Origin of the sequence: Halorussus rarus, from assembly GCF_003369835.1 — an archaeon.
GTDB lineage: Archaea > Halobacteriota > Halobacteria > Halobacteriales > Haladaptataceae > Halorussus > Halorussus rarus.
Window position 1 is genome coordinate 441,864 of record NZ_QPMJ01000002.1, and the last position, 110,312, is coordinate 552,175.

A 110,312-nucleotide genomic window follows, 5' to 3' on the forward strand; every position below is an offset into this window, starting at 1 on the left:
CTGCGGCGGAGCGAGATCGGTGAACCGGGACGGACGGCCGTCAGGGGAAGTCCCTGAGTTCGCGGAGCACGTCGTCCATCGGCTCGTCGGTGATGGCCAGCGAGAACCCCTCCAGTCGGGCCATCTTGGGCGCGTGCTCCCAGAGGTCCTCGCGGTCGAGCCCGTGGAGCACCACCGCGTTCGGCGTGGGGTTGACCACGCGCATCGCGACCAGCGCCGACTCGCCCCGGGTGACGTTCGTGAACATCAGCGCCCGGCTGGTGCTCTGGCCGTAGAGCCGGTAGAACTCCTCGCTGGAGAGCCGGGTGATGGCCTGGATGCTGTCGATGACGGTGTGTCCGGTGACGTGGTCGTGGTCGCCGTCCGCGAGTTCGGTCGCGCCCACCGCGTCGTAGAACCGGTCGAGGTGGACCGTGGTGGGGTACTCCCGGAGGTCGTTGACGATGTCGCTCTCGAAGCCGGCCGAGAGCACCCGGGCGTACTGGCGGATGCGGTCGCCGCCCCGGCGCTCGTCGATGTCGAGCAGCGAGGTCACGACCCTGGCAACGACGCCGATGCCGGGGCTGGCCCGCCGGCCGCTCTCGTAGTCGCTGACGACCGACGACGACACGTCGAGTTGGTCGGCCAGGTCCGTCTGGGAGACGCCGAAGTCGGTCCGCCACTTCCGGAGGGTCGCGCCGGGGTCGTCGCTGAGCGTTATCTCGCCCGCGATGCGCTCGGCTAAATCCTCGCGGGGGTCGGTTGGCTCGGTCATGGTCCGGAGTGCGCGGGTCGACCGGAAAAACGTGTCGAAGTACGGGTTCGTCGCGCGTCGAATACACCGGGACACTGATAACGCGGCGCGTTCACGTCTCCCACGCATGCCATCGACGGTGGTCCACGTCGCGCTCGCCGGCCTGGTCGGGACGGCCCTGCTCGCCGAACACTTCGACGGGAAGGCGGTGGCGGTGGTGATGGCGGCCGTCGCGCTCGTGGACTTCGACGTGTTCCTGGGGTTCTGGATCGAGGGCGCCCACCGGGCGGCGTTCCACACGCTGCTGCTGCCCGCGCTCGGCGGCGCCCTGCTCTGGGCCGACCTCCGAGGCCGGGCCCTGCCATCGGTGCAGTCCCGCGTCGGGTCGGGGGCGGGGTCCAGGTCGCTCGCGCTGGTGACCGACCGCTCGCTCGTGCGCTCGCGGTGGGGCGCCCGCGGCGTCCGGGTCGCCTGGGTCACGGTCGTCGCGGTCGCCTTCGCGGGCATCGGCCTCGACGCGTTCTTCAACGGCGCGAACCTGCTCTACCCGGTCCACGACCGGTTCTACACCTTCTCGGGCAAGGTCTTCTACTCGACGAAGGAGGGGTTCGTCCAGACGCTCGTGCACGTCGACCTCCAGTCGCTCGTCGACGCGGTCCTGCCGAACGACGCCTCGGCCGGCGGTGCGGACGCGGGCGGCGGGGCGGGGACGGGGGCCGAGTCGGGCGGTGCCGAGTCGGGCGGTGGCGGGAACTCCAAGCCCGTCCGCACCACGGAGAACACCCACTACAGCACAGGCATCGACCCGAAGAAGGGCGCGGAGCAGGGGTCGGTCGAGCGGCTGTTCCCCATCGCGTACTCCGGCGAGCGCGCCCTGCTCGCGCTGACCGGTTACACCGTGGTCGGACTCCGCGTCTGGATGGAGCGCCGCCGGGCCTGACGGTCCGGTCGGCCCGCGCCGACTCGCAACCGCTAACATCGCGGTGGACCAAGCCTCGGCCATGACCGACGACGTCACGATCCGACCGTACGACCCAGACCGTGACGCGCGCGACCTGTGGGACCTCAAGCGCGGCTTCGAACTGGGCCTGGGGTCGGGCACCGGCGGCGACGACAAGCGGGCCGTCTACGAGGAGAAACTCACCGAGGCGTACGGCGAGCGGTACCTCGACTGGGCGTTCTGGTGCGCGAAGCACGACCGTCAGTGCGTGACCGTCGCCGAAGTCAAAAGCGCGGGCGACGAGGAGTCCGCCGACGAGGACGCCGAACAGCCCGCGCTCGCGGGCTACGTCTTCGTCCTGCCCCAGCAACTGGCGATGATCTGGGACGCCGCGGTGCTCAACGAGCTCTACGTCCGGCCCGAGTACCGCGGCACCGCCGTCGCCGACGACCTGATGGACGCGGCGGTCGCGGTCGCCGACGACCAGGACCTGCCGCTCGACCGGCTCGTGCTCGACGTCGACCGGGAGAACGACCGCGCGCGAGCGTTCTACGACCGCCACGGCTTCGAGCACTGGGGCGAGATGGTGGCCCGAAAACTGGAGTAGGCCGGCCGCAGAACGAGGTCACTCTTCCTCTATCGGGTTTCCGCACTCGGCGCAGAGGTTCGACTGCCACGAGACTGTCTTCACGATCTCGCATCGCTCCCCGCAGTGGTCACACCACGCTTCCATCGGCGGAGGATGGGACGCGGACGGCTTAGTGGTGCAAGAACGTTTTTCCACAGTTCGGCCTTCAAGCCCGACCCCGGAACCGGTAATCGCCCGCCGGCGTCGCATAATCGCCGGAACAGTTTCCGTAATCGGGCTCAGTCCCGAAGTTGTCGTCGGATTTCGCCGGCCAACGCCGTGTTGGAATCGGCACGACGACCGGAAAGATAGACGCGACGATCACAAGGGAAGGATTCCGTTTCGGAACGACGACCAACTGTTCGACGCTCGAAACGACCGGACGGATTACTCGACCAGCGTCGCGGCCGCCCCGCCGACCGCGCCGAGCGCGACCGGGTAGACCGCGCCGGCGAGCAGTATCGCAGTCACGGGGTCGGCCGAGACGGTCGCCTGCGTCTCGCCGATGGCGTGGGTGGTCGCGAACGCCGCGGCCGCCGACAGCGGGAGGTAGCCGACGACGAGCGCCGCCCCGGCCGCGGCCCCCGCCGTCGCACCGCCGCGGCGACCCCGCGCGGCGAGGAATCCCGCCACGAGCAGGAGGACCGCGGGGAGCGCGAGGAGGGCCACCGAACCGCCCTCGCCGGTCACGAAGTTCGTCGTCCGGGTCCCTCCCGCGACGGTCGGGACGCGCGTGGCGACGAAGTGGGCGTTCAGGAAGAGCCACGTCACGCCCTTCCACGCGGGCACCGCTTCGCCGCCGAGGAGCTGCGAGACGACGCCGACGCCCCGCAGCGCCTCCGCGACCGCCTCGGCCTTCCACACGTACGCGACCAGGTAGCCGAGCAGCCACGCGGCCGCTCCCGCGACGGCGCCCCGGGCGAGCGTGCCGCCGCTGACCCCGGAGTCACTTGCGAGTGATGGTTCGTCTGCAGTGGACATGTTCGGGGGCTCCGACCGGCGCGACGAGTATCTTTTGGCCCGCGTCGGTACGAAACCGTTCCGACGGGCGCCGAGCCGGGGCCGCGTTCGCGGGATTCAAGGCGCAGGAAGTGGAAATTTCACGAGATGATTCTGCGCGACGTTCACGTCGTGAACGGGAACGGCGAGCGCGCCGAGGAGGCGTCGCTCCGAGTCGACCCCGACGCCGGCCGTGTCGAGGCGGTCGGGGACGTTGACCCGCGCGAGGGGGAACCGGCCTACGACTGCGCGGGCAGATCAGTCGTGCCGGGGCTGGTCGACGCCCACGTCCACTTCTCGCTGTCGGGCGAGACCAGCATCGCCGACGTGGTGTCGATGAGCGACGCCGAACTGATGCTGACCGAGGCGAAGAACGCGCGCAAGACGCTCGAAGCCGGCGTCACGGGGGTCCGAGCGATGGGGGCGCGGGACCTCGACGTGGTGCTGGCCGAGCGCGTCAAGCGGGGCGACGTGCCCGGCCCGCGGATGGTCGCCAACTGCCGGTCGATCACGATCACCGGCGGCCACGGCCACCACCTCGGCCGGGAGGTCGACGGACCCACCGCGTGCCGGAAGGCGGTCCGCGAGCAGGTCAAGCGCGGCGCCCGGTTCATCAAGTTCATGGCGACCGGCGGTGTCACGACGCCCGGCACCGACCCCGACAAGCCCGCGTTCACCCACGAGGAGATGGACGCGCTGGTCGACGAGGCCCACCGCCGGGGCGTCCACGTCGCGACCCACGCCCACGGCGCGGCGGGCGCGCGCGCCGCCATCGAGGCCGGGGTCGACACCGTCGAGCACGGCACCTTCCTCGACGAGGCGACCATCGACCTGCTGGTGACCGAGGACGTGGCGCTGGTGCCGACCCTCTCGGCGCCCTACCGCATCGTCCGGAACGCCGACCACGTCTCCGACGAGGCCCTGCAGAAGACCAACGACGTCTACGAGCGCCACATCGAGTCGTTCGGGGCCGCGGTCGAGGCCGGCGTCGACATCGTGGGCGGGACCGACGCCGGCACGCCGTTCAACTACCACGGCGCGAACGCGACCGAGCTCTCGTTCATGGTCGAGTACGGGATGGACCCCCACGACGCGCTGGTCGCGATGACCGGCCGGGCCGCCGAGGTCATCGGCCTCGACGACGCGGGCGTGCTCGAACCGGGCGCCTACGCCGACTTCCTGGTGCTCGACGAGGACCCCCTCGAGGACATCGGCGCGGTCCGCGACCCCGAGACCGTCGTCAAGGGCGGCGAGGTGGTCGCCGGGACGGCGCTCGACCGGCTCGCGGAAGACGGATAGCGGCGACCGTCTGCGGGTCAGTGCGCGAACAGCAGAATCCGGTCGGCCTCCCGGACGACGCAGAACCGGCCGTCCGGCGGATTGAAGCTATTGTGGCGCTTCTCGGAGACGAACAGGTCCGCGAACGGCTCGTCGCAGGCCGGGCAGTCGAGGTCCTTGCGGTTCTCCCAGTGCTGGGTGTCGCCGGTGTCCCTGCGGAGCTTCAGGGCGTGGCGGTGGTCGTGGACGTCGAATCGCTCGCCGGACATGGTCTGGTCGGGGTTCGCAGCGGGACTATTTCGTCGCTTCGCTCCACTGCTCGCGGGTGACGGTGTAGCGGTGGACGTCGACCGGCCCGTCGGGGCCGACGCCCCAGTTCCGGAGCAGTCCCTCGCGCTGCCCGCCGTGGGCCTCGACGTACTTCTCGATGGCCCGCCGGGACTGCTCGTTGCCCGTCTGATGGGTGACGGCCACCACTTCGAGGTCGAGGCGGTCGAACGCGATTTCCATCAGGGCCGCGGCGCGCTCGCCCGAGTAGCCCCGGCCCCAGAACGGCTTGCGGAGCCACGTCCCGAGGATTGCGGTCCGTCGGTCCCAGTCGGGGTGGAGGCCGGCCGCGCCCGCGACCTCGCCGGCGCCGCTCTCCGGGTCGCCCGCGTCGTCCTCGGTCGCCCGACCACTCGCGCCGTCGTCGCCCTCCGTCGTTCCGACCTCACCCTCCTGCAGGCGGACGACGTAGCTCGCGTCCTCGCCCGCCGCCCACGCCTCGGCCCGGGACTCGAGGAAATCGAGGGTCTCCTTCGGGGTCGCGTGGGGCTCCCACGTGAGGTGCTCGGTGATCTCCTCGATGTGGGGGTTGTGCCGGGAGGCGTGCCGGTAGAACGTCAGCACGTCGACGTACTCGGGCGTGAGCGGTTCGAGGACGAGCCGGTCGGTCTCGACGCGCTCGGGGAACAGGCCGTGGTCGCTCACGACGGGGCCTCCCGGATGCACTCGGGGCTCATACCGGGACCATCGAAAGCACAGGTCAAAAGCGTTGGCCGGGCGCGTGAGTTCCCTGCACGGGCCATCAAAGCGCGTCGATGGTCCACCGACCGAGCGTGACGGCGAGCGCGACCAGCCCCTCCGGTCGCGTGAGTCGGCCTTTCGTGGCCAACAGCGCCACGACGAACGCCGACAGCGCGACCAGCCAGACCGCCGCGTCGAAGGCGACCGGCGACACCGAGAGCGGGCGGACCACCGCGGCGACGCCCAGGATGCCGAGCGCGTTGAAGACGTTGCTCCCGAGCAGGTTCCCCGCCGCGATGTCGCTGTTGCCCCGGCGGGCCGCGACGACCGAGGCCGCGATCTCGGGCGTGGAGGTGCCGACCGCCACCACGGTCTCGCCGATGGCCCACTCCGAGACGCCCGCGAGCCGCGCGAGGTCGGTCGCCGACGCGACCAGGAAGTTCGCACCCACGAGTATCACCGCCAGCCCGCCGACCGCCAGCGCGGCGGACCGGAGCGTCGACCGGCCGACGCCGCCGTCCGCGGTCGCCGCGCCCGGCGAGGGGCCGACCGCGACGGCCGTCGAACCTTCGCCAGCGTCGCCCGCAGCATCGTCCGGGCGGTCGTCCGCAGCCTCGTCCGGCGCGTCGCCCGGACCGCCGCGGGCGAGCAGCCACCCGACGTACCCGGCGAGCAGCGCGACCAGCACCGCTCCCTCGGTCCGGGCGACGACGCCGTCGCGGACGACCGCGGCGGCCAGCACCGCGGCCCCGACCACGACCGGCCCGTCCCGGCGGATCATCCCGCGCGAGGCCGGAACCGGGTTCAGGAGGCCGACGAGAGCGAGCACCACGCCGACGTTGAAGAGGTTCGACCCGACGACGTTGGCCACGGCGACGTCGCCAGCGCCGACGAGCGCCGCGTCGACCGACGTCGCGAGTTCGGGCGTCGAGGTCCCGAACCCGACGACGGTGAGACCGACGACCAGCTCGGAGAGCCCCGCGCGGCGGGCGATGCGGGCGGCGTTCTCGACGAGGAGCTTCGCCCCGACCCAGAGCGCGCCGACGCTCGCGGCGACGACGCCGAGGTCGAGCGCGACTGCGGTCGCGTCAGCCATGGTCGTCGCCGACGCTCGAACTCATTGCTCGGCCTCGTCCTCGGGCGCCTCGGTGATCTCGACGCGCTCGCGGAGCCAGTCGGTCGCGGCCGCGACCGCGTCCGGGTCGGTCCCGGTCACCTTCAGCCGGCCGGGGGTCGACCCCACGCCCGGGTAGCTCCCGACCGCCGCGTCGAACCGCTCGCGGACCTCGTCGAGGCGGCTCCCGAGCGCGCCCTCGGGCTCGGGCGTGTAGACCGTCTCGGAGACGACGTCGCCGCCGAAGTCCTCGGCGACCAGCTCGAACATCGCCTTCATCTCGCCGGGGATGCCGGGCAGGACGTAGACGTTCTCGACGACGCAGCCGGGCGCCCACCCCGCGTCGGTGGTCAACGGCCGGCAGCCCGCGGGCAGGGTCGCCGCGGCGTCGAGGTCCAGGTCGATGTCGTAGTCCGCGGCGAGGTCGGGGTTCTCCTCGCGGAACTCCCTGGCCTTCGCTTCGAGGCGGTCGCGCTGGTCGGGGAGGAGTTCGAGCCCCAGGCCGAGTCCGTCGGCGACCCCCTCCATCGTCACGTCGTCGGGCGTCCCGCCGATGCCGCCGGTCGCGATCACCGCGTCGAACTGCCCGGCCCACTGCCCGACGTAGTCGGCGATGACAGACCGGTCGTCGGGCACCGTCAGGATCCGGCGCACGCTCCCGCCGCGCTCGTCGATGCGGTCGGCCAGCCACGAGGCGTTCGTGTTCACGGTGTCTCCCGCGAGAATCTCGTCTCCGACCGACAGGACGGCGATATCCATGGTCTGTGTCTGGCCCGTGACGGACTTATCGGTGTCGGCGCGGACATCCATCGGTCATCGGTGTCGGGGTCAGGACCACTGCGCGACCGGCTTTCCCGTCTTCGAAAGGCGGACGTACTCGGTCTGCATCTCCCGGACGGCGTCGTCGAACGCCGCGCCAGCGTCGAGGCGATCGGTGACGCGGGCCAGCTTCCAGCGACTCGGCGTCGTCCGTTCGGTCCAGCGGGCCTCGACCGGGCCGAGGTACTCCTCGACGGTCTCCGACGAGACGCCCCGGTCCCGGAGGCCGCGACGGGCGAACTCGAACAGCTCCTCGTAGACGACGCTCGGGTCGGTCGTTCGGTCGCCGTCAGCGGTGACCCACGCGAGGTCGGCGTCGAGCCCGTTCTCGACCGCCTCGTAGAAGCTCCGCTCGGCGGCGTCCCGGTCGAGGGTCGCGAGCGGATGGTCGGCCGCCCGCAGGCCGTGGACGAGCCCGGCGACCAGACACTGGAAGCCGACGTTCTCCGCGACCGTGGGCTGGGTCGGCAGCGGCCGGTACTCGATGCGGACCGACCACTGGTCGCCGCCGTCGACCGGCTGGCCGCCGATGACGGCCCGGAGCCAGCGCCAGTACGTCCCGCGCTTGTGGTCGAGCTCCCAGTACCGGTCCGCGAACGTCTCGCGGTCGCCGTCGGCGAGCCACTCGCGGAGGAACGGCGCGCACGTCGGGTCGGCGACCAGCCTGTCGACGCAGTCCTCGACACGCCGTATATCGTCGGGGAAGCAGACCTTCTCCCACGCCGGGTTGATGGACTGCTCGAACGCCGGAATCCGGAGTTCGTGGTACGTCTCCTCGACGACGCGGTACGGGTCGGCGGCGTCGTACAGGTCGGGCGGTAACAGCGGCGAGTTCGTCGCCAGCGCGAGGACCGGGCCGAGCGTCCGGAGGGCGGTGTTGTAGTAGTCGGGGAACGCCGCGACGTCGGGGACCTGGACGTGGGGCTGGATCGAACTCGCGAGCGACTCGAACAGTATCGAGGGAAACTCCCGCTCCGCGCCCGGGACCGAGAAGGTGAGCGTTCCCCCCGTCCGCGACAGCACGTCGTTGTCTATCGCGCAGTATCGCGGCGATGCCGTCATGTTCTCGGCGACGGACACCCCGTCGCGCTCGCGCACGTCGGACAGGTACTCGTGACTCCCGCCCGGCGGCGGAATCGTCCACATGGCGTCCAGCACGATCTCCGTCCCCTCCCGCTCGGCGCTTCGGCGCACGTTCCGGACGTGTTCGCGGAGCTGGGCCGCCTGTTCGGCGATTCCCTCGTCGTCGAACGACGTCGGCTCGGTGTGGAACTCGACGTTCTGTCGACCGAGTTCCCGCTCGCAGCGGCCCTCGAACACGGCGTCCGGAATCCGGGCGAGCCGCCCGTCTCCGTCGACAGCGTAGGCCTCGAGTTCGATTCCGAGACCGAAGTCGGGGTTGTCGAACCGCCCCGCGCCGAGCGCGTCGGCCACCCGCTCGGCCTGCTCGTCGACGCGGCGGTCGAACTCGCTCCGCGTCGCGTCCCGCAGCGACCGCTTGACGAGGTCGGTGGACCCCTCCATCAACGAGACAAACCGGGTCCAGTCGCATAGTAGTACGGTTCGAACAGGTAGTCCGGGACCGTACTCCGCCGACGCGACACGTCGGCCGGCGTCTCGGCGGACGGAGTTCGACGACGAGCGCGTCCGGCGGGTCCGCAACCACTAAACGCCGTTCGTCCCTATCTCCCTTCAATGACCGACTGGACCGAGAAGTACCGGCCCTCCTCGCTCTCGGAGATCCGGGGGAACAACAAGGCCCGCGACAAGCTGCGGGAGTGGGCCGAGACGTGGGACGACCACCGGGACGCCGCCATCGTCCACGGCAGTCCCGGCGTCGGCAAGACCTCCGCGGCCCACGCGCTGGCCAACGACATGGACTGGCCGACCATCGAGCTGAACGCCAGCGACACCCGGACCGCCGACGTGGTCGAGAAGCTCGCCGGGGGCGCCGCCCAGAACCAGGCGCTGACCGGCGGCGCGGGCGGGCGCCAGCTCGTCATCATGGACGAAGCCGACAACCTCCACGGCAACGTTGACCGGGGCGGCTCGAAGGCCATCACCGACGTCGTCAGGGACGCCGGCCAGCCGATGATACTCATCGCCAACGAGTTCTACGACATGTCGAACACGCTCCGGAACGCCTGCGAGACCATCGAGTTCCGGGACGTCTCGGCGCGCTCGATCGTGCCCGCGCTCCGCCACATCTGCAACGAGGAGGGCATCGAGTACGAGAAGGAGGGCCTGAAGGCCATCGCCGACAAGAACGACGGCGACCTCCGGTCGGCGGTCAACGACCTCCAGGCCGTCGCCGAGACCACCGAGACGCTGACCGCCGGCGACGTCGACGTCACCGGCGAGCGCGACCGGACCAGCGGCATCTTCGACTTCCTCGACGCGCTGTTCAAGGAGGAGGACGCGCAGGGCGCGCTCCACAAGTCCTACGACGTCGACGAGACGCCCGACGACCTGCTGAACTGGGTCGAGGACAACGTCCCGAAGGACTACGAGGGCCGGGAGCTGGCGACCGCCTACGAGTTCCTCTCGAACGCCGACAAGTGGCTCGGCCGGGTCCGGGCCACCCAGGACTACTCGATGTGGCGGTACGCCACCGACAACATCGCGGCCGGGGTCGCGGCGGCCCGAGAGGGCGAGAAGGGCGGGTGGACCCGCTACGGCCCGCCGAGCTACTGGCGGAAGCTCGGCAGTTCGAAGGCCAACCGGGCGAAGCGCGACTACGTGGCCCGGAAGATGGCCGACGCCGAGGGCGTGAGCATGTCCACCGCCCGGCGGGAGATGCTCCCGTTCCTCGCGGCGATGACCCACCACTGCAAGGACCGCGAGCTCACCGTCGCGATGGCCGCGAAGTACGACCTCGACGCCGAACACGTCTCGTTCGTCACCGGGTCGGGCAAGGACACCAACAAGGTCCAGAACGTCGTGGAGGAGGCCGAACAGCTCCGGGAGGAGGCGGCCGTGGAGCACTCCGGGGGCGCGTTCGAGGGGGCAGTTCGTTCGACGTCCGAGGACGCCGAGGGCGGTTCCGACGGGGACGGCGCGGGGGCGACAGCGGCGGGAGAGGCGGACGACGACGCGGCGGCCGACGCCAGCGAGGACGACGGCGACGACAGTCAGGCCGGTCTCGCCGACTTCGGGTGAGCGCCGGACCGGACGGCGTCCGGTCGGGACCGCCTACCGCGGCGGCCACACCATTATCTCGCCGTCGCTCCGGACCGTGACGTCGTGGCCCTCGTACTGGAACGTGATCGAGGTCTCGGTCTCGCGGTCGCGCATGGACGCGACGAACTCGTGGAGCGCGTCGGGGTCCATGTACTCGTAGAGGGGCGCGAGCTCGGTCACCGTCTCGCCGGTGGCCCTGGAGATGGCGCAGGTGATCGCCGAGTCGAGCGTCTCGGTGCCCGACCAGTCGGCCTGCATCCGAAGGGGTGTCTCGCTCTCGTACTCGACTGCGTCGACCGTGTGCGTTTCCGTCTTCGACATGGTATCTCGCCACTTTCCACCATGGCGGACAGGTGCTTCAAGCCCCCAAACGCTGAAAGCCGATTGCCGGGCCTGGGTCCGGGTTGGCGCCGAGTTAACCCGGATTAAGCGACCCAACCCGGGACTACTCGAAGTAACGTCGCCCTACCGCCGAGAAACGAGCCGTGGAACCCTGGCGAGTCCGGTAAGACGCCCCAAAACGGCGCAATCCCTTTTTCCCTGCACGACGCACGTACGCGACGAATGGGGGCGCGACAGTTCGCAACGTCGCTCGCCGCGGCCCTCTGTCTCGCGGCCGCGGTCGGCGCGGCAGTCGGCGGGGCGTCCGGCGCCGCCGGCGGCGGAGCGACCGTAGACGCGACGCAGGCCCGATTGCAGCAGGTGACGCCCGACACCGTGGTCCTCGACGTCCGGGTGTTCGAGAACGGCACCGCGGCGTGGCAGGTCGTCTACCGCACGCGGCTCGACGACCCGGACACGACCGCGGCGTTCCGGAGCTACAAGGCCGACATCGAGACCAACTCCACGCGGTACAGCCGGCAGTTCGTCGGCCGGATGAACAGCACCATCCGGAGCGCCGAGCAGTCGACCGGCCGCGAGATGCGGGGGACGAACTACTCGGTCAGGGCCGAGATCCGTGAGTTCCCCCAGCGGTACGGCGTGGTGGCCTACTCGTTCCGGTGGCACGGGTTCGCCGCGGTCTCGGACGACCGGCTCCGGGTCGGCGACTCGCTGTCGGGGCTCATCCTCAACGAGAAGACCCGGCTGCTGGTCAAGTGGCCCGAGGGGTACGAGGCCGCGTCGGTCCAGCCCAAGCCCGAGATGGGCTACGAGAAGCGCGAGCACGCGGTCATCTGGAACGGCCCCATCGAGTTCGCGGGCAACGAGCCCCAGATCGTGCTCGACGCGCCCGGCGCAGGCGGACTCGACGTGCCGTGGATGCCGCTCGCCGCCGCGACGGGGACGCTCGCCGCGCTCGCGGCGCTGCTCGGCGCCGGCTGGTGGCTCTACCGCAACGGGACCGAGCACGACGACGACGGGGGCGCCGACGAGCCGCCCGAGGACCTGCTGAGCAACGAGGAGCGGGTGCTCCGGCTGCTCGAGCGCCGGGGCGGCCGGGTCAAGCAGAAGGCGGTGGTCGACGAGCTCGGCTGGACCGAGGCCAAGACCAGCCAGGTGGTCGGCAGCCTCCGGGAGGAGGGCGAGATAGAGAGCTTCCGGCTGGGTAGGGAGAACGTACTCGCGCTGGCCCGGGAACGGCAGCAGTCCTGAACCGCCCTTAATTCGGCTAAATCCGGGTTCAGTAACGGCGGCTTATTGGCCGTGGGGTTCGTGGAAACGACGTGATGAAACCGAGCGTGGTCCTGCTGATTGGCGCCGTCGCCCTGATCGGCGCGACGGGCGCGGTCGCAGCGGACGGCGGACAGAGTGGGGCCGTCGGGGAAGCCATGGGCGTCGGACCTGAATCGCAGTCGTGGCCGGGCGGCGACCCGCAGACCAACGGTAACAACTCGACGAGCGTGTCGCCGGGCCAGCAGCTCGCCGGCGCGGTCGGCGCCCAGGGCGCGTCGCTCGGCGGCGAGCTCTGGAACCGGACGCTCACCGACCGGCTCGCGAACGCGACCACCCCGAGCGAGCGGGCGCGGGTCGTCGCCGACGAGAACGAGACGCTGACCGAGCACCTCGACGCGCTGACGGGCGTCCGGGCGAACCTCACCGAGAAATGGGAAGACGGCGACCTCTCGGAGGGACGGTACCGGACCTCGCTGTCGGCGTTCGTGGTCCGGGCCCGGACCGTCGAGCTCCGGGCGAACCAGACCGCCCGGGCGGCCGAGAACCTGTCGGTGTTCGTCCGCGAGCGCTACGAAATCAACGTGACCCGCATCCGCCACCTGGCCGACCGGGCCCACGAACTCCACCAGTTCGAGGGGCCCATCGGCCGCGAGGTCGCCGACTCGACGCTGGCCAACGAGAGCGCGCTGGTCGCCGGCAACGAGAGCGCGCCGGCCGCGGGGAATCGCACGACAGGGTGGCCGTCCGAGACGAACGACCCGTAGCGGGGTCGTTCGAAATCGGGATTCCGTTCCTCGAAAACACGGATACATCGGCGGTCGACCGAACGGGACCGCTTCGGAGTCGAACCTCGTGAGAACGGCCGGGCGGTGACCGAGCTACAGCACCCGCTGGAGGAACTGCTTGGCCCGGTCGCTGCTCGGGGCGTCGAAGAACTCCGTCGGCGGCCCCGTCTCGACGACGCGGCCGTCGGACATCAGCACCACCCGGTCGCCGACTTCACGCGCGAATCCCATCTCGTGGGTGACGACCAGCATCGTCATCCCCTCGTCGGCGAGTCCGCGCATCACCTCGAGCACCTCGCCGACGAGTTCGGGGTCGAGCGCCGAGGTGACCTCGTCGAACAGCATCACCTCGGGGTCCATCGCGAGCGCGCGGGCGATGGCGACCCGCTGCTGCTGGCCGCCCGACAGCTCGGCCGGGTACGAGTTCATCTGGTCGCCCAGGCCGACCTCCTCGAGCAGGTCCTCGCCCTTCTGAGTGGCCTCGGCCTTCGAGAGGCCCCTGACTCGAATCGGCGCGAGCGTGACGTTCTCCAGCGCGGTCTTGTGCGGGAAGAGGTTGAAGTGCTGGAACACCATCCCGACCTTCTGGCGGAGCCGGTTGACGTCCACGTCGGGCGCGGTGATGGCCTCGCCCGCGATGCGGACTTCGCCGTCCTGGATCTCCTCGAGCCGGTTGACGCAGCGCAGCAGCGTCGACTTCCCGCTCCCGCTCGGGCCGACGACCACCATGACCTCCTGGTTCTCGACCGCGAGGTCGATGTCCTTGAGGACGTGGGCGCTCCCGAAGAACTTGTCCACGCCGTCGAACTCGACCATCGGTTCGCCGGTCGCCGAATCGCTTCTCGCTTCGACCGTGTCCGTCGTGTCACTCATCAGTGGTCACCCCAGTTGAGCCAGTCGTTCGATTCGTCGTCTTCGTCGTCTTCGTCGCCGGACCCCCACTCCGCCCTGGCCTCGAAGTACCTGACCGTCCGCATGAGCGGGAGCGTGATGACGAGGTAGGAGATGGACACCAGCACGATGGGGGTCCAGGCGTCGAACTGGTTGGAGTTGATGTTCCGGAACACGCTGATGATCTCCGGGACCGCGAGCACCGTCAGCAGCGACGTGTCCTTGACGAGGATGACGAGGTCGTTGCCGATGGCCGCCAGCGCGTTGCGCGAGGCCTGCGGCAGGATGACCTCGCGCATCGAGTCGACGTACGACATCCCGAGCGACCGGGCGGCCTCCATCTGGCCGTCCGGGACCGCGTTGATACCGCCCTTGACCGCCTCGCCGGTGTAGGCGGCGTGGTTCAGCGTCAGCCCGATGACGGCCGCCGCGAAACTCCAGTTCGTCGCGGGGAACGGTCCCCACGACGCCGGCCAGAGCTGGGGGATGCCGAGGTAGATGATGAACAGTTGGAACAGCAGCGGGGTCCCCCGGAAGAACTCGACGTAGGCCGTGGCGATCGACTGCGTGAGCGAGGTGCGCGACACCCGCCCGAGCCCGACGAACACCCCGCCGATCAGCGCGAGCACGCTGGAGATGACGACGATCTGGATGACGAGCAGCGTCGCGTCCACGAACCGCGGCCAGACCGCGGCCAGCAGCTCGTAGTCGACGAACTCCAGCAGGATGTAGCCGATGAACGCGAGGATGGCCGCGGTGAACGTGAGCGCGACCGCCAGCCCGGCCAGCTTGACACGCCGGTCGGTGAGGAACCCGTCCTCAGTCGGTTGTTCTACGGTCGTTTCGTCTTGATATGTTCCAGCCATTGCGAACCAATGTTTGTCAAGGAGACGCCGATAGCCAAAAATCGCTCGTTCGTCCGGCGCTACTCGAAGTACTCGGCGTAGATCTCGTCGTACCGACCGCTCTCCTTGATGGCGGCCAGCGCCTCGTTGACCTGCTCGCGGAACGTGTCGTCGTCCTGCCGGAACGCGATGCCGTACTCCTCGACCGTCAGCGTGAGGTAGTCGGGCGCGTCCTTGCCCTGGTCGGCCGCCTGGCCCTCGCCCTCGAGGAAGACCACGCCGTCTCGATCGGAGACGTACTGGGCGTTGACGGTGTTGTCGTTGACGACCGCGACCGCCTGGTTGTTCAGCAGCGCGTTGAACGCGCCGGTGATCTGGTCGTAGCTGTCGATGGTGAGGTCGCCGTCGAACTCCTTCTTGAGGTCCTCGGCGGCGGCCTCGCCGGTCGTGCCCTTCTGGACCGCGACCGTCTTGCCCTTGAGATCGTCGAGCTTCGAGATGTCGCCGTCCTTGCGGATGGCGACCGTCTGGTACGCGGTGAAGTAGGGATCGGAGAAGTCGACCTTCTCGTCGCGCTTGTCGTTGATGGTCATCGCGGACATGATGATCCGGAAGTTCCCGTTGTTCAGACTCGGAATGATGGTGTCGAAGCTGGTCTTGTTGAACTCGTATTCGAGGCCCATCTCCTCGCCGAACACGGCCTTCGCGATGTCCACGTCGAACCCGGTGAGTTCGCCGCTGGTGGTCCGGTACTCGAACGGCTTGTACGGGATGTCCGACCCGATAGAGAGCGGTTCCTCGACGTCGTACTCGGACGATTCGGTCGTCGTGGACTCGTCGCCCGAGTCCGCGGTCGTCGTCTCGCCGGACGACTCGGTGGTGGTCGTTCCCTCACCGCCGGAGCCGCCGAGACAGCCGGCGAGCGTCAGTCCGCCGGCGGCGGTGCCGGTTCCCTTGACGAAGGTACGTCGTTTCATGCGTGTGTCCACACCTCACTTTACGCATATGAATGTGTCCCTTTCGCTCCGTACATTCACGTAAAAACGTCCGGGATCGGAGCCCGGACGTGGCAAACGTACCACAATAACCGAATGAACTCGCAAAAATTGCGGCGTCGATCAGCTATCGGTCGCGTTGCCGGTCGTCGTCTCGCCGCCGGTCATATTTCCGGTCGCCGTCCCGTTCATCGTCGTCGTCCCCGGCGCGGGCCGTGCGCGCGAGAGGATGCTCGCGGGCGGGTTTCCGGGGAAGAACTCCCGGTAGATCTCCTCGTACCGACCGCTCCCGATGACCGCGTTGAGCGCCTCGTTGACCTGCTGGCGGAACTCGTCGTCGTCCTGCCGGAACGCGATGCCGTACTCCTCGACCGTCAGCGTGAGGTAGTCGGGAGCGTCCTGGCCCTGCTCGGCGGCCACCCCTTCGCCCTGGAGCAGGACGATGTTGTCCCGCTCCTGGGTGTACTGGGCGTTGACCGCGTTGTCGTTGATGACCGCGGCCGCCTGATTGTTCAGCAGCGCGTTGAACGCGCCCGGAATCTGGTCGTAACTGTCGATGGTGAGGCCGCCGTCGAACTGCTGTTTGAGTTCCTCGGCGGCGGCCTCGCCGGTGGTCCCCTTCTGGACCGCTATCGTCTTGCCCCTGAGGTCTTCGAGCGTCGAGATGTCGCTCCCCTGCAGGATGGCCACCGTCTGGTAGGCCACGAAGTACGGCTCCGAGAAGTCGACCTTCTGGTCGCGCTGGTCGTTGATGGTCATCGCGGACATGATGATCCGGAAGTTGCCGTTGTTGAGGCTCGGGATGATGGTGTCGAACCCGGTGTCGACGAACTCGTACTGCATCCCCATCTCCTCGACGAATATCGCCTCCGCCATCGCCGGGTCGAACCCGGTCAGCGACCCGTCCTGCGTGCGGTACTCGAACGGCTTGTACGGGATGTCCGAGCCGATTCTGATGGTCTGCTGGTCCTGCGCGCCCGACACGCCCCCGAGCGCGAGACCGCCGACGATTCCTGCGCTCCCCTTGACAAACGAACGCCTGTCGATGTCCATGAGATTTCCCCCAACGTCACGTCGACACGATAGTACATAACCGTTGGGCCGAAACTGCCAAATTCGTCGGATAGAGGCGCTAAAATCAGCGTCGGTCGTCGCTCGGATGGCCGGTCGACGCGCTTCAATCGCTCGGATAGCCGGCGGTCGACTCGGCCGCGCGGGCGTCGGGCGTCCGCTCGGCCTCGTAGGACCACAGCGTCGTCGCCACGAGCGCGCCGAAGATGACCAGCGCGGCGGCGTGGTGGGCGACCTGGACGACCGGCGTGTAGACGAATACCGTCGCGCCGCCGAGCACAATCTGGAGCGGCGTGACCGCGAGCGCGAGCGTCGCAGCGCCGCGGATGCGCTTCTCGCCGGTGTACTTCCACGCCCCGGCCGCGGTCCCGAGGATGAAGAAGCCGGTGATCATCGCGATCAGGCGGTGGAACCACTCGACGAAGCTCGGGAACGTCTGCGGGATCAGCCCGCCGTCGCAGAACGGCCACTGGGCCGAGCAGGACAGTCCGGCGCCCATCGCCGCGGTGTAGACGCCCAGCAGGATGAGCGCGAACGTCAGACCGGTCGTGACGGCCGCGAGGTGGCGGAACCGGGCCATCAGCGCGCACCTCCCGACCCGAGTCGGAGCGTGTGGTGTTGCACGGTTTGAACTCCCCTTGACGGACGTTTCGGCCGGTCGTACTTAGGTCTGTTCGACTGGCCCCGAGTCGGCGAGGGAGACGTGATAGTCGGAGATGCCGGAGACGACGGTGACGACGAGACGGCGCTAGCTGCTGGCGACGGCTCCGATTCGTGTTACCGAGCGGGTGCCTGACGGAAGAATCGGTGTGACGCGACGCCGTCAAATTAGCGCTTCTGCGCGCGCGCCGCCCCGTCAAGAATCTCCGAACCCGCGTCCTTGAAGGCGGTCGGAACCCATCCACCGGCCATGACCAAGCAGGACCGCCTCGACGCCTACCTCGCGGAGCACGACCTCGAAGCCGTCTGGTTCGCCCGACCCAACTCGTTCGCGTGGCTCACCGGCGCCAGCAACGTGGTCGACCGCGAGGGCGTCGTCGGCGAGGCCGCGGTGGGGTACGACGGCGACGGCCTCGAGGTGGTGACGAACAACATCGAGGCCGACCGCCTGCGCGAGGAGGAACTGCCCGACGACGTCCCCGTCACCGAGTACGACTGGTACGCGAAGTCACTTGGCGAGGCGGTCGCCGACCGCGGCCCGGAGCCGGCCGCCGCGGACTTCGACGCGCAGGGGCTGTCGTCGGTCGACGCCTCGCCGCTGCGCCAGCCCCTCACCGAGGAGGACGTCGAGAGGTACCGCGACCTGGGACGGCAGACCGCCGAAGCGCTCGAGGCGGTCTGCCGGGAACTCCAGCCCGGTGACAACGAGTCGGAGGTCGCCTCCGCGCTCCGGGTGGCGCTCGGCGCCCGGGACATCGAGGCGCCCGTGGCGCTGGTCGGCGGCGCGGAGCGCGCCCGGAAGTACCGCCACTACACGCCCACGGACGCCGAACTCGGCGAGTACGCGCTGGTGTCGGTGACGGCCGAGCGCGGCGGGCTCCACGCCAGCGCGACCCGGACCGTCGCCTTCGAGTCCGAGATGGCCGACGACGACCTGACCGAACTCGGCGAGCGCCACCACGCCGCCCGCATCGCGGAGGTGACCGCGCTGGGCGCCACGAAGGCCGTCGCCGGGCTCTCGGGCGACCCGACGAGCGTCTTCCAGGCGCTCCAGGCCGCCTACGAGCACCTGGGCTACCCCGACGAGTGGGAACTCCACCATCAGGGCGGCGCGGCCGGTTACGCGGGCCGGGAGTGGATGGCGGCCCCCGAGATGGCCGCGTCGGCCGAGGTCACGACCCCGATGGCCTACGCGTGGAATCCGACCGTGCAGGGCGCCAAGAGCGAGGACACGGTGCTGGTGACGGAGGACGGCTTCGAGGTGTTGACCGACACCGGGCGGTGGCCGACCAGCCCGGTCGACGCCTACGACTACGACGCCGTCGTCGAGCGCCCCGACGTGCTGGTGCAGGACGAGGCGTGAGACACGACTGATTTCGACATCTGACGAAAGCAAATTCGACGCGTTCGAGTAGTTTTTTGTTCTCGGACGCGGTTGGCCCGAGCATGGGAATCGACGAGGACTCACTCGACTATCACCGGTCGGAACCGCCGGGGAAGATAGAGATTTCGACGACCAAACCCACGAACACCCAGCGCGACCTGAGCCTGGCGTACTCGCCCGGCGTGGCCGCGCCGTGCCGCGCCATCGACGAGAACCCCGACGACGCCTACCAGTACACCGCGAAAGGGAACTTGGTGGGCGTCGTCTCGAACGGGTCGGCGGTGCTGGGCCTCGGCGACATCGGCGCCCAGGCCTCCAAGCCCGTGATGGAGGGCAAGGGCGTGCTCTTCAAGCGGTTCGCCGACATCGACGTGTTCGACATCGAACTCGACCAGGAGAGCGCCGAGGACATCATCCGGACGACGAAGGCGATGGAGCCGACGTTCGGCGGCATCAATCTGGAGGACATCAAGGCGCCCGAGTGCTTCGAGATCGAGGAGACGCTGCGCGAGGAGATGGACATCCCGGTGTTCCACGACGACCAGCACGGCACCGCCATCATCTCCGGGGCGGCGCTGCTCAACGCCACCGACATCAACGGGAAGGACCTCGAGGACCTGAAGATCGTCTTCTCCGGGGCGGGCGCGTCGGCCATCGCGACCGCGCGGTTCTACGTCTCGCTGGGCGCCCGGAAGGAGAACATCATCATGTGCGACTCCTCGGGCATCATCACCGAGAACCGGGCCGAGCACGGCGACGTCAACGAGTACAAGGCCCAGTTCGCCCGCGACGTTCCCGAGGGCGACCTCGCGGAGGCGGTGGAGGGCGCCGACGTGCTCGTCGGCCTGTCGGTCGCGGGCATCGTCTCCCAGGAGATGGTCCGGTCGATGGCCGACGACCCGATCATCTTCGCGATGGCGAACCCCGACCCCGAGATCAACTACGACGACGCCAAGGACGCCCGCGACGACACGGTCATCATGGCGACCGGCCGGTCGGACTACCCCAACATGGTCAACAACGTCCTCGGGTTCCCGTTCATCTTCCGGGGCGCGCTCGACGTGCGCGCGACCGAGATCAACGAGGAGATGAAGATCGCAGCCGCCGAGGCGCTCGCTGACCTCGCCAAGCAGGACGTCCCCGACGCGGTGGTGAAGGCGTACGGCGACCAGCCGCTCCAGTTCGGTCCGGAGTACATCATCCCGAAGCCGCTCGACCCCCGCGTGCTCTTCCAGGTCGCGCCCGCCGTGGCCGAGGCCGCGATGGAGTCGGGCGTCGCCCGGGGCGAACTCGACATCGGCGAGTACGTCGAGACCCTGGAGGCGCGACTGGGCAAGTCCCGCGAGATGATGCGGGTCGTCCTCAACAAGGCCAAGTCCGACCCCAAGCGGGTCGCTCTGGCCGAGGGCGACGACGAGAAGATGATCCGGGCGGCCTACCAGATGCAGGAGGAGGGCATCGCCAACCCGGTGCTCATCGGCGACAGCGAGACGATCGAGGCCACCTCGGCGGACCTCGGCCTCGACTTCGACCCGGAGGTCGCCGACCCCGACGACGCCGACCACGACGAGTACGCCCGTCGGCTCTACCAGCTCCGGCGGCGCAAGGGCGTCACCGAGAGCGAAGCCGAGGAGCTGGTCCGGAAGGACAGCAACTACTTCGCGAGCGTGATGGTCGAGCAGGGGGACGCGGACGCGATGGTGACCGGCCTGACCCACCACTACCCCTCGGCGCTCCGGCCGCCGCTGCAGGTCATCGGGACGGCCGAGGACGCCGACTACGCCGCGGGCGTCTACATGCTCACGTTCAAGAACCGGGTCATCTTCTGCGCGGACGCCACGGTGAACCAGGACCCCGACGAGGACGTACTGGCCGAGATTACCCGGCACACCGCCGAGCTCGCCCGCCGGTTCAACGTCGAGCCGCGCGCGGCGATGCTGTCGTACTCGAACTTCGGCAGCGTCGACAACGAGGGCACCCGCAAGCCCCGACGCGCGGCCGAGCGGCTGCGCGCGGACCCCGAGGTCGACTTCCCGGTCGACGGCGAGATGCAGGCCGACACCGCGGTGGTCGAGGACATCCTGAACGGCACCTACGAGTTCTCGGAGCTCGAGGACCCCGCGAACGTCCTCATCTTCCCGAACCTCGAGGCGGGCAACATCGGCTACAAGCTGCTCCAGCGGCTCGGCGGCGCCGACGCCATCGGCCCGATGCTGGTCGGCATGGACAAGCCGGTCCACGTCATCCAGCGCGGCGACGAGGTCAAGGACATCGTGAACCTCGCGGGCGTGGCGGTCGTGGACGCCCAGCAGAGCGAGTAACACCTTCGAGCCGACTTTTTGTACCGGAGCAAGCTGGGACGGACGAGTCCCGTTTCTCGATTTCTTCCCATCGGGCCGGCGTCCGGGTAGCGCAGACAGTAGCTTCAACTGGGCCGCCGGCAACCAACGCACATGGAACACGCTACCGAGCGCGTCGTCCTCGCACGCCTCCCGTCGGGCGTCGATATCGCGACGACGGTCCACACCTACGACGGCGCGGCCGACGGCCCGACCGTCTACGTCCAGGCAGCCCAGCACGGCCGGGAGATAAACGGGACCGAGACGCTCCGGCGCGTCCACGACCGGCTGCTCGACGCCGACCTGGCCGGCCGGGTGATCGCGGTCCCGGTGGCCGACCCGCTGACGTTCGACCGGGTGTCGTACACCACGCCCGAGCAGTTGGACAGCGTCAACCCCAACATGAACCGGGTCTGGCCCGGCGACCCCGACGGCACCCTCCACGAGCGCATGGCCGCGACCCTCTGGGAGTACGTCGAAGACGCCGACGCGGTGCTGGACCTCCACACCGGGAGCGCCGACATGCTGACCCACGTCGTGTTCATGGAGGGCGACGAGGAGTCGCGGGCGCTGGCCGAGGCGTTCGGCACCGACCTCCTGCTCTCGGAGGCGGCCGGCGAGGACGCCGACGCCGAGTGGGCCGAGCGCGACTTCGGCGGGAAGCTCCGGGTCGCGGCCGCGCGGCGGGGCGTCCCCACCGTCACGCCCGAACTGGCGCACAACAAGCGACTCGCCGAGGGCGCCGTCGAGGCGGGCGTGACGGGCACCCTGAACGCGCTCAGGCACCTCGGCCTGCTCGACGGCGAACCGGAACCGAACGGCGTCCGGTCGAGCGGCGACCCGACGCTGGCGCGAAACCACCTGGGTCGGGTCTCGGCGGTCGACTCGGGGCTGTTCCGGGCCGACCCCGACCGCGAGGTGGGCGAGCGCGTCGCGGCCGGCGAGCGCGTCGGCACGCTCTACGACCCGGCGACCTACGAGGTGCGCCAGGCCGTCGAGACCGACCGGGCGGGCGTGCTCTACTCGCTGACCCGGGAGGCGACCGTGACCGCGGGCCAGAAGCTGCTGAGCGTCGCGCTCGTGCGCGAGGAGTGAGGCGACGGGGAGGAGGTAAGAGAACTGCGCGAGAGAACGACGCGAGCGGCGGAGAGAAATCGAGGAGCGAAGAGCGGCGTCGGGAGAGTCCGTGAGTTCGGCCGGAGACGCCGAGCGAGAACCGACTATCGCCGGGCCGTGACGTACAGCACGGGCGCGACGACCAGCAGGGCGATGCCGAGGAACTTGTAGTGCAGCGGCGCCATGCTCGACGGCGTGAGGACGAACAACAAGCCGAACGCGATGCCGTTCAGCGACAGCACCTTCCGGGAGCCGAGCGGAATGACCGCCAGCACCGACAGGACGAACAGCAGCAGTAGCGCCTGCCCCACGTTGTACTTGAGCAGGAAGTCGTCGATGAGCGGTAGTGGCACGAACCCTTGCATCCTTACTCGAAACTCGCCCCGAAATACCCTTTAAAGTTCCGCTATGCCGCCGCCGGCGACGGCTCGGCGGACTATCGCAGAAGTGCGGGCACCGTGGGAAGCGAGTCTCGACGTCGGAGAGTCGGGGTGGCGCCGCCCGTCGCCGGACGAACGCGGCGGCGACCGCCGAGGGACGGCGAGCCAACGATTAGCCGGGCGTCTCGCCGAGGTCGAGGGGGCGGACCCAGACGTACCAGACGATCAGCACCGCGGTGAGGTAGCCGGTGACCCAGATTGCCGTCCCGAGGGCCGCGTAGCCGGCCGCCGTCAGCGCGTACTTGAGCAGCCCCGGCACGATGACGCCGAGCGCGAGCGCCAGCCCGAGGCGGACCTTCTCGCCGACGCCCATCAGCGACCACCGGTGTTGCGTCGCGTCATGCCCGGCGGTAGGAACTCCCGACAGGTCAACTACTCGGTTCGACTCGACGGTCGGTCTCGACGCGGAGGACCGAAAAGCGGGGGACGGGCGAGGCGACGCGGCAACCACGTCGACTGACTGGTTGTGGCGTGCGTGGCGAGATGACAGGTGCCTATCCGCGGTGCGGCGCGACGGGCGTCGCACGCCACGTTTCGGTCGTCCCACCAGAAGGCTAAAAGGCTCGCTAATTGCACACAATAGTGCTCCGTACCGATACACGTCGCTCCCGATTTCGAGGTGCGGTCCCGCCCACGGCGACCCTCGTCTGGTACCGACCTCCAGGGGCGGTGGCGTCCGCCGACCGGGCGACCACAGTTTCTTGGTGACCCCCTGCGAACGCCGACCATGCGACGTCTCGCGACCGCGACGCTGCTCGCGCTGGCGCTCGCGGCGGCGCTGGTCGGGCCGGGCGCGAGCGTGACGGCCGACGGGTCGTCGAGTCCGACGCTGGTCGAGGTCGGCGACGCCCGGCTCTGGCCGTACGTCGGCCCCGACCCGTCGTTCGAACGACGGGCGAGCGCCATCAACGTCGTCGTCCGCGACGACCCCGTCCGGGTCCGTCGATACCTCGCCGGGCGGGGCGAGTGGAACCGGAGCGACGACGAGCGGGTCGCCGACGTGCAGAACGAGTCCGGCCTGGTGGCCGACCAGCGCGTCCCGTGGCGCGACGCCCCGGGCGCGCACCGCTACGTCTACGTCGCGGACCGGGGCTGGACGACCGAGCGCTACCAGCTCCACCGGGGCACCTACTTCGGCGCCCGCGACCACCTCCGGGCGTACGGCCCCCGCAGCGGTGACTGGACCGCGATCCAGGCCCACGCCGAGCACTGGGACTGGTTCACCATCACCCACACGGTCGGCAGCGTCGAGGACGCCCAGCGACGGGTCGAGGCCCCGTTCCTCGGCGACTCGGCGTTCGATGTCCGGCGGGTGTACTACGCCAACGGCGACACCTACGACGCCGACGGCTGGACCACGGTGGTCGCGCTGGCGCTGGCGCCCCTGCTTGCCCGGCGACGACTCCTGAGTGCGGTCGGCCGTCTCCGGTCGCTCGCCACCCAGCGCAACCGCCGCCGGGTCGCCCTCGCGGGTGCGCTCGTCGCCCTCCCGCTGGTCGTGCGTCTCGGCGGCGTCCTCTTCGAGCGACACCTCCGGTGGGTGTCGCCCGACGCGGTGGTGGCGCTGTGGTACCCGGTGCTGGTCGGGGGCGTCCCGCTGGCGGCCGTCGTACTGGGCCGACGGGTCCGGTCGGCGCCGGCCGGCGCGCTCGCGGCGCTCGGGTTCGGCACCGGCGTGGTGCTCGACTACGCCTACCTCGGGGTGACCATGCTGCCGATTCCGGTCGCGGCCCACCGCGCGGTCGCGGTGATGGCGGTCGGCCTCCTCGCCGCCGGCGCGGGCGCGAGGTCCGACCGGGACGTCGGCGCGGAGTCGGAGCGCAGACTGGGAGACGCCCAGCGCACGACGATCTTCTGGGCGGGCGCGGCGCTGTGGCTCCTGGTCGTGCTCGCGGGGCATCTGGTCTGAGCGCCCGGACCGACACCGCGAGGACCGTCCGGCGGGTTTTTGCTGTCTGCCGCCGATACAGCTCGCATGAGCGCCATCACCTTCTTCGCCACGACCGACCTGGAGCGCATCGTCGAGTTCTACACCGGGACCGTCGGTGCGACCGTCTGGCTCGAGCAGCCCGACTGCACGATCCTGAAGTACGACAACCAGCTCCTGGGCTTCTGCGAGCGCGAGACCGCCGACACCGAGGGCATCGTGACGTTCGTCTACCCCGACCGCGAGGGCGTCGACGAGATGTTCGAGGTACTCGCGGACCGTGTCCGCGAGGAACCGCACGAGAACGACCGGTACGACATCTACCAGTTCTTCGCCGAGGACCCGGACGGGCGTGCGGTGGAGTTCCAGACGTTCCTCCACCCGACCGACGAGGTGTAGCGCCGAACGCCCTGTCGCGCCGACCGCACCCGGTGGCGGCCGGGCCGTCGGGACCGCCGAATCGCACAGCGATGCGGCCGACTCCCGCAACTGCCGTGGCCGCACGGCCTGCGGGACTTGCGGGGTCGAGAAGCGATCAGAGCAGCGACTCGACGTCTGCGATCGAGTCGACGACGTGGTCGGGTGACACGTCCGAGGCGTCCGCGTCCGCCCGGGTCGCGATGCCGGAGAGCGCGAGCGCGGTCGTCATGCCGGCGCGCTCGCCGAGCGCGAGGTCGGTGTCCAGCCGGTCGCCCACGATCAGGATCTCCGCCCCGCGACCCGAGACCCGCGACTCGACCGCCTCCGCGGCGGTCCGGCCGGGCTTGCCGAGCATCGCGTCGGGGTCGCGGTCCGCGGCCTCCGCGACCGCGGCCACGATGGCGCCCGACCCCGGCACCGGCCGGTCGGCCGCCGGGATGGTGCGGTCGGGGTCGGTCGCCACGAAGGCCGCGCCGTCCAGCGCCCACAGCGCCGCCCGGAGACGGTCGTAGGTGAACTCGCGGTCGACCGAGACCACGACGACCGCGGCATCGTCTGGGTCCTCGACCAGCGGGACGCCGCGGGCGGCCAACATCTCGCGCAGGCCGGGCTCGCCGACGAGGAAGGTTGCGGCGTCGGGGTGCTCGGCCGCGACGTAGTCGGCGGTCAGCGACCCGGAGGTCACGACGTCGTCGGGCCCGACCGCGAAGCCGAGATCTCCGAGCCAGTCGGCGTAGTCGGCCGGCGATCGAGTCGGGTTGTTCGACAGCAGGAGGACGTCGAGGCCGCGCTCTCGGAGGCGGTCGACCGCCGCGACCGCGCCCGGAATCGGCTCGCCGCCGCGGACCAGGGTGCCGTCGACGTCGAGGACGACGCTCTCGATTGGCATGAGCGGGGGTTCGGGGGCGAGGCTCAAGGGTCTGTCCGCTGGCGGTGCAGGGCCGAATCACGCCGACGCGGTATCATCCGCTGTCATTGAACTTCCAGGGGGGTCGGCCTCACGGTAAGTACCGCAGGTCGAGACTGTCCGGCGCACTCGACGTCGCACTGGAGGGCCGAAGCCGATGCCAGTTTGGGGCAGTGGGACGGGATGCCAGCCCGGGAGGACAGCGCGGATGGTAGGGTGGACAACAGTGGGCGGCTGTCTCCGTTCGGTCCGAATCACGGGTCTTCTATAGTCTTTCTGCTAACCAATTCTGGCAGGTCGCCCGAGTGACGTCTCACGCAGCGCTCTCGACTCAGTCCCGAACGCTGCGAGAATCGCGTTCACCGCGCCGAAGCGGAACTGAGAGTCTCGACGGCTGGCGGAACACCCGTCGCTGGGAACGGTTGAAGCCGAAGATAGGTGGCTGGGGAGTTGAGGTCCCAGTTTCCTCCCGGCCAGTGGCCGGGTGGAATGGAGGTGGGCCAACGCGGATTTGAACCGCGAACCTCCCGGTTATCAGCCGAGCGCTCAACCTGATTGAGCTATTGGCCCAGGTGAGCGCATTCACTGGTTGCGGCCATGTATGTTTAAGCGTTTCCTTTCGGTGTCAGTTCGGCACGCCCTCACTGGGTTTCTCCCGAGAAGGCGGTCGCAGTTCCCGGTCTACTTCTCCTCGTCGTCCTCGAACTCGATGTCGTAGGAGTCGTCGTCTACCCGATAGGTGTCGTCGGATCCGTCGGCCCGGTTCGCGCTTCCGCCCGTACCGGGTCCGCCCGCGCCGGTGCTCGACCCGCTCGCGCCGACGTCCTCGGCGTTGGGGAACCCGAAGGTGTAGACGTTGCCGGAGGCGAACCCGCCGGTCTTCTTCTCGACGTAGGGCTTGACGACCCACTTCTGGACCGCTTCGCGCACGAGAATGCGCGAGGGCGGGAACGCCAGCAGGAACCCGACGGCGTCGGTGACCAGGCCGGGCGTGAGCAGGAACGCGCCCGCGGCGATGAGCAGCGCGCCGTCGGTCAGTTCGTCGGCCGGGACCTCGCCCTCGGCGAGGGTCCCCTGGAGGCGCCGGACGGTGTGGCGGCCCTCGGCCCGGACGAACAGCGTCCCGACCAGCGCGGTCAGGACGACCAGCGCGACCGTGAGGACCGCGCCGAGTTGCGACGCCACGACGACGAGGAACAGCGCGTCCAGCAGCGGGATGAGCAGGAGTGCGATCAGTGCGCGTTTGAGCATCGGTCCGTTCTTGTCCGGGTGTAGACGTTCGCGCCCTAAAGCCCTTTAGGTGGCCGGTCTCCGCGGACATCCGTACGCTTTTCATCGCCGACGGGCTCTCTCCGCCCATGCGACTCCTGCTGGTCCACGCCGACCGCTTCGCGTTCGAGGCCGGCGCGCCGGCCGGCGACGGACCCGCCGCGACCGACGAAGCGCCGAACGAGGGGCGGCTGGCGGACTGCGTGGTCGCGTTCGTTACCGTCGAGCGCGCGGACATCGACGACCCCGACTCGGTAGTCGCGAACGCCGCCGCCGAACTCCGGGACGCGACCGAACGACTTAACACCCGGAAGGCGGCCCTCTACCCCTCCGCCCACCTGAGCGGCGTCCCCGCCGCCCCGGACGACGCCGAGGCCGTGCTCCGGGACCTCGCGGCCGAACTCGACGCCGACCGCGAGATTCTTCGGGCGCCGCTGAGTTCGCATTCCGCGTTCGAGCTCGCCCGCAAAGGCCACCCCTACGCGACCCGGTCCCTTCGCGTGATCCCCGGGAGCGCCGACAGCGGAGAGGAGACCGACCGGACCCCGAGCGAGTGGCGGCTGGCGTTCCCCGGCGGCGACGCGGTGACGCTCCCCGGGGACGACCCGTTGGGCGCGCTCGACGACGAGGACGCCGACCGCGTGAGCGACGGCCTTCGCAACCTCGTCGCCCGCGAAGTCGGCGGCGGAGTCGACGGCGGAACGTCGGACGAGACCGCCGCAGAGGCCGAACGACCGACGTTCGCCGACCTCGTGCGCGACCAGCGACTGGCGAGCGACGGCCGACCCGCGGACGACGCCCCCGCGAAGGCGGAGTCCCTCCGATGGCTCCCCCGGGGGAAACTCGTTCGCGACGCATTGACGGCGTACGCGGCCGAACTCGCGGCCGACGTCGGCGCGATGCCGGTCGAGACGACGCCCGCGGAAAGTCTCGGCGCGCGGACTCCCCCGGCAGAAGCCGAGTCGTCCGACGAGCACCGCCCTCGCGGCGGACTTTCCGACTCCGTGACGTCGACACGATGTGCGGCCTGCGCCGAGCACTCCTCTCTCCTAGAGGACGCCGAGCTCGAAGCGTCGGACCTCCCGGTCGGACTCTCCGAACTGGCCGCCGGTTCACCCCCGGTCGAGGGTGAGCGCGGGTCGACGGACCTGTCGTGTTCCCCGAAGTCCGTCGTCCCCGTCGTTCACACCGCGACCGCAGACCTGGCGCAGGCGAAGGAGCGACTCGTCGCGCAGGCCGAGGACGCGCTCCGGGCCGGCGAGGACCTCGGCCCGGCCTGCGCGCCCGTGATCCGGACGACCCGGGCGTTCTCCGACGATAACGAGGCGTGGATGCAGTCGCTGGTCGACGAACTCGGCGCGCCCGCGCTGGTCGAACTCCGGCCCGAGCGCCGGAGCGACCGGGAAGCCAGTGTCGACTTCGTGACCCTGGACGGACCCGGTCGACCGGTCGAACTCGGTCGCGTCGAGCTCGACGTCGAGAGCGCCGAGCGGTTCGGGGTCACCTACGGGGCCGGCGAGGAAACCCGGTATCCGCCGATTCTGCACTTCTCGCCGTTCGGGAGCGTCGAGGACGCGCTCGCCGCGCTCCTGGAGACAGCGGCCGAGCGCGAGGTGCCCCGCCTCCCGACGTGGCTCTCGCCCGCGCAGGTCCGTTTCGTCCCGGTCGAAGAGAGCCACGTCGAGCACTGCGACGCGCTGGCGGCGGACCTCGAAGCCGGGGGTATCCGCGCGGAGGTCGACGACCGCGAGGAGGCGGTCGGCGAGCGCCTGTCCCGGGCCGCGGACGACTGGGTGCCGTACTGCGCGGTCGTGGGCGACCGCGAGACCGAGCGCGACGCCGAGACGCTCAAGGTGACCGTCCGCGGCGAGGGAGCCGAACGCGAGCTGACGCCCGCCGAACTAGAGGAGGCAGTTCTCGCCGACATCGACGACGGGCCGAGGGTGGCGCTTTCGCTGCCGACGCGACTCGGCAGGCGTCCCGACCTCTCGGACCGATAAGTACCGATTCATCTCTCGGACGTCGCCGAGCGGTGCGCGACTGAGCTTCCGGCTCGTTCTGCCGATTCTTCGCTTTCAAGCCCTCACGACCACACTCGTCCGTGTCTCGCGATACCAGGTCGCACTTTGAATATTCTTTATGGGAATAAAACCAGTCTACTTAATACCCTATGGTAATAAGAACCGGCGTCAATGGCTTCGCTGGACTTCGAACCGCTGACGTACGGAGAGCTGTCGCCCGAGCGACGACCGACGCCGGCCCAGGCGCTCGTACCCGTGCTCGGCGTCGTCGTCTTCCTCGGAATCGGGTCGGGGTACCTCAAGCTCGCGCCCCACGGCCCGCTGCTCTGGAGCATCGTGCTGACCGGGCTGGTCGGCTACTACTGGATGGGGCTGTCGTGGGATGAGCTCTACGAGGGCATCGCCGACAGCCTGCTGATGGGCCTGCAGGCGATCCTCATCCTGTTCACCATCTACGCGCTCATCGCCACCTGGGTCAGCGCCGGGACGATTCCCGGGCTGATGTACTACGGGCTGACCGTGCTCACCCCGGAGGTGTTCCTGCCCGCGACGGCCATCCTCGCGGCCATCGTCGCGTTCTCCATCGGATCGTCGTGGACCACCGCCGGCACGCTCGGGGTGGCGTTCGTCGGCATCGGGTCGGGGCTCGGCATCCCGGCGCCGATGACCGCCGGGGCCATCCTGAGCGGAGCGTACGCCGGCGACAAGCAGTCGCCGCTGTCGGACACGACCAACCTCGCGGCCGCGGTCACCAACACCGACCTCTACGACCACATCCGGGCGATGCGGACCGGCACCGCCATCGCGCTCGGCGTCGCGCTGGTCCTGTACGCCGTCCTCGGCCTCCGGGCGGGCGGCGCGATTCCGGAGGGCCGCGTCGTCGAGATCCAGACCGCGCTGGCCGGCACCTACGACCTCTCTGCGCTCGTCTTCCTCCCGCTGGTGGTCACCTTCGGCCTCGCGCTCTACGGCTACCCAGCGCTCCCGTCGCTGGTCGCCGGGGTGTTCGCTGGCGTGTTCACCACCATCGCGGTCCAGGGCGTCGGCTTCACCGCGGCCTGGGACGTGTTCCTCAACGGGACCGCCCCGGAGACCGGCACCCAGCTCGTCAACGACCTGCTGGCCGCCGGCGGCGTCTCGGGGTCGGCCTGGACCATCTCGGTCGTCGTCGCCGCGCTCTCGCTGGGCGGCCTGCTCGAGGGGACGGGCGTGCTCGCGGTGCTGGCTCACTACCTCGCCCAGTCCATCCGGAGCGCGACCGGCCTCGTCGTCGGCTCGGGCGTCTCGGCCATCCTGGTCAACGTGTTCAGCGCCCAGCAGTACATGGCCATCGTGATCCCGGGGATGACCCTCCGGAACCTCTACGACGAGTACGACCTCGAGAGCAGCGACCTCTCGCGGGCCGTCGAGGCCGCGGGCACCCCGACCGGCGCGCTCATCCCGTGGCACGCCGGGGCGGTCTACATGTCCAGCGTCTTCGGCGTGGCGACCCTGGAGTACTTCCCGTACTACTTCTTCGCGTTCCTCTCGCCGGCCGTGCTGTTCGCCATGGCGCTGGCCGGCGTGGCCACGACCCCGCGAGAGACCGAGGAGTCGACCGCCTCGTCTGCCGGCGACTGAGCCGAGTTCGTCCCTCCTTCGGACGGTCTCGCCCGAACCGACTCCGACCGAAATCGACCGCTTCGAACCCCTCCGAACCGCTTTGTACCACGTCGCTCGCTCGTTAAGGTCGGGCTATCCGAGGCCCGTCCGACGACTGCCCGCGCGAGAGTCGGAATATCGACGAGCGACCGGCCGGGCGACCGCTACCTCGGCACCGGCGCCCGGTCACCGGTAACCGTCCGATTACCGACCTGTAATTCCGGTTACGGCGCGATGGCCAGTTTATAACAAAGTAGCGTTCGGGAACATGTCCTCCGGAGTACGATGCAATCGAGACACGAGCGGTCGGGAGCGAGCGGCGTCGGGCGGGTTCGACGGCTGGCGGGAGTACTGGTGACATTTCTCGTATGCGGGCTCGTCGTGAGCGGCACGGCGGTGGCGGGTATCGGAGCATTCGACGGCGAAACGCGGGATACTGTCTCGCTAGCGCCAGATTCCCCGGCGACGGCGGGCTCCTCCCCGGCGAGTCCGGGGGTCGCCGGACGCCAGACCCAGTCCGGATACAACACGTCGAACGATAGCTTCGGGTGGTCGGTGGCCTCGGCGGGCGACTTCAACGGCGACGGCGCCACCGACGTCGTCGTCGGCGCGCCGGGCCGCGGCACCAACAACACCGGCGGGGCGTACCTCTTCTACGGGCCGGTCACCGCCGAGAACATCTCGCTCTCGGACGCCGACCTGACGCTGACGGGCGAGTCGACCGGCGACTACGCCGGCTGGTCGGTCGACGGCGGCGACGTCGACGGCGACGGCTACGCGGACCTCGTCGTCGGGGCGCCCTACAACGACGAGGCCGGCCGGAACGCCGGCGCGGCCTACGTCGTCTTCGGCAGGGAGGACGCGAACGGCACCGTCTCGCTCGGCGAGGCGGGAACGAAACTGGTCGGCGGGGCCGACGGGAGCGAGGCCGGCTTCGACGTTAGCGCGCGCGACGTCGACTCGGCCGACGCTCCGGGGCTACTGGTCGGCGCGCCGGCGACTCGGACCGACGCACGGCGGGGCGCCGCGCACCTCCTCGCCGGCGAGGCGCTCTCGAACCGGTCGACGGTGTCGCTCCCCGCCGCGGCACAGGGGTCGAACGCGACGCAAGCGCGGTTCGTCGGCGGCGCGGCCGACGACCGCGCCGGCTGGTCGGTCGCGTGGGCGGGCGACGTCGACGACGACGGCACCGCCGAAATCGCGGTCGGAGCGCCGTATCACAACGCGAGCGACGACCCGCGCGCCGGGGCGGTGTACCTCGCCGACGCGGACGCCTCTGGGCGTCAGAACCTCACCCAGTCCGAGGCCACGTTCCTCGGCGGGTCGGCCCACGACAACGCCGGCTTCGCCGTCGGGAGCGCCGACGACGCCAACGGCGACGGCGTCGCCGACCTGCTCGTCGGCGCACCCTCGAACGACACCTCCGGACGGAACGCGGGCGCCGCGTACGTCGTGTACGGCGGGGCGTCGCTGAACGGGACGCTGACCGCGGACCGGGCCGACGTGGCGGTGTTCGGCGAGGCGGCGGGCGACCGACTCGGGTGGTCGGTAGCGTCGGCCGGCGACGTCGACTGCGACGGCGACGACGACGTGGTCGCCGGCGCGCCGACCAACGACGACACCGGGGCGGCGTACCTCGTCTACGGTCGGGGAACCGACGGCGGCGCGGTGGCCACGAAGCTCACCGGCGGCGGGGCGGGCGACTTCGCGGGCGCGAGCGTCGCCGGGCTCGGACGCGGCGACGACGGGAGCGACGTCCTGGTCGGCGCGCCCGGCAGCGACATCGGTCGCACCGACAGCGGCGCGGTGTACCTCGTGCGACCCCAGCGCGGGTGCGGGGCAGACGGTGACGGCGGTGGCGCGGGGGGCACTCGGACGGCAGCAGGCAACAGCAGTACCGCCAGTCCGGACTCCCGCGACGACGGGAGCGACGGCGGACTCCCCTCCCTGGAGTTCGCCGACGGTGACGAGTCGAGCGGCGACGCGACCGGCGCCGCCGTCCGGCTGGTCTCGAACGAGGGGGCTTCCGGCGCTGCGGGGAGCCCCGAGCAGCGAGCGTCCGGCGACGACAGGTCCAGCAGCGCTCGGTCCGACGGAGACCGGTCTGAGGGGGCTCCGACCGACCCGGAAGACGGGACGCCCGACAGAGGGGACAGTGGTTCCGGTTCCGACGATGGAGATTCGGGCCCCGAGAATGGCGACTCCGGCCCCGACGGTGGCGACTCCAATCCCGACGACGGAAACTCCGACGACGGGAACTCGAGCCCCGACGACGGCGGAGAGGACGGGAACTCGGGCGACGGCGGGGACGACCGGACCGACCGGGAGCCCGACCAGCGCCAGGGCATCCACGTCTACCAGAACCAGTGCCAGCGCCAGACCGGCGACGGGCAGCGCCAAGGCCAGTCACAGGGCGTCCGGGGCGGCCAGACCCAGTCGGACGGGAGCGTCAGCATCCGGTGGCAGTTCCAGCGGATCCACGTCCAGCAGACCCAGTGCCAGTACCAGGGCGACGGCCACGACAACGCCCAGCGTCAGCGCCAGCAGCTGCGGATACGGTTCGCCCAGCAGCAGGGCGGTGACGACGAGCAGTCCCAGCGCCAGGACGTCGAGAGCCGCCAGAACCAGACGCAACGCCGGTCCGGGTCCGAGCAGGTCCAGACCCAGGTGCAGTGGTTCAGCGTGACCTTCGTCCAGGTCCAGCCGGTGAACGACGCCGTCGACCAGTTGCAGTCCCAGTACCTCGACGTCGACCAGAACCAGGAGCAGTCCCAGGGCGACGGCTACGACCAGAGCCAGACGCAGTTCCAGGTCGTCCAGATCGTCTACCAGGGCCAGACCCAGACGTACGGGGGCGCCCAGGGACAGGCCCAGAACCAGTCGGTCGAGGCGAGCCAGCGCCAGCACCAGGAGCAGACCAACGTCTCGCAGAACCAGACCCAGAACCAGAGCGTCGACCTCCGACAGAACCAGACCCAGAACCAGACCGACCCGAACGCGAGCCAGACCCAGAACCAGAGCATCGACGTCGACCAGGGCCAGAATCAGACGCAGGGCGACGAGGGGCCGAGCCAGTCCCAGCGCCAGAACCAGTCGGTCGACGCCGACCAGAACCAGACCGAGGCCGGCGGCCCGAACCAGACGCAGACCCAGAACCAGACCGCCGAGCTGAACCAGAGCCAGACCCAGAACCAATCGCTGACCGGCGGGGACGCGAACGAGAGCAGCGAGGTGGTCGCCGACCAGAACCAGACCCAGCGCCAGTACGGCGAGAACAACACGCAGCGACAGAACGAGTCGATCGCCGTCGACCAGAACCAGACCCAGTCGCAGACCGAGGCCAACGTCACTACAACCGTCTCGGCGGAAACCGAGGACGGGACCCGGAACGCGTCGGCGTCGAACGCGACCGACGCGGCGGGGAATACCACCACGCGCGCGAGCGAGAACCTGACCACCACGTCGACCAACGAAACCACTACATCGACAAACGCGACCGCCACGACGGCGGACGAGAACACGACGACGCGGACGGCCGACTCCGCGACTGCGGGAACCGAGACGGCCGCCGAGGCGGAAACTGTCGCCGAAGAGGAGACGACTGCGACGACCGAAGCGGGGTCGGCCGACGGTGAGCCGACTGCGACCACCGATGCGGCGTCTGACGAGGAGACGACCGAAGCGGAATCGGTCGACGAGGAAGAGCCGACCGAGTCTCCCACCGAGGAGGACGCCGACGAGGAGACGCCGGCCGGGCAGGAGTCGGACGACGAGACGCCGGAACCGACGACCGAGAAGACCGACGAGCAAACGGCGAACGAAGAGGGAACCGAGGAGTCGACGACAGAAGACGAATCGGACGACGAGGAGCCGACGACCGATGAGGACCCCGACGAGGAATCGACCGACGAGGCCCAGACGCAAGAGGGTGAGAAAGCCGATGAGGATGAGGCGACCGAAGCGGAGGAGAAAGACGGCGAAGACGAGGCGACCGAGGACGACGAGCCGACCGACGAAGACGAGAATGCTGAAGAGGGCGAGCCGACCGAGGACGACGAGCCGACCGACGAAGACGACAAAGAGGAAGCGGACGAGACGACTACGGCGGACGAGTCGTCCGCTGCGGACGAACCGGCCGCCGAAGGTGGCGAAAGCACGACGACCGCCGCGGAGAGCGTCGCCGTCGCGGTCGGTCCACACGACTCGCTCGTAGCGTGACCGCTCTGCGGAGGTGGCTGGTCAGCCGAAAGAAACGGACGTGACCGCGGCCTCGCAGCCTACGTCTCGGTCGTGGTCTCGGACGCGGCCGTGGTCTCGGTCTCGTTCATCCCGGTTCCGAACGGCGAGCAGTTCCGGATGACGGACACCGTCCGGTCGCCGCCGAGGTCGTCGGTGGAGGCGAAGGCCGCGACGATCGCCTCCCCGTCGATTGACACCGTCTCGTTCCCGGCGAGCGTCATGGTGGAGCTGCTGGTCGACGTGCCGGTCGTCGACAGCTCGATGACGCTCACCTTGCCCACGTACTCGGTGTCCTCGTCCGCGACGAACCGGACCTCGTCGCCCTCGCAGTCGACTTCGATGTCGGGCTCGGTGTCGTCCTGCGACGCCGTCGTCGTCGCCGTCTCGCCCGCGTCGAGGCAGTCGGTCACGTCGGACGCGACGACCGCTTCGTCTTCGGATTCGTTCTGGACGATGGTGAACACGATCCCCCGCTCGTCGAGGTCGACCGTCGCGTTGCCCTCGACGGACCCGAACGACGAGCGCGACACGCTGTTGGAGTCGGCCAAGATGTTGGCGACCCCGACGGTCACGCCGTACTGGTACCCCTCGGGTGCCGTGATGCTGACGTTGGGTGCGGTGCAGTCGACGGTGATGTTCACTGTCGTCTGGTTCGCTGTCATCTGCGCGCTCGCTCCCGGGTGCCTGTCGATTCCATTCTCGGTCACTCCCCCCGCGATACTCGGCGCGAGGGCCCCGACGCCGAGTATCACAACCCCCACGAGAAGCGCCTCGGAGGGCGAGATTTCTACACGAGGCATACCGGTATCTCGTCGGAGACGTACAAACTGTTTCTGCTGGCGTTCACTCTATTCGGGATTGATATTGCGGAGATGAAACCTGTAGCCATCCGGAATCGAGCCCACGAATGCCGGCGTTCGTCGGCGGACCACTGCGCGGAACCCAACGACTGCACAAGTCGCGCTAAAGCCCTCGTAACGGCGGACACTGCTCGGCAGCTGACGTCGCGCGGCCGCCGCCCGTGGCGCGATGAGCGGGGGTTCGGGTCGGCGGCGTGGCGGATATTTCTGCGCTTACGTCCTCGAAACCCAGATTACCGGGGGTAACGGTGGATTCTCCGTGCCGGCTAGGCCCGGGCTAACAACCTGCACTTGACCGCTCGATGCGACTCGAACCGAATCCGCCGGTTGAACCGGGTTAGTCGACTGTCGGGCTGCGTAAGCTCAATTACCACCCCTCATGTGTCAATTTCGAGTATGTAATAGCGATTGAATTCGGCGAGTCCGGATAATAACAAAGTCCGGTACTGTCGAGCATCGGTCTGCGGCAGGTGCCGTAGGGAAATCCAATGACAGGTGAGAAATCCATGACGAAGCGGTTCGCCGTACTCTTCGCGATACTCGTCGCGAGCAGTATGGCATTGACAGGTATCGGAGCGGCAACCGTAGGCGGTACGCAGGACTGCGAGAGCGCGCAAGACCAGGCACTATCCGTCGACGCCAACCAGTCCAGCACGGATCTGAAGCATCTCGACACCAACAGTAATCAGACGGACGACCAGGACATCTCCGGAGACGTCGACCAGTCGCAGGAAGCGACCGGGGATCGGAACTGCCAGGAGCAGTCCGAGAGCCTCACCGCGGAGCAGAAGGCGAACCAGACGCTCGTGGGCGGGAGCAACAGCGACCAGACCGCTGACCAGGACGCGACCGCCGAGAGCGACCAGGATCAGTTCGTCGAGGACGGCGACGACAACTACCAGGACCAACAGTCGGCCCAGTGGATGAGCCAGCAGCTGATCCAGCTGTCGTTCTTCGGTAGCAACAACACCCAGAACGCCACGCAGGACGCCGACCAGGAGAACGACCAGCTGCAGGTCGTCGCGAACGGCGACAACAACACGCAGGACGCCGACAACGAGCAGAACATCAGCCAGAAGCTCGTCCAGTTCGTCGCCTTCGGTAGCGACAACACCCAGGACGCAGACCAGAACGCAGACCAGGTGAACGATCAGGACCAGATCGCCGTCAACGGCGACAACAACACGCAGGACGCCGACAACGACCAGGACATCACCCAGCGCGGCGCGCAGATCATCCTCTTCGGCGACGACAACGACCAGGACCTCGACCAGGACGCCGACCAGGAGAACTACCAGGACCAGATCGCCGAGAACGGTAGCGAGAACGACCAGGACGCCGACAACGAGCAGGATATCGACCAGGACGGCGGCCAGGTCGTCGTCTTCGGTGACGACAACGACCAGGACGCCGACCAGGACGCCGAGCAGAAGAACGACCAGGAGCAGATCGTCTACGAGGGCGACGAGAACACCCAGGAGGCCGACAACGACCAGACCGCCGACCAGCAGAGCGAGCAGCAGGTCTGGGTCGGTAACAACAACACGCAGGACAGCGACCAGGACAGCTACCAAGACAGCGAGCAAATCCAGGAGATAATCTTCGGCAACGACAACGATCAGGACGCCGACAGCGACCAGACCGCCGAACAGGACTCCGACCAGGACGTCAGCGGTGACCGCAACGTTCAGGAGAGCGACCAGATCGACGACCAGGACAGCGAGCAGTACCAGAACGCGACCGGCGACGACAACAAGCAGGACGCCGAGAGCGACCAGAACTCCTACCAGGAGAGCGACCAGGACGCTGACGGCGACGACAACGATCAGGACAGCTACCAGAACAGCGACCAGTCCAACGACCAGGACCAGATCGCGAGCGGCGACGAGAACGACCAGGAGCAGGACTCCGAGCAGGACAACGACCAGGACGAGGACCAGGACGCCGACGGTGACAAGAACGACCAGGACGCCGACCAGACGAACGACCAGATCAGCGACCAGTACCAGCAGTCGAGCGGCGAGAACGCCGACCAGGACCAGGACTCCGACCAGGACTCCGACCAGGACTCCGACCAAGACGCTGACGGCGACAAGAACAAGCAGGACAGCGACCAGGACAGCGAGCAGGAGAGCGGTCAGGACCAGAGCACTAGCGGTGACGACAACGAACAGGATCAGTACAGCGAGCAGGACTCCGAGCAGGACTCCGAGCAGGACTCCGACAGTGACGAGAACGTCCAGGAGAGCGACCAGGTCGGTGACCAGGACAGCGAGCAGGACCAGGACGCCGACGGCGAGGACAACGACCAGGAGCAGGACAGCGAGCAGGACGCTGAGCAGAACAGCGACCAGGACGCCGACGGCGAGGACAACGACCAGGACAGCTACCAGAACAGCGACCAGGAGAGCGACCAGGAGCAGAGCTCCAGCGGTGACGACAACGAGCAGGACCAGGAGAGCGACCAGGACGTCGAGCAGGACCTCGACCAAGAGGCTGACGGCGACGACAACGACCAGGACGCCGATCAGGTGAGCGACCAGGAGAGCGACCAGGAGCAGAGCTCCAGCGGCGAGGACAACGACCAGGACCAGGAGCAGAGCAGCGACGTCGAACAGGAGAGCGACCAGGAGGCTGACGGCGACGACAACGACCAAGAGCAACGGTCGGAGGTCGACGTCGATCAGGACCAGGAGCAGAGTTCGAGCGGCGACGACAACGAACAGGACCAGGAACAGGACGTCGAGGTCGACCAGGAGCAGGACCAGGACGCGGACGGTGAAGACGACGAGCAGGAGCAGAGCTCGGACGTCGACGTCGATCAGGAGCAGGAGCAGAGCACCTCCGGTAGCGGCAACGACCAGGATCAGAGCCAGTCGGTGTCGGTCAGCACCGACCAGGACCAGGACTCGGACGACGATGACGACGAGAAGAAGAGTCTGATTGCGCCCCTGGCGCTCTGAACGCAACCAGAACGACCGTCTTCATTTTTTAGCGATCCGGGGGACGGCGACCACCCGTCGAGTGTACTTACTCCCTGAACATCGAAGCCGAGGGAGTGTCCGTCGAGAGACCGATGGAGTCAGCAGAAGTTCTGCGTGGCGTACACCTTCCCCTCGGACGTGATGTAGAGGCCGATACCCTCCTTGTTCCAGCCCGCGGTCAGGATGTTCTCGCGGTGGCCCTCGGAGTTCATCCACTGGCTGACGATGCCGGCGGCCAGTTCGTCGGCGTTGTCGTGGTGGATGGTGCCGTCGTCGGTCCTGACGTCCGTGTCGTAGTAGGTGTAGGCGATGTTCTCGCCGCCGGTGTAGTACCGGGTGTCGGTGATGTACGCCCGGCAGTCGTAGCCGAACGTCTCGTACCGGTCCGACCGCGACTCCCCGCTCGGAGAGGTGTGACTGAAGTAGTCGTTCTCGGCCATGTCCCTGCTGTGGTACCGGGCGATCTCGCGGAGGTCGGTGTCGAAGTCGAGCGTGCCCAGGCCGTGGTCCGTCCGGCGCTCGTTGATGTACTCGTGGACGAGTCGCTCCACGCGATTCCTGTCGAGTTCCGAGAGGGGCGTCTCCTCGTCGACCGCTTCCCCGTCATCCCCCTCCCGCTCCGCGACGCCTTCGACCACGAGATAGCCCACGCGCTCGCCCAGGTGGGCGGTCTCGGCGTCGGCGCTGCGCTCCTCTTGAACCTTCACGTCGACCGACGAACCGGTCAGATTCCGGTACCGGACCGAGCAGGTGTTCGACCCCCGGAACGTCTGCACGTCGACCAGGAGGACGGGGTCCGCGTAGCTGTCGCCGAACTCGATGGTGGTCCAGGCGTCGCCGACGCCCGAGCGGGTCCCCGCCTCGTAGGCGCGGCCGTCGAGCGTCCCCGACCCGGGCTCGACCGCGAGGTAGCCGACGTCCTCGACCCGGTGAGGGCCCTGGGCCTCGGCCTCCTGGAGGCGCACCGAGAGTCCGGACGCAGACACGTCGCTGTGGCGCGTGACGACCGGCTGGCCGCCCGCGACCGTCTGGGACTGCGAGAACACCACGGGCGCCGACGAGAACGACGCGGAGAAGGCGACCGACTCCCAGCGGTGGTCGGTCCGGACCCGGCCGGTTTCGAGGGCGGTGCCGTCCGCGAGGGCGTACTCGCCGGGTTCGGTGGCGAGGTAGCCGACCGTCTCCTCGCGGTGGGCGCCGTCGAGGTACCCCCACTCCTCGACCCGGAGGTCGAACGCGTCGCTCCCGACGTCGCGGAGGCGGGGGGACGCGGGCTGGGGGCCCCGGTAGCTCAGCCCCGACGAGAGGACGACCGGGTCGGTCGACGACCCGGACAGCCCCACCGTCTGCCAGGTGTGGTTGACCGCGGCCGACCCCGCGTCGACCGTGACGGCGGGGGCCAGTGCCGCCGTTCGCTCGGCGACTGCGCCGAGGCCGATGCCGCCGGCGAGCAGTCCAGTCGCCCGGAGATAGCCGCGTCTGCTCAGTGATGCCTCTGATTCGGAGTTGACGCTCGTGTCGCGGACCATGCGCGTGGTCGGTGCTCCCACCAGTCGTTTAAAAATATTCTGCTTTCTTTGAAAACTAGCCCGCCAGATTACACGAACCGGAGAACGTCCGACGGACCGTCCGACGGTGCGCTCGGTCGGCCTGCCGACGCCCGCCTCAGTCGGCCTTCGCCGGCGCGTCGCCCCCGTGGTCGACGCCCGGGATGTTGCCGACGTCGACGTCGCCGTCGTCGCCCGCGGCGATGCCGCTGGTGATGATGGTCCGGATGCCCTCCTCGACGGTCATGTCGACGTCGTGGACCCGGTCCTCGGGGATGTGGGCGAGGTACCCGCCCATCACCGGGTTGGGCGCGAACGGGAGGAACATCGCCACGAGGCCGTCCTCGCCGACCGCCTCGCCGATGGGCTCCGGGGAGGCCGCGGTCTCGAAGCCCAGGATGTACGACCCCTCGCGGGGGTACTCGACGATCTTCACGTCCTCGAAGTTATCGGCGTCGCTGCCCAGCATCGCGTCGCCGACCCGCCGGAAGCTCCTGTAGACGGTGCCGACGCCCGGCACCGACGCCAGCGCCGAGTCGAGCGCGACGACGAGTCGCTCGCCGTACCTGACGTGGGCCAGCGTCCCGACCGCCACGACGGTTCCGATCAGCAGCGCGACCGCGACGAGTTCCGGCACGAAGTCGAACAGGAGGCCGTAGACGCCGAGTTCGATGAGCAGCTGTGAGAGCCACAGCGACTCGACGAACGCGACCAGTCCAGTCCACTCGAGGACCGCGACCAGCGGCGTGAGCGCGCTCGCGATGAACTCGATGATCATCGCCAGCACGTAGACGGTGACGACGAGCGGGACGATGATGGCGATTCCGGTCACCACGACGTCGAGCAGGCCGTCGTACAGCGACTCGCCGGTCTCCCGGACCGCGTCCGCGGGCGTCTCCCGACCTCTCATTTCCACCTACAAGTGGGCCGGCGGACAAAGTGATTCGGGCCGTACGCGGGCCTTGAACCGAAGATAGGCGCAACCAAACCGCCGCGGAACGAAAGTGCGACACCAGGACCGGACCCGCGGCCTCGCGTAATCGGTGTTACCGGGACGAACTCCTTACGAGTGGCGCGCCCCGGTCCCCGGCCGGTCGAGCGATTCGAGGTCGACGTCCCCCGCCGGCATCGGGACGCCGTCGTAGGGGTCCGCGTCGAGCAGCAGCGAGCCGTCGAGGTCGGCGTAGTCGAGCAGCGGCGCGAGGTGGGCCGCGGCCGCGATGGCGGCGTTCGACTCTATCATGCAGCCCAGCATCACCTCCAGACCGTGGGCCCGGGCGGCGTGGATCATCCGCTCGGCCTCGCGCAGGCCGCCGCACTTCATCAGCTTCAGGTTCGCGATGTCGGCCCGGCCGGCGATGCGCGGGATATCGTCGAGCGTGACACAGGACTCGTCGGCCGCGACCGGGAGGGCGGAGCGGTCCCGGACGAACGCCAGACCCTCCGGGTCGCCCGCGGGCACCGGCTGCTCGACGAACTCCGGGTCGTACTCGGCGAGCCGGTCGATCTTCCGGACCGCCTCGCGTGGCGACCACGCCTCGTTGGCGTCCACTCGAATCGCCGCGTCTGGCGCGTTCTCGCGGACCGTCGAGACGATCTCCTCGTCGCGGTCGGTGCCGACCTTGACCTTCAGGGTGGAGTAGCCCCGCTCGACCGCGGTCTCGGTCTTCTCGGCGATGCGCCCGGTCGTGTCGATGCCGATGGTGTAGGAGGTCGGGACCGTCTCGTCGGGGTCGAGCCCCCAGTACCGGTAGAGGGGCACGTCGAGGCGCTTGCAGACCAGGTCGTGTAGCGCGATGCTGACCGCGCACCTGGCGGCGGGGTTACGCTCGACGGTCTCGCGCAGTCGGCGCTCGATGCGGTCGAGCTGGTGGGGGTCGCCGACGCCCTCGACGACCGAGAGCAGGTCCGGCAGGACGGCCTCGACGGTGGCGGCGGTCTCGCCGTAGTGGGCCGAGGGCGCGGCCGCGCCGATGCCCACGGTCCCGTCGTCGTCCTGCACGTGGACGACCACGTTCTCGACCGTCTCCTGGGTCCCGCGCGCGATGGTGAACGCGTCCTCGAGTTCGAGCGACACCCGCTCGAAGTCGGTCGAGAGGCTCATAGTAGCGCGTCCAACACCTCGTCGGGGTCGAACCGGACCGGGTCGGTCGCGGGCGCGTCGAGTTCGTCGGCGAAGGTCGCTACCGCGTCGCGGGCCGCCGCGTCGTCGTCGACCGTCCTGGTGTTGAGCGCGCCGGCGACCACCTCGGTCTCGTGGACCGGCCGGGCGAGGTCCTCGTAGAGGTCGACGTACTCCGGAATCGGCGGCAGGTCGAAGCTCTCGTAGCCGTGGACGACCTCCCGGCCCGCCTCGTGGCAGAGCACGAGCGCGTCGGCCATCGACCCGTGGAGGATGGCGTCGGTCACCGGCGAGTAGGCAGGGTGGACGATGCTCCCCTGTCCCTCGACGAACAGGTAGTCGTACTCGTCGCCCCGCTCCAGTATCATCTCCTCGACCGCGCCGGCCGCGAAGTCCGAGACGACCCGGTCGACGGGCGTGCCCCACCCCTCGATCATGATGCCGGTCTGTCCCGTGGGGATGAAGCCGGCGTCGACCCCGCGCTCGCGGGCGGCCTCCAGCAGTTCGACGGTGGCGGTCATCTTCCCGACCGAGCAGTCGGTGCCCACGGTCAGGACGACTTCGGCGTCGACCTCGTCGGCGATCCCCTGTGCGACGGTCAGGTCGTCCGGCGGGTTCCGGACGTCCCAGACGTCGCAACCGTTCTCCGCGGCGAGACCCGCGAACTCCTCGTCGTCCTCCAGGAAGTAGTGGAGCCCCGATATCAGGTCGCAGCCCCGCTCGAGCGCGGCGGTCACGTCCGAGCGCCACGACTCGTCGAAGCCGCCGCCGATGGGCGCGATACCGATGATGAGCGCGTCGACCTCGGGGACGTCGGCCATCTCGGCGACGACGGGCGCGTTCTGGACGTCCGGCACGAAGTCCGAGACCCGGGACCCGGCGTTGTCGCGGTCGAGCACGGCCTCGACCTGGTAGTCGGAGTACCGGAGCAGCCCGACCGCGGTCTTCGCGCGGTCGGGGAACTTCTCGTGGGCGAGTACGGCGACTCTCATGGGTAGAGGGTGGGCGGAGTCGGGCTTAAAGGTCGGTGTGGCGGCACCGTGTTGGTCGACAAGGCGAGGAGTTGGGTTTGGAGAGTTCCGGCTACTCTCGCGTAATCGGACCGAATGCTACCGAATCGGTGAACACGGTTTCGAAAGCCCCCGCCCGGTCGCCACCGGAAGACGTTCCTGCTCGCCTTCGGCTGCGCGGGCATCCGACTTCCGAGGTCTCGTTTGCTTCGCTCACGAGACGGCCGCTGAGCGACATATCCTCCGCTCACTCCGTTCGCTCCGGATAGAGGTCGCTCAGACGACCACGTAAACGCGACCGGGCGGCCCCTTTCAGTCCACCGGAGGACAAACCGCGTCCTCCGAGCCTGCACTCGCTTCGCTCGTGTAGACACCCAAACGGTGTTAGGCGTCACCGAGCGACCGGCGGTGGCTTGGTCGGGACGCGACGAACGAAGTAGTCAGCCCACAATCGGCTTCTAAAGGCCAGTCACCGCGACTCCCGGGGCGGCGGCGCGTTCTCGGTCTCGCCCGGCGGCGTGCCGAGCCCCGGCGGTTCGGGAGCGGGATGCTCCAGCCAGCCTTTCTGACTGTGAATCGCCTGGTAGGCCCGGCGGAGCAACTGCTGGGAGGGGCTCCGGTCGACCTTCGGCCTGACCCGACCGTCTCGAATCGCGGCGGCGACGCTCTCGGGCGTGAGTTCGTCCGCCTCGACCTCGGTGTAGGCCCGACCGACCTCGACCGGGTAGTGGGCGTCGCTTCCGCCGACGAGCGGCAGGTCGCGCTCGCGGGCCAGCTGCTCGACCCACTCGGGCGGGTCGGTCCCCTTGCCGTTGACCTCGACCGCGTCGAAGTCGGCGTCGGCCTCCCGGACCGTGCTGTTGCGGAACGGATGGGCGATGACCGCGGCGCACCCCCGGTCGTGGGCCAGTTCGACCACCCGACTCGGCGACAGTTCGCCCTCCGGCGTCGACGCCGGCGGGTTCGGGCCGACGACGAGCGCGTGTCCGCGCGTGGTGGTCACCTCGATGCCGGGCAGGACCGCGACCGGGTCGCCGCCGAAGTCGAACTCGCGGTAGTAGTCGTGGTTGGTCGTGACGACCGCGTCGAGCCCCCGGTAGCTCGCGGCCGCCGCCAGCAGGCGCGCGCCGACGGGGTCGTAGGCCCGGCCGAGCGCGGGGACGCCGTGGAAGAACCGCGTGTGCGTGTGCAGGTCGACGGTGAACACTATGTCCGTTCTAGCGGCGAGAGGGAGTTATCGATTCGGGCCGACTTCGCGGACTCGACCCCGCGAGGAGCGCACTCACGCCCCGCCGCGCAGCGCCAGCCACGCGACGAACACGACGGTCGCGCCCAGTCCCGTGCTCGCCACCGCCTGCGCGCGGAGCCGGTCGAGCAGTTCGTGGGCGTCGTCGGTCACCTGCGCGACCTCGTACACCTCGCCGCCGAGCTCGCACCGCGGCAGGAAGTCCATCGCGACGTGGAGGAACACCCCGGCGGCGAAGCCGAAGACGACCGCGTTGACGGGGGCACTGCTGGGGAGGCTGAGTAGCGCGGCCGGAATCGCGGTGAGGCCGACCCCCGCGGCCGGGAGCAGCAGCATCGTGACCGGCTTGCCGGCCCGCCGGAGCCGGTCGGCCGCGGCGTAGCCCGCCGGCCCCTTGTGGGAGACGATGGCGAGGCCGAGCAGGTAGCCGACGTCGGTCATGTTGCCGTAGACGAGGCCGATGATGGCCCCCGCCGACAGCGAGTGGGCGGTGAGTTCCACGGCGGTGTGGTCGAACGGCAGGTCGGCGTGCATCGCCCGGTGGCCCAGCGTGTGGGCCGAGAAGCCCGCGAGCACGCCCGCGGCGATGCCGAACCCGCCGAACTTCGGATGGTGGCCGATGGCGCCGGGCACGATGAACACCGCCGCGCTGGTTATCATCGCGCCGCTGGCGAGCCCGTAGCCCCAGACGAGTCGCCCGGCGTCGGTCGTCGCCCCGGCGCGCTCGCCGAGGAACGCCGCCCCGCCCATCGCGGCGAACGCGATCCACGCGATGGCGACGACCTTCGTCAGGCCCGCCCCGAGCGCGAGCGGCGTGAGGGCCAGGAGTGCGAGCGGACCGACGAGGCCGAGGCGCGATAGTCGCATGTTGTTAAATCTAAATCTCGAATTAATAAGGCCGTCGGTTCCCGGAGCGGGCGCGAGCCGGTCGGGCGCGCGGGTCGACCGGACGAGCATCGGGCCGCGCAGACCCGTCGATGCGGGCACGACGCATATGACAGTCGAGCCCGTCGGCCCGGGCACGTTCGGCGGCTCGGACGCGCGGGACCTTCTCCGACCGCCGCTCCGGGCGTGAGCGCGAGGTGGGTGAAAGGCGCGTTTCACCCTCTGGAAGGCTTATTCCCCCGGGTTCCGGAGTCAGACGTATGACGGAGCTGACCCGACGCTCGGTCCTCGCGGCGGCCGGCGCGAGTCTCGCGCTCGCGGGCTGTCTGACCGACGCCCCGGACGGCAGTGGCGGCGAGAAGCTGACCGAGCGGACGACGACGGGGAGTCCCCCGACCGGAAAGCCCGGAACCGAGACGGGACCCGGCGAGACGCCGGCGGCCGGCGAAACCACGGGCGACTGGGTGGAGCGCCTCTCGAACGAGCCCGAGCCGAGCCACGGAATCGCCATCGAGAACGAGGCGGGCGTCCCCGGCACGTTCCGGGTCGAGGTCGTCCGCGAGGCGACCGGAGAGACCGTCTTCGAGACGACCCGGCGTGTCCGGCCGGGCGGGGAGGTCGCGGTGTACAACCTCCGGCAGGCCGACCCCGAGGGCGTCGAGCGCTTCGAGGTCTGCGCCGAACTGGTCGACGCGGGCGAGGCGGGGACCGGGACCGCCGAGGAACCCACGACGACATCTGCGACGACGACCGACGGGTCGGCCACCGCGACCGGCGAGTCGTCCACCGAATCCCGATCGACCGAGGCCGCCGCGAGCACCGCGGTCGAGACGACCACCGCCGACTCCTCCCGCCGCGACTGCGCGACCATCGCCACCAACGAGTGCTACGGGAGCGCGTACGCCAGGTTCGCGGAGGACGGGTCGGTCCAGCTCGTCTACGCCATCTGCTGAGTTCGGTTGCCCCGTCGGCGAACGGAGCGGTGTCGGACTCTTACGCCGTCGCCTGCTGGAACTCCTTCAGGCCGACGACCCCGCCGTCGAGGTCCTCGGCGGGGGCGTCGGTCGCGGCCCAGAACACGAGGTCTGCGGCGTCCCCGGGGTCCCGGCCCCGTCCGCCGGTCAGGTCCGTCGCCACGGTTCCGGGGTCGACGACGGCCACCACGGGGTCGACCTCGACGGCGAACTGCCGCACGACCGCCTCGGCCGCCGCCTTCGAGACCGCGTACGAGCCGTACCCCGATTGCGCATCCCGCGCCACCGCGCCGGAGGGGACCAGCACACGCGCTCCGTCGGCGAGGTGCGGCAGCGCCTCCTTGACCGCGGCGAAGACGCCCCGGGCGTTCGTCCGGAACGAGTCGTCGAACGCCGAGTAGGCGTCGTCGGCCAGCGGCGTCTCGCCGGGATCGCCGTGGTAGACGCCCGCGCAGGCGACAGCGACGTCGATGCCGTCGTCGCTCCGGCGGGCCGCGGTCTCCATCAGGCGCTCGACGTCGTACTCGTCGCGGACGTCCGCCCGCATCCCTTCGATGTCGCCGCCCTCCCCCGCGATGTCGTCGACCGCCGCGTCGAGCGCGTCCTCCTCCCGTGCGCAGGCCACGACCCTCGCGCCCTCCGCGGCGAACCGCCGGGCGACCGCCTCGCCGATGCCCCGGCTCGCGCCGGTCACGACCGCTGTCAGTCCGTCCATGTGCTTCCGGTGGGGCTCCGGACGCAAACCGGTTTCTGCGCCCGGCGGGGTCCCGCCGACGGCTCGACGCCCGGACCACTCCGCCACAGTTACGTCGGCCGAGTGCCGACCGTCGGCCATGTTCAGGCCGGGCCACTACGGCGTGGCGCTCGCGCTGTACGCCCCCGTCGGCGGCTGGCTGCTCGCTGCCGGCTACCCGTCGGCCGCGGTCGCGGGCGGCGCCGGCGTCCTCTGGCTGACGATGCTGCCCGACTGGGACACCAGGCTCCCGCTCGTCGACCACCGCGGGCCGACCCACACCCTCCCGTTCGTCGCGCTGGTGGCGGGCGTCGCCTGGCTCATCGTCGGTACGGTCGCCGACGCGACCGCACCCGCACTGGGTCTCGCCGGCGCCGCGGCGGGACCGGTGTCGCTCCGGGCGTTCGCCGCCGGCGTCGCGGCGCTGGCCGTCCTCGCGCACCTCGCGGCCGACCTGCTGACGCCGATGGGCGTGGCGGTGCTGTGGCCCCTCTCCGGGCGGCGCTACTCGCTGTCGGTGACCACCGCCGACAGCGCGGTCTGGAACTACGCGCTGTTCGCGCTGGGCGTCTTCGCGACCGCCGCGGCGGCGTACCTCGGCGCGGAGCTGCTGGCGGGCGCGCCGGCGCGGTAACTCGGAGCCGAGGTGGTGGTCCGGCGCCCGACCCGGAGCGCGTCCGTCCCGCGGACGAATCTGACCCTCGCGGGGCGACAACCCTTTTCAGCGCGTCGGCCCTGTTTCCGATATGACGCGGGACTCGAACGACGCGCCGCCCGGCGAGCGGGACAGCGGCCCCACGCTCGCCGACGACGTGCTTCTGGCTCCGCTCCGGGAGACCGACGACCCGGTGCTGACGACCGGGGAGGTCAGCGACACGGTCCCGTTCGGCCGGCGGTCCACGGCCGAGGGGCTCGAACGGCTCGCCGGCGAGGGCGTCGTCGAGCGCAAGTCGGTCGGCGACGGCGCGGTCTGGTGGCTGCCGGGCCACACCGACACGAACGAGCGCCGCGGGCCGATGCCCGGCGCGACCCGGGAGTACGACGGCGGCCTCTCGACCCGGCTGGAGAACGCCATCTCGACGCTCTCGGTGCCGGACGAGCGCGAGCGCGGCGCGGTGTACGCGGCCTGCTACTTCCTGTCGGAGTACGGCCCGGCGAACCCCGAGACGCTCCGGGCGGAGGTGTACGCCAACTACCCGGCCGGTCACGACGACGCCGAGTCGTGGTGGACCGAGGCGATCAGGCCGGCCCTGGCCGCGCTCGACGAGGTCGAGCGCGACGGCGACGAGTGGCGGATCGCCCCGGTCGACGAGTAGCGCGGCGAGCGCGGCCCGGCCTCCGGTCCGGTCGACTCCCGACTCCGTCCGGCGGTCACCACTCCCGGTAGGTCAGCTCGTCGGCCTTGTTGGTGACCGCCTGCATCATGCACCCGTGGCAGACCCAGACGTCGCCGCCGGTGCGCGACACCAGCCGGGTCCCGTCGGACTTGCGGGATTCGCAGATGTCACAGACGCGCATGACCCGTGTTAGCCCCTCGAAGGTTTCAATCTCTCGGGGACTCGGCCCGTTACCGTCGAGGAGACCGGCGCTCGACCACTGCGGCGCCCGCGGAGTCCGCGGGAGGCGACCGCCGACTCGGCCCGCAGCCGACCGGACCCGACTCGGCCGCCGGCGCGCCGGCGGATTTTTGGGCCCGAGGTTCGACGTATCGCCGTGATGAGCGTTCGAGGCGACGGTCGGCGGTCGGGGAGGGACACACCGTGCTGACCGAGTGGTTCGTCCGCGTCGTCGGCCACGACCCCGTGATGCAGGGGCTGGCCGGCGGCGTCGTCATCGCGGCGATGAACACCCTGGGCGCCGCGCTGATCGTGGCCTGGCCCGACCCCTCCGACCGGGCGCTCGACGGGACGCTCGGATTCGCCGCGGGCGTGATGCTGTCGGCGAGCTTCACCAGCCTCCTCCTGCCGGGCATCGAGGCGGCGTCCGAGCCCGGGTACCGGGCCCTCTCGGTCGGCGGAGTCGAACTGGCCGGCGTCCTCCCGGTGCTGCTGGGCTTCGCGCTCGGCGTCCTCCTGCTCGACCGGGCCGACCAGTGGGTGCCCCACGTCCACGTGGTCATCACCGGCCGGGGCGGCGCCGCGGCCGACGAGACGCGGGCGGACGAGGCGCAGTCGGAGGCCGACGACACCCGGCGGAGCGACAGCTTCGAGACGTCGGCCGACGCCGAACCCCGCATCGAGGAGGACACCGCGACCGGGCGGGAGCGACTCGCCCCCGACGACGCCCGGACCGCCTCGGTCCTGCTGTTCATCGTCGCCATCACCATCCACAACATGCCCGAGGGGCTCGCGGTGGGCGTGAGCTTCGGGTCGGGGAACGTCGGCGACGCGCTCGTGCTGATGCTTGCCATCGGCGTCCAGAACGTCCCGGAGGGGCTGGCGGTGTCGGTCGCCGCGGCCAACGCCGGGTTCGGGTCGCTGGCCTACGCCGCGTTCGCGGGCGTCCGGGCCGGTCTCGTCGAGATCCCGCTGGCGGTGCTCGGCGCGGTCGCGGTGGGGCTCGCCGCGCCGGTGCTCCCCTACGCGATGGGGTTCGCGGCCGGCGCGATGCTGTTCGTCATCAGCGACGAGATCGTGCCCGAGACCCACGCCCGGGGCCACGAGCGCGTCGCCACCCTCGGCACGATGCTCGGGGTCGCGGTGATGCTGTACCTCGACATCGTGCTCGGGTGACCTGTCGGAAGCGGTTATCACGGTGGGACTCGTCTCTTCTCCCGGGAGACCATGGAGCACGTCGAGTACGTCTACACGTTCGGGATGACCGACGCGGAACTGGACGACCGCCTCCGGGCGGGCGAGGCGGGCGTCCTGTCGCTCGCCGACGGCGGCGACGCCTACGGCGTCCCGGTCGGCTACCACTTCGACGGCGAGTCGCTACTCGTCAGGCTCGGCGACAGCGAGGGCAGCACGAAGATGGAGTACCTCGACGCGACCGAGACTGCCACGCTGGTCGTCTACGAGAAGGAGAGCGACGAGGAGTCCTGGAGCGTCGTGGTCCGCGGGACGCCCCGTGAGCTACCGCCGAAGCCCGACGCCGAGGTCAACGAGGAGTTCGAGCCGTTCCGGCTCTTCGACGAGGACATCGAGGACGTCGAGGCGGCGATCTACGAGCTGGAGATGGACGAGGTGACCGGACGGCGGACCGACTGACCATCGTTTCATTGCCACGCACAACCCCTATCCTTCCCCGGTCCCAAGGAGTACCCATGAGCGAGAAAGGCAAAGCGAAGGCCGACGACCTGCCCGACTCCGACGAGGAGTGGCGCGACCGGCTGAGCGACGAGGAGTACCGCGTCCTCCGGGAGGCCGGGACCGAGCGACCCTTCTCGGGCGAGCACGTCGACCGGAAGGACGACGGCAGCTACGCCTGCGCCGGCTGCGGCGCGGAGCTGTTCGATTCGGAGACCAAGTACGACTCGGGCTGCGGCTGGCCGAGCTTCTACGACGCCGACGACGACCGCATCGAGACCCGGCGGGACACCAGCAAGGGGATGGACCGGGTCGAGGTGCTGTGCGCGGAGTGCGGCGGCCACCTCGGCCACGTGTTCGAGGACGGGCCGGAGCCGACCGGCAAGCGCTACTGCATCAACTCGGTCGCGCTGGACTTCGAGGACGAGGACGGTTCGAGCGCCGACTGACGCGAGCACCGGATCCAGCGGCGGCCGACGGAGGGACGAACCCGGACCGACCGACGCGGGCGACCCCGCTTCACACCCGGAGCCGGACCGTGCTATCGGTGAGGTTCGAGACGTACCGGTCGGGGAGGCGGTGGACGTCCTGGGAGACCGGCCCGTCCCAGCCGAGTCCGGCCACCGCCTCGTCGTCGGCGTCCGGTTCGACCGAGACGTACATGTCGCCGTCGCGAACGTCCTCGACGGTGCCGATCTCGACGCCGCTCTGGGCGACGACCCGCTTCCCGATGTGGTCCTCGGAGTAGTCGGCCATGACCACCGGTAGGGGCGCCGCGTCCGAATGCGTTCGGGCCGCCCGGAACCGAGCGGTGGGACGTTACCGATATTCGGCGGGAGCGTGCCACCGCGAGTCACACTTATGGCCGCACGGAGACTACGTCGAGACGAGAACAGATGAGCCGAACCGCCGGCGACGGGCCGACGAACACAGGCGCACCGACCCCCGGAGGTGGCGACCCGGACGCCGCCGAGTTCGAGCGACTCCGGACCAGGAAGAAGGAGCGCCATGGCAACGCCGAGCGCGCCGAGGTCCGGGACGTGTACGTGGGCGAGCGCCGGGTGGTCCTGACGGTCGGGTTCGACTGGACGACGGACACCGAGCGACTCGCCTACGACCTCGACGACGACCGGGACGTGCTCAAGCTGGAGGCGCTGGCCGAGTCGAAGGGGTTCGACTTCGAGCAGGTGTCGTTCCTGACGGGCGAGACGCTCCCGGTCGTCTACACGGGCGACCGGTGGGTGCCCGAGGCCCACCTCGCCCACGCCGAGGGCGAGGGGTCGGCCCGCGAGACGTTCCTGACCGAGCTCCGGCTGCTCGGGCGGGAGCTGGCCCGGTCGCCGTCGGTGCTGCGCCGGCTGGTCCGCGTCTCGCGGACGATGACCACCAAGCAGCTGGTCATCGCGGTCATCATCGTGAAGAAGGTCGTCATCGTCGCGCTGATCGCGTGGCTGGTGCTGTAGGCCGCCGGGCGCGGAAAGCGTTTTGCCGCCGCCGGACCTGGACTACCACATGTCGAATCCGGTCCCCGCGGAGGTCGAGGAACTGCTGACCAGCGAACCGCTGATGGCCCACTTCGCCACCTGCTCGGGCGGGAACCCCCACGTCGCGCCGGTGTGGTACCACTACGACGACGGCGCGATAGAGGTGCTCACGATCGGCCGGAAGCTCTCGAACGTCCGGGAGAACCCGCGGGTCGCGGTGTCGGTCCAGAAGGACGAGGGCGGGCAGGCCCGGTGGATGGTCACCCTCCGGGGGACCGCCACCGTCGTCGAGGACGAGGACGAGACCCGCGCGGCGGCCGGGCGCATCAACCCGAAGTACGGCGCGGACGGGGACGAGTACCCCGAGAACGTGCTGGTCCGGGTCGACGTCGGGTCGGCGAGCTACCAGACGTACTGAGGCTGTTTCCCCCGGCGGACTACTCGATTGGGAACCGCAGGATGGCGGCCATCCCACCGAAGGCCTCGTCGAACCGCCGGCCCCCGTCGAAGTCGGTCGGCACGACCACGCAGTCGCCGCCCTCCTCGGTCGCCCGCTCCTGGACGTCCCGGACCGCCTCGAACGGGAGGTCGGCCGACACCAGCGCGGTCTCGACCGCGTCGTACTCCAGGGCCTCGTCGACCGCCTCGCGGCCGTAGACCACGTCGTCGCCGGCGGAGCCATCGCCGTCGGCGTCGCCGCCCGCGCCGCCGGCGTTCCCGGCGTCGAGCGCGTCGAAGAACCGGTCGAGCGCCTCGCGCATCTCCCGGCGCTCGGCGTCCTCGATGCGGTCGCTGGCCTTCTCGACGAGCTGGTGGAGCCCCTGCTCGGAGGCGTACTCGACCGACACCGGGTCGCCGACCAGCATCTCCTCGAGCCGGTAGTCGAGGTGGTCGCCCTCCCGGAAGTCGTCGACCGTCACGTCCGTGCCCCCCAGCAGGAGGCCGTCGACGTCGCTGGACGCGCTCGCCGACTCGTCGTCGTGTTCGCCCAGGAACGCGCGTCGGGCCTCCTCGCCGACCGACTCGAAGAACTCCTCCTTCTGTCGCTCGCGCTCGCGCTCGAACCGCTGGGCCGACTGGCCGCCGGCCTTGGTCTTGCCCATCACGTCGCTCTCGAACGTCTCGATGACCTGCACGTCGTCGTTCTCGGTCAGGCCGAGCGCCGCGCCGCCGCGCTCGACGACGAGCAGGCCGAACGTCTTCGAGGCGCCGGCCGCCGCGTCGAGCACGTCGGTCCGGAACTCGTTGCCGCGCTCGTAGACGAACTCCGAGACCGGCGACGGCAGGTCGTCGAAGACGTACTCGACGACCTCGCCGTCGACCACGCCGGCGTAGACGACCAGTCCGTTCTCGGGCGTCGAATCGCGGTGCTGGAGCACGCCGCGAGCGGCCTCCAGCGCGTCGAGGTACGCCGCGTCCTCGCTCTCCTCCTCGATGAACTCCGACTCCGCGCGGTCCTCCTCGACGCGTTCGAGGGCCTCGCCGACCGTGCGGTCGGGCGGAACCGCGACGGTCAGCAGGTCGTCCGCGGTCGCTTCGGCGTCTTCGACGCGCTCGATTCGCTCGTGTCGCTCGTAGTCTTCGATGTCCATCGTATCGTGTCGTCGCCGGCACCGCAGTTCCCGGCAGGTCGTCCCGACCGGCGGGGACGCCAGCGACCTGAACCCCCGTGAGCAACCGTCTACGCCGCACGGCCGATTGAGGGTTTGGGCCGAAAGCGACCGTCGAGTCGCTCGGGGTCGCAGTGCGGCCCCTTAGTTGTGCGAGTCGTCGTGGACGTTCGTAAACTCGAAGCGCGCGCCGCCCGCCTCGCTCTCGGTCACCCGGCAGTCCCAGTCGTACACGTCGACCAGCTCCGCGACGAACGCCAGCCCGAGCCCGGTACCGCCCTGCTCGGCCGCGGTGGTGTAGCCCTCCTCGAACACCTTCCGGCGGTCGTCGGGGGAGATGCCCTCCCCGTCGTCGGCGACGTAGAATCCGGTTGGGAGTTCCCCGACCGTGACGGCGACGTCCGAGCCGCCGTGCTCGACCGCGTTCTCCAGTAAGTTCCGAAACAGGTGGCGGACGTACGTCTCGTCGGTCCGTATCGTGCGTTCGAGTTCGACGTCGAGCGTCGCGTCGGGCGCGCCGATGTCGTCCCACACGCCGCGCGCAACGTCGTCGAGCGACGTCGGGGTCCGCTCGCCGACCGCCTTGCGGCCCCGGGTCAGCACGAGCATGATGTCGATCATCCGCTCGATGCGGTCGAACGCCTCGGTGACGTAGTCGACGGCGTCCGGCGCCGCCTCCTCGGGGAGCTGCTGGCCGTATATCTGGCCGATAGTGACGGGGTTGCGCAGCTCGTGGGCCAGCATGCTGGCGAAGCTGTCCAGCCGGTCGTTCTGGCGCTGGAGCCGGCGCTCGCGGTCGGTCCGTTCGAGCGCGGCCTCCGTGGTCGCCGCGACGAGTTCCACGAGTCGCTGCATCTTCCCGTCGAACGTCTCGTTGTCGGCCGCGCCGACGACGAGTGTGCCGTGGTCACCGAGGGAGACGGCCATCGACCGGTAGTCGTCGGGGTCGGTCGCCGCCACGCCGGACGCGACGAGTCTGGTCTCGCCTTCCGCGAAGGCCGTCCAGACGGGCGAGCCCGACCCGGCGGGAATCGGCGATAGCTCCTCGAGTTCTCCCCCGGACCGGACCGACGAACTTATCGGTTCGAGAACGCCCTCCGAATCGTCGAAACCGTACACGGCAGCATCGTCCAGCGCGATGTCCCGGGTGAGCATCTCGGCGATGATGTCGCTGACCCCCTCCGGAGTTCCCGTTTGGAGCAACTCGTGCGTCGATTCCTGGAGCGCGGTGAGCGTCTGCTCGCGCTCCTTGCGCCGTATCGCGGCGATGGCGTGGCTGACCGTCTCGCCCAGCTCTCCCAGGACGGCTACCTTGCGCTCGTCGAAGGCGGACCGGGTCTCCGCGTACACCGTCAGCACGCCGTACTCGACTCCGTCGTGCGCGAGCGGGACCGTGACCGCCGACCCGTAGCCCTCCGCGACCGAGGTCTCGCGCCACGGTTCGCCCTCGGGATCGCTGCCCAGCCGCTGGACGGGCTGGACCGTCCCGGTCTCGAGCGCGGTCGTGCCGACGCCCTTCTCCATGTCCTCGGCGTCGTCCGCGGTCCGGATCGCGTCGAGGTAGTTCTCGCTGATGCCGGCCCACGCGCGGGGCGTGATGTCCGTGTAACCGTCGGTGTACTCCGCCGTCCACGCGGCCGAGTACGTGCTGGACGCGGCCAGCCGGTCGCACACCGCCTGCTCGATCTCCTCGCGCGACGTCGCCGCGACGAGTGCCTGGTCGATGTCCCGGATGACGGCGTTGATCTGGTCGAGTTCGTCCAGTTCGTCGCGCTGCTCGCGGAGCCGCTGTTCGTACTCGTGGCGCTCGGTCATGTCCCGGGTGACCTTCGCGAACCCCCGGACGTCGCCCTCGTCGTCGTACAGCGCGGTGATGGTGACGTTGGCCCAGAACCGGGCGCCGTCCTTCCGGACGCGCTCGCCCTCGTCCTCGGTCCGTCCCTCCTCGGCGGCGGCCGCGAGGTTCCGCTCGGGGCGGCCCGCCTCGCGGTCCGCATCGGTGTAGAAGGTCGAGAAGTGCTCGCCGACGATCTCGTCCTCGTCGTAGCCCTTGAGCTGTCTCGCACCCTCGTTCCACGTCTGGACGACGCCGTCGGCGTCGAGCAGGAAGATGGCGTAGTCCTTGACCTCGCGTACGAGGGTCTCGAACCGCTCCTTCTGCTCGCGGAGCCGTTGTTCGTACTCGTGGCGCTCGGTCATGTCCCGGGTGACCTTCATGAACCCCTGGAGTTCGTCATCGTCGTCGTACAGCGCGGTGATGGTGACGTTGGCCCAGAACCGGGCGCCGTCCCTCCGGACGCGCCAGCCCTCGTCCTCGACGCGCCCGTTCCGCTCGGCCTCGTCGAGATTCCGCTCGGGGATGCCCGCCTCGCGGTCCGCGTCGGTGTAGAAGGTCGAGAAGTGCTCGCCGGCGATCTCGCCCTCGTCGTAGCCCTTTATCTGCTTCGCGCCGTCGTTCCACGTCTGGACGACGCCGTCGGCGTCGAGGACGAAGATGGCGTAGTCGGTCACGGCTTCGACCAGTTCGTGGAACTGCGTGTGCTCGAGCGCGGCGCCCGTGTTCGTCCGCTCGGTTCGGGTGAATCGGGACGGTCGCCACCAGACGCGACCGTCGGACCCGACCGCTTTGGACTGGAGTTCCCCCCGCTCGGCGAGGGTTTCGAGGTTGCTGGCGGCCGTGCCCGTCGTGCAGTCCAGCGCGTCGGCGATCTCGGCCGTCGTGAGCGGAGTTTCGGGGGTGTCCCGCCGAGTGAACACGCCAAGCGTCTCCGCGAGTGTGTGTTGCGGCGACCCTGACGTTCCCATTGCCCCTTCGAACCCACCGTGCCCGTATAAGTTCCCCGAACGGATGGCCGCTCGTAGCGTCGAGCGGTACTCGGAATGCGGGTAAAGCCCTTATACGAATCGGCGTGGTACCCCGAGAGCGACCCATGCCCGTCATCCACTTCGAGGAGGCCGACTCGCCCGAGCGCACCCGGATCGGCGAGGGCATCGTCAAGTTCGCCCGGCAGGCCGACCGCCTCGAGACCGGCCGCGCCGAGGGCAAGTACTTCCTGAACCACGCGGACGGCTGCGGCGCGGGCAGCGAGGGCATCGGGGCCGGCGAGGAGTTCTTCTTCGACACCGACACCGGCGAGATACTCTGCGCCGACCACGGCCGCGCGCGGAAGGAGGAGTGCGACGCGGAAGCGCGCGAGAAAGAGCGCGAGAAGTGACCGCCCGACCCGCGGCGAGCGGAACGTGCCGCAGTTGCGCTGCGACTACGCGTCCCCGCCGGTCACGTCCTCGACCTGCCACTCGGGCAGGACCAGTAGCTGTTCGTTTGCGGCCAGGTCGTCGGTCGTCCAGAACTCGAGACGGTCGCCGCCGACCACCGCGGTGCCGCCGCCGTACGCGTCGTCCCAGTGGTCGAACACCGCGTCGGGCACCCGGAGCTGTCGGCTGTCGTCGTCGATGGCCGTGCTGGCGAGGAACCGCACGTCGGGGTCGTCCTCCAGCGGGTCGTAGAGCTGGGAAACGACCGCCGCGTCGTCGGCCTCGCGGACGCCCCAGTAGACCTCGCCGCCCGATTTCACCAGTTCCATGTTGACGGCCTGCTGGGGGACCGGGACCTCTCGGGAGTCGCCGCTCACTGACGCGCCGCCGAGTTGCTCGTACTCTGGCATGGGCGGAGGGTCGACGTCCCCGCTGTTAGGTCGTGTGGCCGCGGCCGGTCGACCGACAGACCGATTTGCCCCGCGCCCGAGGATGCGCACATGTCGACCGCCTCGAACGCAGACGCCGGGTCCGACGCCGAATCGAGCGCCGGCGCCGTGTCCGAATCGGACAGCCGCGGGGGATCGAACGGCCAGTCGGAGCCGTCCTCCGCGTCGATGCTCGACCGCCTCGCGACCGCGGGCCGGGTCGTCTGGTGGTCGTTCCTCGGGGTCGTTGTCGTCTTCACGCTGATTCCGGTCGTCGGGCTCTGGCTGGGCGCGGTCCCGTTCGCCGCGCCGCCGGTGCTGCCGTACTTCGCGCTGGTCGGCTTCGCGCTGGTGGGCGCCGCGGCGCTCATCGGGGCCGCGATATACGACGTGTGACGCGGTCGGGTTCCGGTTCGAGGGTCCGAGCGACCCGACGGGGCGTCGAACCCCGTCCGACTGCGGACCGCACTCCGTCCGGGTTTCGAGACTCCCTCACCGACTGCGGACCGTACCCTTTTGGCGATTCGCCGCGCGCTTGTACCCGTGAGCAACACGCCCTTCCCCGACCGGATGTACCCGTGCGCCCGGTGCCGCCGGGACGTGCGCGTCCGGCAGATTCTCTACCACTACCGGTCGATGCACGACGAGACGCTGGTGTCGGTCGAGCGCGACGGGAGCGACGTCTGCGGGCTCTGCGGGATGGACTTGCCGGCCGCCGACGAGAACAACGCCTGGAAGCTCCGGGTCCGGCACTTCCGGGAGTACCACGGCAAGCGGCTGGTGGACACCGACGCGGTGTAGAAAACTGCAGTTAGAGCGGAGTCGACGTCAGTCCTCGGCCGAGGTCACGCCGGGCGACTCGCCCGGCGACTCGGCCGCGGACTCCTTCGGGTCGGCGTCGAACAGCGGGCTCTGCTCGCCCGGCGTGACGGTGTTGAGCACCAGCGCGGTCAGCGCGGTCAGGATGACCGGCTCGCCGAAGAACGTCTCGGCGGCGTCCGGGAGCCCCTGGATCGCGTCCGGCCGGGTGGCGACGCCCAGCCCCAGGCCGAGCGCGACGCCGACGATGACCATGTTCCGGCGGTCGAGGTCGACGTGGAGGAAGATGAGCCGCGCGCCGCTGGCGGCGACCATGCCGGCCATCAGCAGCACCGCGCCGCCGAAGACCGCGCTCGGGATGGTGGTGACCGCCGCGCCGACCTTGGGGCTGAAGCCCAGCAGCGCCAGGATGACGCCCGCGACGCCCACGACGTGGCGGCTCAGCACGCCGGTGAAGTTGACGACGCCCGCGTTCTGCGAGAAGGAGGTGACGGGGAACGCGCCGAACACGCCGCCCAGCGAGCTCAGGAGGCCGTCGGTGAACAGGCCCCCTCGGAACTCGTCGTGGGTCGGGTTGCGGCCCTCCGCGGCGGTGATCGAGGACATGTCCCCGACCGTCTCCATCGCCGAGACCAGGAAGAGGAACGCGAACGTGACGACGGGGACCGGCTCGAACGCGAAGCCGAACGCGCCGGGCCGGGGAACCGCGAACCAGGCCGCGTCGGCGACCGGCGCGAAGTTCACCAGGCCGAGCGCGACCGCGGCGACGTAGCCGACCGCGATGCCGATCAGCGTGCTCAGCAGCCGCGTGATGCCCGAGGTGAAGAGGTTGAGCGCGACCGCGACGCCCAGCACGAGCGCGGCCAGCCCGATGTTGTGGAGCGCGCCGTAGTCGCTCGCGCCGACGCCGCCCGCCGCGTAGTCGACCGCGACCGGGACGAGGTAGAGTCCGATGATGACCACGACCAGCCCGGTGACCAGCGGCGGGAAGAAGGGTTTGATGCGCTCGAACTGCCACCCGATGAGCCCCTCGACGACGAACCCGGCGACGAGTATCGAACCGAAGACGGCCGCGAGGCCGGCGTCCGCGCCGATGCTGGTCGCCGCGCCGACGAAGGTGAAGCTGGTCCCCATCACGATGGGGAGCCGCGCGCCGACCGGCCCGACGGTGTAGGCCTGCACGACGGTCGCCAGCCCGGAGAACAGCAGCACCATCTGGACGATGTAGGCGGTGTCGGACGCGCTCAGCCCGACCGCGCCCGCGACGATGTACGCCACCGCGGTCGCCGGCACGATCATCACCGCGACGTGCTGGAGCCCCAGCAGCAGCGACTTCAGCAGGGGCGGCTTCTCGTCGAGTCCGTATTCGAGCTCGATCTCCCCGTCCGTTTCTGTCATGCTATACGCCGGGTGTGCGAGCCCGGACGAATAATAGTTTCGCGTTCGAGCGTATGTCAGCCCAATATAACACAGAAATATGCGCGTTCATGGATTACAAGCGTCGCCGGGGTCGGTCGATGACCCGATTTGCCGGCGGTTCGCTCGGAATAGTCGGCCGCTCGCCCCCGCGGGAACGCGGCCGCCACGTCGCGCTCTCGACGGTCGGAGTCGCGCAAAAACCGGGTAGTGCGAACCGAACCCCCGCTACGCGGTCAAGTCGACGTTCGTGAACTCGAAGCGGGCGCCGCCGGCCTCGCTCTCGGTCACCGCGCAGTTCCACTCGTACACGTCGGCGAGCCGCCGCACGAACGCCAGCCCGAGTCCGGTCCCCCCGCTATCGGCGGCCGTGGTGAACCCCTCGTCGAAGACCTCGTTCCGGGTCTCGCCGGAGATACCCGTGCCGTCGTCGGCCACGTAGAACCCGTCGGGGAGGTCGCCGACCGTGACCGTGACGTCGCGCCCGCCGTGTTCGACCGCGTTCTCGAGGAGGTTCCGCAACAGGTGGCGGACGTACGTCTCGTCCGCGCGTATCGTCGCGTCGGTCGCCGGTTCGAGCGTCGCCTCGGGCGCGTCCACCTCGGCCCACGCCTCGCCGGCGGTGTCCGCGAGTCCGACCGGGCTACGCCTGTCGACCGCCTCCCGGCCTCGCGTCAGCACCAGCATGACGTCGACGATGTTCTCGATGCGGTCGAACGCCTCGCGCACGTAGTCGACCGACTCGACGTCGGTCTCGGCCGGGAGCTGCTGACTGTATATCTGGCCGACGTTGACGGGGTTGCGCAGCTCGTGGGCCAGCATGCTGGCGAAGTTCTCCAGCCTGTCGTTCTTGTCCTGGAGCTGGGTTTCGCGGTGGTTGCGCTCGAGTTCGTAGCTCACGCACTGGCCCATCAGTTCGAGGAACGTCTGCTCGGCGTCGGTGAACGAAACCCCCCGCGGCGACAGGTCCGTGAAGCAGATGGTGCCGTAGGCCTCGCCGCCGACGGTCAGCTGTACCCCGGCGTAACATTCGAGGTCGAACTGGTGATACAGTGCATCGCCGTCCCAACCGGCGGCCCCGGCGTCGGCCACGCTGACCGGGTCGCCCGTCTCGACGACTCGCCGGCAGTAGTTGTCCGTCATCGGCGGCGTGAGCGACCCCTCGCCGAGTTCGGGGTGCGAGCCGTGCATCTTCACGATCTCGAACGCCTCGTCTCGGTTTCGGGTCAGCATCCCGACGGACAGGTCGAGGTGGTCGCACCCCAGCTCCAGTAACTGCTCGAACTTCTCGTCGGTCGACAGCTCGTTGTCGGCGATTATCTCGTACAGCTCGCGCTGGGACTGCTTGTGTTCCCGCCGCTCGAGTTCGTAGCTCACCCACTGGCCCATCAGCTCGATGAACGTCCGTTCGGCGTCGGAGAACCGCCGGTCGCGGGGCTCGGTGCTCCCGAACCAGAGCGTCCCGTACGGCGTGGACCCGCTCGTGACCTTGGTGCCGAGGTAGCTCGTCAGGCCGAAGTCCCGATGGATCACGTCGTCCTCCCAGTCGGTCTCGCGGACGTCCGACATCCTGACCGGCGCGTCGGCGGTGATGGTCTCCCGGCAGAAACAGCCGTAGCCGGGGTCGGTCCACAGTTCCTCGTCCGGGTCGACGCCGAGGCCGATTCCCATCTCCAGGCGGAACTCGCCGTCCCACGACGGCAGGTGGTTCAGCCCCGCCATCTCGAGGCCGAACTGCTCGCGCCCGAGTTCGAGCAACCGCTCGAGTTTGTCCTCGAACGACACGTCCGGGTCGGACGTGATCTGGTAGCACTCCCGGAGGAACTCCTCGCGCTGACGGCGGTTGAGCTCGTAGCCGACCCACTGGCCCATCAGCTCGATGAACGTCCGTTCGGCGTCGGAGAACTGCCGGTCGCGGGGCTCGGTGCTCCCGAACCAGAGCGTCCCGTACGGCGTTCCCCCGCCGGAGACCGTCGTGCCGAGGTAGCTCGTCACCCCGAGTTCCTCGTAGATCCGGTCGTCCTCCCAGTCGGTCCCGCGGACGTCCGCCACTCCGACCGGCTCGTCCGCCGCGACCGCCTGCCGACAGTACGCCCCGTCACCCGGGTCGGTGATCAGCGGTTCGTCGTCGGAATCCCCGCCGAGGCCGACCCCATTCTCCAGGCGGAACTCGCCGTCCCACGACGGCAGGTGGTGGAGTCCGGCCATGTCGAGGCCGAACCGGTCGCACCCGAGGTCGAGCAGGTGTTCGACCTTCTCCTCGAACGAGCTCTCGGGGTCCGACGTGATCTCGTAGCACTCCCGGAGGAACTCCTCGCGCTTGCGGCGGTTCAGTTCGTAGCCGACCCACTGGCCCATCAGTTCGAGGTACGTCCGGTCCTCCTCGGTGAACGACGCCTCTCGGGACTCGGTGGAGACGAACGCGAACGTCCGGTCCGCACCGCCGTCGACCGGGATGTACGTCCCCAGATACCCCGGGATGCCGAACTCCTCGTAGACCAGAACGTCGTCGAACCCCTCCTCGGCCGGGTCCGACAGGCACGCGGCGTCCTTGATGTCGGCGGCCGCTCGACAGTACGTCTCCGACAGCGGGAGCTCGACGCCGGGCTCGAAGTGGTCGTGGTCGCCGCTGACGTACTCGACTTCCAGCCGGTCGGCGTCGGGGTCGACGCGGTTCAGGGCACCCAGCCCGAGGTCGAACCGATCGCAGCCGAGGTCGAACAGTGCCTGGAGCTTCTCCTCGAACGAGAGGTCCCGACTGGCCGTGATCCGGTTCAGTTCGCGGAGGAACCGCCTGTGTTCGGTCAGGGTCGTCTTCGCCTCGGTTCGCTCCCGGATCGTCCCGAGCATCCGGTCGACCTCGCCGGCCGGGTCGTCGGCGCCGAAGAACTCCGCGGGCGGCGTGTAGTAGAAGTTGTGACACGCCGCCCCGTCGTAGATGAGATGCGGGTGGGTCTCGACGACGTCCCGGATGACCTCCGGCGGGAACCCGGTTCGGTCGAACTGGCAGATGGCGAGGCACTCCTCGTCGGCGAAGAGCTCGTTCACCTTCGCCTCGTACTCCATGAACTGCTCGACCGTGCAGGCGTCGTCCTGCAGCCACGTCGTCTCGGCGACGATGCGGAGCGCCTCGTACTCCTCGGTGGCGGCCGCGACCGTCTCGGCGTAGAACTCGACCATCTCGTCGGGGTCGAACGACCCCTCCCGGAGGTAGGTGTCCTGGACGGTATCGAACGAGAGCGCTCCCGAGTCGAGTGCGGCGTCGACGTCGATGCCCGCGTCGCGGAGCACCGTCCGCACCGCTGGCTCGCTGCTCTCGTCGAGAACGTACATGACGCGTTCGTCGCGTTCGAGGCCGTGTCGCACGAACGGGACGGCGGCGGCGAACCGCTCGTCGTCGGTCTCGTATATCTGTGCGAAGTGGTCGTTGCAGTGATGTTCGTCGAGCGTCTCGACGGGACCGTGGAACTCCGCGCCCGTCTGCAGCGCCTCGAGACCGCTGTCGAGCGTCACCTGCTCGTGTCGCCCGGCGGCCAGAGACGCGTGCTCACTCACGGGATCTCCCTCCTGACAGGTGAAAACGCGACTCTCCGGCACGTGGTTCCTCCCGTCTCATTCTATCGGGACGGAGTAGTCCAACGGGTAAAAAATTACTGCAGGGCCCGGTGATTTCACAACCGTCGCGGAGCGATCAGACGACTGCCGACCCGCGCTAGTGGATTGTCACTTCGTAGTCCTCGACCGAGATATCCACCAGACTCGTCGCCTCGTGGTCGGTCTCGTCGAGCGCCGTCTCGCCGACCTTCCGGATGACGACGACGATGTCGGCGATCTCCGCGCCGATCTCGTCGAGCGCGTCGCAGATCGAGGCCAGCGTCCCGCCGGTCGAGAGCAGGTCGTCGACGACGAGCACGCGGTCGCCCGCCTCGACGTCGTTGATGTACATCTCCGACTCGGAGTAGCCGGTGGTCTGGTGGAGCGCGACCTCGCCGTCGAGGCCGTACTCGCGCTTGCGGATGACCACCAGCGGGACGTCGGTCTGGAGCGACAGCGCGGTCGCGATGTGGATTCCCATCGCCTCGGGCGCGACGATCTTGTCCACGTCGAGGTCCGCCGCGCGGGTGACCCCGACCACGACCTCGCGGAGCAGTGCGGGTTCGAGCATCGGCACGCCGTTGCTGATGGGGTGGACGAGGTACTGGTAGCCGTCCTTGTCGACGATGGGCGCTTCGTGCAGGGAGTCGAGGAGCCGGTCCATGGCGTGTCTTGGGCGCAAGGGTGGCAAAAGCGGTTCGTTCTCCGGGCGACGCGCGGCGGGTCCGCGGGAACAACTCCGCGGCCGAGAACGACGCGGACGGTGGTGGAACTCCATTGGGCGTGGAGGACTACGGACTTGACCCTGTCATTGTGCTACGAGAAGTCGCGGGGAAACGGGTCCCGCTGTCGGCCGCATCGTCGGCCGGAGCGGGCTTTGTTATTGAGTACCACAATCGCCCGTATCGGATAGTACCGGCCGAGCCGGTTCGAGCGCAGGGGTGACATCCGGGAGTAATTCGGCGTTGTCGACGCGCCCGGACGGGTTTCGGTCCCGCGTTCGAGAACACGCCGCCCGCGGAGCGTGCTCTCGCTTGTTCAGGGCTCAACAATCGCCGATGCTCCATCGGTACCGCTCACACGACGTACGACAGCACGGCCAACACCAAGAACGCGATCACCAACCACTTCGCCGCGTCCATCGACAGTCCCGCCACGCCGCCCGCGCCGAGCGCCGCCGCGACGATCGCTAGCACGAAGAACGCGATTCCAGTTCGAGTATGGGCATAGTCGGTCCTGGGTGCCCGGCTGCGAGACGGGTGGTGCTTGACGGGTCCGGGCGGGAAGGGCTGCCGTAGATTCCGGAAGTAGTGGGCCTCGGCACTCGAACCAGTAACTATTACCGACTTACGAAACTATTTACAAAAGGCCTTGTCCATTCCTAAATCGATCGATTACGAGCGGATTTCTACGGAGAAGCACCCTTATGTAGTGGCATTCCTATCGACTGAAGTCAGCCACCCTCACCACGAAAAATCACTCGCAGACAGAAATCCAGAGCTGATAATAGAACCAATAGCAGTATAAATAACGATACATTCTATGTATCTGATATGGTTGGCCGATTGTCTACCGGGCAAAAGATAGCGTACTTTCTCTATTTCGCGGTACTCCCTACAACGACATTGTTAGTGCTAACAGGCCTGCCCAGTATTGTCGAAGTAGCAATCCTCCTCGCGAGTGCTATTGGCGGTTTGGCTGGGTATGTCTGGGCACGTCATAAGGGGAGCTCTTCTATGGCCTCAATAGCAGTAGGATTATTGGGCGTACTATTTGCTAGCTTTGCTGCAATATCGTACACGAGAAGCCCTTCAGGGAATGTTTTCAATATTTACTCGCCATATTATTCAGCAATTGTTGCTTGGGCAGTTCCGACAATCATGTGGCAAGAGGCAGAATGGCTAACTCAAGCTCAAGTAGAACAGCAATCGCACAGCAGTGAAGAAGATGAGATATCGAACATATTGATTGAATCAGTCGGTCTTCTAGTTGCTTTGTATTATACGCATGTATTCGTCGTCCTGAATCTAGTCTCCAATGGCGAACAGTTGGGTTTCAGAATTTTTCTCGGGTTGTTTGTTCCGTGGGTTGTATACAGATGGTTCACAAGTTAGTCTGCTATCTTCCTTCTGATGCGCCCTATGTTGTGGAATGCGCCACGGCTGCGCGCAATCATCTACGCTTCCCAATAGAAGCACACTCATTTGCTCGCTTTTTAGACGAACACGCACTCGAACCAGTAACTATCACCGACTTACAAAACTATTTATAGAAAAATCCGATTCACGCCTAAACCGATAGAGGGCACAGGGATAACTACGGAGATGCGCCCTATGTGTCGGAATCCTCACTTGATTCTCTCCCACATTTATTTGGATTCTATTTCAATTGGCTTCTATGGCTACTGCCGAAACGTTGCTTCTCAGTGGAGGTGTGAGTCTTACTGTCAGCTTTCTCGTATCTGAATATCAAGTTAGGAGACAATCCACGAAAGACGAAAAGCAAGAGGCGGACCAATGGTATCGAGAGTTGAACGAAGAACTGAGCCGACTCAAACACTATTGCCAAAAGCAACTGACCTCCTCTGATATTGGTTTCAAACAGGTAGCGGAAGAACACGAAGCAGTCTCAGACGAACTCGCCAGAATTGCAGGCCGGGCTCCAAGCGGAGTCAGCATCGCGGCAGTCAGAGAAGTAGAGTCTCTTTCTGGCAAATTATACTCTCAGGCAGAAAACATCGAGGCATTCGATGCGGATAATCCCAGTGATGCACGAGAATTTATGGAAGAAGCAGTCTCTGAGTTTAACTCCCATGTCGGAGACACAGTAGACGGAAGCGAATTCTCGTTTATAGAGGAAATGGATGATTGGGAAACGGGGCGACATCTGTTTTCGAAAATGCTACTGAAGCTCACTCAGAAGGAGATAGACTCCCATAGGTCCCGACTGAGTGAATTTAGGCAAGAATAGGTTTCGGGGCATCGACTTGGTGCTGTTCGAGTACTTCAATGACTTCTACTATGCGTGAAAACTCTCGTCACAATTTCGGCAAGTAGCCCACTGCCCTGCCTTCACCTTCTGTTTCTCACCGCACTCAGGGCACTCACGCCATACTGAGCGATTTCGATGGGACATACTCTTGCTAACACAGCCTTGGTGTAAATCTCTGCCTGTAATCCGAATGCCGAATCTTCGAGACCACCTTCACTCTGGCTGATGCCCCTAATAGTTGTTCACAATGATTTGATATGTGCCGACCAAGGGATAGAATCAACGTGAGAACTTATCTCGATTTCTGCCTCCCAGAGCGGTTCCGTCTCTTTGTCTCCGTCCTTAAAATCATAGCTGTAGCACAGTTCGATGACTTCACGGGAGTAGTCTTCGGCAATCTGTTCAGGTATTTCCAGATTCGGCTGAGAGAATTTGAAAACCACATTCTCTTCGCCCGGATGTAGGTAGTCCCCCCGACCTGTATATCCATTATACTCATCCCCATATCGCTTCGCCCGTCTACGTCCGATTATCCTTCCATCGTCTCTGATTCGGATAACGCCTTTAATATCCTCTGCAGGGGCATCCCCTATATTGGAAAGCTTGAAATCAAGATCTCCATCGGGATAGATATGAGAATCTTCACAAGTGAGATAGGGGCGTTTTCCTGCTGGCCCTATTCTCTTATCGTCCCAACTATCGGTGATTGTCTTGTATACCTCTTCTGCGGCGGATTCTACGTCTTGAGGACCGTCCACAACGACTGCTCTAAGGTCGGATAGCGGCGCACTAAATTCTCGAACTGCTTCAGCCTCGACATCTAACCAGACTGGAATAATAACATCGTCTTCTTCATAGACATTCCTGCTCGTGAACCCACGAAGTTCTCTTTTCGTCCACTCTTTGTCAAAGAATGAGTCAGAGAGAACAACAACGCCCTTGCTAGACTTTGAGATTCCACTATCGATTGACTGTTGTAAGCTACTTCCAGGGACTATCTCCCAATCATCAAGCCAAATCTGGAGTCCCCTTTGATGAAGGGATTCAGCTAGAGGTTTCACGAAATCAGCTTTGTTCTCACTAGAATGGCAGATGAAAGCATCGTATTCGGGATTCTCGTTCGCCATCTCTACTACATCCTGTTTTCTGACAAATAATAAATACCCAGAACTGGCGTCTCTTAACGAGATAGGAATGGACTTTGAACCAGCTGGTAGAGTCCTCAAGAGTTACTTTGCCTTCTACGATACTATCACAATATGAGCGAGTACGTTGGTGTCGACTGGGCATCTAAGGGCTGGTTCGCTATCCATCTGTCTGAAACAAGTGAATCTGGAATGGGCTTCTATCCCTCGATTTTCAATCTTTGGCACCACCATAAGGATGCGGAGCGAATACTCATTGATATCCCTGTTGGGCTGTCTTCAAACAGGAAGCGAAAGTGCGATATCGAAGCCAAGGAAGTTCTCGGCACAGTAAGAGGTAATAGCGTGTTTTATACTCCCACACGCAAGGGCGTCGGAGCACAGAATATCAAGGAGGCAAAACAAGCCCAAGAAAATCTGGACTTCAGCGTACAGAATCAAGCATGGGCTATCGTTCCTCGAATCCAAGAAGTAGACGAGTTCTTAGAGATGTTCAGAGAAGAGATAGGCAACACAGATATCAGGGAAACTCATCCCGAGATTTGCTTTTGGGCTCTCAACGATGGAGAACCCATGACGTACGGGAAGAAGACAGAGGAAGGAATTGAAGAGCGACTCGGCTTACTCTCGAACCATCTTACTGATGCCCGTGGTCTCTATGAGGATGCTGTGGAGACGTTCACAGAGCCCGAGTGGGCTCCAGTAATCGGGAAAAGTGGACGGGATGATATTTTGGATGCGATGGTCGCAGCACTCACCGCCAGGGAGTGCGGAGAGAATCCATCTCGGCTTCCGAAAAAGTCCGACCCGGGATACGATGATGTCCGGGGACGAGAGATGGAGATGGTGTTTTGGCCTGATATCGACTAGCTTGGGAGACTCCGTTCTCGTGCGCTTTTGGGACACTCTCGTACCTGTTCGAGGTCATGCTGGTCCTCGATATTCCCGGCTAAGGTGAGTAATTCTCTTCCTCGTAGTTCAAGCCATGTCGTCCCGAGGTGACTCCGCTCCGCCTCAGTTGCAGGTATCCAATAACAGTCCCCGATGAATTCTTTGCTCCCCTTAGACGTGAACGCGAATGCTGTCGCCTCTTCCGGTATTGAGGTCAACGCCTCCTGAGCAGCAATTAGATACTTGGTCCCCAATGCGACGAAGACCAAGTCGTAACCTTCGGCAAATATTTGCCTGAGGTCTTGAGGGATATTCTTTTCCCGACTGACGGCGGCTACCAACTCGTTGTTGGTCATTTCCTCTATGTCTAGTCCGAATCTCTCCGCTCGTTCCCGAACCTGCTCGATTTCGTTAAACGTGCATTCGTAGGAGGGAATGTCTGTACCGGACGAGAGCACCCCCAAACCGGCGGAGATGATACGCCAATCGACATCGGCGAACTTTGAAAGCCGCTCTACGGCAGACTGGATGTGTCCGTGTTCTCTCCCTGTGTACATCTCAGCCGCCGAAGCGACAGATTCGGAGAACTCCTCATTCAATGCTTCCCTCGACTTCTCGTCAACCCGTCTACAGTCAGCTACCGCGTCATATTGCTTACTTCCGGAGCAAGGTGACACGACAAGGATATCCATGATTTCAGTTGCTACCGGGTGAATTGTACATCCTACGGTTTCTTGAAGATTCACCAGAACATTCAGCTACATATGGACTTTCGCGCTCTCCCTGATTTCCCGCGATTCAATCTCGGGGTGAGTCTGTTTATTGGGCTACTGTCATCCGGTCTCTTGTTAATTCTTCCTGCCGACTCCCTCTCATCGTTGTTCCAAGTATTAGCACTCGCACAGGCATCCCTGTTAGCGATTATCGTCTCTGTCGGCCTATTGAGTGTTCAAATCGCTGCTAACCAGTTCACTCCCCTAATTGGACGACGCTTCGAAGAAGACGAATTCCTCACGAGTACGATTCTACGTTTCGGAGCCTCAATCGCTCTTGCTCTGATTGCTATGCTTCTCATCCCTGAATTGTACCCACTCACGGGACGACTCCCATTATTCGGACTTGTTCTGCTCATCGCTGCTGGAGCCGGTGGTGCGACGTTCAGTTTCCTTTCGGTTATTGAGGTCAAGGATGACATGCTCAATTATCTGAACCCTGAATCGCTACTCGATGATTTGCTTGAGGACGTGTCTTTTGAAGCGTATCGGCGTTTTTCCGAAGAATTGCAAGAGAACGGTCCCACCGCCCGGAGCCCTGTATTAGAGATTTTCCAGATTGGTCAACGGGCATTCGAGGATAACGATAATCACACGGCGATATATACGATCCACACGTTGAACAAGGCTAGCCAGAAGATATTGACCGAATATGGTGAACTCAGCGAAGAGGAACGTCTAGAGGTTAGCTTTCATCAGCGGGACCTATTCGACTACTGGAAGCGGCTCATCGACTCTGCCGTCGAGAAAGGGACTGACAAAACGCTTTATCAGATTGTACTCAGTCAAAAGGAGATAGCAACAGTAGCCGCAGAAAATCGATTGTCAAGGGTGGGCGGTGAAGCAGCGAAAACACTCCAGTACCTTTGTGAGCAAGCGTATCAGCGAGATCGACTGGAGAAAGGCTACTACGCACGATTCAAGCATATCCTCGAAGCCAGCATCAAACACGACGTTCCAGGGATTGCCAACTCGACGGTTATCTACATGAAATCGTTTGCCTTCACCATCACTCGGGATTTTGAGCCCGAGGGCGAACACCGAAGTTGGGAGGAAAACATCGTTGACAACCTATTTGCGTACCTTCGAGACACTTGGTCGAAGGTGTTTGAGGAAAAGAGCGGCCAGATTAAGGATGGAGAGTATCGCGACCTTCACGACAGATTTGAGAAATCTGTCGGTCATTATGTTTCTACCTGCTGGGCGTTCGACCGTCCATATCCCTCGAATTTAGAATCAGACTTGACCTCCGTAGCAATCTCGGCAGCAGAAAATGACGAACAGTGGGCCGTCTCGCGCATTACTCGAATGCTCATTGAGCTGTGGGTTATCACCGAGCGCCGAGATAGTCGACGAATTAACGGCTTGGCGAGGATAATCGATTCTGGAGGTCGTAAAGGTGTTGAGGATGCATTCGACCATATTCTGTCCTACGAGCACGTAGATCCGGATGATATGGGAGAACCGGTAGTTATTGGGGAAGATGACTGGGAAGAGAAAATGGAACAGCAGAGTTCGAAAATGTATGACAACGTCGTCGAGGGCATTGGTCGGCTGAATTCAGTACCGGACTTCAGAGAGCACGTAGTTGGGCTTAGAGAACAGATGGAAACCCGCTATAACGACTATTTCGCTGATTCAGATACGTAGAGGCAACCGAAGCGAGATACCAGACTAACCTCTTTGTATCATCATCCGAGTATCTACACCTATTCAATATGGAACGTCAACACGATATCGACCGATTGTACCAGTTACTCCAAAAGGTTGAGGAGACAGTCGGCAGGAAACAGAAGCTCAAGAACTGCACCGGCTACATGGACTGGCCAGACCGTGGCGTCTACATATTCTTCGCTCCGGACGAATACCGAGAATCGCGCGACCAACGTCGGATTACTCGTATCGGAACTCACGCTGTTTCTGAGGGAAGCAGTACAACGCTCTGGAACCGACTCAGAACGCACCGGGGAGCACAACGCGGAACCTACGAAGGCGGCGGGAACCACCGAGGCTCTGTCTTCCGGAAACGGGTTGGCGAGGCATTTGTCGAACGCGACGACAGACATGATGAGTATCCGTATTGGGGCGAGGGATCGAGTGCAAAGCGCGAACGTCGACTCGATGAACTTGAGATGGAGCAGCGAGTAAGCGACTATCTCCGGGACCTGCCGTTCCTCTGGCTGAACGTCGACGACGAACCAAGCGCCGAGAGCCAACGGGCCTATATCGAACGAAATTCGATTGCACTCCTCAGCAACTACCAGCGAGAGGCTGTTGATGCTCGCTCAGACGATTGGCTCGGACAACATAGCCAGAGCAAGAAAATCAACGAATCCGGGCTGTGGAATGTGGACCACGTGGATGAAGACTACGACCCCAAATTCCTTGAGCAACTCCAAGACCAGATAGAGGAAACTTCGCCCATCTGAGAACGGACTGCCATCGTAGTGACAGGACACAATTATAACGTAATGTCTGTACAGCAATAGTATGGCTATCTATGTCGACGACCCTCTCAATGCGAGTGACGAAGACTGGGACATAAGTAAGTTCCACAGTGATAGCGAATACTTCGTCAAGCGGCCACCCTACCAGCGAAAAAGTGTCTGGGACACGCAGAAACAGAAGGAACTAATCGATAGCTTTGTTCGCCAACTCTACGTCCCGCCCGTCGTCATCCGCCAAGTTGTTCTCGACGGCAACGATCTCCGTTTAGAAGTGGTCGACGGCCAACAGCGAATCACCGCGATTCAAGAATTCTTCGAGGACGAATTCGCACTCCCCGATAGCGCGGAACTCCGCGAACTCAACCCGGAGCATGAGATTGCTGGGAAACGATACTCCGAACTTAGCGAGGATGTCCAGGAGTATATCGACTCTCAGTGTTCGCTCAAGGTCATCAAGCTGCGCGGAATCGATGACCCCGATGATAAGCGCCACCAAGAGTTAGCGACCAAGGTCTTCTGGCGGCTCCAGCAGGGAGAACACCTAACCAACATTGAGAAGAATCACAGCAAGACCTACAGCCCCGTTCGGAACTTCATCGTCCAAACCGCCGACGACATCAGTTTTGACCGAGAGAACTACGAGAGTCGTGACGACAATCCGAATCGCCACGAGTTCTTCACGCTCCTCGCTCGGAACAACGATCGACTCCAGCAACTCTCACTTCTCGCTCGCTTCATCCTGATTGAGATTGATGAAGGCCCGACGAAGGTAACCGGGAAAGAGGTCACCAAACTATTCGACTGTAAGCGTGAGGGATTCACCGTTCACGAGGACCTAGAGGAATTCAAGCAACGCGACGAGATTCAGCGCGTTCAGCGGATGCTCGACCTCCTTACGGAACTCTATCGCGATACCGACCTCAAGAACTCGAACGGAGAGATAGAGTTTCTGAACAAGGAGTACTTCATCCTCAGCCTGTACTCGCTTATCCGCGAGTTGGAGTTTGAAGACTACAACTTTGGGCGAGACAACTACGACGAAGTCCGGAATTTCACCGAAGAGTGGTTCAAGCGGTTCGAAATCGAGGATACAGACGACAGCGAAATGCTCCAATTCAAGGAAGCCCGCCAGCAGAACCGGGGAGCGGTCAACAAGCGACACTACATCCTCGAAAACGCGTTCTGGGAGACGGAGCCCGATATTCAAGAGACCGACAGTCAACGGGCATTCTCCCGAGCGCAGCGAATTAAGCTCTTCATCGAGAGTGATCGCATCTGCGAGATGTGCTTAGAGGAAGGGAAAACCGAAGAGGAGGCGAAAGTTTCGTGGAGCAATTGGGACGCTGACCACATCGAGGAGCATTCACAGGGCGGCCAGACTGTTCTCGAAAACGCACGGGTACTTTGCCCTCATCACAATCGGAGCCGATAGCGTCCAGCAGTATCATTAATATCCTGACAACCATCCGATTAGATGGCGATTTTCGATGACTGATGCACCATTAGCACCGCGCCGACCGATGGACGACAACAAAGGATTAGGCGAGGGAATGACCAGTGTCGACATCTACTGCCACCGCCAGCACAAAGGCCAATGGCAACAAGAAGCCGACAAACAAGGCCTAAGCCTGAGTCGCTATCTGGTTGAACTCATTCAAGAAGCTCGTTGGCAACGTCTTAACGACAATTGAGAGAGTAGTACAGCGATTCGGCGTTTCAAACTGATAGAGATGCTTCTCGCCCCGTAGCGGTTGGAGGAGTGAGGGCCGCGTTCTTCAGTCGGATGCTGATGTACGTGATGAGCGCTAGGATAACCGGAAGCGCCACGCCGGTCGTTGCAAAGACGGTGCTGAGAAGTCCGGAAATGGTGATTTCCTTGCTCATTTGTCGAAGGATATTGAGGACGGTACTCTCCAAACCGCCGTTATGGCCCCCATCAGGACTTGAACCTGCAATACCAGGATTCCCGTCTATTGTCCCCGACGCACCGTGCTTAGCCAAACATTCGTTTTGTCCAAAATAAATCTGTCCCACTTCACAACAAAATGTCTGAGCGGGATTATGCGAGATGATTCTTCGGTACATAGACCGGACTTCTACCGGTAATATCAATAATCTAACAGCCGAAGGATTATTTGGCGATTCTCGTATGACAGAAGCATCTCTAGCCAGCTCTGACGACGAACAGAGCTACCAAACGCTCCACGAAAACAAGACCAGAGCCGAGCTCTTTCCTGCCAAACAACACAAAGAAGAATGGTGGGAGGAGGCCGAACACGAGGGGGCCAGCCTGAGCGGCTACCTCTATGAACTCATTCAAGAAGCCCGGATGTATCGAGATAGCGGCGCTCCGTTCATCCAGACACAGGACCAGACAGTCAAGCAACTCCAAAACAAAATCGACGACCTCCAAGACCAACTCGAAGACGCCAGACAAGCTAGCGGTGGTCGAACCCACCTCAGTATCGATGACCTCGTCACCCGAATACTGGACCAACAGTACCAATCACTAGACGAACTCACCGAACAAATCTCAGCCAGCGACGATGTTACCCAACACCTCCAACGACAAATCGAGAATCGGCTGTACACCTTAGCCGAAAACGAACGTGTTGAATTCCAACGTGGGCACGGCTGGCGGCTCAAGGAGGGGAACTAAGATGCCTGCCGAACCCGGTTCCTCGAAAATCTACGAGAACAAGCACGACGGGGTCAACTATTTCCTTAGTCGGAAGGAGGCATCCGGCCGTAGCACGCGAACACTCAACTCGTACAGCCGCGTCCTCCGCGAGTTCTTCCACGACCAATTCCCCGATCTCGAACCCGGCGACGTCGAGATTCGCCACGTCGAAGACTACCTAATGGCGCTCACGAAACGGGATGTCTCCCAGAACTCGAAGAAGAAGTACCTCGAAGTCCTCTCCAGTTTCTACAACTACACGCTGAAACGCCCACAGTTCGAGGATATCACCAGCAATCCCGCTGCGGTCGTGATGGAGGAGATTCCGCGAATCCGTCCCGATCGACCGGACTGCGCGACGTGGGAGAATGCCTGTAAACTGATCGACGCCATCCCCGATCCACGAGACAAGACCGTCGCCATCATCCTCGCCAAGACCGGAGCGCGTCTGCTGGAAGCTCTCTCGATCGAAACCGAAGACGTCGATCTCGAAAAAGGATTTGTCCGTCTCCGAGAGCGGAAAGGCGGCAAACAGACCGTCGTCCCGATCGACGACGAGACAATATACGCTATCAAACGCTACCAGTTCGTCAACGCAAATTCGGACTCTCCGTACCTGTTCACGAGTAGTCGAGGTGGTCGGCTCTCGAAAGAGCGAATTCGACGGGAAGTGAAAGCCGCCGCCGACCGTGCCGGCGTCGCCTCCAAAGAAGAACGACGGTTCGAGAAGAAATTCACACCTCACACGTTCCGGACAGTATTCACGACACTAATGCGGAAGCAGGGGATGAAGCCGTACATTCTGAAGTACATTCGTGGGGACGCCAAGACCGAGACGATGGATATCTACACTCGCGTCGATCGGGAGGAGGCGAAAGAGGAGTATCTGGACTGCATCAAGGAAATCGGACTCTAGTGAGGATGGACATATGCTCGAAGTCATTATCTACAAAAATCCATGGGAAGACCCCGAAGAGGTAGCCCGAGTGACGATTGAGGGAGAAGTAAAAGGCGAGACGCCGACGGCAGAATCCCTTCGAGACCGCATGCAGGACGAACGCGATCCAATCATTAGCGAGTACACGGATGGACGGGAGCTGCTTCGATATGTGACCGCTTCGTACTCGAACGGGTACGTGATGGCTGGCTACGATAGCGAAGAGTCTCGACGAGTCGTCGAAGACCTAAACGACGGAGCATATCGAGACTGGGTCAGAGATTCCGGGCTCGACACCCAACTCTGAATCCCTCAGACTGTACGCTGGTGGTAGCCTCTCAACTACTCACGCATTTCTGAGCGAATCGAATAGATTGGCTCTCGGTTGTCCTCAAACGGCTCACTACTCCCGATGAGTAACACTCATCTTCTGTTGGCACGAACCTGGAGTACCAAAATTACTGGCTCAGTTGAAATCCCCAATAAGAGATATGTTCTGCCCCGTTGCGGTCAGTACAGAGAATCTATTTAACAGGTGGCTACCAGGATAGTGGATAGCCGGATCGCCCGAGCATAACCTCAGCAAGTAGCCGGCACCCCTGACGAAGGTCTTGATCACGGGCCTTTATTTTCGTGTCCGTGGGTTGTTCACCGACAAATCGGCGTTTCTCGGAAACTGTAACTGTCCGATTGTTCGGAAGGACTGCTAGCCAAGTAACGGGGACGTGATACTCATATTTGTGACTGTCATTCGGGTAAATCCTTGTATCGCCTTCAGTTGGAACCCCGTCGTATGGTGCGCGAGCGATGCCGAACGCTTTGAATCCTCCTGAATAATTCACCTCCCCCTTGCTAACATAAGAGAAAATTCCATCACCTGGATTGATGTTTTTCAGCTTCTTTTCGAATTTCTCGGATCCATATGTTACGACTTTCCCTGCTTGGTAGATCTCCGTACCGTCGTCATCGAGATGTTGCGCATTTGTATTGATGATGTGGAAATCCATCTCAGACTCGTCTTTAACCAGTCTATCGATCTGTACGCCCATCGGCCCTTCTCCCTCTTTGAGGTCCATCTTGGTTTTTGGACTGACAGTGGTCGTTATTCGTTCTCGTTCCTGTTTTTCGTCTTTGCGGGTTGAATTTTCGTCTTTGGACATCGGTGATCTTGATGCCTCTCTCATGAGTATGTAGGTCTACCAAATAAGTCTTGGGCGGATATAATACGTATGATGATATCCCAAGCTGTAGTGAACCATGGGACTTCCATAACCGATACGCAGTCTTTAGCGACCAGCTGTTTCAGACGATAATGTGTCTGAAGAATAGGGTTTCAACAAAGTCCAATTACTCTATCAGTCGATGGGTGTCTGCTGATGTGCGTCATTGCTTCAGAGACCGTTTTGTTGTTCTGGATAATGGCTACTGTTCGATTGTTGATGGGCACGTTCTCTATCCTCTCAGCTAGGACCTCCACGCTGTTACAGACCAAGAGAGTCTGAATCAGTCCTCTACTCGGGAGTCTTATGATGGAACAGGGCGAGTATTTGATACGGTGATTTAACGTGGGATTGCTCTTTTTGGGACTCAACGAGGATCGAGACGACTGGGACATCCTCGGGAAGGTTGTTGATGGAGAGATAGTTGAGGACCCAACCGGCGAGCTTGAGGAGACAGTACAAGGGGCGTACGATTTGGATGATGAAGACCACTTGAGGCGAGCGTTCAATAACCACTACATCAACGCTGTCCCGCTGGCAGGGGATGAGGAATAGACCGATGCGGATTCTCTTTCAGATGTACCACGACGGCGAGCTACATGACCTCGGAATCATCGAAGACGGCGACGTAATCAAGAACATCGAGGAGGGGTTTGAGAACTGGATTCTCTGGGAGCTAAGCCAGCCGACAACTCCCGACATAGATGACCCTGATGGGATTTTGAGAGCGTATGAGGGACCGCACCTGATCGCGAAGCTCGTCGACGAATGACTATACCTGATATAGTATATATAGGGGAATCAACGGAGGCCCAAGCTCTGGGAACGTCACCTTGTGTGTTCTCCGCATCTGTAAGGAGATATACACTGTGTATAGCATCTACAGGGTAGAATTATTATCGTATCTTGGTCAATCAGAGAATAGATGTCTAGAAGCAATGGTGGAGGTATTCTATTTGAGACATTCGCTACTGTCCTTAGAGCCTTCCAAGAGTTAGATGGTAAAGCTAGAACAATAGAGATTGTTGAATCGGAACACACGAACCGAGAAAAACGTCAAGTCCTCAATGTGCTTCAAGAACTCCAGCGAATGGGTTATACTCGATACGAGCAGCGTGGAATGTATAAATATTGGATAGCGGATTTGCATGAACTCGACTCGTTCTATACTAGAGAGAAAGAATATCTAGATGAGCTATTAAAGAATGAAGAATGGACCGAGCAAAAGAGAGAATATCTGCTACAGAAGTCTCACAACAGTACCAGTCCTGAATCAGAATAACTAAAATTAGAGAGACATGATGTCTGAGTCCCCTATCCCTATACTATTATAATATAATATATTTGCATTTCGTCACCCTATCGTGGTATCCCGATTTTCGAGGATACAAGGAACCACCATTTGGAGAAGAGGCCGTTCCAAATCGAGTTAGCAGCGTTGTCGCGCAAGAACTACAGCAATTAATTCATTCCCTTTCTGTATGTTTATAATTATATTCGAGTGCTTGTAACCCTTGGAATAGAGAAAATCCCATTCCAAGGGTTACAAACTGACTTCCAAACGTTTGGGCTTCAAATACGGCATAACACTTATACTATTGTGTATCTGACGAGTGGTGCTATGAATTCCATAGTAATTCGATGGGATCGGACGCATCATATGAACTCTGTTGCCGATCGGAGAGCTGAATAATGCATCAGTCACCATGGGATCGCCATCTCATTCGCAGATGGATCCAAATGCAGACTGATGACGACCATCGGTATGGCGAAAATGTCGTCACCGACGATTCAGTAGAAGATGAAGACGCGAAAGCAGTTGAGCAATTCGAAGCAAAATACCAAGACTATCAGGAACGGGACGCGCCCAAGGAGTTGAGCAACGTCACAACGACCGACATCAACACGGGCGAAGAACTCCCGTACTTTACCTGGGTCCCGTACAAAGGCCCGCAAGGCGGTCGAGGCTGGGAAAACACTCGAACCGGAGAAATCCGCTACGAGCTCAGAAAGCCGGGACCACGAGAGCCCAGCAGCTCGGAGAGATTACAGAAGACAATTTGAGCAGAAGCGGATGGCGACAACACCAGGTGCGTATTTCTGCGCTGTACAGGCGATTTTATTCTCGAATGATAGAGACTTCCTGAAATCGAAAGAACGCATTCTCTAGTCCACTCACGGTATGCTCGTCGTAATCATAGACCTCCTCCCGCTGATTAGAGACTAGATTGATAGAATTTCAACGCAGACGAGCTATCCCGATGTTGCTTTCTCCGAACCGCTTTGACTAGAGATCGATATGACACCATCATCTTGTTCAATCACTCCGTTTTCGATGAATCTCTCAACACGGTCCTTTGCAACACCCAATTCGAGACCGGTCGCATGATGAATATGCAAGACGAGGTGGTTGAAATGGAGGTCATCGGTACGCGCTCTTTCGGATGCTCGGTGAATGAGCTGTGGACCATCGATAGAAATCGTATCTTCTCCCCACGGGAGCTTAGTAACTCCGTCTCGCTCAATATCCTTAGCGAACGTTAGCCACTCTGGGTCTTCCTGATTGTCAATGTGGTTGACACCCTCATAATATATTCCTGGGACACCTGAGAGAATATTGTCTTTCAGTGACCCTCTCACGATGTATATTGCTGCAAGAGGTGGGATTTCTTCTTTGTCAACGATACGATCGACAAGATTCAAATTGATATGCGGTCCCCTCCAATTCTCCTCCCCCGGAAGAACCTCTCGCCACCAGTATTCTCGGCAGGGAGCAATCATTAGAATGCCCCCCAGATCGACTGCGATACTGTAGTCGTGATATCTGTCACAGTAGTCTTGATGTGATTCCAATCGTCTGTAGTGCAGTTAGTTGGTTTCATAGTGTGTCTCCTGTGAGCAATACTCAGAGAATTCTCTACCCGTTGTCCTCTCTAGCGTGTCTGCTATCGTATCTCTGAGTAGCTCGCTTTCTTGCGGTTGCGAGTCGTTTTGCGACCCATCATACTCTATGATAGCATGTATAATAAGTATTATGTCGTAATGGAATACATTGCGATATTTGTCTAAAATAGCAAATTCAGTAGGTTAATTAGAAGCGACATAATAGAATAGAGTATGGATAGTAGCTCAGAGCGAGAACGCGGCATCCTCAGCACCAAAGACCGCAACTACCTCCGGGATGGTGCTGGAATCGCGCCAAAAAGCTCAGCCGAACGAGTCACCCGATCCCGAATCCGAAAGCGACTCTACAGTGCCTACTTAGATTTCAAGCTCCTCAACAACGAGTTAGAGGAACGCGACCGGAAGACCGTTTTTGGGGATTTACCTGATGACCGAGACCTACATCGAGGAATCACGGCTGCGCTCGAATTTACATATCTCGCTCTGAAAGAACAGAACCTCGATTTCAAAGACTACCTAGAGGAAGCGATCGCAAACGCGGAGGAGAAGCTAGCCCAGAAGGAATCCGAAAATCGCGTCGAGGTAGACGTAGAACTCAATGTCGAAACAAGACTTGTTCTCGATGGAGCGCGGGACATCAGCGAGTACAGCGATGAAGAAATAGGTGAGCTACTGATGAATGGCGAGATTGATGGTGAACTTGCAGCCCACCTCCTGCAAGAGCGACATAGCGACGGCGAGGAAAGAGATATCGCATAATCGCCGCTGAGCAAGTAGGTTAGTACCTCTGGCAAGAACTTGCCGTAGGTCTTCACCAGCCGTCTTCTCACGCAGTCCTCGCAGCATTCGATAGAGATGATTTAGTTAGGTAGAAACGAAACCTCAGCACTGAGTACGGGGACTCCCGTACAGTCTTCGACCATCGAAGCGTGAATCAGTCTTCAGAACTCCCCTCCTCATAGCCAGCCTCGTATTCCTCTTGTAGCGTTTCCGACGTCTGCTTTGAGATTTTGATGATGCCCTTGTTGAATCGACGGATAGCGATGTAGATGTACAGTAGGAGGAGATACGGCCAGAGAAATAGTCCGACGACAGCGTAGATAGCGAGTTTGAGAAATCGGTACTCTATCGGGCCGATGTGGATATCCCCTATCTGGATGTCGCGCGATTCGTCTTGCTGGTCGCTGTCTGAATCAGTCATTGTAATATCCGGTCAACGCCGTCGCTGCTAGAACTAGCAGCGCCAGTAGGACCTATTCAGAAAGACGGCAAGAATGAATATCAAATTACTTACTTTATTTTGTGACGGCCTTCTCAGGACCTCCTCAGTAAACAGTGACGTATAAACCACGTTTATGCAAGTAGAAATCTACAGATTAGACCTATCAGAGAATTATGTAAAATCATCTAGCGAAGAATCTCCACTGGACAGATCGTCTACTACTTCCTGGAATTTTCGTTCAAGCGCCTTGCTGCTATTCACGTAATATTTCCGTCGATCAAGCTTTTCCATATGCCCATCAACGTCCTTTTGCTCAAAGAGGTCGAGAATGTCCTCGGCTTTGCGTTTTAGCTCCTCTTGCTCACCGGAGCTTATCTGTTCCCAGCTATCAAACGCACTTTCGAGCAGGTCTTCAACCCCAATATCCACTTCTCGATTTCTCCCTTTTGCTGCGAGATGTGTTAATTCTTGGGCTAGAAAGACTGCAATTCTTGCTCGGCTATCTTCAGCTGAGAAGGGATGGTACACGTTAGGAGGTCGCATTGCTGGAAGCCTCCCTTTTGAGATATTCTGATTCAGATTGTCATCATCAAAGTCGTTTAAACGACGGTAACGGTCTCCTTCGATGACTATCGCAGGAGAGTCAGTTCCATTAGCGTTGATTGAATCTTCTGTTTCCGTATCCCCAACAAACAGAACTTCATTCGATAATTGGTTCACATCTAGATTTTCGATACTAGTACGGAGGTCTGATGAACCAATGTCTGAGAGGTCCCGAAACACTTCATCTGGAATTGCCTCGCCTGAACAGTCCGCAACTAGCACATTCTGGGCAAAGTTAGAACCGAATAACAGGTCGGGTATAACTTCGTTATCCTTTGAATTAACAAGTAGCGGACGAACAGACTGTAAATCATACCCAGCACTCTGCAAGAATGACGGCCAGTGGGGCATACTCTTGGTGAACCCAATACAGATATTGACAAATCGAGTTCGTTTAGATAAGTTGCTCACTATCTTCCCCCTCCAAAGTGGATTTTGAATCGTAGTAATGCTGGATATTCGTATATAGCCTGAGAACGACATTCCCGCAGCTTCCTTTGGGTAAGTAGATACGCATCCAGTCAGGACAGACCTCAAAATCAATCTTATCCCCGGTATGCATATCAACTCCGGCAATTGTATAGTAGTCTTCTTCCATTTCGTCCACAACGCCCCAGAGACGGAAGGGATTTGTAGAGGAGAACAACTCATCAACGAACTCTCTAAGATTTTCTATCCGGCGGTTGAAATCAATCAAGAGCGGATGGCCATCAATGTGAGTTCCACTTCCCCTCTGCTCAGTATACATACTGTACTCGTTTTCAACTTTGTCCAATATGTTATAGTACTTATCCATCACGTCGCGGACTTGGCTAAAGTGACCTTCAACTGATTCCCCTCTCGCAGTAAATTTCGACTGGTATGTAATGTCGCTCAACAGAACGCGCTCTCCATACTCTTTTTTAATCCCGACGTTAGAAAGAGAAGTAGACCCACTAATATTCTCGTTCGTTCTTAGCGTATCCAAAACTTCATCGGCACTATTCCCCCACAAACGCATAGAGAGACCCTCAACTCCACCTTTATTATCCATTATGTCGTGGAATTCATCTTCGAATTTAACAGAGAATGCCCGGAAAGTCGCCTCTGGTTGCTTACCCACATCCTCAAGGAACCCATTCGAGAGCCAAGGGTAGTCTAATTCCGTAAATCGGGGGAAGATTATCCGTTTGATTATCTTGTCACTTACTGTCGCCTTCGCAATCGTATGGATAGACCAGAATCGGTCGTTCAGTTTATCGATGAAAAAGTAAACTCGCCCGTCGTCAGTTTGGGCGCTTGCACGTACAAATCCTCTCTCTTGAGTATCTGAAATGTACAATTGCTGGTCTCCAAGAGAGACTTGTCCCTCAGTAAATGCGTCTCTGTTCGATTCAATCAAATATGACTTCAAATACGTCTGTCCATCGTCCAGCTCCTGATTTTCAGCAATAGAATCGTATGATTCGACCATCCGCTCTCGGAGTACTTCTTTTAATTCCCGTCTGGTATCGATGTACTCGAAAGCGGGCACGATAAAGTAGACTTCTTGGCACTGTCTCTTAAAACTTCATACGTAGATTTGGCAAACCGGCTGACGACGGCTGTAGAAAGATATGTAAAGGCGTGATGAGGTGTTTTGTCCGTCCCCGTATGACAAGCACTCAGTGTCAGTATCAATTTACTTGGTCAGACGAGAAAGAACAAGCTTTCAGCCAGTATGGGGACATAGAGCGGAACGGAGGAACTGGAACATCTGCTCAGGTAGTTGGCGTAATTGACAATCAGCGAATTCTAGAACATACCTGTTCCCGAGAAGCGGAAGAGGGGAAGGACCTCTGTATCTGGCACAGTAAGCGCAAAAATAAGACTACAGATGAACTTAGGGGGACACTTTCGGAGAATGAGGAAACAGTCTGTGAGCCATATCTAAGCGATGCTACGCTTGAAAACCTTGATTTCTCTGAACACACGATTATATGGGGTAGATTTGAAGGTGCAAATTTAACTCGAGTTGACTTGTCGTTCACCACCCTTTGTTTATCTAATTTTGACGATGCAACCCTCAAGGAGGTGAATTTCACAGGAACAAACCTCTCAGGCACCCGTTTTGTCGATACAACATTCAAAAAACCCAGCTCTGGAAATCAGAATACCACGTTTTCAGACACAAACTGTGCCGGTACCAACTTCATTGATGCCGATTTCAATACACCACCTATATTCGAAGGAACCGAATTTGACCGTTCAACTCAATTATGCAGGAATCTAATCGATGCGAAGTTAAATAATGCAGACCTGAGTGAGACAGAGTTCACAGACTTGACCCTCACAGGGGCTAATCTGAAAGAGGCAAACCTCTCTAGTGCAGATATAGAGGCAGATTTCACTAATGCCGATTTAAGTAATATCTACGCGTTCGATGCAGACCTGAGCAATTCGAAGCTTGAACGTACTGTGCTTGATGGAGCGAACCTCCAAAGTGCGGATTTGCGAGGAGCAAAAATTCATTCCGCCGTGATTTCAGACGCCGTTATTGACCACGATACGAAATTTGACAGAATATCTCCTTACGAAGAAGCAGCGAGAAATAAGAAGAATTTAGATTCTAAAATAGAGCACCTCAACCGAGCGATTTGGTCGTATAACTCCCTCTCAAGATTGAGCAAAGCGAATGCGCTCTCAAAACAAGCACAGCAGTACTATATAAAAGAAAAAGACTTGAAACGAAAGCTCAGCTGGTTGAAGCTGTGTGGTCCTACATCATCCGGTTCCAACGAACAGATGGGAATATTAACAACAAAAATTAGTCAATTTCAGAATCTTCTTTCAACCTCGAACACGCCCAACAAGCGATTTAGAATACGGTTTATGGGCCAAGTCAGACTGTTACTCAAGTCAGTCAAAGCAGAAATCTCTCGCTGTACCATCAAATACGGTGAAGGTCACTGGAATGTTTTGTTCTCATTGTGCGTCGTGACATTACTTTATTCGTTTATTTACCCGATATGGGGTATTCAACAGGGAGATAAGGTTTTGAAATACTCTGTAACTCTGAATAGCATACTGTCCAGGGATATTTATATTGACTGGGAAATCTGGGTCAATAGCATATATTTCAGCGTGGTCACTTTCACTACCCTCGGATACGGTGATGTCCAACCGGTCGGGTTTGCAAAATACGTTGCCGCCAGTGAGGCTGTTATTGGAGCTTCGCTAATGGCACTTCTCGTGTTTGTTCTAGGGCGTAGAGCAACTTGGTAATGACAATCTAGAAACGGATTCGGAACTCAAGTTCTCGCTATTCAATCTGCTTGATAACTCTTTACGAATCTGATAACTCTGACTTATAATCCCTCACAAGATGGAAGACATGAAGGGTCGGTAATAGTTTGGCCTCGGCACTCATAGGGCTCGTCACCACCGGTTGCCGAGACCGGCTCGGAGCGGGCGCCTCGTCATCGGCCACTTCGCTCTACCCGCTCGGGCGAAAAGACCCTTACTCCTTCCGGGCGAACGTCTCGACTCTCACCAAACAACCGTCCAGCCATGCCAGACACAGCGGTCAGTTTCGTCGTTCCCGCCAGGAACGAACAGGCGACGCTCCCCGCGACCCTGGAGAGCATCCGCGACCAGCGGACCGACCGCGAGTACGAGGTCCTGGTCGTGGACGGCGACAGCGACGACGCCACCCCCGAAATCGCAGCGGCGTACGACGCCACCGTGGTCCACCAGCCCCGGACCGGGACCGGCGACGGCCGCGAGGCCACCGGCGAGTCTCGAACCGCCGCAGTCCTTCGCTCCTACGGGAGCGAGCCGAGCGGAGCGAATCGAACCTCGCCAGACCGACGCTCTGACGGCGGTGACGGCGTCGCGCCGGGCATCGGCGACGCCCGCGACCGCGGCGCCGAGCGGGCCAACGGCGACTGGCTCGCGTTCGTCGACGCCGACACCGCGGTCCGGCCCGACTACGTCGACGCGATGCTCGGGTTCGTCCGCGAGGCGGGACTGGCCGCGGCGTCTTCGAGATGCCGGCTGGTCGGCCCCGCCCGCGCGAAGGTGATGGAGGCGACCATCAACCACGCGTTCCCGCGACTCGACCGGCCGGTGCTCCCGGGGTTCAACTGCTTCGTCCACCGGGACGCCTACGCAGACGCCGGTGGCTTCCCGGACGTGCCCAACGAGGACACCGCGTTCAGCCGCGAACTCGGGAAGGAGTGGCCGACTGGCTACCACCCGGACGTGCTGGCGGCGACGTCGGCCCGCCGAATCGCGCGGTCGGGACTGACCGGGACGCTGTACCACTACCTCAAACTCGACTGGCGTCGGCTCCGGGCCGACTACTGACCGCGCTACCGGCAACTGCGAGAACGACGGCGCCTCACTCGTCGTCCGAGTCCGAGCACGCCACCGACGCGCCGCAGCACGACGACCGGTAGCGGTCGTGCTGGCGGACCAGCTTGCACTCCCGGTAGCGCCGGCCGACCACCGCGCCGCAGTCCGCGCAGGTCAGGACGTACTTCGGGTCGGCGAACGGCGGGCACTTGACCGAGGCGTCGACCGCGTCAGCGCGGTCCTCGAACGCCGGCCCGTGGTCGGTCGTGCCGTAGCGCTGGAACTGCTCGACGTGGATCAGCTCGTGGCGCAGCGTCGTGGTCCACTCGCCGACGTCGAACGACTCGAACGCGTCCCACGTCAGCGACAGCGTGCACCGGCGGAGGTCTGCCGGCGACGACCCGACCCGGTCGGCCGCCGCCCGCCAGTCGACGGGCTCGCCCACCTCGGCCCCGGGAATCTTCGGGCGCTTGACCGCGGCGGCCCGGCGCTTCGCGCGGGTCGAGACCTCCCAGTCGACCAGCGAGAGCTCCACGTCGAAGCCGTACTCCCGGGCCGCCTCCCGGCAGTAGGCCCGCGACCCCAGAATCAGCTCCTCGTGGGTGCCGGCGTGGGCCAGCGCCCGGACCGTCGGCGACTGCTCGGGGTCGTCGTCGGGCGAGAGGCGACGTGATTCGGACACGGTTGGCTCCTTGGCGGCCGGACGAACGCCACCCTCATGAGGGTTTCCCGACGAGTCGGTCGACGGGTTGCATCTCGTCGGTCGCCGAGGCCGGAGCGAATCGGTCGTGGCTCCCGAACGACTAACTTCGCGTCGTCCCTCTGTTCAGGTATGGTGACAGATACAGGAACAGAGGCCGATGCAGACGCCGACGCAGACGAGGACAAAGTGCGCGTCTGGCTGGTCGAGCGCACCTACTCCGACGACGAACAGAACCTCGTCATCCTCGTCTACGCCCCGCCCGACGGCGAGCGCTACTTCCGGAAGGAGCGCTCGCTCACGAGCTTCACGGACCGCCGGGACACGACCGCCGCGCTCGACGTGTCGCCCAACAACCTCGGCACCGTCGACGATCCCGACGAGCGCAAGCAGTACGCCGCCGAGGCCTCGCGGATGGCCGGGGAGCACGAGCCCGACGACCCGATTTGATGGTCCGACGGAAGTGCCACCGAGGCCACCGCAGCCGTCGATAACGGGCCCCGTCCCGAGTGAGAAGATTTAGTTAGGACGCCTAACATCTGCGAGCCGTGTCCCGAAGCCCTCCGCGCCGAACGCTCGAACGAGTTCCCGACTGGTGCGTCTCGTGGTCGCTACTGTTGGGCGCTCTACTGCTCGTCGTCGGGACGGCTGCCGTCTTCTACGCGGCATTGCTCGTCCCGCTCGTGGGCTGACCGGCGCCTCAGTCCGCTCGGCCGACGCGCTCGCGGGCCGCCGCGACGACCAGCGGGAGCGTGATGGTCGCGTCGGCGTACACCGAAGCGTTCCGGGCGGCCTTCTCCAGCTTGCCCCACGACCGGGCCTCGTCGAGCGTCGCGCCCGAGAGCCCGCCGGTCTGGGGCGGGTCCATCGTGAGCTGGACCGCGTAGTCGTACGCCTCCGGCGAGACCAGCATCGTCTGGAGCACGTAGTTCTTCGGCACGCCGCCGCCGACCACCATCGCGCCCGACCGCTCGGCGTCGAACGCCTGGTCGGTGATGGTCGTCATGTCCGCCAGGGCGTCGAGCGTGAAGTCGGCGGTCTGGGAGTACATCCACGCCTGGAGGCCCAGCACCGAGTCCTGGATGGCCGGGCAGTAGATCGGCACGTCGTGCTCGTAGGCCGCGGCCGCGACGCCGGCGCCCTCCTCGACGCCCTCGCGGTCGTTGACCTCGGCGTTGGCTCGGCCGAGAGCTTCGGTGAGCTCCCGGATGCTGACCGCACCCTCGCCCTCGACGGCCGGAAAGACCTCCGAGCGCAGGTGGTCCTCGAACAGCGCGAAGTGCTCCTGGGGCAGATAGACGTTGTAGATGCGGTCGACCTGCTCGTCGCGCAACTGCTCGTCGTGCTCCCGGAGGCTCCGGTCCTCGCCCGGTTCCTCAGTGCCGTGGTGGTGCTTCCCGCCGATGGCCTCGATAGCGTCGTGGGTCAGGTTCGCGCCGGTCGTGACGAGCGCGTCGATGTGGCCATCGCGAATCAAGTCGGCCACGATGCGGCGCATCCCGGTCGGCACCATCGCGCCCGCGAGCCCGAAGAAGTTGGTCACCTCGTCGTCGCCCAGCATCTCGGCGTAGATGTCGACCGCCTCGTGGATGTCGGCCGCGCCGATGCCGGCGTCGCCGTACGCGTCGGCGAGCTCGCCGACTGTCATCCCGGCCCGGACCTCGGCGTGGGCGATGGGGTCGTGGCGGAACTCCTCGCGGTGGGGGTCGTGGTGGCCCTCGTGCTCGTCGTAGCCCTCCTCGCTTCCATCGCCGGTGTCCCCGCTCTCGACGCGGTCGTGAGATTCCTCGGGGTCGTCGCTCATGCCCGTCCCTACTCGCGGCCGCGGTTCAATCCCTTCGGTTCGCGGCGTGGACGCGGTGACCGTTCGGCGGCGCCGCTCTCGGTACCAGTTTTCGCTCGGACTCGCTCAAAAGCGGTAGTGCCAACTACCCCGAGGGGCCCGCGTGGCGGCGGTCGGGCGCCAGCGGCGGTTCAATTAGCCGCACCCGAGGGTCGGCTGTCGGGGGCCGGTTGGCCGCGGCCCGTCTCCGCCGAGAACCGTCGCGTGACCATTGCTCCGGCAACCTTCGCGGGTTGTTGAAACCCGGCGGACACGTGATTCAAGTCGAACGGGGGGGTTTTAATATTATCCCTTCGGCCGAGGGAGCGGCGACGGAGCCGCGCCGGTTCGTAGTGAGTTGTCAACACTTATCGCGCTGGAGTGCGAAATCCTCGCGTGACGATACCACGTCCGCCGGTGAAGCAGGTGACGATACTCGTCGCCGTCGCACTGGCGGGTCTCGCCGCTCTCCTGCTCGCCGTCATGGTCCAGTACGCGGGCTTGCTCGGCGTCGGGCTGTTCGCGGGACTGGTCGTCGGGCTCGTTCTGCTCTCGCTGCTGGCCGGCGTGTCGCTCGAGGTCGCCTTCGAGGTCGTCGCGTACGCCGCGGGTGCCGCCCGGAGCGCGGTCGCGCGCGTCGGCGAGCGGTTCGGTCGCTGACGACCCCTCACTCCTCGGTCGGTCGGAACGCCAGCCGGTAGAGGTCCCGCCCGTCGCAGTCGCCGGCGGCCGACTCGCAGCGCTCGGTCCGGACCACCCGGTAGGTCCCCGGCGGCACCTCGCCGTTCCGGGGCGCCGTCCAGACGGTCGGCTCGGTGCCGGGGAGGTCGGCGTACAGTCGGTCGCCGGCGGCCGCACACGCCGGCGAGACCCCGGTCAGCCGGATCGTGTCGCAGTCCGTTCGCTCGCACCGCCGCTCGACCGTGAACTCGCTTCCCTCCGAGTGCTCGCCCCCGCAGGTGACGCCGCGGTGCGCGGCGGCCTGGCGGACGTCACGCCGCCGCGCACCGGCTCCACCGCCGGCCGCGAGGCCGGCACCACCGAGCGCGAGCGCGCCGGCGGTCCGTTTCAGAACGCTTCGTCGCGAGGGCGACTCCCCGGAGTTGGTCCCCACCATCGCGCCGACAGACAGGAGTCGGCGCCTTCACTCTTTTCGGCGGCGGTCGATACGTCCCGGGAGTGGTACGAGCGCGTTCATCGCAGCTTCCGGTGGACGACCGCTCGCCGCCGGCGCGTCGACCGGACTCGACCACACAGGACTTTGCCCGTCGGGACGCTACCCTCGGGCATGTACGACGCAGCCGTCGTCGGCGGTGGCATCGTCGGGTCGTCGGTCGCCTACCACCTCGCCCGCGCCGGGGCCGAGACCGCGCTCGTCGACCGCGAGGACGAGGGCCGGGCCACCGACGCGGGCGCGGGCATCCTCTCGCCCGCGACGAGCAGCCGGACCGGCTCGGACCCGTGGTTCGCGTTCGCGGTCGAGGCGGTCGACTACTACTCCGACCTCGTCGCCGCGCTGGCCGACGAGCAGGACGGCGAGACGGGCTACGACGAGTGCGGGCTGCTCAGCGTCGCGGTCGACGACGCCGAGGTCGAGGCGTTCGACCGGGCGATGGAGCGCATCGACCGCCGCCGGGAGACGCTCGGCCGGCCCGACCCCGACTCGTTCGCGGCGGTCGACCCCGGGGAGGCCCGCGAACGGTTCCCGCCGCTGGCCGACGTCCAGCGCGCGGCCTACTACGAGGACGCGGCCCGCGTCGACGGCAAGCTCCTGACCGCGGCGCTCCGGCGGGCCGGCGAGGCTCACGGCCTGGAGATCCGTCGGGCGAGCGCCGAGGAACTGCGCGTCGAGGATGGAGAAATCGCGGCTGTCGTGACCGGCGGGGAGGCCATCGAGACCGCGGCCGCGGTGGTCGCCGGCGGTGCGTGGTCGCCGGCGTTCGGCGACCAACTGGGCGTCGAACTTCCGGTCGAGCCCCAGCGCGGGCAGATAGCACATCTGGACGTGGCCGCCGGAGCCGATCCGACCGACGCGGACGCCGAGGCCGACGAGCCCGACACCGGCGACTGGCCCATCGTCTCGGCGTTCCGCGACCACTACCTCGTCTCGTGGCCGGACGGCCGGGTCGCCGCGGGCGCGACCCGCGAGACGGGGTCGGGGTTCGCGCCGCGCACGACCGCCGCCGGCGTCCGGGAGGTGCTCGACGAGGCCCTGCGGGTCGCGCCGGGGCTGGCCGACGCCGAACCCGCGGAGGTCCGGGTGGGGCTGCGCCCGGTCTCCGAGGACCGACTGCCGATTCTGGGCGGGGTGCCGGGGGTCGAGGGCGCCTTCGTCGCGACCGGCCACGGCGCGACCGGGCTCCAACTGGGCCCCTACAGCGGGAAGTGCGTGGCCGAGCGGGTCCTAGGCCGCGAGCCCGAAACGGACATCTCCGCGTTCGACCCGGCGCGGTTCGAGTGAACCGGGTGACACCACGTAGTCCGGGACCGCGGCGGAGCGACGGCAGGTCAGGACTCGCCGGCCCGCTCCCGGAGGACGTCCTGCAGGATGGTCCGGTGACAGCGCTTCTCGTCGGTGTTCTCGTAGCAGACCAGCCACACGTCCCGCTCGTCGAGTTCGGCCAGCAGGTCGTCCATCGCCGCTCGCGCCTCGGGGGTCCGGAGGTATTCGCGGTAGCGCCCGCCGAAGTCCACCTCGTCCCAGGCCTCGTCGTGGGTCAGGTCCTCGCGCTCGTCGACGAGGGCCTTGAACTCGTCCAGGAGGTCGTCGGGCGGCGCGAGCGCCGGGACGTTGCGGTCGAGGTGGTTGCCGATGCCGTAGGACGGGCGCCGGACGACCCCGACCACCAGGTCCCCGTCGTCGGGGTCGACGTGACCGTGCTGGAGCGCGGCGTGGTAGGTGTCCCCGATTTCGTGGGAGGTGCCGTCGGCGGGAGACACGGCGGCTCAGAGCCCCGTGGGCGCGTCGATGTACGTCGTCTCGAGCCCCCAGTCGTCGGCCAGCGACTGGAGCGACTGCACGCCGAACGTCTCGGTCGCGTAGTGGCCCGCCAGAACCACGGTGAGGCCGGCCTCGCGGGCCTCGTGGTAGGCCTGCTGCTTGCCCTCGCCCGTGACGAGCGCGTCGGCGCCCGTCTCGGCGGCCTCGTCGAGCCAGTCGACGCCGCTCCCGGTCACGATGGCCACGTCCTCGAGTTCCTCGGGGCCGAAGTCCAGCACGCGCATGCCCTGCCCGAAGTGGTCGAGCTCCTCCTCCAGGGTCTCGCGCAGGCGGTCGGTCGGCATCGGCTCGGGCGCCCGCCCGCGCTGACCGATGTGTTCGGGGCCCAGCTCGCCGAACGGCTCGCGGTCCTCCAGACCGAGCAGGTCGGCGAGGCCGGCGGCGTTGCCCAGTTCGGGGTGGGAGTCGAGCGGCAGGTGGGAGACGTACAGCGCCACGTCGTTCTCGATCAGCGGCGCGATGCGGTCGTACTGCCGGCCGGTCACGCGCTCGATGCCGCCCCACGAGAGGCCGTGGTGGACGACCAGCGCGTCCGCGCCGCGGTCGGCCGCGGCCGCGACGGTCTGCTCGGCGGCGTCGACCGCGAACGCGACGGTCTCGACCTCGCGGTGGTCGGGGCCGACCTGCAGACCGTTGGCGCTGGCGTCCACGTCGGCGAAGTCGCTCGTCCTGAGTTCGTCGTCGTACCGCTCGGCGAGTTCGGCGAGGTCCATGGTTCTGGTTCGGACGTTGCGGGGCGAGGGGCTTGTATCTGTATCTCCGACTGCGAGTCCAGTAGGTCAGTCTAGTCGAAAGAGCAAGCTATCACCCCACCACAACATCGAAGCTAGCTACTGCCGTCACATATGTACCGCACCGCCACCGCACAGCACCGCAGCCTCACACCTCCCCAGCCTCCTGCGCTTCTCGGCCTCCACTTCGTTCCGACCTGCGATGCTCGTCCCTCGCACGACATGGCGCGACCACCGGAGGACTCACTTCGTTCGTCCTCCGAGCCCTGTCGCCCGAAAATCTCCGATTTTCGGGATCACGAAAGGCTTCGCCTTTCGAACGACTTCGCTACGCTCAGCAGGTCACTGCCGGGTCGCGCCAGCGCGCGCCGAATCAGACGGGAAGGTGGTGATTCACTCGCCGTCTCCGCCAGAAGCCGCCGCGTCAGCGAACGCGAACTCCCGGAGCAGTTTGCCCGCCAGCGCCGCCGACTGGCCGTCGTCGCGGTCGTTGACCTCGACCGCGTCGAACCCCGCGACCGACCCGGTGGCCGCCACCCCGCGCACCGCGTCGCGCATCTCGCGGGGCGTCAGGCCGAACGGTTCCATCGTCCCCGTGCCGGGCGCGAAGCCGGGGTCGGCGGCGTCGACGTCCACGCTGAGGTAGACCGACCGCTCGTCGTCTCCGTCGCCGTCCGCGCCGAAGTCGGGCGACCAGTCGGCGACGTCCTCGGGAGCGACGACCGTGACGTCCGCCTCGGCGGCGCGCTCCCACTCGTCCTCGCTCCCGGTTCTCGCGCCCAGAATCACCGCCTCGTCGACTACGTCGAGGGCGTGGCGGGTCACGGTGGCGTGGCTCAGCGGGTTGCCGTCGTACTCCTCGCGGAGGTCGAGGTGAGCGTCGAGACAGACGAAGACGTCCGGGTCGGTCGCCCGCACACCTGCGACCGTGACCGTGTGCTCGCCGCCCAGGACGAGCGGGACGGCGTCGTCCCAGACCACGTCGGTCAGCACGCCCTCGAGATACTCCAGGTACTCGGCGGCGTCGTCCCACGCCCGGACGTCGCCGTGGTCGTGGACGGAGAGCGCGGAGAAGTGCCGGGCGGTGCGGTCGTCGTAGTCGTCGTACGACCGAGAGAACCGGCGGATCCGGTCGGGGCCGAACCGGGCGCCGGGCTGGAACGAGGTCGAGACGTCGAGGGGCGCGCCCACCACCACGTAGGCCGCCGACTCGCGGTCGGCGGACGCGCCGGGGAACATCTACTCCAGGATCTTCCGCTGCTCTTCCATCTCGAGGTACTCGATCTCGTCGTCGGGGGACAGCGAGATGTCGCCGGGGGTCTTGATGGTGATGGTCTCGTAGGTCTCGAGGTCCATGACCTGGGCGACGTCGTCGCTCTCGACGGAGACGACCTGGCCCTGCTTGCGGTTGATGATGGGGACCCAGATCTTGGCGTCGACGGGCTGGGAGAGGCTGCGCTTCTTGCCGTCGAAGACGCCGGCGGCCTCGATGCGGGCCTTGGCGCTGCCGTGCTTGCCCGGCTTGGCCGTGCTGTAGGAGTTGATCTCGCAGGCCGCGTCGTCGATCATCACGTAGTTGCCTTCCTGGAGGTCCCGTACTTCCTTCTGCTCTTTTGCCATACGGCCGGATAGCGTCCGGGGTAGTATAAACCGTTTGGAATGGGTTTCCGGCGTTTCCGGCCGACGCGACGGCCGAGCGGGCGGCCAATCGGACGTCGGCCGAGCGACCGACTCTCCGGTCGGAGACGAACGGAAGAGAATCGCCGGATGACACAGGCAAGCACGCGGGGAGCGTCGAAGCGAAACGGGTGACCGCGGGGACCAGTCGGGCGGTCGAGCGGGGTCGTCGGTGGGTGCGGTTCGTCGGGCGACGCTCGTCAGTCGGTGCGGTAGCCGTGGCCCGCGACGAGCGCGAGCGCGTGGGCCGCCAGCAGGACCGCGAACGCCGAGCGCTCGCCGGGCGCGAAGCCGCCGGCCAGCATCGGCAGGTAGGCCAGCGGGAGCGCCACGGCCGACCAGAAGCCGGCGAACCGGACCGGCGCCGCGGCGAAGTCGAGCGCCGACCGGGCGGCGCCGGTCGCGTCTGGGAGGCGGTCCTCGGACAGTTCTTCGGTGATGGGGGCGTCGAGTGTGGAGGGGGCGTTCGACATCGTGGGTCACCTACCAGTTCCTTGGAACCCCGACCCCATATAACGGCCAGAGCCTTAGTGATATTTCGCGACTTTCACCCCTACTAACCCGATTTCCCGTCGTTTCACGCCGCCGCCCCCACATTTTATAGAGCGTCGAGAACGCTCTAGAAATTTTAAAATCGTCTCTGAAGAAGTTTCCTCGAATCCAGTAGGTTTCATGACATCAATCCGTGGATGTGGCGGCGTACGGTCACGACTGCACCGCGTCGGCCCGCCGACCGCTCCCGACGCGCGACCGGCGGCGAAATTACACGCGGCGGTCGATGCAGTCGCCGACGCGCGCCAGGCCCTCCTCGAGCTCGTCGGTCGGCAGGCCGAACCCGATGCGGAAGTAGTCGCCGTAGCCGAACAGCGCGCCGGGCGCGAGCACGACGCTCTCCTCCTCGACGACCGTCCGGCAGAACTCCCTGCTCCCGTCGAACCCGTCGGGGACGGTGATGAACCCGTTGACGCCCACGGGGTCGTACCACGACAGGTCGCGGTCGGCGACGAACTCCCGGACGCGCTCGCGGTTGTGCGCCGCGAGTTCGCGGTTCTCGGCCAGTATCGACTCCTCGCGCTCGCCGAGCGCCTGGCGGGCGAGGTGCTGGCCGAAGATGGACGGCGAGATGGTGGTGTAGTCCTTCCACTGCCAGGCCCGCTCGACCACCTCCTGCGGGCCCGCGAGCCAGCCGAACCGCAGGCCGGCGAGGCCGTACGCCTTGGTGAGGCTCGCGGTGCTGATGCCCCGTTCCCCCATGCTCGCGACGGTCGGCAGCGGGTCCTCCGACAGCAGTCGGTACACCTCGTCGCAGAGCAGGTGGGCGTCCGCGTCGGCCGCGAGGTCGTAGAGCGCGCGGACCTTCTCCTCGGGGTGGTAGCGCCCGGTCGGGTTGTTCGGGTTGTTGAGCACCACGACCGACGTCTCGGGGCGAATCGCGTCGGCCACGGCGTCGACGTCGAGCTCCCAGTCCGGCGGTTCGAGCGGGACCCGGGTCACGTCGCCGAGCGCCTCGGGCACCGCGTGGAGTGCCTGGTAGGTCGGGGTGACCACGACCGCGTGGGGGTCCGCGGCGGAACCGGGCGACCCCGCGACGTCGTCGCCCGCTCCGTCCGCCCCGTCCATCAGCGCCAGGAACGCCAGGAAGTTGGCCTCCTGGGCCCCGCAGGTGAACAGCACCTCGTCGGCCGTCCGGTCGTAGCGGTCGGCCACCTCGGCCCGGAGTCCGGGGTCGCCGTCGGTCGGGATGACGTAGTCGAGTTTGCCGGGGTCGAGGTCGAACCGGTCGGCCGCCAGGCTCCGGATGCCGCTCTCGGCCAGCATGATGTCGGCCTCGTGCTCGTACTCGGCGAACCAGCGCTCGAGTTCGAAGGGCGCGATGTCCATGCGGAGAGGTGGACGGACAGGGGGGTAAAGGCACGGGAAGGGGCAGGAGGGGTCCACCGACGCCGGGGCGCATCCGGCACAGCTAAGTCGGCGACCTTTCTGTACCCGATATGACGAATCGGCCCGCCCGCCTCCCCGAAGCCGTCCGGGCCGGCCTGCTGCTCGCCGGCAACGTCCTCCCGCTGGTCGGCGTGGCGTTCTGGGGGTGGAACCTCGCGGCGCTGCTCGTGCTGTACGGCGCCGAGGCGGTGGTGACGGCCGGCGTCGCGGCGCTGAAGATGCTGCTCGCCGAGCGGGTGCCCGAGGTCCCGTTCGCCGGCGCCGACTCGCCGCTCCGGGCGCTCCGCGAGAAGCGCGGCGGCGTCCGGGTCCGGGAGGACTGGCCGCCGATCTACCCGCGGAACCTGCCCCACGCTCTCGGGATGGCCGGGTCGTTCCTGTTCGTCTGGTGCTGGGTCGCGGTGCTCGCGCTGGCCGACGTCGCGAGTGCCGCGGCGGCGTCGCTGCCTCCGTCCGTGCCGCTTTCGGCGCTCGCCCTGGCGGTCGCCCGCCTGGCGGAGTTCCGGACCGAGTACATCGGCCGGGGGGAGTACGCCGACGTCTCCGCGCGGGCCGCCGCGGCGACGCCCGCTCGACAGACCCTGCTGGTCGTCTGTCTCCTCCCGCTGCTGAGCGCGGTCGGCGAGTCGCGGGCCGCGGGCACGCTGCTGCTGGTCGCGGTCGTCGCCGCCAAGACGCTGGCCGACGCCTACGGGTTCTGGGTCGACCACCTCGACCGGGCGCCGCTCCGCGTCGGCGAGTGGCTCTTCGGCGCTCCCGAGACCGGAGACCCGCCGCCGACCGTCGACGCGCCCGCGGCGGCTCCCAGCGTCCGCGTCGAGACGGACACCCCGGCCGTGCTGTTCACCGGCCTGGTTCCGGTCGCGCTGGCGTTCGCGAGCAGACCCGGCCTGGTGGTGTTGCTCCTGATCGCGCTGGCCGCGCTCGCTGTCGGCGCCTGGGCGCTGTTGCCCGGGCTGGTCGTCGTCTCGCTCGTCGCCGGGGCGTGCCTGCTGGTCCACTACCTCCGGTTCGGTACGCTGGAGTACCAGCGCCGGGGCGGCGCGCTGGTCTGCCACGACACCTGGCTCGACGAGCCCCAGTGGGCGTGCGAGATCGAGGAGATCCGGAACCCGTCTGCCGACCGGCGGATCACGAGCAGGCTGTTCGGGACGACCGTGGTCAGGTTCGACGCCGGCACGTCGGGCGACGAGTCGTTCCGGCTCGGTCCGGTCGCGGACGCCGACGCGGTCGTCGAGCGGCTCGGCTTTCCCGCGTTCGACCCGAGCCAGGACGAGCCGAACCGGCAGGTCGCGGCGGCCGCGCTCGGGCTCGCAGGGTCGTTCCTCCTCGTTCCCGTCGGGCTGTACTTCGCGCCGAGCGTCTCGACGGGGAAGGTGATCGGCGTCGTGGTGGTGCTGGGACCGATGATGGCGGTGCTCGTCGGGACGCTGCTGTGGGTCTCGCTGTACAACGCGTAGGAACCCGATTCGCTCGGCCGAGGTCAGACGTACATCAGCGGCACCATCGCGGCGACGCCGACCGCGAGTCCCGCGAGCAGTTCGCGGTGGCCCTCGCCCGGCAGGTCCTCGCCGGTCTCGAGCGCCTCGGGGATGAACTCGGAGGCGACCAGGTAGATCATCGCGCCCGCGGCGAACCCGAAGCCGAAGGGGAGGAACTCCCGGGCCCAGCGCACGAACGCGAACGCGACGACCGCTCCGATGGGCTGGGGCAGGCTGGAGAACACCGCCGCGCCGACCATCCGCCACTTGCTCACGTTCATCGCGCGCATCGGGATGGAGATGGCCAGCCCCTCCGGGACGTTGTGGATGGAGATGGCGACGGTCATGAAGACCGCGAGCAGCGGCACCGAGAAGCCGAGGACGGGGATGCCGCCCTCGAAGCCGAGCTCCGCGAACGAGACGCCGATGGCCACGCCCTCCGGGAAGCTGTGGACGGTCAGGATACCGAGCACGAGCACGAGCGTCCGGAGGTCCCCCGTGGCGATGGCCTCGGCCTCCGCCGCGTGGTCGCCGTGGCCGTGGCCGCCGTCGGCGTGGACCGGGTCGTCGCGGTCGTACTCGTCCGCGCCGTGTGCGTGGTCGGCCTCGTCGTCGACCATCTCGTGCTCGTGGTCCGCGTCGTGGCCGCGGCGCTCGCCCTCGCCGTCGCCCAGGTCGATCATGTCGAGCGCCCGGTCGGCGACCTCGACCAGCGCGACGCCCGCGAGCAGGCCGGCGACCATCAGCGTCGGGAACCCGCCGGAGGCGTAGGCCAGCCCCTCGTTCACGAGGCCGAACAGCGACGCCGACACCATGATGCCCGACGCGAGCCCCCACAGCGCCACGTTCCAGCGGTCGCTGAAGTCGTCGACCACGAAGAACGGGAGTGCGCCGAGCCCCGTTGCCAGCGCCGTCACGAGCCCCGCGACGAACACCAGGACGAGGTTCTCCAGTAACGCCATGTAGTACAGTTCTAACTACTGTTCAAAAAGACTTTCCAAAACCAGAATTAGTTTTTGGCTATCCTAAACCGTGCCGGGCGTCGGCGGGTGCTGACCCGGGAACCGACGCGGTGTTCATCAACCGTCGCGGTACGGAAGCTCGAAGAGAGTCGGCGGCGACCGATGCGCTCACTCCCCGCCGCGGCGCTGGCGCATCTCGTGGCGGGTGAACTGCGGCGTGACGCGGGTCCCGCGGCGCCCCCGGAAGTCCCGGTAGAGCAGCGCGGCCACGCCCGCCGAGAAGACCCCCGCGACCGCCGCGGCCTCGGTGTTGGTCAGCGCGTAGAGGAACGCGGTCGAGAACGCGCCCGACGCCAGCAACATTCCGTAGACCAGCCGCTTGGCGAGCCGCTCGAACACGTCGTTGCCGTCCTCGACGTCGGCCCGGACGTAGAAGTCGTCGCGGTCGATGCGGTCGAGCGCGCGCTCGAGCTTCGGCGCGACGCGAATCGAGGACTGGACCGACTGCCGGACCTGGTCGCCGGTCTCCTCGGCGAACTGCCGGATGGACTCCTCGCGGTAGCCCTGCTCGGTCAGGTAGTCGGTCGCGACCGCGATGAAGTCGAAGTCGGGGTCGAGCGTGACGCAGACCCCCTCCACGACGGTCGCCACCCGGAGGACGAGCGCGAGGTTCGAGGGCAACCGGAGCGGGAACTCGTAGATTGTGTCCTCGACCTGGCCGACGATCTGCTGGACCCGGTAGGTCTCGATGTCCTCGCCGCGGGCGTCCTCGATGGCCAGCTCCATCACCTTGCCCATGGTGGCCCGGTCGGCCTCCGGGCTGAGGGTGCCCATCTCGATGAGCGCGTCCAGGATGGCGTCGATGTCCTGGTTGGCGACCGCGATGTAGAAGTCGACGATCTTGTCCTGGACGAACTCGTCGACCCGGCCCGACATCCCGAAGTCGTAGAAGACGACCGTGCCGTCCTCGCGGACCGCGAGGTTGCCCGGATGGGGGTCGGCGTGGAACACCCCGTCCTCCAGCAGCATCTGGAGGTAGGCCCGCGTGAGGGTGACCGCGAGCTCGTGGCGGTCGAGCCCCATCGCGTCGAGCTCCTCGACGTCGTTGATCTTGGTGCCCCGGATGTACTCCATCGTCAGCACGCGGGGGCCCGAGTGGGAGTCGAGGACCGCCGGAATCGCCACGTCCTCGTCGCCCTCGAAGTTCGCCCGGATCTCCGCGAGCATCTCGGCCTCTCGCTGGTAGTCCATCTCCTGTCTGATGACCCGGTCGAACTCGTCGGCGAGGTTCTCCAGCGAGAACGCCCGGGCCTGCCCGAGGAACCGGAGCAGGAGGGGCAGCGACCACCGGATCACGCGCAGGTCGGCGTTGACCAGCTCCTCGATGTTGGGCCGGCGGATCTTGACCGCGACCTCCTCGCCGTCGACCTCGGCGGTGTACACCTGGCCCAGACTCGCGCCCGAGATGGCCTCGGTGTCGAACGCGTCGAACTCCTCCTCGACCGGACCGATCTCGTCCTCGAGGACCGCCCGGGCCTCGGCCCACGGCGCCGGCGGCACCTCGTCCTGGAGCTGCGAGAGGACGTCGACGTACTCGGGCGGCAGGACGTCGGGTCGGGTCGAGAGCAGCTGGCCGAGCTTGATGAACGTCGGGCCGAGCGTGAGCAGCGACTCCAGCAGGGTCTCGGCCCGCTCGACCCGCGTCCGGCTGTCGACCCGGCGGGGACCGCCGAACAGGAGGAACCGGCGCCTGTCGCGGGCGTAGCTCAACAGGAGCGGCAGGAAGTGGTACGCGACGACGAAGAATCGCCGGTACGCACGGAGGTTAGCCAGTGTGACCACCCCGCGGGGTCACCGGCTCTCGATGGGGATGTCCTGTTCCGGGGCGGCGTCGCGCTTGGGCAGACGGAGTTCGAGGACGCCCCGGTCGATGGTGGCCTCGGCGCCCGCGCCGGTGGCGTCCGGGGGCAGCGGCAGTTCGGCGTCGAGGAACAGCGAGCGCTCCTCCTGGAGGTAGGAGAACTCCATGGGCACGTCCTTCTCCCGGCGCGCCTCGATCTCGAGTCGCCCGTCGACCACGTCGACGTCCACCGTCTGCTCGTTGGCACCCGGCAGGTCGATGACCAGCAGGTAGGCGTCGTCGCTCTCCAGCAGGTCGGCGAACACTGCGTCCGGCAACTCCCGCATGGCCTCACGAAGCGCTGACATACCAGCGTGTTAGGACGGTGGGGCGAAAAAGGGTGTGGTCCCGAAGAGCGGTCCCACACGCTTTTGGCCTCGGGCGGCCGATTTCACCCCATGAGCGACGAACGACCCGACCGCAAGCGGTCCGGGTTCAAGGACAAGACGCGGCTCGCGGCGGCCCGCGAGCGCCTCCTCGACGCCGTCGACCCCCACGGCCGGACCGAGGAGGTCCCGCTGGCCTCGGCCGACGGCCGCGCGCTGGCCGAGGCCGTCGTCGCGGCCCGGAACGTGCCCCACTACCCCCGGGCCGCGATGGACGGCTACGCGGTCCGGGCCCGCGACACCTTCGGCGCGAGCGACCGGTCGCCCGAGGTGCTCCGGAGCGCCGGCGGCCCCGAGGACGCCGACGAGGTACCCCCGGAGGGCGCGGTCCGGGTCCACACCGGGAGCGAACTCCCCGCGGGCGCCGACGCCGTGGTGATGATCGAGCAGACGGACGAGCGCGAGGCGCTCGGCGCCTCGGACGGCGCGAGCGGCGACGCCGCGAGCGAGGTGGAGGTCTTCGACGCCGTCGCCGAAGGAGAGAACGTCGCGCCGGTCGGCGAGGACGTCGAGTCGGGCCAGCGCCTCTACGACCCGGGCCACCGCCTGCGACCCTCGGATCTGGGGCTGCTCAAGTCGGTGGGCGTCGACACCGTCGCGGTCCGCGAGCGCCCCACGGTCGGGGTGATTCCGACGGGCGAGGAGCTTGTCCAGGCCGACCCCGACCCCGGCGAAGTCGTCGAGACCAACGGGCTGACCGTCTCGCACTACGTCGAGCGCTGGGGCGGCGACGCCACCTACCGCGACGTGGTGACCGACGATCCCGACGCGCTCCGGGCCGCCATCCAGCGCGACCTGACCCGGGACGTGGTGGTCACGACCGGCGGGTCGTCGGTCGGCGAGCGCGACCTGCTCCCCGAAGTCGTCTCGGAGCTCGGCGAGATCCTGTTCCACGGGGTCGCCCTCAAGCCCGGCCACCCGGTCGCGGTGGGCGTGGTCGAGGACACTCCCGTCATCATGCTCCCGGGCTACCCGGTCGCCTGCATCATCAACGCGGTCCAGTTCCTCCGGCCCGCGATGAAGAAAGTCGGCGGGCTTCCGCTCGACGACTTCCCGACGACCGAGGCGCGACTCGCCCGGAAGATACGGAGCGAACCCGGCATCCGGACGTTCGCTCGGGTGCAACTTGGCGAGGACGAGGACGGGGAGAGCGAGGCGCGACGCGCCTCGGAGAACGCGAGCGGTGACGAACCGAGAGCGACGACCGCGACGCCCACGCGGGCCTCGGGGTCGGGCGTACTGTCGAGCGTGGCACTAGCGGACGGTTGGGTCGAGGTCCCGGAGGGCCGCGAGGGGATTCCGGAGGGTGAGATGGTCGACGTGCAGGACTGGGAGTGGTTGGCGTGAGAGGCCAGAGGACGCAGCTACGTGGACAAATCGGTCGCGATGACCGCCTCGGAAGCCCTCGCGCGCTCGATGGCCCGGGCCTCGCTGCGCGCTTCAGTCACTCGCTCCGCTCGCTCCTTCCAGTGCTTACTTCGTCCGGGACCAGTCGAGCGCGCTCGCCCTTCCAGTCCGCCAGGAATGGAGAGCGTCGCACCGAGTGGAACGTGTCGGTTGGACAAACGAAACTTGGCGTGCGCTGGCGCGGTCTCGTGCCGCGCCAGGCCGCGCGAGGGACGAGCATCGCAGGCCCTTGGCCGAGAAGCGCAGGAGGCTGGGGAGGGTCGAGGCTGTCGCTCGCTGAACCTTGTCCCCCGTCCGGGTGGATGAAAGGGGCCGGCCGCTCGCGTCCGAAGGACTCGGTCACCTCAGCGACCTCTATCGGTGCGGGCGGTGCGGAGAGCGCCGATATGTCGCTGAGTGACCGCGAGCGGCCGGGGGCTTTCGAGGAAGAATCATCCTCGTATTCTGTGATCGATGGAAACGACTCAACATCAAACGCACCGATTACACAGAGATCAGGAGCTGATACCCGATGACAGAGCGAAAGGAGTTCAGAGACCTCGCCGACCCCGAGGACGCCAGGGACGCCATCGCGAGCCTCGACCTCGCACCGGAACCCGAGGACGTCCCACTCGCCGACGCCAGAGGAAGAGTCCTCGCCCAACGCATCGACGCGGACCTCGACGTGCCGGGGTTCGACCGCGCGAGCATGGACGGCTACGCGGTCCGGGCCCGCGACACCTTCGGCGCCGACGAGACCGACCCCGCGGCCCTCGACCTCGTCGGTGCGGTTCACGCCGGCGCGGAACCCGACGTCGAGGTCGGCGAGGGCGAGGCCGCCGAGATATCGACCGGGGCGGTGATGCCGCCCGGCGCCGACAGCGTGGTGATGGTCGAGCGCACCGAAGAATCGGACGACGGCGACCGTGTTCACGTCCGAACTGCGGTCGCGCCCGGCGACAGCGTGATGCTCGCGGGGGCGGACGTGGCCGCGGGCGAGCGCGCGCTCGGCCCCGGCACGCGACTGACGCCCCGCGAGATCGGCCTGCTGTCCGCGCTGGGCGTCGAGTCGGTGCCGGTCCGCGGGAAGCCGACCGTCGGCATCGTCTCGACCGGCGACGAACTGGTCCGGCCGGGCGGGGACCTGAACAGCGACGCGGGCCAGATATACGACGTCAACAGCTACACCGTCGCGGCCGCGGTCGAGGAGGCCGGCGGCGAGCCGAAGCTGTACCCCCACGCCGGCGACGACTACGACGAGATGGAGACCGTGCTGCGGGAGGCAGCCGACGAGTGCGACCTGGTGCTGTCGTCGGGGTCGACCAGCGCGAGCGCGGTCGACGTCATCTACCGGGTCATCGAGGAGCGGGGCGAACTCCTGCTCCACGGCGTGGCGGTCAAGCCGGGCAAGCCGATGCTCGTGGGTCGCGTGGGAGAGTCCGCCTACGTCGGCCTGCCGGGCTACCCGGTGTCGGCGCTCACCATCTTCCGGACGTTCGTCGCGCCGGCCATCCGGCGGGCCGCCGGGGTTCCCGAGCCCCGGACCGCGACCGTGGCGGCGAGCATGGCGGCCGAGGAGCGCTACGGCGAGGGGCGGATGCGGCTGATGCCGGTCGGCCTCGTGGAGACCGGCGAAGCCGGGGCGGAAGCCGCCGACTCGGACGACGACCTGCTGGCCTACGTCGTCGACAAGGGCAGCGGCGCGACGACCAGCCTCGTGGAGGCCGACGGCGTGGTCGAGGTGCCGGCCGACACCGCCTACCTCGCGGACGGCGAGGCGGTCGAGGTGCAGTTGTTCTCGCCGGACGTGCGCCCGCCCGCGGTGCTGGGCGTCGGCGAGGACGACCCCGCGCTGGCCCGGCTGCTGGACGCGGTCGACCGGCCGCGGTACCTCTCGGTCGGAACCCGTGGCGGCCTGCGCCGGCTCCGCGACGGGGTGCCCGACTTCGCGGTGACGACCGGCGAATCCGGGCGGGATTCCGGCGTCGATGCGACCGAACTCGGCGTCTACGAGCGCGAGTGGGGCCTGGTCGTGTCCGCCGGGAATCCCGAGGGAATCGAGGGCCTCGCCGACCTGGTCGACCGCGACCTGCGGTTCGTCAACCGGGGGTCCGACTCGGGGCTGCGGACCAGCCTCGGGGACGCCGTCGCGGCGCTGGCCGAGGAGCGAGGGACCACCCGGCGCGAGCTGACCGGGGCCATCGACGGCTTCGAACTCGCGGCGAAGGCCCACGAGAGCCCCGCGAGGAAGGTCGGTGCGGGGCAGGCCGACGCCGGACTCGGGCTGCGCGCGACCGCCGAGAAGCTGGGGCTGGGGTTCGTCCCGGTCGGCACCGAAACGGTCCGCGTGCTGGCGAACCCCGACCGCGAGGAGAAGCCTGGCGTCCGGGACCTGTCGGCCGCGCTCGACGACCGGCTGGACGACGTCCTGGCGGAACTACCGGGGTTCGGCAGGTCGTAGAGCCGGCGGAAAGCAGACGAGCGAGCTTCTACCGCGGGTTCAGTCCGTACACGATCGACCGGGCGAACACCAGCACGGGGATGATCTCGAGCCGGCCGACCCACATGTTGAGGACGAACATCCCCTCGGCCAGCGGGTGCATCCCCGGCCCGGTGATGCCCGTCGAGAGCCCGACGTTGCCCTGGGCGCTGGCGACCTCGAACAGCGCGTCGGCGAGGCCGAATTCGGGGCCGACGACGTTCACCATCACCAGCGAACTCGCGACCAGCAGCGTGAGCCAGAGCATGCTCACGATGGCGGCCTCGCTGAACTCACGCTCCATCTCGTTGCGACCCAGGCTCCGGCCGTTTATCTCGGCGGTGACGACCGCGCTCGACGGCAGGAACACCCGCGAGAACTGCCAGACGATGCCCCGGCCGATGGTGTAAGCCCGGATGATCTTGATGCCGCCGACGGTCGACCCCGCGGCCCCGCCGATAACCATCGCCACCGACAGCATGAGCTTGCCGCCCGACTTCCAGCCGCCGATGGGCGAGGACTGGAACCCGGTGCACGACAGCGCGCTGATCCACTGGAACACCGAGTCCCGGACTGCGGTCGTCTGGGCCGCCGACAGACCCACCGTCTGCAGTCCGACGTAGTTCGTCGCCTCGAACGCCGTCGTGAGCGCCGCCGCGTTCTGCACCGAGAGCACGAGGACGCCGACCCCGAACAGCAGCAGCAGCCACCGGGTCTGGAGGTCGTCCCAGAGCGGTTCGGCGTCCCGCTCGGAGAGCACGACGTAGTGGATAGGGAACGCGATGGCGCCCAGCGCCATGATCGGGAGCAGCACCGTCTCGATGAGCGGGGAGTCGTAGGTCCCGATGGAGTTGTCGGTGACCGAGAATCCGCCGGTCGACAGCCCGGTCATGGCGTGGTTGAGCGCCTGCCAGAACGCCCGCCAGGTCGGGAGCTGCGAGCCGTAGTCCGACAGCGAGATGGCGACGAACATCGCGAGGACGGCGAGCGCGGTGTAGAGCACGAATATCTTCCAGACGGTCCGGACGGTCGAGATGATGCTGGGGTGGATCTTCTCCTCGCGGGCCTCGCTGCGGTAGAGGGCGTAGCTCCCGCTGCCCGGCCTGGCGAGGATGGCGGTCGTGAGCACGATGACGCCCACGCCGCCGACCCACTGCATGAACGACCGCCACCACTGGACGGTCCGGGGCAGCGTCGGCTCGTGGACCGCCATGGTCAGCCCCGACCCGGTCCACCCGCTCATGCTCTCGAAGAAGGCGTGGAGCGGGTGCCGGAAGTAGACGAGGCTCGACCGGGAGGTCGCCCCGAACACGGTCACCGCCTCGTAGGTCTCCGCCCCGGGCGAGGGGACGTACGACGCCATCACCGCCGTCGGCGTGAGGTACGCCATCAGCAGGAACGGGATTGCGCCGAACACCGCCACGCAGAACCACCCCGCGGCCGCGATGATCATCCCGTGTTTCATCCGGGGGTCGGGCGCGTCGGCGAACACGCGCCGTGCGCCCAGCCCGACCGCGGCGGTGACGACAGCGGCTAACAGGAAGGCGACTGCGCCGTACCACTCGGCGAAGACGGCGGCGACGCCGACGGTGGCGGCCATCATCCCGGACTCCATGGCGAGCAGCGACCCCACGTCTCGCGCGATGATGGCGAGGTCAGCCGGAATCCGGCGGACCGTCCGATTCCTGGCCATGTCAGTGCCCGTCGGCCTCGTCGTGGTCCTCGAAGTGGCCGAATACGTCGGTCACCTCCGGCGTCGCGCCCCGCTCGGAGTACACCGTCACGACGTCGCCGGAACGGATCTCGAGGTTGCCCCGGGGCGTGATGGGCTGGTCGGCCCCGTTCCGCTCGACCGCGACGATGAGCATGTCGTCGGGGAGCAGCCCCTCCGAAGCGGCCTCCTCGATGGTCTTGCCGGCGACGTCGGAGTCGGACCCGACGCTGATCTCGAACACCTCGGCCTCGTCGCCGATGCGCATGTAGTCGATGATCGAGGGGCGCTTGACCGCGCGGTAGAGGTACTCGGCGATGAGCCGCTGGGGGTTCTGCATCGTGTTCACCCCGATGCGCCGGAACAGATCCATGTGCTCGGCGTCGTGAACGACGGAGACGATGTTGGGGACGTCGAGTTCCTTCGCGAGCAGGCTGACCATGACGTTGGTCGCGTCCTGGTCGGTCGTCGAGATGAGCGCGTCCGCGCGGTCGGCACCGGCGTCGACCAGCGTGTCCTTTATCGTCGCGTCGTCGTTGAGCACGAGGCAGTCGAACGTAGAGGCGGCCCGCTCGGCCTTCGCCTCGTCCTGCTCGATGACGACGACCTCGTTCCCACCGGCAGTCGCGATCTCGATGAGCGGCGTGCCGATGTTTCCGGCGCCGACGATGACGATGTACATCTTTCGAGACTGTATCTTCGGGGGGACCGAAAAGATAGCGGTTCTGTTCCGGATTCGGAAATCAAGTGCGTTTCAAAGTGACAATTCCGTATTGCTGTCGTCGTGGCTTCATCTCCGGGCGTTCGGCGACTCCGGGGCGCCTGAACGGGGAACGCGTCAGTCCGCGCTCGCGGTCGCGAGCAGCTCCTCGAACGTCTCGACCCGGTAGTCCCCCAGGACGCACTGCTCGCGGCGGTGGTGGCCGTGCCGTTCGACGTGGATGGCGTCGAGGCCGGCGTTCCACGCCGCGCCGACGTCGCTCGCGCCGTCGCCGGCGTACACGCCCGCGTGATCGCCCTGGTGGACGCCGATCTGCTCGCGGGCGTGGTGGAGCGGCGCGGGGTCGGGCTTCCATCCCAGGTCCTCGTCGCAGCAGACCACGACGTCGAACCAGTCGCGGATGCCGAGCTCGTCGAGCACCGGGTCGGCGAGGAACGGTTGGCAGTGGGTCACCAGTCCGACCGGGCAGTCGAGGTCGCCGACGAACGCGGCGTCGTCGTAGAGGTACGTCTCCTCGGCACGGCGCTGGGGGTCCTCGATGTCGTGGAACGCGGGCCAGAACTCCTCGGGGTCGATGCCCCACTCGCGGAGCTGGACGTTGCGGTTGCCGCCGAGGCCGTGCCAGAGGATCTCGGCCTCGCGGTCGGTGAACTCCCGACCGAGCCGGTCGCCGACCCGGTCGAACACCGACCGGGGGTACGACCAGTCCACGTCGATGAGGGTGCCGTCGAGGTCGAGCAGCCAGTAATCGTACTCGCGGGCGACCATAGGGACAATGGAGTAAGCACTCGGGGAATTTAAACGTTTTCCGGTCGCGGACTCCAACCGGCGCTCAGCGACGGCGACACCGGCGAATCGCGTCCGGGACCGCTACTCGCGCTCGACCTCCAGCGAACTGCCGAGGTACTTGTTCAGCACCTCCGAGACCGAGTCGGCGTTGAACTCGGCGAGGTCGTCGCCGATCGCGTCCTCGAACGCGTCGAGGTACTCCTCGTCGGTCTCGAACGCGCGGTACTCCACCGACAGCACCGTCGCTCCCAGCGCCTCCTCGACCAGCCGCCGGAAGTGCCGGTCGTCGTTGACCTCGCCCCGCCAGAGGTTGTCCCGGAAGAACAGCCAGCCCTCCTCGCCGGGCGGGTCGGCCTCCCGGTAGAACCGTGTCTCGAACTCGTTCGGCGAGAGCGAGACGCCCTCGGCCGCCGGGTCGAGCCGGAACCGGACCGCGAAGACGTATCTGGCGTCCATCTCGGAACGGTCAGCGCAGGTCGTCGGTCAGTTCGGCCATCTCGACGTCGGCGTCGGTGATGCCGCCCTCCTCGTGGCTGGTGAACCGGACCTCCACCTCCTCGTAGCGGATCTCCATGGTCGGGTGGTGGAACTCCTCCTCGGCGAGTTCGCCGACCTCGCTTGCGAACGCGACGCCTTCGAGGTAGTCGTCGAACTCGTAGACTCGGACGATCTCGTCGTCGACGCGCTCCCAGTCGTCGGGCAGCCGGGTCTCGATCTCGTCGTCGGAAAGCAGGTCTGCCATGCGTTGGACTTGGGCGTTATCGCTGATAAAGTCCGGTGGCGGCGCTCGCGAGTTCCGGTCGAAAGAACGCGGTCAGTCGTCGTCGCCGGCGATCGTCGCTCGGACCTCGTCGGGCATCCGCTCGGCGACCTCCTCGGGCACGTCGCCGTCGTCGACGCCGTCGACGAACTCCGGCGGTCGGCCGTCGTCGCCGAAGTCGGGGTCGAACAGCTGTAGCGCCGTGTTGATGGTGGCCCAGTCGTCCTCGGCCGCGGCGTCCCGGAGGCTCTTGGTCGGCGGCGCGAGCAGCTGGGAGACCAGCGCGTCGGCCATGGACGCGACGACCTCGCGCTGTTCTTCGGAGAGATCACCGTGAGCGTCGAGCTTCGAGAGCGCCTCCGAGAGCTCCCGCTCCTTGACGCGCTCGGCGCTCTCGTACATCGCCGAGATGACCTCGTCGGCGCGCTTGCGCTTGTAGCTCTCCACCAGGTGGTCGAACTCCCGGTCGATCATCGCCTCGACCGACTCGGCGGCCGCCCGGCGCCGGCGCTCGGTCTCGTCGGTGACCGACTCCAGGGCCGTCATACCGTGGACGGTGACGCCGTTTACCGCGTCGGCCGCGGGCGAGACGTCGCGGGGCTGGGCGATGTCGACGACCCGGATCTCGCCGACGCCCCGGAGGTCGTCGGCGGTGAGGACGTGACCGCTGCTCCCGGTCGCCGAGACCACCGCGTCGGCGGCGTCGAGCGCCCCGGCGAGGTCGTCGAGCGCGAGCGTGCGCACGTCGGCGTGGTCGACCTCTCCGGCCACCTCGGCCGCGCCCGCTGGCGAGCGGTTGGCGACGTACAGCGTCTCGACGCCGGCGTCGGCGAGCGCGTGGGCCGCGATGGTGCCCATCTCGCCCGCGCCGACGACCAGCGCGGTCGCGTCGCCGAGGTCGGTCTCCTCGGCCAGCAGCTTCACCGCCGCGCTGCCGACCGACACCGCGCCGTCGTTGATGGCGGTCTCGGTCCGGGCGCGCTCGCCGACGTGGATTGCCTTGGTGACCGCCGCGTCGAGCATCGGGCCGAGCGCGCCGGCGTCGTGGGCCAGCGCGTAGGCGTCGCGCAGCTGGCCGAGGATCTGGTCCTCGCCGAGCACGAGCGACTCCAGGCCGGTCGCGACCCGCATCAGGTGTTGGAGGCTCTGCTCGTGGCCCATCTCGACGACCGAGTGGTCGGCCACGTCGGGCGCGAGGTCGGCCAGCGTCGCCCGGCCGACCGCCTCGCCGTCGGTGACGACGTAGGCCTCGAATCGGTTGCACGTCTGGAGCGCGAACGCCTCGTCGACGCCCGGCGCGTCCGTCAACCGCCGGAGGACCGCCTCCCGGTCGGCGTGGCAGGCCGCCTCGACCTCGTCGAGGCTCGCGCGGTCGTGGCTGACCCGGACGCCCGAGACGACGCCGGTCGCGGCGGTCACGGCGACCGCCTCCCGGCCCGCGTGTCAGAGAGAGAGAGTTCGAGAGTCATGTTGTCACCCTGTGTTCGTCCGTCGAACCGTCGTTGTCGAAAGCTATGGACGGCCGGTACGTAAACCCTTCCAAACGAGACACGTTCTGCAGGTACCTGCAAGCCGCCAGTCACCCCTCGACGCCGGTGACGTCGAACCCGAGGTCGCGCACGTCCTCGAGGATGGCCTCGTGGTCGGCGCCGGCCTCGTAGTAGAACACCACGTCGAAGGTGCCCTCCCGGAGGAGCTGCTGGCACTCCCAGACGAACGACTCGTCGTCGAGCAACCGCCCCTGGTGCTGGTTCGACGCGAACTCGGGGTCGTCGGTGCCCGAGTAGACGAAGGTGTCGGTCGGGTCGATGCCGGCGTGCTCGGCGATTATCTCGCCCACGTCGACGGTCGCCTGATGCATCTCGGTCTCCTCGTCGCTCCCGAGGTCGGTCCGGACGATGGCTCCGTTGAGTTCGATGTCGCCGGGTTCGAGCAACCGTTTCGTCCGGCGGTAGAGGTCCTCATCGACTGCGTCGTCCATGTGTGAGCGAAACCGTCGCCCGGTTAAACGCCCTGCGGTTCCGGCGTCGGCTGACGGCGCTCGCATCCGAACATGTACGGACTGCCGGGACGCGGACGGGCCGTCGGGGTGCGACAGCGGCGGCGCTGGTGGAACGTCGGCATCGCGACCGGGACGACGCGGCAGCTACCGGGTCTGCGTCAATAAAAGCTCAGTTCGGTGCGTTACGATTACAGGCGTTCGAGGTTCTTCGCCCGCGGACCCTTGTCCGCCTGCTCTATTTCGAACTCGACTTCCTGC

General features: G+C 65.9%; 111 protein-coding genes and 1 tRNA gene (1 of these 112 only partly in view). 49 read left to right on the forward strand and 63 right to left on the reverse strand.

All coding sequences use genetic code 11. The annotated features are described in order from the left end of the window. Positions 1–40: 40 nt before the first annotated feature. On the reverse strand, positions 41–754 hold the full coding sequence (locus DVR07_RS10465) for a helix-turn-helix domain-containing protein (RefSeq protein ID WP_115797084.1): 714 nt from the start codon (positions 752–754) through the stop codon (positions 41–43). A gap of 106 nt (positions 755–860) precedes the next feature. Here DVR07_RS10465 and DVR07_RS10470 point away from each other — a divergent pair, with 106 nt between their 5' ends. Together DVR07_RS10470 and DVR07_RS10475 are read left to right on the forward strand one after the other, a co-directional pair. Continuing rightward, a complete protein-coding gene (locus DVR07_RS10470) occupies positions 861–1,673 on the forward strand; it encodes a metal-dependent hydrolase (RefSeq protein ID WP_115797086.1) in 813 nt (270 codons plus the stop codon). 61 nt (positions 1,674–1,734) lie between these two features. After that, a complete protein-coding gene (locus tag DVR07_RS10475; protein WP_115797088.1) occupies positions 1,735–2,280 on the forward strand; it encodes a GNAT family N-acetyltransferase in 546 nt (181 codons plus the stop codon). 408 nt (positions 2,281–2,688) lie between these two features. Here the strand turns inward: DVR07_RS10475 and DVR07_RS21500 are convergent, their stop codons facing one another. Next, positions 2,689–3,282: a transporter gene (locus DVR07_RS21500; RefSeq protein ID WP_162829505.1), complete on the reverse strand. Its 594-nt coding sequence runs from the start codon at positions 3,280–3,282 to the stop codon at positions 2,689–2,691. Positions 3,283–3,408: 126 nt separating this feature from the next. Here DVR07_RS21500 and DVR07_RS10480 point away from each other — a divergent pair, with 126 nt between their 5' ends. Further along, complete coding sequence (locus DVR07_RS10480; RefSeq protein WP_115797090.1) at positions 3,409–4,599, forward strand: metal-dependent hydrolase family protein; 1,191 nt, start codon at positions 3,409–3,411, stop codon at positions 4,597–4,599. A gap of 17 nt (positions 4,600–4,616) precedes the next feature. Here the strand turns inward: DVR07_RS10480 and DVR07_RS10485 are convergent, their stop codons facing one another. The 5 genes from DVR07_RS10485 to DVR07_RS10505 all read right to left on the reverse strand — a co-directional run bounded on the left by DVR07_RS10485 (position 4,617) and on the right by DVR07_RS10505 (position 9,043). Beyond that, positions 4,617–4,847: a DUF7385 family protein gene (locus DVR07_RS10485; protein ID WP_115797092.1), complete on the reverse strand. Its 231-nt coding sequence runs from the start codon at positions 4,845–4,847 to the stop codon at positions 4,617–4,619. A 25-nt stretch (positions 4,848–4,872) separates the two neighbouring features. Beyond that, positions 4,873–5,535, reverse strand: coding sequence for a GNAT family N-acetyltransferase (locus DVR07_RS10490; protein ID WP_115798312.1), 663 nt, complete (start codon positions 5,533–5,535; stop codon positions 4,873–4,875). Positions 5,536–5,647: 112 nt separating this feature from the next. After that, on the reverse strand, positions 5,648–6,682 hold the full coding sequence (locus DVR07_RS10495) for a calcium/sodium antiporter (RefSeq protein WP_115797094.1): 1,035 nt from the start codon (positions 6,680–6,682) through the stop codon (positions 5,648–5,650). A gap of 21 nt (positions 6,683–6,703) precedes the next feature. Continuing rightward, on the reverse strand, positions 6,704–7,459 hold the full coding sequence (locus DVR07_RS10500; protein ID WP_115797096.1) for a competence/damage-inducible protein A: 756 nt from the start codon (positions 7,457–7,459) through the stop codon (positions 6,704–6,706). Between the two features lie 69 nt (positions 7,460–7,528). Further along, positions 7,529–9,043, reverse strand: a complete 1,515-nt coding sequence (locus DVR07_RS10505) for a hypothetical protein (RefSeq protein ID WP_115797098.1) — start codon at positions 9,041–9,043, stop codon at positions 7,529–7,531. Positions 9,044–9,214: 171 nt separating this feature from the next. Here DVR07_RS10505 and DVR07_RS10510 point away from each other — a divergent pair, with 171 nt between their 5' ends. Next, complete coding sequence (locus tag DVR07_RS10510; RefSeq protein ID WP_115797100.1) at positions 9,215–10,678, forward strand: replication factor C large subunit; 1,464 nt, start codon at positions 9,215–9,217, stop codon at positions 10,676–10,678. Positions 10,679–10,711: 33 nt separating this feature from the next. Here the strand turns inward: DVR07_RS10510 and DVR07_RS10515 are convergent, their stop codons facing one another. Next, on the reverse strand, positions 10,712–11,020 hold the full coding sequence (locus DVR07_RS10515; protein WP_240147524.1) for a HalOD1 output domain-containing protein: 309 nt from the start codon (positions 11,018–11,020) through the stop codon (positions 10,712–10,714). Positions 11,021–11,263: 243 nt separating this feature from the next. Here DVR07_RS10515 and DVR07_RS10520 point away from each other — a divergent pair, with 243 nt between their 5' ends. Together DVR07_RS10520 and DVR07_RS10525 are read left to right on the forward strand one after the other, a co-directional pair. Further along, a complete protein-coding gene (locus DVR07_RS10520; protein WP_115797102.1) occupies positions 11,264–12,292 on the forward strand; it encodes a helix-turn-helix transcriptional regulator in 1,029 nt (342 codons plus the stop codon). A 74-nt stretch (positions 12,293–12,366) separates the two neighbouring features. Continuing rightward, on the forward strand, positions 12,367–13,077 hold the full coding sequence (locus DVR07_RS10525; RefSeq protein ID WP_115797104.1) for a DUF7096 domain-containing protein: 711 nt from the start codon (positions 12,367–12,369) through the stop codon (positions 13,075–13,077). 114 nt (positions 13,078–13,191) lie between these two features. On the opposite strand, the gene DVR07_RS10530 is transcribed toward DVR07_RS10525, so the two are convergent. From DVR07_RS10530 to DVR07_RS10550, 5 genes are all read right to left on the reverse strand, one after another. Then, on the reverse strand, positions 13,192–13,914 hold the full coding sequence (locus DVR07_RS10530) for an amino acid ABC transporter ATP-binding protein (protein WP_115798314.1): 723 nt from the start codon (positions 13,912–13,914) through the stop codon (positions 13,192–13,194). 56 nt (positions 13,915–13,970) lie between these two features. Further along, complete coding sequence (locus tag DVR07_RS10535) at positions 13,971–14,855, reverse strand: amino acid ABC transporter permease (protein ID WP_115797106.1); 885 nt, start codon at positions 14,853–14,855, stop codon at positions 13,971–13,973. A gap of 59 nt (positions 14,856–14,914) precedes the next feature. Beyond that, positions 14,915–15,811 carry a basic amino acid ABC transporter substrate-binding protein gene (locus DVR07_RS10540; protein ID WP_115797108.1) on the reverse strand — a complete coding sequence of 299 codons (897 nt, stop codon included), beginning with the start codon at positions 15,809–15,811 and terminating at the stop codon, positions 14,915–14,917. A 141-nt stretch (positions 15,812–15,952) separates the two neighbouring features. Next, complete coding sequence (locus DVR07_RS10545) at positions 15,953–16,876, reverse strand: transporter substrate-binding domain-containing protein (RefSeq protein ID WP_368281138.1); 924 nt, start codon at positions 16,874–16,876, stop codon at positions 15,953–15,955. A 130-nt stretch (positions 16,877–17,006) separates the two neighbouring features. After that, positions 17,007–17,480, reverse strand: coding sequence for a COX15/CtaA family protein (locus DVR07_RS10550; protein ID WP_240147525.1), 474 nt, complete (start codon positions 17,478–17,480; stop codon positions 17,007–17,009). A gap of 330 nt (positions 17,481–17,810) precedes the next feature. Between DVR07_RS10550 and DVR07_RS10555 the strand changes: the two genes are divergently transcribed. The 3 genes from DVR07_RS10555 (at position 17,811) to DVR07_RS10565 (ending at position 22,378) form a co-directional block, all read left to right on the forward strand. Next, a complete protein-coding gene (locus DVR07_RS10555; RefSeq protein ID WP_115797114.1) occupies positions 17,811–18,923 on the forward strand; it encodes a M24 family metallopeptidase in 1,113 nt (370 codons plus the stop codon). An 83-nt stretch (positions 18,924–19,006) separates the two neighbouring features. Further along, a complete protein-coding gene (locus tag DVR07_RS10560; RefSeq protein WP_115797116.1) occupies positions 19,007–21,265 on the forward strand; it encodes an NADP-dependent malic enzyme in 2,259 nt (752 codons plus the stop codon). A gap of 132 nt (positions 21,266–21,397) precedes the next feature. After that, the gene (locus DVR07_RS10565) at positions 21,398–22,378 is read left to right on the forward strand and encodes a succinylglutamate desuccinylase/aspartoacylase family protein (protein WP_115797117.1); all 981 of its coding nucleotides are present in this window, start codon (positions 21,398–21,400) and stop codon (positions 22,376–22,378) included. Between the two features lie 125 nt (positions 22,379–22,503). Here the strand turns inward: DVR07_RS10565 and DVR07_RS10570 are convergent, their stop codons facing one another. After that, positions 22,504–22,764 carry a hypothetical protein gene (locus DVR07_RS10570; RefSeq protein ID WP_115797119.1) on the reverse strand — a complete coding sequence of 87 codons (261 nt, stop codon included), beginning with the start codon at positions 22,762–22,764 and terminating at the stop codon, positions 22,504–22,506. A gap of 187 nt (positions 22,765–22,951) precedes the next feature. Beyond that, positions 22,952–23,152 carry a hypothetical protein gene (locus DVR07_RS10575; protein ID WP_115797121.1) on the reverse strand — a complete coding sequence of 67 codons (201 nt, stop codon included), beginning with the start codon at positions 23,150–23,152 and terminating at the stop codon, positions 22,952–22,954. A gap of 414 nt (positions 23,153–23,566) precedes the next feature. Here DVR07_RS10575 and DVR07_RS10580 point away from each other — a divergent pair, with 414 nt between their 5' ends. Further along, positions 23,567–24,748, forward strand: coding sequence for a hypothetical protein (locus tag DVR07_RS10580; protein ID WP_115797123.1), 1,182 nt, complete (start codon positions 23,567–23,569; stop codon positions 24,746–24,748). Between the two features lie 66 nt (positions 24,749–24,814). Further along, positions 24,815–25,165, forward strand: a complete 351-nt coding sequence (locus DVR07_RS10585; protein ID WP_115797125.1) for a VOC family protein — start codon at positions 24,815–24,817, stop codon at positions 25,163–25,165. 136 nt (positions 25,166–25,301) lie between these two features. On the opposite strand, the gene DVR07_RS10590 is transcribed toward DVR07_RS10585, so the two are convergent. The 3 genes from DVR07_RS10590 to DVR07_RS10600 form a co-directional block, all read right to left on the reverse strand. Further along, entirely contained in the window at positions 25,302–26,075 is a 774-nt protein-coding gene (locus tag DVR07_RS10590; RefSeq protein ID WP_115797127.1) for an HAD-IIA family hydrolase, read from the reverse strand. A gap of 514 nt (positions 26,076–26,589) precedes the next feature. Then, positions 26,590–26,663 (reverse strand) — tRNA-Ile (locus tag DVR07_RS10595). A 111-nt stretch (positions 26,664–26,774) separates the two neighbouring features. Then, positions 26,775–27,344 (reverse strand): FxsA family protein, encoded by a 570-nt coding sequence (locus DVR07_RS10600; protein WP_115797129.1) that lies wholly within the window; start codon positions 27,342–27,344, stop codon positions 26,775–26,777. A 107-nt stretch (positions 27,345–27,451) separates the two neighbouring features. Here DVR07_RS10600 and DVR07_RS10605 point away from each other — a divergent pair, with 107 nt between their 5' ends. The 3 genes from DVR07_RS10605 (at position 27,452) to DVR07_RS10615 (ending at position 35,242) form a co-directional block, all read left to right on the forward strand. After that, positions 27,452–29,362, forward strand: a complete 1,911-nt coding sequence (locus tag DVR07_RS10605; protein WP_115797131.1) for a threonyl-tRNA synthetase editing domain-containing protein — start codon at positions 27,452–27,454, stop codon at positions 29,360–29,362. Positions 29,363–29,554: 192 nt separating this feature from the next. After that, complete coding sequence (gene arcD, locus DVR07_RS10610) at positions 29,555–31,003, forward strand: arginine/ornithine antiporter ArcD (RefSeq protein WP_115797133.1); 1,449 nt, start codon at positions 29,555–29,557, stop codon at positions 31,001–31,003. A gap of 576 nt (positions 31,004–31,579) precedes the next feature. Continuing rightward, positions 31,580–35,242 (forward strand): FG-GAP-like repeat-containing protein, encoded by a 3,663-nt coding sequence (locus DVR07_RS10615; RefSeq protein WP_162829506.1) that lies wholly within the window; start codon positions 31,580–31,582, stop codon positions 35,240–35,242. 59 nt (positions 35,243–35,301) lie between these two features. Here the strand turns inward: DVR07_RS10615 and DVR07_RS10620 are convergent, their stop codons facing one another. Continuing rightward, entirely contained in the window at positions 35,302–35,925 is a 624-nt protein-coding gene (locus DVR07_RS10620; RefSeq protein WP_115797136.1) for a hypothetical protein, read from the reverse strand. A gap of 752 nt (positions 35,926–36,677) precedes the next feature. Between DVR07_RS10620 and DVR07_RS10625 the strand changes: the two genes are divergently transcribed. After that, the gene (locus tag DVR07_RS10625; RefSeq protein WP_162829507.1) at positions 36,678–39,086 is read left to right on the forward strand and encodes a hypothetical protein; all 2,409 of its coding nucleotides are present in this window, start codon (positions 36,678–36,680) and stop codon (positions 39,084–39,086) included. Positions 39,087–39,205: 119 nt separating this feature from the next. Here the strand turns inward: DVR07_RS10625 and DVR07_RS10630 are convergent, their stop codons facing one another. From DVR07_RS10630 to DVR07_RS10655, 6 genes are all read right to left on the reverse strand, one after another. Further along, positions 39,206–40,636 carry a CAP domain-containing protein gene (locus tag DVR07_RS10630; RefSeq protein ID WP_205254523.1) on the reverse strand — a complete coding sequence of 477 codons (1,431 nt, stop codon included), beginning with the start codon at positions 40,634–40,636 and terminating at the stop codon, positions 39,206–39,208. A 136-nt stretch (positions 40,637–40,772) separates the two neighbouring features. After that, positions 40,773–41,564, reverse strand: coding sequence for a DUF502 domain-containing protein (locus DVR07_RS10635; RefSeq protein WP_115797140.1), 792 nt, complete (start codon positions 41,562–41,564; stop codon positions 40,773–40,775). A gap of 153 nt (positions 41,565–41,717) precedes the next feature. Beyond that, complete coding sequence (locus DVR07_RS10640; RefSeq protein ID WP_115797142.1) at positions 41,718–42,758, reverse strand: dipeptide epimerase; 1,041 nt, start codon at positions 42,756–42,758, stop codon at positions 41,718–41,720. Next, a complete protein-coding gene (locus tag DVR07_RS10645) occupies positions 42,755–43,768 on the reverse strand; it encodes a DUF1611 domain-containing protein (protein WP_115797144.1) in 1,014 nt (337 codons plus the stop codon). Before DVR07_RS10645 ends, DVR07_RS10640 begins: the two co-directional genes overlap by 4 nt. A 487-nt stretch (positions 43,769–44,255) precedes the next feature. Then, positions 44,256–44,993: a CehA/McbA family metallohydrolase gene (locus DVR07_RS10650; RefSeq protein WP_115797146.1), complete on the reverse strand. Its 738-nt coding sequence runs from the start codon at positions 44,991–44,993 to the stop codon at positions 44,256–44,258. 75 nt (positions 44,994–45,068) lie between these two features. Continuing rightward, complete coding sequence (locus DVR07_RS10655) at positions 45,069–45,899, reverse strand: ZIP family metal transporter (protein WP_115797148.1); 831 nt, start codon at positions 45,897–45,899, stop codon at positions 45,069–45,071. A gap of 278 nt (positions 45,900–46,177) precedes the next feature. Here DVR07_RS10655 and DVR07_RS10660 point away from each other — a divergent pair, with 278 nt between their 5' ends. After that, entirely contained in the window at positions 46,178–46,870 is a 693-nt protein-coding gene (locus DVR07_RS10660; protein WP_115797150.1) for a hypothetical protein, read from the forward strand. A 40-nt stretch (positions 46,871–46,910) separates the two neighbouring features. Here DVR07_RS10660 and DVR07_RS10665 read toward each other — a convergent pair whose 3' ends face one another. Continuing rightward, positions 46,911–47,606: an SDR family NAD(P)-dependent oxidoreductase gene (locus tag DVR07_RS10665; RefSeq protein ID WP_115797152.1), complete on the reverse strand. Its 696-nt coding sequence runs from the start codon at positions 47,604–47,606 to the stop codon at positions 46,911–46,913. Positions 47,607–47,724: 118 nt separating this feature from the next. On the opposite strand from DVR07_RS10665, the gene DVR07_RS10670 reads away from it, so the two are divergent. Together DVR07_RS10670 and DVR07_RS10675 are read left to right on the forward strand one after the other, a co-directional pair. Then, positions 47,725–48,258 carry a metal-dependent hydrolase gene (locus tag DVR07_RS10670; RefSeq protein ID WP_115797154.1) on the forward strand — a complete coding sequence of 178 codons (534 nt, stop codon included), beginning with the start codon at positions 47,725–47,727 and terminating at the stop codon, positions 48,256–48,258. A gap of 112 nt (positions 48,259–48,370) precedes the next feature. After that, entirely contained in the window at positions 48,371–48,940 is a 570-nt protein-coding gene (locus DVR07_RS10675; RefSeq protein WP_115797156.1) for a hypothetical protein, read from the forward strand. Positions 48,941–48,995: 55 nt separating this feature from the next. Here the strand turns inward: DVR07_RS10675 and DVR07_RS22105 are convergent, their stop codons facing one another. After that, positions 48,996–49,142, reverse strand: coding sequence for a hypothetical protein (locus DVR07_RS22105; protein WP_165881750.1), 147 nt, complete (start codon positions 49,140–49,142; stop codon positions 48,996–48,998). Between the two features lie 287 nt (positions 49,143–49,429). Here DVR07_RS22105 and DVR07_RS10680 point away from each other — a divergent pair, with 287 nt between their 5' ends. The 3 genes from DVR07_RS10680 to msrB are packed head-to-tail and all read left to right on the forward strand — an operon-like array spanning position 49,430 to position 51,321. Beyond that, complete coding sequence (locus tag DVR07_RS10680; RefSeq protein WP_115798316.1) at positions 49,430–50,356, forward strand: ZIP family metal transporter; 927 nt, start codon at positions 49,430–49,432, stop codon at positions 50,354–50,356. 51 nt (positions 50,357–50,407) lie between these two features. Next, positions 50,408–50,833, forward strand: a complete 426-nt coding sequence (locus tag DVR07_RS10685) for a pyridoxamine 5'-phosphate oxidase family protein (RefSeq protein WP_115797157.1) — start codon at positions 50,408–50,410, stop codon at positions 50,831–50,833. Between the two features lie 56 nt (positions 50,834–50,889). Continuing rightward, a complete protein-coding gene (gene msrB, locus DVR07_RS10690; protein ID WP_115797160.1) occupies positions 50,890–51,321 on the forward strand; it encodes a peptide-methionine (R)-S-oxide reductase MsrB in 432 nt (143 codons plus the stop codon). A 70-nt stretch (positions 51,322–51,391) separates the two neighbouring features. Here the strand turns inward: msrB and DVR07_RS10695 are convergent, their stop codons facing one another. After that, positions 51,392–51,628, reverse strand: a complete 237-nt coding sequence (locus DVR07_RS10695) for a hypothetical protein (RefSeq protein ID WP_162829508.1) — start codon at positions 51,626–51,628, stop codon at positions 51,392–51,394. Positions 51,629–51,768: 140 nt separating this feature from the next. Between DVR07_RS10695 and DVR07_RS10700 the strand changes: the two genes are divergently transcribed. Continuing rightward, entirely contained in the window at positions 51,769–52,335 is a 567-nt protein-coding gene (locus tag DVR07_RS10700) for a hypothetical protein (protein WP_193570131.1), read from the forward strand. Positions 52,336–52,384: 49 nt separating this feature from the next. Next, positions 52,385–52,774, forward strand: a complete 390-nt coding sequence (locus tag DVR07_RS10705; RefSeq protein ID WP_115797164.1) for a pyridoxamine 5'-phosphate oxidase family protein — start codon at positions 52,385–52,387, stop codon at positions 52,772–52,774. A 19-nt stretch (positions 52,775–52,793) separates the two neighbouring features. Here the strand turns inward: DVR07_RS10705 and DVR07_RS10710 are convergent, their stop codons facing one another. Both DVR07_RS10710 and DVR07_RS10715 read right to left on the reverse strand, forming a co-directional pair. Then, a complete protein-coding gene (locus tag DVR07_RS10710) occupies positions 52,794–53,948 on the reverse strand; it encodes a Vms1/Ankzf1 family peptidyl-tRNA hydrolase (RefSeq protein WP_115797166.1) in 1,155 nt (384 codons plus the stop codon). A gap of 162 nt (positions 53,949–54,110) precedes the next feature. Further along, positions 54,111–56,771: a PAS domain S-box protein gene (locus tag DVR07_RS10715; RefSeq protein ID WP_115797168.1), complete on the reverse strand. Its 2,661-nt coding sequence runs from the start codon at positions 56,769–56,771 to the stop codon at positions 54,111–54,113. Positions 56,772–56,896: 125 nt separating this feature from the next. Between DVR07_RS10715 and DVR07_RS10720 the strand changes: the two genes are divergently transcribed. Continuing rightward, complete coding sequence (locus DVR07_RS10720; protein ID WP_115797170.1) at positions 56,897–57,181, forward strand: hypothetical protein; 285 nt, start codon at positions 56,897–56,899, stop codon at positions 57,179–57,181. A gap of 45 nt (positions 57,182–57,226) precedes the next feature. Here the strand turns inward: DVR07_RS10720 and DVR07_RS10725 are convergent, their stop codons facing one another. Beyond that, a complete protein-coding gene (locus tag DVR07_RS10725) occupies positions 57,227–57,631 on the reverse strand; it encodes a hypothetical protein (RefSeq protein ID WP_115797172.1) in 405 nt (134 codons plus the stop codon). A 90-nt stretch (positions 57,632–57,721) separates the two neighbouring features. Here DVR07_RS10725 and DVR07_RS10730 point away from each other — a divergent pair, with 90 nt between their 5' ends. Continuing rightward, entirely contained in the window at positions 57,722–58,045 is a 324-nt protein-coding gene (locus DVR07_RS10730; protein ID WP_115797173.1) for a hypothetical protein, read from the forward strand. A 147-nt stretch (positions 58,046–58,192) separates the two neighbouring features. Next, entirely contained in the window at positions 58,193–58,450 is a 258-nt protein-coding gene (locus DVR07_RS10735) for a hypothetical protein (protein ID WP_115797175.1), read from the forward strand. Positions 58,451–58,477: 27 nt separating this feature from the next. Here DVR07_RS10735 and DVR07_RS10740 read toward each other — a convergent pair whose 3' ends face one another. The 4 genes from DVR07_RS10740 to DVR07_RS10755 all read right to left on the reverse strand — a co-directional run bounded on the left by DVR07_RS10740 (position 58,478) and on the right by DVR07_RS10755 (position 64,674). Beyond that, complete coding sequence (locus DVR07_RS10740; RefSeq protein WP_115797177.1) at positions 58,478–59,866, reverse strand: uracil-xanthine permease family protein; 1,389 nt, start codon at positions 59,864–59,866, stop codon at positions 58,478–58,480. Positions 59,867–60,112: 246 nt separating this feature from the next. Beyond that, positions 60,113–63,439 (reverse strand): MEDS domain-containing protein, encoded by a 3,327-nt coding sequence (locus DVR07_RS10745; RefSeq protein WP_162829509.1) that lies wholly within the window; start codon positions 63,437–63,439, stop codon positions 60,113–60,115. A 157-nt stretch (positions 63,440–63,596) separates the two neighbouring features. Continuing rightward, the gene (hpt, locus tag DVR07_RS10750) at positions 63,597–64,142 is read right to left on the reverse strand and encodes a hypoxanthine/guanine phosphoribosyltransferase (protein WP_115797181.1); all 546 of its coding nucleotides are present in this window, start codon (positions 64,140–64,142) and stop codon (positions 63,597–63,599) included. Positions 64,143–64,554: 412 nt separating this feature from the next. After that, positions 64,555–64,674, reverse strand: coding sequence for a DUF1328 family protein (locus tag DVR07_RS10755; RefSeq protein WP_240318874.1), 120 nt, complete (start codon positions 64,672–64,674; stop codon positions 64,555–64,557). A gap of 540 nt (positions 64,675–65,214) precedes the next feature. Between DVR07_RS10755 and DVR07_RS21505 the strand changes: the two genes are divergently transcribed. Continuing rightward, a complete protein-coding gene (locus DVR07_RS21505; RefSeq protein ID WP_162829510.1) occupies positions 65,215–65,592 on the forward strand; it encodes a hypothetical protein in 378 nt (125 codons plus the stop codon). A gap of 283 nt (positions 65,593–65,875) precedes the next feature. Continuing rightward, positions 65,876–66,448, forward strand: a complete 573-nt coding sequence (locus DVR07_RS21510; protein ID WP_162829511.1) for a hypothetical protein — start codon at positions 65,876–65,878, stop codon at positions 66,446–66,448. A gap of 263 nt (positions 66,449–66,711) precedes the next feature. Here DVR07_RS21510 and DVR07_RS10760 read toward each other — a convergent pair whose 3' ends face one another. After that, positions 66,712–67,596 (reverse strand): toll/interleukin-1 receptor domain-containing protein, encoded by an 885-nt coding sequence (locus DVR07_RS10760; protein ID WP_115797185.1) that lies wholly within the window; start codon positions 67,594–67,596, stop codon positions 66,712–66,714. Between the two features lie 132 nt (positions 67,597–67,728). On the opposite strand from DVR07_RS10760, the gene DVR07_RS10765 reads away from it, so the two are divergent. Next, on the forward strand, positions 67,729–68,484 hold the full coding sequence (locus tag DVR07_RS10765; RefSeq protein WP_115797188.1) for a DUF429 domain-containing protein: 756 nt from the start codon (positions 67,729–67,731) through the stop codon (positions 68,482–68,484). On the opposite strand, the gene DVR07_RS10770 is transcribed toward DVR07_RS10765, so the two are convergent. Then, complete coding sequence (locus DVR07_RS10770) at positions 68,481–69,197, reverse strand: hypothetical protein (RefSeq protein WP_205254524.1); 717 nt, start codon at positions 69,195–69,197, stop codon at positions 68,481–68,483. The two genes, DVR07_RS10765 and DVR07_RS10770, sit on opposite strands and share 4 nt — an antisense overlap. Before the next feature lie 72 nt (positions 69,198–69,269). Between DVR07_RS10770 and DVR07_RS10775 the strand changes: the two genes are divergently transcribed. The 4 genes from DVR07_RS10775 to DVR07_RS21515 all read left to right on the forward strand — a co-directional run bounded on the left by DVR07_RS10775 (position 69,270) and on the right by DVR07_RS21515 (position 73,416). Then, the gene (locus DVR07_RS10775; protein WP_162829512.1) at positions 69,270–70,928 is read left to right on the forward strand and encodes a hypothetical protein; all 1,659 of its coding nucleotides are present in this window, start codon (positions 69,270–69,272) and stop codon (positions 70,926–70,928) included. Between the two features lie 68 nt (positions 70,929–70,996). After that, positions 70,997–71,707, forward strand: coding sequence for a hypothetical protein (locus DVR07_RS10780; protein ID WP_115797194.1), 711 nt, complete (start codon positions 70,997–70,999; stop codon positions 71,705–71,707). 61 nt (positions 71,708–71,768) lie between these two features. After that, a complete protein-coding gene (locus DVR07_RS10785; protein ID WP_115797196.1) occupies positions 71,769–73,157 on the forward strand; it encodes a GmrSD restriction endonuclease domain-containing protein in 1,389 nt (462 codons plus the stop codon). 88 nt (positions 73,158–73,245) lie between these two features. After that, positions 73,246–73,416: a hypothetical protein gene (locus DVR07_RS21515; protein WP_162829513.1), complete on the forward strand. Its 171-nt coding sequence runs from the start codon at positions 73,246–73,248 to the stop codon at positions 73,414–73,416. A 25-nt stretch (positions 73,417–73,441) separates the two neighbouring features. Here the strand turns inward: DVR07_RS21515 and DVR07_RS21520 are convergent, their stop codons facing one another. Continuing rightward, complete coding sequence (locus DVR07_RS21520; protein ID WP_162829514.1) at positions 73,442–73,609, reverse strand: hypothetical protein; 168 nt, start codon at positions 73,607–73,609, stop codon at positions 73,442–73,444. 265 nt (positions 73,610–73,874) lie between these two features. Here DVR07_RS21520 and DVR07_RS10790 point away from each other — a divergent pair, with 265 nt between their 5' ends. From DVR07_RS10790 to DVR07_RS10800, 3 genes are read left to right on the forward strand one after another with little or no spacing between them, the layout of a single operon-like run. After that, a complete protein-coding gene (locus DVR07_RS10790; RefSeq protein ID WP_115797197.1) occupies positions 73,875–74,384 on the forward strand; it encodes a hypothetical protein in 510 nt (169 codons plus the stop codon). A gap of 1 nt (position 74,385) precedes the next feature. Further along, positions 74,386–75,321 (forward strand): site-specific tyrosine recombinase/integron integrase, encoded by a 936-nt coding sequence (gene xerA / locus DVR07_RS10795; RefSeq protein WP_115797199.1) that lies wholly within the window; start codon positions 74,386–74,388, stop codon positions 75,319–75,321. Between the two features lie 13 nt (positions 75,322–75,334). Continuing rightward, positions 75,335–75,649, forward strand: a complete 315-nt coding sequence (locus tag DVR07_RS10800) for a hypothetical protein (RefSeq protein WP_115797201.1) — start codon at positions 75,335–75,337, stop codon at positions 75,647–75,649. Between the two features lie 232 nt (positions 75,650–75,881). Here the strand turns inward: DVR07_RS10800 and DVR07_RS21525 are convergent, their stop codons facing one another. Next, the gene (locus DVR07_RS21525; protein ID WP_162829515.1) at positions 75,882–76,418 is read right to left on the reverse strand and encodes a hypothetical protein; all 537 of its coding nucleotides are present in this window, start codon (positions 76,416–76,418) and stop codon (positions 75,882–75,884) included. A 504-nt stretch (positions 76,419–76,922) separates the two neighbouring features. On the opposite strand from DVR07_RS21525, the gene DVR07_RS10810 reads away from it, so the two are divergent. The 4 genes from DVR07_RS10810 (at position 76,923) to DVR07_RS21535 (ending at position 78,626) form a co-directional block, all read left to right on the forward strand. Further along, entirely contained in the window at positions 76,923–77,117 is a 195-nt protein-coding gene (locus DVR07_RS10810; RefSeq protein WP_205254525.1) for a hypothetical protein, read from the forward strand. Further along, the gene (locus tag DVR07_RS10815; RefSeq protein ID WP_205254526.1) at positions 77,107–77,334 is read left to right on the forward strand and encodes a hypothetical protein; all 228 of its coding nucleotides are present in this window, start codon (positions 77,107–77,109) and stop codon (positions 77,332–77,334) included. The genes DVR07_RS10810 and DVR07_RS10815 overlap by 11 nt, the downstream gene beginning before the upstream one ends. A gap of 153 nt (positions 77,335–77,487) precedes the next feature. Further along, positions 77,488–77,844: a hypothetical protein gene (locus DVR07_RS21530; RefSeq protein ID WP_162829516.1), complete on the forward strand. Its 357-nt coding sequence runs from the start codon at positions 77,488–77,490 to the stop codon at positions 77,842–77,844. 458 nt (positions 77,845–78,302) lie between these two features. Further along, positions 78,303–78,626 carry a hypothetical protein gene (locus DVR07_RS21535; RefSeq protein ID WP_162829517.1) on the forward strand — a complete coding sequence of 108 codons (324 nt, stop codon included), beginning with the start codon at positions 78,303–78,305 and terminating at the stop codon, positions 78,624–78,626. Between the two features lie 189 nt (positions 78,627–78,815). On the opposite strand, the gene DVR07_RS21540 is transcribed toward DVR07_RS21535, so the two are convergent. Further along, positions 78,816–79,343: a hypothetical protein gene (locus DVR07_RS21540; RefSeq protein WP_162829518.1), complete on the reverse strand. Its 528-nt coding sequence runs from the start codon at positions 79,341–79,343 to the stop codon at positions 78,816–78,818. 336 nt (positions 79,344–79,679) lie between these two features. Between DVR07_RS21540 and DVR07_RS21545 the strand changes: the two genes are divergently transcribed. After that, a complete protein-coding gene (locus DVR07_RS21545; RefSeq protein ID WP_162829519.1) occupies positions 79,680–80,225 on the forward strand; it encodes a hypothetical protein in 546 nt (181 codons plus the stop codon). Between the two features lie 175 nt (positions 80,226–80,400). On the opposite strand, the gene DVR07_RS10820 is transcribed toward DVR07_RS21545, so the two are convergent. From DVR07_RS10820 to DVR07_RS21555, 3 genes are all read right to left on the reverse strand, one after another. Continuing rightward, positions 80,401–80,667 (reverse strand): hypothetical protein, encoded by a 267-nt coding sequence (locus tag DVR07_RS10820; RefSeq protein WP_115797209.1) that lies wholly within the window; start codon positions 80,665–80,667, stop codon positions 80,401–80,403. 192 nt (positions 80,668–80,859) lie between these two features. Further along, positions 80,860–81,642: a hypothetical protein gene (locus tag DVR07_RS21550; RefSeq protein ID WP_162829520.1), complete on the reverse strand. Its 783-nt coding sequence runs from the start codon at positions 81,640–81,642 to the stop codon at positions 80,860–80,862. A gap of 43 nt (positions 81,643–81,685) precedes the next feature. After that, entirely contained in the window at positions 81,686–82,804 is a 1,119-nt protein-coding gene (locus DVR07_RS21555; protein WP_162829521.1) for a hypothetical protein, read from the reverse strand. 119 nt (positions 82,805–82,923) lie between these two features. On the opposite strand from DVR07_RS21555, the gene DVR07_RS10830 reads away from it, so the two are divergent. Together DVR07_RS10830 and DVR07_RS10835 are read left to right on the forward strand one after the other, a co-directional pair. Continuing rightward, positions 82,924–84,534, forward strand: coding sequence for a pentapeptide repeat-containing protein (locus DVR07_RS10830; protein ID WP_162829522.1), 1,611 nt, complete (start codon positions 82,924–82,926; stop codon positions 84,532–84,534). A gap of 285 nt (positions 84,535–84,819) precedes the next feature. Further along, a complete protein-coding gene (locus tag DVR07_RS10835) occupies positions 84,820–85,617 on the forward strand; it encodes a glycosyltransferase (protein ID WP_115797215.1) in 798 nt (265 codons plus the stop codon). A 34-nt stretch (positions 85,618–85,651) separates the two neighbouring features. Here DVR07_RS10835 and DVR07_RS10840 read toward each other — a convergent pair whose 3' ends face one another. Continuing rightward, a complete protein-coding gene (locus tag DVR07_RS10840) occupies positions 85,652–86,224 on the reverse strand; it encodes a SprT-like domain-containing protein (RefSeq protein WP_162829607.1) in 573 nt (190 codons plus the stop codon). A gap of 213 nt (positions 86,225–86,437) precedes the next feature. On the opposite strand from DVR07_RS10840, the gene DVR07_RS10845 reads away from it, so the two are divergent. Further along, positions 86,438–86,755: a hypothetical protein gene (locus tag DVR07_RS10845; protein ID WP_115797220.1), complete on the forward strand. Its 318-nt coding sequence runs from the start codon at positions 86,438–86,440 to the stop codon at positions 86,753–86,755. 250 nt (positions 86,756–87,005) lie between these two features. Here DVR07_RS10845 and DVR07_RS10850 read toward each other — a convergent pair whose 3' ends face one another. Beyond that, the gene (locus DVR07_RS10850) at positions 87,006–88,109 is read right to left on the reverse strand and encodes a deoxyhypusine synthase (protein WP_115797222.1); all 1,104 of its coding nucleotides are present in this window, start codon (positions 88,107–88,109) and stop codon (positions 87,006–87,008) included. Between the two features lie 414 nt (positions 88,110–88,523). Here DVR07_RS10850 and DVR07_RS10855 point away from each other — a divergent pair, with 414 nt between their 5' ends. Beyond that, positions 88,524–88,787 (forward strand): hypothetical protein, encoded by a 264-nt coding sequence (locus DVR07_RS10855; protein ID WP_162829523.1) that lies wholly within the window; start codon positions 88,524–88,526, stop codon positions 88,785–88,787. A gap of 7 nt (positions 88,788–88,794) precedes the next feature. On the opposite strand, the gene DVR07_RS10860 is transcribed toward DVR07_RS10855, so the two are convergent. Further along, positions 88,795–89,244, reverse strand: a complete 450-nt coding sequence (locus DVR07_RS10860; RefSeq protein WP_115797253.1) for a hypothetical protein — start codon at positions 89,242–89,244, stop codon at positions 88,795–88,797. A gap of 171 nt (positions 89,245–89,415) precedes the next feature. Here DVR07_RS10860 and DVR07_RS10865 point away from each other — a divergent pair, with 171 nt between their 5' ends. Further along, a complete protein-coding gene (locus tag DVR07_RS10865; RefSeq protein ID WP_115797254.1) occupies positions 89,416–90,588 on the forward strand; it encodes an NAD(P)/FAD-dependent oxidoreductase in 1,173 nt (390 codons plus the stop codon). A 47-nt stretch (positions 90,589–90,635) separates the two neighbouring features. Here the strand turns inward: DVR07_RS10865 and DVR07_RS10870 are convergent, their stop codons facing one another. The 6 genes from DVR07_RS10870 to DVR07_RS10895 form a co-directional block, all read right to left on the reverse strand. Beyond that, a complete protein-coding gene (locus DVR07_RS10870) occupies positions 90,636–91,067 on the reverse strand; it encodes a DUF488 domain-containing protein (protein WP_115797256.1) in 432 nt (143 codons plus the stop codon). Positions 91,068–91,073: 6 nt separating this feature from the next. Beyond that, entirely contained in the window at positions 91,074–91,841 is a 768-nt protein-coding gene (locus DVR07_RS10875; RefSeq protein ID WP_115797258.1) for a Nif3-like dinuclear metal center hexameric protein, read from the reverse strand. A gap of 411 nt (positions 91,842–92,252) precedes the next feature. Continuing rightward, positions 92,253–93,098 (reverse strand): agmatinase, encoded by an 846-nt coding sequence (speB, locus tag DVR07_RS10880; RefSeq protein WP_115797260.1) that lies wholly within the window; start codon positions 93,096–93,098, stop codon positions 92,253–92,255. Further along, the gene (locus DVR07_RS10885; protein WP_115797262.1) at positions 93,099–93,479 is read right to left on the reverse strand and encodes a translation initiation factor IF-5A; all 381 of its coding nucleotides are present in this window, start codon (positions 93,477–93,479) and stop codon (positions 93,099–93,101) included. A 257-nt stretch (positions 93,480–93,736) separates the two neighbouring features. Next, on the reverse strand, positions 93,737–94,009 hold the full coding sequence (locus DVR07_RS10890) for a hypothetical protein (protein WP_115797264.1): 273 nt from the start codon (positions 94,007–94,009) through the stop codon (positions 93,737–93,739). A gap of 289 nt (positions 94,010–94,298) precedes the next feature. Beyond that, entirely contained in the window at positions 94,299–95,417 is a 1,119-nt protein-coding gene (locus DVR07_RS10895) for an aminotransferase class I/II-fold pyridoxal phosphate-dependent enzyme (protein WP_115797266.1), read from the reverse strand. 110 nt (positions 95,418–95,527) lie between these two features. Here DVR07_RS10895 and DVR07_RS10900 point away from each other — a divergent pair, with 110 nt between their 5' ends. Then, entirely contained in the window at positions 95,528–96,937 is a 1,410-nt protein-coding gene (locus DVR07_RS10900) for a DUF6498-containing protein (RefSeq protein ID WP_115797268.1), read from the forward strand. A gap of 23 nt (positions 96,938–96,960) precedes the next feature. On the opposite strand, the gene DVR07_RS10905 is transcribed toward DVR07_RS10900, so the two are convergent. The 3 genes from DVR07_RS10905 to DVR07_RS10915 all read right to left on the reverse strand — a co-directional run bounded on the left by DVR07_RS10905 (position 96,961) and on the right by DVR07_RS10915 (position 100,128). Then, positions 96,961–97,920 (reverse strand): ZIP family metal transporter, encoded by a 960-nt coding sequence (locus DVR07_RS10905; protein WP_115797270.1) that lies wholly within the window; start codon positions 97,918–97,920, stop codon positions 96,961–96,963. Between the two features lie 168 nt (positions 97,921–98,088). After that, positions 98,089–99,762 carry an ABC1 kinase family protein gene (locus tag DVR07_RS10910; protein ID WP_205410985.1) on the reverse strand — a complete coding sequence of 558 codons (1,674 nt, stop codon included), beginning with the start codon at positions 99,760–99,762 and terminating at the stop codon, positions 98,089–98,091. Positions 99,763–99,771: 9 nt separating this feature from the next. Beyond that, complete coding sequence (locus DVR07_RS10915; RefSeq protein WP_115797272.1) at positions 99,772–100,128, reverse strand: Hsp20/alpha crystallin family protein; 357 nt, start codon at positions 100,126–100,128, stop codon at positions 99,772–99,774. Positions 100,129–100,218: 90 nt separating this feature from the next. Between DVR07_RS10915 and DVR07_RS10920 the strand changes: the two genes are divergently transcribed. Together DVR07_RS10920 and DVR07_RS10925 are read left to right on the forward strand one after the other, a co-directional pair. Next, on the forward strand, positions 100,219–101,553 hold the full coding sequence (locus tag DVR07_RS10920) for a molybdopterin molybdotransferase MoeA (RefSeq protein ID WP_115797274.1): 1,335 nt from the start codon (positions 100,219–100,221) through the stop codon (positions 101,551–101,553). 571 nt (positions 101,554–102,124) lie between these two features. Then, positions 102,125–104,053, forward strand: coding sequence for a molybdopterin biosynthesis protein (locus DVR07_RS10925; protein ID WP_115797276.1), 1,929 nt, complete (start codon positions 102,125–102,127; stop codon positions 104,051–104,053). 28 nt (positions 104,054–104,081) lie between these two features. Here DVR07_RS10925 and DVR07_RS10930 read toward each other — a convergent pair whose 3' ends face one another. The 8 genes from DVR07_RS10930 to DVR07_RS10965 all read right to left on the reverse strand — a co-directional run. Beyond that, positions 104,082–105,764 (reverse strand): TrkH family potassium uptake protein, encoded by a 1,683-nt coding sequence (locus DVR07_RS10930; protein WP_115797278.1) that lies wholly within the window; start codon positions 105,762–105,764, stop codon positions 104,082–104,084. A gap of 1 nt (position 105,765) precedes the next feature. Then, the gene (locus tag DVR07_RS10935; RefSeq protein ID WP_115797280.1) at positions 105,766–106,464 is read right to left on the reverse strand and encodes a potassium channel family protein; all 699 of its coding nucleotides are present in this window, start codon (positions 106,462–106,464) and stop codon (positions 105,766–105,768) included. A 156-nt stretch (positions 106,465–106,620) separates the two neighbouring features. Further along, positions 106,621–107,271, reverse strand: a complete 651-nt coding sequence (locus DVR07_RS10940) for an HAD family hydrolase (RefSeq protein WP_115797282.1) — start codon at positions 107,269–107,271, stop codon at positions 106,621–106,623. Positions 107,272–107,373: 102 nt separating this feature from the next. Further along, entirely contained in the window at positions 107,374–107,748 is a 375-nt protein-coding gene (gene lwrS / locus DVR07_RS10945) for an LWR-salt protein (RefSeq protein ID WP_115797284.1), read from the reverse strand. 10 nt (positions 107,749–107,758) lie between these two features. Beyond that, positions 107,759–108,034 carry a 4a-hydroxytetrahydrobiopterin dehydratase gene (locus tag DVR07_RS10950; protein WP_115797286.1) on the reverse strand — a complete coding sequence of 92 codons (276 nt, stop codon included), beginning with the start codon at positions 108,032–108,034 and terminating at the stop codon, positions 107,759–107,761. A gap of 72 nt (positions 108,035–108,106) precedes the next feature. Further along, positions 108,107–109,471, reverse strand: coding sequence for a glutamyl-tRNA reductase (gene hemA / locus DVR07_RS10955; protein WP_115797288.1), 1,365 nt, complete (start codon positions 109,469–109,471; stop codon positions 108,107–108,109). A gap of 160 nt (positions 109,472–109,631) precedes the next feature. Continuing rightward, positions 109,632–110,033, reverse strand: a complete 402-nt coding sequence (locus tag DVR07_RS10960) for a DUF5778 family protein (protein WP_115797290.1) — start codon at positions 110,031–110,033, stop codon at positions 109,632–109,634. Between the two features lie 209 nt (positions 110,034–110,242). Continuing rightward, a protein-coding gene (locus tag DVR07_RS10965; protein ID WP_115797292.1) for a cold-shock protein crosses the window boundary here: on the reverse strand, positions 110,243–110,312 show its end. 125 nt of this gene lie beyond the right edge of the window; 70 of the gene's 195 nt are visible here — the last part of the coding sequence; the start codon falls outside the window, past its right edge — the gene reads right to left on this strand; its stop codon occupies positions 110,243–110,245.

What these genes read in the sequence shown, in the direction of transcription:
- DVR07_RS10925 (WP_115797276.1), top strand. Translation starts at nt 102,125, where the DNA reads ATGACAGAGCGAAAGGAGTTCAGAGACCTCGCCGACCCCGAGGACGCC.
- DVR07_RS10760 (WP_115797185.1), bottom strand. Translation starts at nt 67,596, where the DNA reads ATGGCGAACGAGAATCCCGAATACGATGCTTTCATCTGCCATTCTAGT.
- DVR07_RS10585 (WP_115797125.1), top strand. Translation starts at nt 24,815, where the DNA reads ATGAGCGCCATCACCTTCTTCGCCACGACCGACCTGGAGCGCATCGTC.
- DVR07_RS10520 (WP_115797102.1), top strand. Translation starts at nt 11,264, where the DNA reads ATGGGGGCGCGACAGTTCGCAACGTCGCTCGCCGCGGCCCTCTGTCTC.
- DVR07_RS21505 (WP_162829510.1), top strand. Translation starts at nt 65,215, where the DNA reads ATGGCCTCAATAGCAGTAGGATTATTGGGCGTACTATTTGCTAGCTTT.
- DVR07_RS22105 (WP_165881750.1), bottom strand. Translation starts at nt 49,142, where the DNA reads ATGCGCGTCTGTGACATCTGCGAATCCCGCAAGTCCGACGGGACCCGG.
- DVR07_RS10495 (WP_115797094.1), bottom strand. Translation starts at nt 6,682, where the DNA reads ATGGCTGACGCGACCGCAGTCGCGCTCGACCTCGGCGTCGTCGCCGCG.
- DVR07_RS10625 (WP_162829507.1), top strand. Translation starts at nt 36,678, where the DNA reads ATGGCATTGACAGGTATCGGAGCGGCAACCGTAGGCGGTACGCAGGAC.
- DVR07_RS10655 (WP_115797148.1), bottom strand. Translation starts at nt 45,899, where the DNA reads ATGCGACTATCGCGCCTCGGCCTCGTCGGTCCGCTCGCACTCCTGGCC.
- DVR07_RS10790 (WP_115797197.1), top strand. Translation starts at nt 73,875, where the DNA reads ATGACAGAAGCATCTCTAGCCAGCTCTGACGACGAACAGAGCTACCAA.
- DVR07_RS21535 (WP_162829517.1), top strand. Translation starts at nt 78,303, where the DNA reads ATGCAGACTGATGACGACCATCGGTATGGCGAAAATGTCGTCACCGAC.
- DVR07_RS10480 (WP_115797090.1), top strand. Translation starts at nt 3,409, where the DNA reads ATGATTCTGCGCGACGTTCACGTCGTGAACGGGAACGGCGAGCGCGCC.
- DVR07_RS21545 (WP_162829519.1), top strand. Translation starts at nt 79,680, where the DNA reads ATGGATAGTAGCTCAGAGCGAGAACGCGGCATCCTCAGCACCAAAGAC.
- DVR07_RS10565 (WP_115797117.1), top strand. Translation starts at nt 21,398, where the DNA reads ATGGAACACGCTACCGAGCGCGTCGTCCTCGCACGCCTCCCGTCGGGC.
- DVR07_RS10935 (WP_115797280.1), bottom strand. Translation starts at nt 106,464, where the DNA reads ATGTACATCGTCATCGTCGGCGCCGGAAACATCGGCACGCCGCTCATC.
- DVR07_RS10465 (WP_115797084.1), bottom strand. Translation starts at nt 754, where the DNA reads ATGACCGAGCCAACCGACCCCCGCGAGGATTTAGCCGAGCGCATCGCG.
- DVR07_RS21540 (WP_162829518.1), bottom strand. Translation starts at nt 79,343, where the DNA reads ATGATTGCTCCCTGCCGAGAATACTGGTGGCGAGAGGTTCTTCCGGGG.
- DVR07_RS10920 (WP_115797274.1), top strand. Translation starts at nt 100,219, where the DNA reads ATGAGCGACGAACGACCCGACCGCAAGCGGTCCGGGTTCAAGGACAAG.
- DVR07_RS10530 (WP_115798314.1), bottom strand. Translation starts at nt 13,914, where the DNA reads ATGGTCGAGTTCGACGGCGTGGACAAGTTCTTCGGGAGCGCCCACGTC.
- DVR07_RS10570 (WP_115797119.1), bottom strand. Translation starts at nt 22,764, where the DNA reads ATGCAAGGGTTCGTGCCACTACCGCTCATCGACGACTTCCTGCTCAAG.
- DVR07_RS10485 (WP_115797092.1), bottom strand. Translation starts at nt 4,847, where the DNA reads ATGTCCGGCGAGCGATTCGACGTCCACGACCACCGCCACGCCCTGAAG.
- DVR07_RS10885 (WP_115797262.1), bottom strand. Translation starts at nt 93,479, where the DNA reads ATGGCAAAAGAGCAGAAGGAAGTACGGGACCTCCAGGAAGGCAACTAC.
- DVR07_RS10555 (WP_115797114.1), top strand. Translation starts at nt 17,811, where the DNA reads ATGACCAAGCAGGACCGCCTCGACGCCTACCTCGCGGAGCACGACCTC.
- DVR07_RS10860 (WP_115797253.1), bottom strand. Translation starts at nt 89,244, where the DNA reads ATGGTGGGGACCAACTCCGGGGAGTCGCCCTCGCGACGAAGCGTTCTG.
- lwrS (WP_115797284.1), bottom strand. Translation starts at nt 107,748, where the DNA reads ATGGACGCCAGATACGTCTTCGCGGTCCGGTTCCGGCTCGACCCGGCG.
- DVR07_RS10710 (WP_115797166.1), bottom strand. Translation starts at nt 53,948, where the DNA reads ATGGACATCGAAGACTACGAGCGACACGAGCGAATCGAGCGCGTCGAA.
- DVR07_RS21515 (WP_162829513.1), top strand. Translation starts at nt 73,246, where the DNA reads ATGGACGACAACAAAGGATTAGGCGAGGGAATGACCAGTGTCGACATC.
- DVR07_RS10765 (WP_115797188.1), top strand. Translation starts at nt 67,729, where the DNA reads ATGAGCGAGTACGTTGGTGTCGACTGGGCATCTAAGGGCTGGTTCGCT.
- DVR07_RS10820 (WP_115797209.1), bottom strand. Translation starts at nt 80,667, where the DNA reads ATGACTGATTCAGACAGCGACCAGCAAGACGAATCGCGCGACATCCAG.
- DVR07_RS10940 (WP_115797282.1), bottom strand. Translation starts at nt 107,271, where the DNA reads ATGGTCGCCCGCGAGTACGATTACTGGCTGCTCGACCTCGACGGCACC.
- DVR07_RS10835 (WP_115797215.1), top strand. Translation starts at nt 84,820, where the DNA reads ATGCCAGACACAGCGGTCAGTTTCGTCGTTCCCGCCAGGAACGAACAG.
- DVR07_RS21500 (WP_162829505.1), bottom strand. Translation starts at nt 3,282, where the DNA reads ATGTCCACTGCAGACGAACCATCACTCGCAAGTGACTCCGGGGTCAGC.
- DVR07_RS10500 (WP_115797096.1), bottom strand. Translation starts at nt 7,459, where the DNA reads ATGGATATCGCCGTCCTGTCGGTCGGAGACGAGATTCTCGCGGGAGAC.
- DVR07_RS10950 (WP_115797286.1), bottom strand. Translation starts at nt 108,034, where the DNA reads ATGGCAGACCTGCTTTCCGACGACGAGATCGAGACCCGGCTGCCCGAC.
- DVR07_RS10665 (WP_115797152.1), bottom strand. Translation starts at nt 47,606, where the DNA reads ATGGACGGACTGACAGCGGTCGTGACCGGCGCGAGCCGGGGCATCGGC.
- DVR07_RS10535 (WP_115797106.1), bottom strand. Translation starts at nt 14,855, where the DNA reads ATGGCTGGAACATATCAAGACGAAACGACCGTAGAACAACCGACTGAG.
- DVR07_RS10700 (WP_193570131.1), top strand. Translation starts at nt 51,769, where the DNA reads ATGAGCCGAACCGCCGGCGACGGGCCGACGAACACAGGCGCACCGACC.
- DVR07_RS10960 (WP_115797290.1), bottom strand. Translation starts at nt 110,033, where the DNA reads ATGGACGACGCAGTCGATGAGGACCTCTACCGCCGGACGAAACGGTTG.
- DVR07_RS10815 (WP_205254526.1), top strand. Translation starts at nt 77,107, where the DNA reads ATGAGGAATAGACCGATGCGGATTCTCTTTCAGATGTACCACGACGGC.
- DVR07_RS10680 (WP_115798316.1), top strand. Translation starts at nt 49,430, where the DNA reads ATGCAGGGGCTGGCCGGCGGCGTCGTCATCGCGGCGATGAACACCCTG.
- DVR07_RS10930 (WP_115797278.1), bottom strand. Translation starts at nt 105,764, where the DNA reads ATGGCCAGGAATCGGACGGTCCGCCGGATTCCGGCTGACCTCGCCATC.
- DVR07_RS21525 (WP_162829515.1), bottom strand. Translation starts at nt 76,418, where the DNA reads ATGGACCTCAAAGAGGGAGAAGGGCCGATGGGCGTACAGATCGATAGA.
- DVR07_RS10715 (WP_115797168.1), bottom strand. Translation starts at nt 56,771, where the DNA reads ATGGGAACGTCAGGGTCGCCGCAACACACACTCGCGGAGACGCTTGGC.
- DVR07_RS10845 (WP_115797220.1), top strand. Translation starts at nt 86,438, where the DNA reads ATGGTGACAGATACAGGAACAGAGGCCGATGCAGACGCCGACGCAGAC.
- DVR07_RS10775 (WP_162829512.1), top strand. Translation starts at nt 69,270, where the DNA reads ATGGACTTTCGCGCTCTCCCTGATTTCCCGCGATTCAATCTCGGGGTG.
- DVR07_RS21520 (WP_162829514.1), bottom strand. Translation starts at nt 73,609, where the DNA reads ATGAGCAAGGAAATCACCATTTCCGGACTTCTCAGCACCGTCTTTGCA.
- DVR07_RS10635 (WP_115797140.1), bottom strand. Translation starts at nt 41,564, where the DNA reads ATGAGAGGTCGGGAGACGCCCGCGGACGCGGTCCGGGAGACCGGCGAG.
- DVR07_RS10705 (WP_115797164.1), top strand. Translation starts at nt 52,385, where the DNA reads ATGTCGAATCCGGTCCCCGCGGAGGTCGAGGAACTGCTGACCAGCGAA.
- speB (WP_115797260.1), bottom strand. Translation starts at nt 93,098, where the DNA reads ATGTTCCCCGGCGCGTCCGCCGACCGCGAGTCGGCGGCCTACGTGGTG.
- DVR07_RS10695 (WP_162829508.1), bottom strand. Translation starts at nt 51,628, where the DNA reads ATGGCCGACTACTCCGAGGACCACATCGGGAAGCGGGTCGTCGCCCAG.
- DVR07_RS10770 (WP_205254524.1), bottom strand. Translation starts at nt 69,197, where the DNA reads ATGGATATCCTTGTCGTGTCACCTTGCTCCGGAAGTAAGCAATATGAC.
- DVR07_RS10560 (WP_115797116.1), top strand. Translation starts at nt 19,007, where the DNA reads ATGGGAATCGACGAGGACTCACTCGACTATCACCGGTCGGAACCGCCG.
- DVR07_RS10600 (WP_115797129.1), bottom strand. Translation starts at nt 27,344, where the DNA reads ATGCTCAAACGCGCACTGATCGCACTCCTGCTCATCCCGCTGCTGGAC.
- DVR07_RS10645 (WP_115797144.1), bottom strand. Translation starts at nt 43,768, where the DNA reads ATGAGAGTCGCCGTACTCGCCCACGAGAAGTTCCCCGACCGCGCGAAG.
- DVR07_RS10915 (WP_115797272.1), bottom strand. Translation starts at nt 100,128, where the DNA reads ATGTCAGCGCTTCGTGAGGCCATGCGGGAGTTGCCGGACGCAGTGTTC.
- DVR07_RS10730 (WP_115797173.1), top strand. Translation starts at nt 57,722, where the DNA reads ATGTCGACCGCCTCGAACGCAGACGCCGGGTCCGACGCCGAATCGAGC.
- xerA (WP_115797199.1), top strand. Translation starts at nt 74,386, where the DNA reads ATGCCTGCCGAACCCGGTTCCTCGAAAATCTACGAGAACAAGCACGAC.
- DVR07_RS10605 (WP_115797131.1), top strand. Translation starts at nt 27,452, where the DNA reads ATGCGACTCCTGCTGGTCCACGCCGACCGCTTCGCGTTCGAGGCCGGC.
- DVR07_RS10850 (WP_115797222.1), bottom strand. Translation starts at nt 88,109, where the DNA reads ATGAGCGACGACCCCGAGGAATCTCACGACCGCGTCGAGAGCGGGGAC.
- DVR07_RS10905 (WP_115797270.1), bottom strand. Translation starts at nt 97,920, where the DNA reads ATGGCGTTACTGGAGAACCTCGTCCTGGTGTTCGTCGCGGGGCTCGTG.
- DVR07_RS10830 (WP_162829522.1), top strand. Translation starts at nt 82,924, where the DNA reads ATGACAAGCACTCAGTGTCAGTATCAATTTACTTGGTCAGACGAGAAA.
- DVR07_RS10525 (WP_115797104.1), top strand. Translation starts at nt 12,367, where the DNA reads ATGAAACCGAGCGTGGTCCTGCTGATTGGCGCCGTCGCCCTGATCGGC.
- DVR07_RS10660 (WP_115797150.1), top strand. Translation starts at nt 46,178, where the DNA reads ATGACGGAGCTGACCCGACGCTCGGTCCTCGCGGCGGCCGGCGCGAGT.
- arcD (WP_115797133.1), top strand. Translation starts at nt 29,555, where the DNA reads ATGGCTTCGCTGGACTTCGAACCGCTGACGTACGGAGAGCTGTCGCCC.
- DVR07_RS10725 (WP_115797172.1), bottom strand. Translation starts at nt 57,631, where the DNA reads ATGCCAGAGTACGAGCAACTCGGCGGCGCGTCAGTGAGCGGCGACTCC.
- hpt (WP_115797181.1), bottom strand. Translation starts at nt 64,142, where the DNA reads ATGGACCGGCTCCTCGACTCCCTGCACGAAGCGCCCATCGTCGACAAG.
- DVR07_RS21530 (WP_162829516.1), top strand. Translation starts at nt 77,488, where the DNA reads ATGTCTAGAAGCAATGGTGGAGGTATTCTATTTGAGACATTCGCTACT.
- DVR07_RS10785 (WP_115797196.1), top strand. Translation starts at nt 71,769, where the DNA reads ATGGCTATCTATGTCGACGACCCTCTCAATGCGAGTGACGAAGACTGG.
- DVR07_RS10590 (WP_115797127.1), bottom strand. Translation starts at nt 26,075, where the DNA reads ATGCCAATCGAGAGCGTCGTCCTCGACGTCGACGGCACCCTGGTCCGC.
- DVR07_RS10900 (WP_115797268.1), top strand. Translation starts at nt 95,528, where the DNA reads ATGACGAATCGGCCCGCCCGCCTCCCCGAAGCCGTCCGGGCCGGCCTG.
- msrB (WP_115797160.1), top strand. Translation starts at nt 50,890, where the DNA reads ATGAGCGAGAAAGGCAAAGCGAAGGCCGACGACCTGCCCGACTCCGAC.
- DVR07_RS10630 (WP_205254523.1), bottom strand. Translation starts at nt 40,636, where the DNA reads ATGGTCCGCGACACGAGCGTCAACTCCGAATCAGAGGCATCACTGAGC.
- DVR07_RS10890 (WP_115797264.1), bottom strand. Translation starts at nt 94,009, where the DNA reads ATGTCGAACGCCCCCTCCACACTCGACGCCCCCATCACCGAAGAACTG.
- DVR07_RS10470 (WP_115797086.1), top strand. Translation starts at nt 861, where the DNA reads ATGCCATCGACGGTGGTCCACGTCGCGCTCGCCGGCCTGGTCGGGACG.
- DVR07_RS10780 (WP_115797194.1), top strand. Translation starts at nt 70,997, where the DNA reads ATGGAACGTCAACACGATATCGACCGATTGTACCAGTTACTCCAAAAG.
- DVR07_RS10620 (WP_115797136.1), bottom strand. Translation starts at nt 35,925, where the DNA reads ATGACAGCGAACCAGACGACAGTGAACATCACCGTCGACTGCACCGCA.
- DVR07_RS21550 (WP_162829520.1), bottom strand. Translation starts at nt 81,642, where the DNA reads ATGCCCCACTGGCCGTCATTCTTGCAGAGTGCTGGGTATGATTTACAG.
- DVR07_RS10505 (WP_115797098.1), bottom strand. Translation starts at nt 9,043, where the DNA reads ATGGAGGGGTCCACCGACCTCGTCAAGCGGTCGCTGCGGGACGCGACG.
- DVR07_RS10475 (WP_115797088.1), top strand. Translation starts at nt 1,735, where the DNA reads ATGACCGACGACGTCACGATCCGACCGTACGACCCAGACCGTGACGCG.
- DVR07_RS10670 (WP_115797154.1), top strand. Translation starts at nt 47,725, where the DNA reads ATGTTCAGGCCGGGCCACTACGGCGTGGCGCTCGCGCTGTACGCCCCC.
- DVR07_RS10740 (WP_115797177.1), bottom strand. Translation starts at nt 59,866, where the DNA reads ATGACAGAAACGGACGGGGAGATCGAGCTCGAATACGGACTCGACGAG.
- DVR07_RS10675 (WP_115797156.1), top strand. Translation starts at nt 48,371, where the DNA reads ATGACGCGGGACTCGAACGACGCGCCGCCCGGCGAGCGGGACAGCGGC.
- DVR07_RS21510 (WP_162829511.1), top strand. Translation starts at nt 65,876, where the DNA reads ATGGCTACTGCCGAAACGTTGCTTCTCAGTGGAGGTGTGAGTCTTACT.
- DVR07_RS10865 (WP_115797254.1), top strand. Translation starts at nt 89,416, where the DNA reads ATGTACGACGCAGCCGTCGTCGGCGGTGGCATCGTCGGGTCGTCGGTC.
- DVR07_RS10540 (WP_115797108.1), bottom strand. Translation starts at nt 15,811, where the DNA reads ATGAAACGACGTACCTTCGTCAAGGGAACCGGCACCGCCGCCGGCGGA.
- DVR07_RS10515 (WP_240147524.1), bottom strand. Translation starts at nt 11,020, where the DNA reads ATGTCGAAGACGGAAACGCACACGGTCGACGCAGTCGAGTACGAGAGC.
- DVR07_RS10875 (WP_115797258.1), bottom strand. Translation starts at nt 91,841, where the DNA reads ATGGACCTCGCCGAACTCGCCGAGCGGTACGACGACGAACTCAGGACG.
- DVR07_RS10895 (WP_115797266.1), bottom strand. Translation starts at nt 95,417, where the DNA reads ATGGACATCGCGCCCTTCGAACTCGAGCGCTGGTTCGCCGAGTACGAG.
- DVR07_RS10575 (WP_115797121.1), bottom strand. Translation starts at nt 23,152, where the DNA reads ATGGGCGTCGGCGAGAAGGTCCGCCTCGGGCTGGCGCTCGCGCTCGGC.
- DVR07_RS10550 (WP_240147525.1), bottom strand. Translation starts at nt 17,480, where the DNA reads ATGGCCCGGTTCCGCCACCTCGCGGCCGTCACGACCGGTCTGACGTTC.
- DVR07_RS10685 (WP_115797157.1), top strand. Translation starts at nt 50,408, where the DNA reads ATGGAGCACGTCGAGTACGTCTACACGTTCGGGATGACCGACGCGGAA.
- DVR07_RS10510 (WP_115797100.1), top strand. Translation starts at nt 9,215, where the DNA reads ATGACCGACTGGACCGAGAAGTACCGGCCCTCCTCGCTCTCGGAGATC.
- DVR07_RS10720 (WP_115797170.1), top strand. Translation starts at nt 56,897, where the DNA reads ATGCCCGTCATCCACTTCGAGGAGGCCGACTCGCCCGAGCGCACCCGG.
- DVR07_RS10800 (WP_115797201.1), top strand. Translation starts at nt 75,335, where the DNA reads ATGCTCGAAGTCATTATCTACAAAAATCCATGGGAAGACCCCGAAGAG.
- DVR07_RS10580 (WP_115797123.1), top strand. Translation starts at nt 23,567, where the DNA reads ATGCGACGTCTCGCGACCGCGACGCTGCTCGCGCTGGCGCTCGCGGCG.
- DVR07_RS10640 (WP_115797142.1), bottom strand. Translation starts at nt 42,758, where the DNA reads ATGAGCCTCTCGACCGACTTCGAGCGGGTGTCGCTCGAACTCGAGGAC.